Genomic DNA, 98,015 nt, shown 5'->3' on the forward strand with positions numbered 1-98,015 from the left:
TGGTCACAGTGCCATTGGGCGCTGTGGCTTCAACAACCGTCAGCGGGTCACCGTTTGGATCGCTGTCGTTGCTCAGAACGTCGATGGTGACAGCGGTGTCTTCATCGGTTTCTGCCGTGTCGTCCTCTGTAACCGGAGCAACTTCGTCAGTCAGCACATTCTCTATCTCAGAGAACTCGATTGCGACAAGCAGGCCGTCATCGTTGGTGTAATTCGCTGTACCGCTTTCGCCAATGCCGGTGTCGGGGTCAAATGTCGGATCATCTTCGTCGTAGATGATTTCAACCGGGCCCAGACCCGTCAGATCAAGTACATCACCAATACGGCCATCGGGGTTGTTGACGGGATCAATGACATCCTCTTCGAGGTCTTCGCCACCCACAATTGTGATGGGCGATGTACCTTCTACTGTCGCATCAATGGTGAATTCGTCGTCACCTGAGCCACCCAGACCAGTATCGCCTGCGCCGACTGTGATGTCGTCATCAAACGCACCACCGTCCAGCGTATCGGAACCATCGCCACCATCGAGCGTGTCGTTACCGTCACCCCCCATAATGTCGTCGTCACCGTCGCCGCCGTCCAGCACATCGTCGTCGTCGCCACCGTCCAGCGTATCGTCTCCATCGCCACCAAGGATGGTGTCGTCGCCCTCGTTGCCATCCACGTCAATTGGCGTGTCGGCACCGGAACCGTCGATCAGATCATCGCCCGAACCAGTCTCGATTTTCTCGATCTCGTCGAATGTGATGTCAGGGGTTCCGTCCGCATCCAGGCCGTCAACGGTGCCGGATTCCGGGTTTGGCCCCAAGACAACTTCCAGATCATCAAGCGCGTCGCTCAGGTCAAGGATATCGCCTTCGTCACCGTTTTCCGGGCCTGCAGGATCACCAGTGGTGCCATCGGAACCGCCGTCAATCGTGACGTCAACCTCAGCGCCTGAATCTGTTGGATCAATGGTGAACACATCGTCGCCAGTGCCGCCACTCGCCGTGTCGTCGCTGCCGACAAGGATGTCATCATCCCCCGCACCACCTTCAAGCACATCGGTTCCATCACCCCCTGAAAGTGTGTCGGAGCCGTCGCCGCCAAGGACAGAGTCATCTCCGCCGCCACCCGAAATGCTGTCATTGTCATCGCCACCGTCGAGAGTGTCGTTGCCTGCGCCACCTGTGATGGTATCATCCCCAGCACCAGCATCCACATCAATTGCGCCCGTCGTAGCAGAACCGTCAATCGAGTCGCCTTGATCGGTGTAAACCACGTTTTCAATGTTCTGGAACGTAACTGTGTCACCGCTTGTGCCACCAGTCAGAACACCATCCTCTGGGTCTGCGTCATAAACAACGTTCACGCCCTCAGTCAGGGCAGAGGCATCAAGCACGTCAATGTCACCGTCGCCAGGATCTTCAGACCCATCGACCACGTCGACACCAAAGCCATCTGTCACCGAAATCGTATCGTTACCTAGATCACCGCGAATACTGTCATCGCCAGTGCCGCCATCAATCAGGTCATTCCCGTCGTTGCCAGTTATCGTATCGTCACCGGCACCGCCAAAAATCTCATCGTCGTCAGATTCGCCACCTGGGATCGATTCACCGTCGCCAGTGCCGCCATCAATGACGTCATTGCCCGCACCACCCTCAATCGTGTCGTTGCCGGCATCACCCGTGATCGTATCAGCCGCGGCATCGTCGCCGCCTGAGATCGAGTCATTGCCCGCGCCGCCGGCAATTGTGTCGCTATCCGCGCCACCATCGATTGAATCATTGCCGCCGTTGCCATCAATGACATCAGAACCGGCGCCGCCATCGATTGTGTCATTCCCTTCGACCTGCGTCGCAGGATCGCCTGCGTCACCCAGGATCGTGTCGTCACCGGCACCGCCAGAGAGGGCGTCTGCGCCAGAGTTGCCTGTCAGCCGGTCGTTGCCTGAGCCACCGAAGATGACATCATCGTCATGTGCGCCACCCGGAAGGGATTCACCTTCGCCAGTGCCGCCATCAATTACATCGTCGCCGCCCAGCCCTTCAATCGTGTCGTTGCCGGCATCACCCGTGATCGTATCAGCCGCGGCATCGTCGCCGCCTGAGATCGAGTCATTGCCCGCGCCGCCGGCAATTGTGTCGCTATCCGCGCCACCATCGATTGAATCATTGCCACCGTTGCCATCAATGACATCAGAACCGGCGCCGCCATCAATTGTGTCATTCCCTTCGACCTGCGTCGCAGGATCGCCTGCGTCACCCAGGATCGTGTCGTCACCGGTATCACCAGAGAGGGCGTCTGCGCCAGAGTTGCCTGTCAGCCGGTCGTTGCCTGAGCCACCGAAGATGACATCGTCGTCATGCGCGCCACCCGGGAGGGATTCACCTTCGCCCAAACCGCCGTCAATGACATCATCACCACCAAGACCAGCTATTGTATCGTTGCCCGCACCGCCTGTGATGATGTCATCATCGGCGGTTCCATTCACAACTTCGCTAGTACCGTTCCCATTTACAATTGCCATCTTGTCCCACTCCCGCGATTTTTATAGCGACCCCACGCGCTGTAAATTTTTTGTAACAGCGGTATCTCAGTTGCAATACAGCTGTTTCCATGATCCGGGCGCATCATGGAAAAGAAGACAGCCAGTAAGAATGACGGCCGGGACATAGGACGACAATCAGGAGTGGTGCTCGCCAAGGAGAGCCATCGGGGCTCGACATCATTTTCCTAAAAAATAAGTAAATCTTAACAATTATTTAACAAAAAAAATCGAAGCTTGAGGGGAAACCGAATTTTCCTTGCGAGGAAAATTTAGAAAGTAACTCGCATTAAGGTGGTGCGGAAATCTGCTTCCGTTTCCCCCATAAACACCAAGACAGCCAAACCACTCCAAGAGGAATATCTGGAAACAATTGCGCTTCTAAAGCCATTATTGTCGAGGCAGAGCAGACAGTCGCAATCTCTTCGGACCAAGGAATGCAGCGAATCACTAGGCTCGGGACCCATTGATTCCTGCTTGGCAGCATGATTTACGGCCCGAAAACCAAGCGATCGACATCTATTGAATATGAGGCTTGAGCCTAGGCTTACAGTGCTTCGAGCCGGAGCCTTTTGTCGGCGTGAATTGTGACGCGAGAGATGGACCTACTGAAGTGACATCTTCGCCCTTCTTGTTAGAATAGAAGATCGTTGAAATAGTCACTTTTCGGGCCACAAGGCGGACGGACCATATCACATCTTATCTTACACATCGGTCTGCACAAAACAGCGACGACAAGCCTGCAAAATGTCTGTTTCGCCCGTGCAGACTCATTGGCTGAACACGGCCTCATCTATCCACGTTTGAAATCTGACGCATCTCCTGATGGCGTTGCAGGGCATCACGGCCTAACCTTGAACCTTGCACGCGCTTTTCCTCAATACACGCCGTCAGAAGGATCAGAGGCCGCTTGGAAGCAGATTGTCAGAGATCACGCCAAAAGCGATCGCACTGTCCTGATCTCCTCGGAGGAATTCAGTCGCGGGCGTGCTGCGTTCAGAGTTGATATGGTGCGCTTGAGCCAGATTGCTTCGGCCTTTGACAGGGTCACTGTTGTGTGTTGTCTGCGCGAACAAGTATCGTTTTTGCAGGCGACCTTTCAGGAAGTGTCGCGAAATCGCCCTCAACTCAAACCTGCGTTTATCCTAAATGGCGCTCTAAATCGTAATGATGCGGCGGGTCTCTGGGTGGATTGGCGCCCCCTTTATGAGCATTTGTTGTCGGGGTTCTCTCCAAGCCAACTGCACTTTCTGGATTATCACCAAGCCTGCAGGCGTGAAGGTGGGGTAATCGGAACTGTTCTGGCCCTAGGCAACATAACCTACAGGCCCGCTTCAGATGGTCATGCGTTCAATCAATCTCCTGCGCCTTTGGCCTATTTGATGGCGATGGGTATGAATGCGCCCGAACACCACAAAAGTGAGATAATCGCACGCCTTGATGGGGCGATCAAACGACGGTTTGGCGATGCCAGACCAACGTGTTTGTGGACGCGGGATCAGGTGGCGCAAATCCGCGCTCATTTTAAAGCCCCCAATGCAGAGCTTGTGGCGCGCATTCAGCAGATACAACCGGATTTCACCTTGAGCCTGCCAAAATTGCCTGACGACATGCTTTACTTTGATGATGTTGAACCTGTGCAAGAGGAAATCCTTGCAGATGCAGGGCTTGCGACACCAGGTAACGACAGCAGATGTTGATAGGCCCCAAGCATGCGTGAGAAGGCGCTGGGGTCTTGAGTATCGATGATCGTTGCCCGCATTTTGTTGCGCAGTTCGATGTCGCTGACCAAAAGCCCCAGTCTGGACGCCAGCGCGGCATGATCACCCGCCGGATACAAAAGACCGGTTTCACCATCATCGATCAACTCACCAATTCCTGAAGCATCCGTAGATATGACAGGACACCCCTGATGAAGCGCCTCCATGGTCGTCAGCGGTCTGCTCTCGGATCGCGACGTCATGCAAAAAACATCCGCGGCGGCAAAGAGGTGGGCAACGGTCCTCCTGTCTTCATCCGTGCGGCTTTCCGGCAGCACAAACAGGCGCATGCCCTGCGCCCGCAGCTTGCGTGCACGACTGCGAATATCGGCAGCATAGTCTGATGTGTTATGACCAACGAAGACGTTCACAAGGGATTTTGCGATTGGATCACCAACCAGGTGCTCAAGCGCCATGATCAAATCAAGCTGACCTTTGCGCGGGCTCATGGTCCCTACGCTTAGCACCAAAGTGTCGTCTTGCGCACAGTCAGCCGCATTTCGCCCACTTTCGCGCGAGATGCTTGAGGTAGGAGGCAGAGCTTTTTCAATAACATGACTATTGCTCATCTCCTCCGCCTGCCACGAGGTGCGGCTGTCGGTTGAGACAAAGACCAATGATGTCACGAGAGTCATCTGGCTTACAATGTTTGCAAATAGCTCTTGATCATAGAGAGCACGCATTTCATCAGGGGTCGGTTCGTGAATAATCCAATGAACTACCAGACCACTTTCAAGCGCCGCAAAGACCATTGGCCATGACTGAAAAGAGTTGGCGATCAGGGCTTTTGCCCCACTTTGACGCAGCAACTTCGCACAGCGGGCAAGCAGGGGTGAAGCTTCGCTTTGGGTCTGAATGCGGCGCGCGGATTGCCCGTGGCACAGAACCTTTGCGCCACTTTCCAGAATGTTGTTCACAAGCCCGCCGGGCGCAGGGCTACCCAAAAGGGCATTGCGCGCAAGCAAAGGCCAGCCTTGCAGAAGATGTGCAAGCGCCATCGGCGCGCCTGTCAGACCCAGATCATGACTTTCTATCCAGACAGGCCGGCCTGAGCTTGCAACATCCTCAAGAACCAGATCAAAGACTGGCAACGCATTGCGGCCCTCCGCTTTGCCATGGCGCGTGTAGTGGATGACTGGATGCAAACCTGATCCTGCAATATCCGGATAAAGCTCACTGTAGGCCACAGGATCAAACTGTGCTGACAGGGCGCACTGGTGGCTGCCCGGATTATTCAGCACCTGCAAAACATCCGCCATCCCGGCAAGGCCGCGCGCTTTGCAAAAGGGTAGGTCAATCACGCCTAGCGCAACGGCTTTACGCACATCCTCTTCAGTTGCGTTGGACACGGGCTTGCTCCGCCAAGAACTTCTCAACCTTATCGACATCGACTTTAGGCTTTGGATCATCCCTGCTGCGTAAAAGCGAAAGCGTTGTATGGGCGTCCTCAAACTGGCCCAGGCGTGCATGTGCAACACAAACCTGCGCTAACGCGCGTGGCGCAAGAGGCCTGTGCGTCGCTTCGATGGATGCTTGACGAATAACCTCGTCAGATTCCTTGAGCAGGGCTGCAAGATTACGCAGAGGCGCGGCACGCTCCACGCTTGGGTTCGCGCGCGATGCAAGTTTCAATGCCTCAAACGCAAGACGATCCTGTTTCGTCATGCGGGCCAGATGAAAAAAAACGTCACCAAAGCATTCGCAATAATGCCGAGACAACGATTTGGATTGAATGACAGGCCATTCTTCGTTCAAAAAACGTTCGGCTCTGGAACGGTCATACAAAGCCACAGCCTGGCGAAACAGGTTTAGGGACAGCTCGGGGCTGAACCGCTCTCGCAACGTGGACGCAAGATATGCGTCCGCGGCGGCAGCGTATAGGTAAACATCCGTTTTAAATTCCGCAGAATTCCTGATCAGCATAAGCGTATTGGGATCACCTAGGCCAAACGGTGCAGTGCTTTGCGACAAAGGATCCAGAAGGGGTCCCTTTGACATTGCATCACAGTAGAGCAGAAATCTTTTTGCTATGAACAGTGATTGTGCAATCTCAGAAGCGCTCAAAGGATGCGACAGATGCTCAATCACCCGCTCGCCCTTTGCATCCAGCAGCAATACAGCCTGGAAACGCCCTGAGGGACTGGCATCTTTGTGCCTTTCGAAAACAACGAGCGCTCCGTCACAAAAGCTTGGAACGAACACCCTTGCAGCCAAACCGACACCTCTTCACTAACTAAGGAAATTGCATATACTCGCAGGACTTATACGCGGTATCTAGATGAATTTAAAGATGCTGATCTGGTTACCCGGATCAATGAAACATCCCCAGCACGTCCGGCTGCGCGATATTTTTCGCCCACTCATTCATGAGTTGGCGACGCTCGGATTTGATACTGAACTTCGTTCGATGCAAGCGGATTGCTTTGCTGAAGGCAAAGGTGCCGTGAATATATGGCTGGCCACAGATCTTGGAGAACTGCCGCCAGTATCGGGAATGAACATTCTATGGTTCCTACCCAACATGAAGGTGATGTCACATGTGGCATTGCTGGCCTATGATGGCATTCTGAGCGCGTCACAAGCACATATTCAGTTTTTGGATTCATGGATCGGACATCTGCGCCCTATGCGCCAGGTCGGATGGCCATTGGCTCACTGCAAAGTCACCTCCGTGAATGCTGACGCGGCCGAACTTTTGAAGATTGACCAAGCAAGCAAAGAAAACGCTACTCGGACCGCAAAGATAGAGACCCTGCCGTCCGACGCGGCGACCTTGCAGGCGTATCTTCGCGGCTTCAAACGTGTTCAAACATCTTTGCCTTTGCGGGAAAGGATGTGTGGTTTTGTCCTTTATGAAGAGCTTGTAGCGCTCGCAGCAGGCTGTGAACTGCAATCACAACCGCGCTCGGGCTTGCCGGATTGCATCGAGCAGAGCATTTCTGCGATGGGCGCGCCAGATAAAGCCAACGAAAAGCCGCAGGCGAAACTCATACAAACATATCTCGCTGAGCATCACGCACCCGAGAGGGTCGCCAAACGCTTGGCAGACCTCGTATCTCTGGCGATCGGTCGCAAAAAGGAGCGTCAGGAACCCAATAAAAAAATGCTTCCAGCGGGAGATCGCAACCTCGGCGAATATCATGCATGGCTGAACGATGCCGCCTATTTCTTGAACCATAATGCGTTGACATCTTTGGCAGATCATCCCGCGTGGACGCAGGACAGCGATCTGGCCAAACCATGGGATGTTGCAGCGAGGGCCGAGTTGGATCTTCGCAGGCTTCCTCTGCCTTGGAGCGACCTGTCCTTGACAAGGTCGGTTCTGGATGGGGTTCAATCCGGCACCGTTACACTGAGCGACGCCGATGTTTCCCGTTTCGGTAAGACAACGCGGCTGTTAAAACTGTTTGATGAACGCCTGGTGCAAAGACCAATAAATCTGGGTGCTCTCCCGAATGTGCCCTGGCAAGGCGTCAGCCGGGCTTCGCAAGACAAAAAACGCATCCTTCTTGATGTATCGCGGCAATTGAACGGCCACTGTCTATATCAGTTTTCGCAACGCGCCTCTGGCCCGCCTAAAGCCCTATCCGGTTTGATTACACACGACGAAAACTCTTTTGATCCAACGGGCTTTCTAAACAAAACGGGGGTTTTCTTTCATGCCTTCTATCTGGAAGAAAGTCTTGCATCCCTGCGCGAACTCGCGCCAATTCTGAGAGCCGCGCCGATTTACCTATCGACCGATACGGCTGAAAAACAATATAGATTGCGTGACTGCCTGGATGAGTTGAAATGGTCCCGCTACGCGATCCACGTTACAAACAATATTGGGCGAGACGTCTTCCCCAAGCTGGTTGCATTGCAGCACTCACATGAGGCGCATGAATTTGTGCTCCACATGCATTCCAAGCGCAGCCCGCATAGCAAGTCGCTTGCTAGTTGGGGCACGAACTCAGTGATGCAACTGGCCGGAAGCAATCGGGCCGTTGGCTCAATCGCACGTGCATTTGAAGATGATCCCGCATTGGGTATGATCTATGCAAGCCCTCCTGACATGCTAAATCCAGCGATTGCCTGGACCCGCAATTTGCGTCTGGCTGAGCTGCTTGCTGCGGTCGGTGGTATCAGAAATTTACCTGACACCACCCATCTGGAGTTTCCGGTCGGCAGCATGTTCTGGGCGAGGACAGCTGCACTGCGCAATATCTTGAAACTGTCAATCTCGCAGGAACATTTCGCGCCGGAAGAGGGGCAAGAAGACGGCACTCTCGCACACGCGCTTGAGCGTCTTTTGGGCGTTGACGTTTTGGGCAACGGATACTTTTTACGCAGTGTCGATCTACCAAAAAGTTGAGCAAACCAGGGCGCATATTGCACTAGGTGTTCAGCCCCGCCGCCATGAGCTATGGCTGAATCTGGCGTTTGGGCGGTTTGAAAGCTGGCGGTGCATCTGGTTGGTTTGATGTCGCCAAACAAACCACCACGAACCGCACCGGGTTTGCCGGAGGCTTCAACTTTTGAGTAGGATGAGGCCACAATACTGGCCGATACGATGCTGGACAACGTCGTCCTGAAGGACTTGCTGGGAATCGAGGCCGCCAGCCCGCCAGTGGTTCGAGGGCAAGGCCAACCCTGACGACGCCGAATGAACGGCGAGAGGCAGCGCATCGCAGTGCCCGTCCGTTGAACCCGACCTGTTCCGGCAGGGCTTGGCCTGTTACGCTGCTTTGGCAGCGTGACGCCAGGGTAGGAATTCGTTCAGGCCTGTGATTTTGTGGTCTGCGATTTGGGCGAGAACCCATATTAGCCAAGCCTCTACGTCATCGAAGATCGGTTTTGATCGCGACTGTCTCAGCGCAACGCGCTCGTCGGGCGTTTTGCCGCGCCCGTCTTTCTCCACCGCATAGAGCTCCGCAATCCGGCGGATGGCCTCCTCAGCGATGGCATTTTACCTTGGGACGCAAAGACATCTGTGTAAGCGGTGTTTTGCCGCCACCTTCCTTGTGAGCGTTTGATCTGCGAGTCACTGCGTTGACGTAGTTTTTCACAGGTCTGCTCCATGGATGGTCTTTCTGAGGTTTTCACAAAATTCGGCGTAGTTATCGGACCGCGCGGCCATCGCCGGTGGCCGGATGAGTTGAAGGCGTTGATCGTGGCCGAGACCTTGGAGCCAGGCGCAACGGTAGCCGGGGTTGCGCGGAAGTATGACCTGCGCCCGAACCATTTGTCGGCATGGCGGCGGATGGCGCGGGATGGGAAGCTGGTTTTACCGATGAGCGATGCTGTCGATTTCGCGCCTGTTTGTGTTTCCGACCATGAACCGGCCCCGTTGCCTGTTCTTCCGGAGATGGCCATTCTGGAGGTTGTCAAAGGAGAGATCACCGTTCGCCTGGATGCGGCCACGCCAGCAGCCCGGATTGCCGAGATTGCAGCGGCGCTATGATCCATCCGAGCCATGGGGTGAAGATATACATGGCCACGAAGCCGGTGGATTTCCGCAAGGGTCATGACGGCTTGGCTGCCTTGGTGCAAAGCCACCTGCAAAAGAAGCCGTTTGATGGGGCAGTCTATGTGTTCCGCGCCAAACGAGCGGATCGGCTGAAGCTGATCTTCTGGGATGGATCGGGACTGGTTATGGCCTACAAGCGGCTGGAGCAGAACCAGTTCAAATGGCCCGCGATCAAAGATGGTGTCATGCGGCTTGATCCCCCTCAGTTTGAAGCGCTTTTTGCCGGTCTCGACTGGCGGCGGGTGACGGCCCGGGCGATCCGCCCACCGGCTGCGGCAGAATGAATCAGGAGTTCATTTGGAGCGGCAGTTCCCTTGAGTGCTTGCTATTCAGCGACCATGGAATTGCCTGCTGATCTCCCGGATGATGTCGATGCGTTGAAGGCCCTTTTGTTAGCTTCGCAGGCCAAGCTGGCGGAACAAAACATGCTGCTTGCCGACCGCGGTGCCGTGATCACCCGCAAGAAGGATCGGATCGCGACGCTGGAGAAGCTGGTGGCCGATTTCAAGCGGGCATTGTTCGGCGCAAAATCCGAGAAGTCCGACCCGGATCAATATCAGCTGGCGCTTGAGGACATCGAGACGGCTATGGCCGTTGTGCATGCCGAGGATGACGCTATTGATCCGCCAACGGACAAACCGAAGAAGCGGAACGCAAACCGAGGCGTCTTGCCCAAACACCTGCCGCGCATCGAGGAAGTCATCGAACCTGAGACGAGTGTCTGTGACTGCGGCTGCGAGCGCCATGTGATCGGCGAAGATGTCAGCGAACGGCTGGACATCATCCCGGCGCAATTCCGCGTCATTGTCACCCGCCGCCCGAAGTATGCCTGCCGCTCCTGCGAGTCAGGGATCGTTCAGGCCTCGGCCACGCATCGCCTGATCGAAGGTGGCATGCCGACTGAAGCAACCGTGGCCAGCGTAATCGTTGCCAAGTTCGCGGATCACCTGCCGCTTTACCGGCAGGCGCAAATCTAGGGGTCAGTTGCGGATAGGGGCGAAATCCTGCGCTAAGGAATTTTGACGTACCCGTTTGGCCCGAAAGCCTGCAAGTTTGGGTATCGCATTTTCATGTATTCGATGACGCCGCTCACAAGTGAGCTGTTTTCGACAGGGGTCAGATCGGTCTCGCTTTTGAAGGGACCAAATATACTGACGGTGCCCATATCGTCGAGATATGCCCGCGCCCAGAGATACGCACCGTTATCCTGGAATTTATAAACGAGGTAGTTGTAGATTTGGTCGATCTGACCATCGGAGCCTATGACTTCGACAAGATGTTCAATTTGGTACGGCTCCATGCCTATAACTCCTTTGGTTTCGGCTGTGCTCTTTTCGCGATTGCCAACACCGTGTTTTTGCTGATGCCGAGGTCGCGAGCGATCCATCGGTAGGAGCGGCCTTCTTCGATTAGCGCCATGACTTTGGGGGTGAGGCGGTCTGACTTTGGACGTTGGCCGGGTTGACGGCCCAGTTTTTTGCCACGCGCCTTGGCTGCGGCGAGGCCAGCTTTGATACGTTCGCTCATGAGGTCGCGTTCGAATTGGGCGATACCTGCCAGCATGGTGGCCATCATCCGACCATGGGGGCTGTCGAGTTCAAAGGTCATGCCTGACATGGCGACGACCGAAACGTTCCAGCCTGCGAGTTGGTTCAACGTGTCCAGCAGGCCTTGGGTGGATCGCCCCCACCGGCTGAGTTCTGCCACCAATACTGCGTCAATCTTGCGGGCCTGCGCCAATGCCATGATTTGGTTGCGAGCATGGCGATTGGTCTTGGTGCCAGAGATGGTTTCCTTATGAACGTCCAACACTTCATACCCCGCTCGGGCTGCGAATTCTGTGAGATCGGCGATCTGCCGTTCGCAAGACTGGTCGGATGTAGACACCCGCGCGTAGATCACGGCGCGTTTGGTTTCTGGGGACATTTTCTGTCCCAATTGAACTGGTGTGATTTTAGAGGTCATAAGTGCTTGTTTTCACTGGTGTGATTATTGTCCTTTTTAGCCATTTGATCAAGGGGGACATATTTGATGCCAAGAAGAAGCGTTCTGACAAAGCGACAGCAAGCAAGGCTTTTGGGTTTGCCGACAGACCCGGCCCGATTGCAGGCGCACTACACGCTTGGACGCACATTTTGATCACGGGCGAGTACAGATGGCCCAAAAATCACCCCGAAAACCCCTTAACGCAGGATTCCGCCCCTATCCGCAACTGACCCCCAGAAGCCCAAGTTTGACCGTGATGTCAGCATCCTGTTCCGCCCGGACGATGTCGCACACCGCCGCCAGTTCGGGCATTGGGAAGCTGATCTTGTCTTGTTCAAACAACGCTTTGGCCAGTCAAACGTCACATCACTGGTCGAACGCGTCAGCCGGTTTACCGTGCTGTTAAAGAATCCGAACAAGCGCACGAAGCCGGTGATGGGCAAGATCATGAAGGCTGTGCGCGACCTGCTCTACATCGCACGCCGCTCAATCACCTTCGATCGGGGCACAGAGTTCGTCAGCTGGCCGCACCTGCAAGCTGAGATCGGAACGCAAACCTGGTTCTGTGATCCGTCCAGTCCTTGGCAGAAAGGCACGGTCGAGAACACCAATCGCCGCGCCCGAAGATGGCTTCCGAGGAAACGCGACATCACGGCAGTCTCCCCCTCTCGGGACATTGCTTTACAATGCCCTGCCGGGCAGTGGATCATGAATTGAAAATGATCTGCGACCGCCTCAACGCTACTCCGAGGAAGTGCCTCGGATGGAAGACACCCGCCGAGGTCTTCCGCGAAAAGATGATGGAAGAGATGGGCCGATCACCCTACCCTCAAAAGCAATAGGAGTCGCACTTCAAGTATCGCTCACAGTGAGTTCACACCAAGGGGGGGCGCCAGCCGCTTTTCTGCCAGACCCAATCGGGCCAATCCGTACCCCGCCGCTTGCGGCGTCTGGCTTCTATTGCAGTCAAAAGCGCAAGCGGCAGCACCGCCCCCAGGCCATCCCCCAATCGGATCATCAGACGGTCAACCGCGCTCAGCATCCGGGTCTTGCCATCAATTGCGTGGCTGGAATTGGCGGCAAAGGCGCTGTGCAGCGCTGTTGGCGCAACCGGCAGGCGCAGGAAGTCAATCAGCGCCGCGCGGCCTGGCTCGATGTCTTTGGCAAAGTCATCATAGCGCATCATCAGCACTTGGGGGTTACCTTTGGCAAATCCTGTCAGATGGCGCGTGTACAGCGCATTGACAAGCGCCCCGCGCAACAGGTCGCCGAGACGCTTCATCCCGCGCGACGGGATGCGCCCATAGGCGGCCAGTCTTGAGGCCAGCAGCGTTTCACTGCGCCGCGCCACACAGATAAACTGCGCCTTTGGATAGCGTGCCGCAAGTTCTGCTGCCAGCAATGTGTGGTGGGGGGATTTCTCCAGCCAGCGCCTGGAGCCCTGATCAACCATCACACGGCGCATCAGACGTTCAAAGACTTCTGCATAATCCTGGGCAGTGGCAACGGTGTCGCGCAGGAACGCCCGCGGCAAGCCCGTCAGCAGAAAGTAATCCGATTGCGCAAGCGCTTCCTCAAAATCGGCGCGCGCCGTCGGATTGGCAAATTCGCCAAAGGCGCGGGCAAAATGGGAGAAGAACACGCTTTCATGCACCCCCTGATGTTCAGGCGCCGTCACCGCCGCCACCACGCCCGATCCAACAATCATATTGGCCAGCCAGGTGGTGCCTGAACGTTGCAGCCCCAGCACAAAAATTGCACCGTCCCCCTCTGTCGTGGTCTGCTCATTCATCTGTTCAGGCCTTGGTCCTGGAGGGTGTCCACAGAGTGCTTTGACGCCCGGCCATGCAGCGCAGAATACCCCAACCCATGGCCACATGGGCAAAGGTGAAAAACGCGGCCAGCGCCACCGGTTTGAGGCGGCGCAGGTCAGGCCGGATCAACCCCGCCAGTGCCATTCCATAGAAGCTGATCTGCCCGATGCCGGTCAGCAGATAAAACCCGCCCTTGTCGATCAGCAGCAGATTGCTGACAAACAGCAGCACCAGAAACAGCGGGTTCAGCCGCCGCATCAGCTTGTGCGAGAACAGCTGCCAGGCATAAAGCCCATGCGCAAAGGGGTTCATCAACGCGGCATTCTGCATCAGGCTGCGCCAGCCCCGCTCCGACGACCGGATTCTCCGGCGCATTTCGCTTTTGACCTCTTCAGTGGTGGTTTCACTGGTGCGCGCGTCAGGTTCAAACACCAGTCGCTTGCCCGCATGGACGGCGGCCACCGAAATGTCAAAATCATCGGTACAGCCCAGCCTCGGCGCCCGCGCCAGCTCGCGACGCATCGAATAGACAGACCCCTGCGCAGATACCGTGCCGCCCAACTGGGCCTCGGCATGTTTCATCGCCTGATCATAGCGCCAGAACAGCCCCTCTGACATGCCGATGCCGCCGTCCTTGGCCTGGACCGTGATTTGCCCGCAAACCCCGCCCACACGGCGGTCTTGATAATGGGGCAGCATCGCCAGCAGGCTATTGGGCGCCAGCATCGCATTGGCATCAGAGAACACCACCACATCGCCGCTGCATTTCTCTAACCCGCATGCCAGTGCCAGCGCCTTGCCCTGACGACCAGGCTCCAGCACGTTTATCGCCGGATCCTCCACCCTGCGCGCGACCTGTGCCGTGCCGTCGCTCGAGCCGTCACAGACCAGGATCACCTCCAGCGCGCAGTCGCCGCGCGCCAGCTCCAGGGTATTGCGCAGTTTTTCCGCAATCACCGGGGCCTCGTTATAGGCGGCAATCAGGAAACTTACCTTGGCAGGCATCGGCGCATCCACACGGGGGGACCAGGCAGGAAAAAACCGTCCCAGCCCCAATAGGATCAGGGAATAGCCAATCAGCGAATACCCAAGCGCCAGCGCGGAAATCCAAAACAGGGCAGTCAACATCAGGGGGGGGTCCTTTGTGGGTCTGTCGTCATCGCCGCCGCCAGGGCGCGCGCATTTTCGGAAATCAGATAGTCAGTTTGAATGCGGGCCTGACCAGCCGCAGCAATCGCTGCCGCCCGCGGCCAGTCACCGGCAATCTCTTGCAAGGCATTGGCAATGTGGCTGGCATCACCGGCCTCTGTCAGCCAGCCGGTCTGGCCGTCTTCAACCAGTTCGGGGATGCCCGACAGAGCGCTGGCAATCACCGCACGGCCATGGCCCATAGCCTCCATCAGCACCACTGGAATACCTTCTACCCGGCCCGACGTGGCAATGATCGAGGGCACCACCAGCACATGCGCCCAGCGATGCGCCTCCGCCACCTCTTCAGCGGTCAGTGGACCGTTAAACTGCACCCGCGCACCAAGTCCCAATGCCTCTGCCTGCGCCTGCAACGCCGCCGCCAGGTCACCACCGCCGACAATGCGGGCGCGCCAGCGCATCTTCGTGGGCAGTTGGGCCAGCGCCTCCAGCAGGTGCCGCACGCCTTTCTTTTCGATCAAGGAACCCACATAGAGAATGCGCAAACCTTCTCCGTCAGGCGACTGATCCGGGGCTTCAGGTGCAGGGGTTCGGGTCTGCTCAGCAACCACGCCACAGCGGATCAACTTCAAGCGTTCTGTCGGAAACCCCTCCAATTCGGACAGGAAGCGGATGTTATAGGCGCTGATTGAGCGGATGAATCGCGCGGCCTGTGCCTTGTCTACCAGCATCGCCTGACTGACAAAGATGTCATTGGCATGGGCCGTAAAGCTGAACGGCACGCCGCCCACCTGCGACGCAATAAAGGCGGCATTGGCCGGGTGGCCGGCAAATTCTCCATGCACATGGTCGATGCCCTGCGCCCGGCACCAGCGCCCCAGCGCGACGGCCTTGGGATAGAGCGCCGCCACCGCCAGCCCGCGTTTGGGCTCGCGCCAATGGGCGCGGATCAGGCGCGCCGCCAGACAGGCCATCCGGCGCGGTGCGCGGATCCATTCGGCCAGCATTGGCAGCAGGCTGGAAGCCCCCAGATAGGGCAGGCTGAAGACCCGGTGCATCAGCGGCTCAAAGAAGGCATGGACCTTGTCGTGATGGCGATAGGGTTTGATATGAAACAGCCAGGGTTCATGACCCATGCGGTCATATTCCACAAGATTGCGATAGGCAAAGGTCTCGGTGATCTTGGGAAATTCGCTGACCACCACCAACAGCTTTCTGCGGTCGGCAGGCGCCATTTCAGCCCGTTCGGCGGTCTGTGTCACAACGCCGATTGTGTTCATGTCCGGCCTTTCAAGGATTTATTGACCTGGAACAGCGCCGCAGCCTGCGCGGTCAGAAGCCAGGTGTATTTGGTAAACTCGTTGGGCAGGAACAGGCTGACAATCAGATAGGCGCCAAAGGCATAGATCAGCGCTCGCGCCAAGACCCTCAGCTCGGCGTCAGCCGGTTCGCGCAAAACCGCCCGCAGCCGCGCCAGCCCATATCCCAGCATGAAAAAGAACGACAGCGAAGCCAGCCCCATCTGCACCGCAACCGACAGGAACATATTGTGCAATTCCCGCCCCAGCAGGGTACGCCCGGGCAGGTAGCGATATTCTGGATTTGTGAAATGATGCGGGAAATTGCCCGGCCCCACCCCCAGCACAGGGTTTTCGCCCAGCAGGTTCAGGCCAATCAGGTTATAGCTCCATCGCCGCCCCAGGGTCCAATCGCCGCCACTGCCGCCAAAGATCGACCAAAGCCGCTCCCAATATTCACCCGGAATAAAGGGCGATGCCAGCACCAGACCAAACAGCGCGCAGATGATCATCGGCGGCAGGAACTTCTCGTGGCGATAGCGCCACATCAGCAGCAGCCCAATAACTCCGTACCCAACCACCGCAGAGCGGGCAAAGGACAGGATCACCGCAAGGGTACCCAGAACCACAGTCGCCAGCATCGCCATACGCAGCCGGGGGCTTTCCAGTGCGTGCACCAGCGCAAAAATCACCCCGGTCAGCAATAACGAGGCCGCCGTGGTCGGGTTATAATCCGATCCGCCAGAAGAGCGGTCGAACCCTTCGGCGGTGCGCGCGGTGGTGGCGGCTTCGGCCTTGGCAATGCTGATACCGCCATACAGATCCAGAAACAGCAGCAGGGACGTCGCCAGCGATGTCGCCGCCAGCATATAAAGCAACAAACGGATGCGGGTCTTGGTCGCGGCAAAGACAATTACCAGAACCATCAAGAGATAAAGGCTGATGTATGTTTTCAACGCATCCAGCGCCTGTGCCTTATTGCTGGCAAACAGAGCGCTGACAAAGGCCAGAACCAGAAACACCAGACCCAATATTGCCACGGGCTCGCTCAGAAGCGTGCGGATCTGGGCACGCAACTGCGATCCGCGCAGGATCATCACCACCGCACAGGCCGCCGCCGTCAGCTTGAAGTAGGACAACGGAAGAAATCCAAAAAGCAGCTTTTCCACGGCATCCAGATGGGCAAACACCGCCAGCGACAGAACCCCCAGAAACGGATGCCAGAACAGCAAGAGACCCAGCATCAGACCGATTGGCATGGCGATAGTCAGGACCGGGTTGGCCAACAGTCCAACCAGCACTACTAACAGCCCACTGGCACCACCCCAGACAGCCGTCTGCCAGTCCTGTATCCGCGATGTCAGCCGTTTGCCAAACTCTCCCGTCATCACGGCGCCCCATAGCCCGAGGCCCCCAGAAGCCGCCGCCGTCGGCGTGCCGCCAGTGCCACAAGCACATGCCAAATCCAATGCCCCGATGCAGCCTGGGCACGGGCTCGTACGGCCAGCGCTTCGAGCCACAAAGGGCCCGGGCCAAAAGCGTGATCCTGCAGATGAATTCGGCTCAGGACTGTTGCGGCTTCGCCCACACGATTTTCGCCATTCCCGCCGGTCACCGCAGTGAACCCCGCGTCATAGGCTGCCTGCAGAGATACTTCATCACAGCGATCAAAGGGCCAGGCCATCACGTTCGGCGCGCGGCCCAGTACCGTCTCAAGTCGGCCATGGGCCTCGGTCAGCATGGCCGTAACACGGGCTCTAAACTCGGCCTCTGTTTCAGCCCGCCCATCCCGCCACCAGCGCCCTGCCAGCGCCGAGTCATGGCACGGCAATACGCAGCCCGGAGCCAAGATCTCGGGCGCAGTGGCCGCCTTGTACCAAAGCGATTTATTCCCTTCCCCCTTTGCCCAGCTAAGCGGCGCATGGGGTTTCCAGTCATCGCCCTGAACCGTTTCAGCAGGCGCATCCGACACTGGAATACGAGCATGATTGGTGCCATGGGCCTCAACCGTGAACAGCGGATCGGCATCCAAAGCGCGCAGCTCGGCGGCATTCATATAGCCTGCCCAGGCTGCTGCACCCTGGCTGCGGGCATCTTGGCGCAAACTCTCGCCCTCTGCGATGAAATCGGTGGAGGCAAAGAACATCGCAGGGGCAGAGAATTCCCGCAGGATGGGCACCGCAAAAAGATAGTTGTCCAGATAGGCATCATCAAACTGCAGCACCACAGTCCGGCGGGGCAGCGCAGTGCCGCTTTGGCGCGCCTGGATCAACTCCTGAGTCGCGATCACCCGCCAGCCCCCGGCCCGCAACGCAGCCAGATGGCAGCGCAGCACCTCAGGGCGCACCGAAGTATTGCGTGCCCAGGGCAGCCAACCTGCATCCGGTGACACGCTGTGATAGACCAGAATGGGCACACCGCCCGGTTGATACAGCTGCCAGGCAGCCCAGATCAGACAGGCAATACCCAGCAGCAAAGCCAGCAACGGCCCGTCAGCCAGAAGAGCAGCCAGCGCAACAGCCCCTCCCGCGCCCAAAATCAGCGCGGCGCGGCGAAACCCACGCTTTCGGGCCTGACGACGCCCTTCTGTCCCTGTGGCCGTCACGTCAACAACATTGCAAAGGTAGAGGGGCTGCGGCCATTTTCGGACACCTGCGCGCCCCCGGCCAAACCAATGACCTCGGCCTCATTGGTTCCGCCAGAGGCCAGGCCAATCACCAGATGGTGGCGCGACAGTGCAGACCAATCGGAAATCTGCGACACCGGCAACAGCGCCGTGACTGGCAGCGGCTCACCCTGCGCGTTTTTGCGCCCCAGAATCTTGACCACTGCCTGCATGACCAATTGCAGATCATTCGCATTGGCAGAGGCACCCTGGGTGGTGACATAGAGCGTATCGGTGGGCCAGCGTCCGCTGCCCTCGACCGCCAGACGATGCCCGACCTGCTCTGCAAAGGCCCGCAGCGCAGGTGTGGCAGCCCGGTCCCGTTTCACAACTGACTTCGCCGCCGACAGCAGGGCCGGTGTCAGACGCGGCAGACTGCGCGCGCCAAAAATCGCCCGCACATCCTCGCTGGTGCGCAGACGGGTGCCCAGAACATCACTGGCAAAGATCGGCACCAGCATCACCAGGCTGCCGACAATGAAACCAACAACCGTATTGAACATCACCATCGGGAACTTGGGATACACAGCGGGTTCAGCCGCACTGATGATCCGCACCTGCGACAGTTGCGCATTGCGCGCCAGTTCGGTCTGAATACGGCGTTCTTGCAGATCGGCCAGTTCGGTGCGCGTGTCAGCGATCCGTTGATCCACCGCCACAAAGGCCTCTTGCGCCTGTCCCAGATCCTGCAATGCCTGTTCTGCCGCATCCAGGTTGTCCTGCCTTTGCGCCTGGCGCACCCTGGCAGAGGCAAGGGCGCCACGGATCTTGACCAGATCCTGACGCAGCTGACGCGAGATCCCTGCATCCCCCTCGCGGGCAATCGCAGCAACCAGCGCCTCCAGCTGGGACTCGCGTTCCAAAAGCACCACATTGGCCTCTTCCAAGGCGTGCCGTGCGGCGCTGCGATTGTCCTGCCGATAACTACGTTCCGCAGCCAGGCTGGAAACGCCAAGCTGTTTCTCCAGAGACCAGCGCTCTTCCAGCAGAAGTGCCAGCTTTGCCTCTTCATCTTCCTGCACCGCCTTCAGCGCGTCATCCACGCGTGCTGCATCACGGCTCAGCTCTTCCTGTGCGGCTTCGATATAGGCCTGTGCCAGAGCATTGGCCGCCGCCGCAGCAATCACCGGATCCGTGTAGGAAACCGAGGCTTGCAAGATATAGGAGCCTTCGACAATCTCGATGTTGCTGGCGCTGATCAGATCACTGATGTATTGCTCCCGTTCGGGCAGATCCACAAAATAACCAGAGTTCAGGATCCGCAACCATCTGAACACGGCCTTGCGCAGTTTTCCGATCACGCTGGGCGGATCAGAGGGCATATTGCCATCGTTTTGGCTGACCAGAATATCAATCGCACGGCCGGCAACCGGGCGCGACAGCAAGCGTTCGATATGCGACTGCGCAATGATCGTCGCAGGATTGAACTGGCTCACCCCCAGAAAGGCGCTGTTGAACCTCAGATCCTCCTGCGAGGGCTGCATATTCATGGTAACACTCGATTCATAGATCGGCATTTCCTTCAGCAACAACAGGCTCAGTACCAACGCCGCACCCGCCGAAAACAACGCTGTCTTCAGGATCTTACGGCGGAACAGGCTTAGAAGCTCAATGTAGTGGTTCAGCATCGGAGATCTTTCCGGGTGTCATTGGGTGAAAGGGGAAAACAGCGACCAAAGGCCTGCACCGGCAAAGGTCACCGCGCCAGGCGCGCAGGCATGGCTGTCTGTGCTCAGCTGGCCGGTTTGGGCCGCGGACAAACAATAGAATTCAGGCTCGCGGCGCAGGTCCTGTGCTGGTGGGCCCCAGGCAACAGATATCTCCTGCCCCGCCCCGCGCTGGATCAGGAAATGCCCGGGACGCTGCTGTGCAACAGTGGCCTGCGTATCCAGCAGCCGCCCCAGCGCGCGATAGGCAAAGACACCCGGTTTGGGCCGGGCCTTGGCGTCATAAAGTGCGGTGCGGGCATTGCCATAGGTGCTGCCGCCGGACTCGCCCAGCCGGAACCACAGGCAAAACTGCCCCCCCGCCGCCAGCACATTCAGATTGCGTTCAATGACCGCCCGAAAATGTGCTGCGCCACTGTACTCACCACCATAGTCCAGAGTTGGACCACCACATTCCGAGGAGACAACCGGCTTGTTGCTCAGACGTCGCAGCAGATCCAGACGCGCGCCATCCCGGTCTTCAGGGCCATAAAGATGTGCCGAAGCCACATCAAACGGCGCCTGCCGCAGCACGGGCAGAACCCTGTTGTCAATAATACTGGCCACCTTCTGGCCCTGTATCTCAGCCCTGGTCATCACCGTTTCCGAGGTCGCACTCCAACTTTGGCGCACGGAAAAATCAAACCCGTCGCGCGCCACCAGCAGCAGATCCATATTAAAGGCAGCCACGCCCCCCATCACAACGATGGCCTCAGGATCAGCGGCCTTGATCGCAGTGCGTGACGCGCTGACATAGGCAATCAAATCCGCTGTGCTGCCAGCCCAGCCCCCGGACCGGTTGCTGTCACTGATCCATTCATTGGCCACCTGCCAATAGCGCACTGGCGACGTAAGGCCGGGCATGTCATCACGGCCATCGCCGTCGTAACGCTCCACCACCGTTTCTACAAACCGCGCCCAATGCGCCAGATCCTTGGGCTGGGCGTTTTTGACCTTATGTGTCTGTTCGATGGTCGCCCAATCAGCATTGGATTCAAACGTCACAAAGGGCGTCAGCCCCAGGGTCTGCAAACCATGAATACGGCGGTCCAGGCCTGTGAAATCAAAATTGTCCCGCCCCTGCTCAAGCCATTTCCAGGCGGCAGAAATCCGCACGACACCAATGCCCGCTTCGGCGACATAGCGGTAATACTTGGGGTCACTTCCCGGAAATGCCAGCCCCAGCCGTGCATTGGGTGTCACCTGCAGCATGGACAGATCCACACCCCCAGACCCTGTGATCTGTTCCAAATCCCTGGCTTGGGCAGCACGCATTGGTGACAGTGCCGCGACCAGCAGCACAAACACCAGCGCACCTAAGACGGACCACCTCATTGCCCCAGCGGCTCGGTCGCGACGGTCACCTCCAGAATGTCACCGGGATGCAGCAACATATCGGCTCCGACCTCTTGCCGCCGCAGCCCGGTACCAGTCCGGCGATAGACCATATAGGTTTCGGTGCGTACCTTGGCGTCCATCAACAGCGCCGCCCCACCAAAGTTCTCGATAAAGACACGCGATTGTGCGATCCGAGCGTTCAATTCGGTGATTTCCGCCTCCAATTGGGTCAGCCGCACCGCAACATCGCGTGCGCGCGTGGCCTCGGCCAATTGCTGGCCCGCAATGGCCCGGTCCCGTTTCTGCTCGGCCGCGGCCTGCAGCCCGACCGCTTCCAGCTCCTCGCTGCGCAGGCTGGTGGCATCCTGCCGCAAATCCAGAACTTTCGACGCGATCGAAATGCGCCGCTCCAGCAATTCCTCTTGCTTGATCAGCTCATCCCGGGTCAGAGCCAGCTGCTCACCTATGATCTCCTGTCGTGTGCCATAGGCGTCGGCCTCGCTGGCAGCTAGCGCCTGCTGCGTTTGCCGGGCGGCTTTTTCCAGTATGCTTTGCTGGGTTTCGCGCTCCGCCAGCAAGGCCTGTGCCGCAACAAGTTCTGCTGCGACCTCACCCCCCACCAGATCCTCCATGGCTGCCAGAACCGGATCACGCCCGTCTGTCGGCTCCTGACCTGTGGTCGTCTCACCTATCAGGCGGCTGCGCTCCGCCAGCAATGGTGCCAAACGGGCCTCATATTGGGCCAGATCGCCGACTTCACTTTGCACCCGCATGGCGCTGCCACTATCGCCCGTTGGCAAGCCCCGTATCGCCCCGCCCGCCTCGGCCAGCGCGGCGCGAACGTCGGTGCCGGGGCGAAAAACAATTGCGCCGGGTTCCATTACATCCCCGCTCACAACAACGGGGCGCCAGTCGGCGACCTCCAGTGTTGTCGATACCGGTTCGTCAAAAAACACCCCAAGGCGGGCCTCGATACGGGTTTCCAGTTTCGCCGGGCTGAGATCAGCAGCCTGGATAGACCCGATCAGATGCATCGAGATCGTGCCATCGGTGCGAATACGATACTGCTTGGAAATATCGGGCCGCGCGAAAACCGAAACTTCAATTCGATCCCCCGGCGCCAATAAATACTCCTGTGCTCCTGCCTGCGTCACTGACGCCAGCGCGAGACATATGCCTAGCGCATAGCCTGCCCCCAAAAATCGCATGTTTACTCCGCAATTTGCCCACAAATGGGATATTACTGCTGTTACGAGGTCGCGACTATGTTTGAAAGTTAATTTATTAACGCAGTATTGCAGCGTCGGAACAGTCGTGGAAAAGACCAGTGGCGCAGCTCCCGACCACGTCACATCAAAGCCATGCCCAGCAAAAGGACATCTGATGCGCAGGAACATCGCCTTTTTCCTCCCGCATTTTGCCGCCGGCGGCGTCGAAACCGTGGTGCTGAAAGTCCTGCAAGGGCTGGATCGGCGCCGGTTCCAGCCGCATCTGATCCTTCAACAGCAGCGGGGCGAATTGCTGTGCCAGCTGCCAGCGGATGTCATACTGCACAGGCTGTCCCGCCCCAAACCTCCGGGCTGTATCTTTGAATTGTCCCGCCTGTGTGGTCAGGCAGATGTGCACCTGTTGGTGACTGTAACCAATGCCGTCAATCTTTATGCTTTGATGGCCGCCGCCCTGCCTTTTGGGCGCAACAAGGCCCGGCCGTGCACCTTGGTGATGGAGCACACGCCCCCGCTCGCCTTCCTGGCCGAAGCCAAACAGCCAGCGCTCAGACGCTTGGCCATGCGGCTGCTCTATCCCCGTGCCAATTTGACGGGTGGCCCCATCGACCAGATCGGAACGGATTTGCAGACGCTGCTGGGGGCGCATGCGCCGAAATTCACCTGTCTGCCCAACCCGGTGGTCGACACCATCGCCCCCTTGCGCCCCCTGCCAGATCGGGCACAGCACATTGTCTCTGTGGGCCGATTGGCGCCGGAAAAACGGTTTGATCTGCTGATCAACAGCTTTGCCCTGGCCCATGCCCAGCATCCCGACCTGCGGCTGACCATCCACGGTGAAGGCCCAGAACGCGCCAGGCTTGAAGCACTGATTGCCAGCAAAAATCTGACTGGCACAGTCACTTTACCCGGCTATGCTGACGACATGGATGCAGTCCACAGTGCCGCAGATCTTTTTGTCTGCACCTCTCGGCGCGAAGGGCTGGGCAATGCCATAATCGAAGCCATGGCGCGTGGCGTACCGGTGATTAGTGTCGATTGCCCCTTTGGCCCGCCGCAGCTGTTGCAAGGCGGGCGTGCCGGGCGATTGCTGTCCGATCACAGCGCTGCTGCGCTGGCCGCCGCCGTTACGGATCTGGCCCAGGACCGCGCCGCCCGCCAGCGTTACCGGGAGGCCGGGTTTGACGCAGTCACCGGCTTTGACGTCACCCATGCCGTTGCAGCCTATCAGGCGGTTTTTGATCAGGTTCTTGCCGCGCCCTAGGGGATCCGGCGCCACAGGGGGCGCAATATGGACGCATCACCTGGCCAGAAAACTGTTTCCTCAGGCCTTTATCACCCTATCCAGGCGGCGCATATTGATCAGGAACAGGATCAGCCAAAGCGAACCAGATCCAAAGACAGCAGGAATTCCATAGCCCCCCATGCAGTTGGACATCATCAAAGGCAAACCCTCCAATAGGGATCGTGACGACATCCTCCAACTGTCCGAGCTGAGTTTCGGAACCGAAGCCATTGAGCGCAAACGCGCTGCCTGGGACTGGATGTTTTCCGCGCCTCATGTGACATCAGACCAAGCGGCCAAAACCTATATGCTGCGCCAACAGGGGCAGTTGGTGGCGGTCGCAATCCTGTTGCCCTTTGTGCTGAAACAACAGGCAGACCTACAGCCATCCTATATGGTGGGCTTTATCAATGTGCATCCCGACAAGCGCGGTGCCGGGCTGCGCTTGATGCGCCAGTTCCTAGGCGAAGATCACTATCTGTGCGGCACGCCCAATTCGCCCAAGCTCGTGCCTTTGTATGGCCGCTTTGGCACCCATCAGCAAACCCCCCTGATCCGCCATTTCCGCCCCCTGCGCCCCGGCGCATTACTGGCCAAGAAACTGCAGCTTTCTGCCGCCGTCGGCACACCCGTTGATCTCCTGTGGAAGCTTGCAGGCAACCTCAAACTGCCCAACAAAACAGGCACAGGATCGGTCCAGGAGATCCCCCGTTTTGACAAGCGGTCTGACCAGCTATGGCAGCATATCAAAGAGGATTTCGATCTTGTTTTCACCCGCGACGCCGCGCTGCTAAACTGGCGCTATGCCGAATTTCCAATCCCGGGCTATAGGCTGTTTTACGCTCTGGACGCTGCGGGCTCTGTACAGGGGCATATGGTCACCAAAGAACGGCGCAGCAACAGGCGCCATCAATTGTCGATTGTCGATCTGTTCTGCCGCCCCGGCGACATGGACACATTTGCCAGCCTGACCCGCACAGCCATTTCCCTGGGTACAAAACGCAACGTGGAAACACTCACGGCACTGTCCGGACAATATTGCTGGACCACCAAAGCATACAAGACCGCAGGCCTGTTCACATCCCGCCAATCCGGCGCTGTCCTGCGCAACTTCGACGCCAATGGCCGTTGCACGACAGAAACCGATTTGGCCCGGACGCCGCTGTTTTTCACCGAAGGCGACATGGACACCGATTTCTAGAGAACCTCGCAATTCTTCATAAGGCCCCCATCTAAATCGAGCGCAACACGTGTACAGGACCTGTTGCGCATGTCACGGCGCCACCGTGACAAGCGCGCAAGGCCCACACAATCAAAACCCAAGACAACGCCAAAGGTCTCAGACCATCCATCCGTTCGCGACGCATCTGCACGTCGGCCGGATCATCGGCGCAGCCATAAGCGGCGCGCCGATCACACGGGTTTGGCGTCGCTCCAAGGCAGCAACGCTTTGATGTCCCTCTGTTTGTGTCCGCCTGCGATGACGGACAAGACATCTGACAGACACAGGCGCCAAAGCGCAGATTGTGAAGAAAATAAGCCCTTCCTGCGGCCTTCCAAAGAAATCATTCGTCGCCCTGTCCAACAAAGCCTCAAAGTAGTCCAATTATTAATAGAATCTTAATGGAAAACATCCTTCAGCAAGGATCGGAACGACATCCGGTTCTTAGAAACTCTGAAGGTTTGGATCGTCGCAACTGATTGCTGCGGTGACCCAAAAATGGTTTGAACTATGACCCATGTCGGTTTTCGGCCAGCACATCCGCTGGCGTATCGTCTCTACAATATTGCTGTTGCCACAGCGTTGCTGGTTGCTAGTTTTCCTGTTTTCTTGAGCGTGGTTATCCTGCTTCTGGCCACGCAAGGACCTTCGATTTTCTATCGCGGAGAGCGGATTGGCCGGAATTTCTCGCTGTTTCATATCCTCAAGTTCCGCACGCTGTGCGACAAACGCGCTGCCGCGCTCACCAAGGATCGTACCTTGCCCAAGGATGCGGATATTTTCACGCCGCTTGGTCGCTTTCTGCGCGACACCCGCATAGATGAGCTGCCTCAGCTGCTGAATGTGATCAAAGGCGACATGAATATCTGCGGCCCGCGCCCGGTTCGCGCTGAAATTCGCGCCATTCATATGACGTCCATCCCCGGATATGATACCCGGTTTGATGTCCGCCCCGGACTGCTGGGCCCAACGCAGGCCTATTTTGGCCACGGCAGCAGCAAGCGCATTCGCGCCCGCATGAACAATGCCAATGTGTCCCGTCCGGTCTCGCTACGTGCAGAGATTGCCCTGACCCTTCGCATCATTTTCTCGATGATCGCCCGGATTCTGCGGGTTCTGGGGAATAAATTCCTGCCTGACGCTCTGAAGGCCCCTGTAACGCGGGCGGATCTCACCCTGACCACACTTGACCCTAAAAATGCGCGCGGGCCCTGCTATGATGTCCAGTCGTTCGAACGTGATACCGTCAAGATTCCAGCCATTCTGTCCCCCTCGACAACCCGTGCCGAATTGACCGTGCGCCTGCGCAATGGCGGGCTGCGTCGCGCCAATCTGCAACTTTTTTCCACAGAGACGGCGGGTCACTATATCTTTGAACCCACAGATGAGACCAGCGCCTATGTGGTTGATCGCTATGCGCTTGGCAATGTAGTGGTGCCAGCAGCGGTGAACCGCATCGCAATCTCTGCGGCCCCCAATCCCCTGCTTGGAGCCAAACTTATGGCATCAGGGAACAAGTCCTAAGGCAGTTGCTTGGTGACCCAGTCCTCCGTGCATACCTCCGGGCCAGCAGCCCCCAGTACCGTTCCCAAATCACGGCGGTCACTGGTCTCCAAGGGGCTGGCTCAATTTTCCGGTCAGGCGCTGGGGCTGCTTCTGGCGCTTGTGGTCGCCCATCTGATTGCACGAAGGCTGGGGGTAGGAGCCGAGGCAGATGCCTTTGTCATGGGGCGGCGATTGATCACGGCGATCACCGAAACCCTGCATCAGATCATCGGCTTTGTGTTTATGCCCATGGTGGCAGCACAGGTCATCGCCGGGGGAACAATCTGGTCCATCCTGCGCAAATCTGCGGGCCCCGTGTTTCTGGCTGGAGGGGGTCTTGCCGTTGGGCTGATCGCAGCCGCGCCTGTTCTGGTGCCTCTGATCGCTCCCGGATTTGACAGCACAACCCGCGTCCTTGCCACCCAGATCATGCAGATCTTTGCGCTTGCGGTGCCCTTTGCTGTCATGACCACGGTGCTGTCCTGCTTTGGCAATGTTCATGGCGCTTTCGGCAGTCTTGCCACCATTAAACAAGCTCCGCGCCTGGCCGTTGCACTGGCGCTTGCCACTTTGGGCAATGTCGCTGTGAATGCCTCATGGGCCTTTACGATAGCCAGTGGTGCTGCGTTGCTGCTCACATTTGCTGTCACACTGCAGATCAGCCGCCACAGCCACACCGCCCCCAAACCAAAACCCGCCAAACCGCAGAGGGCAGCCCATGCCCGGCGCTGTGTGGCCGCCGCCCTGCTCGCGGTGGCCGCACTGGGGTTCCTGTGGCTGGAAACCGCCATTGCCGCGGCCCATGGAACAGGTGGCGTGGCGATGCTGGATTTTGGCCAACGTTTGGGCGCTTTGTTGGGCAATACGCTGGCTACTGCACTGGCGGCAGTGGTCTTTGCCGATCTGTCCCGCCGCATGGCGACAGCTGATCCTGATCTGGATCCCGCTGCCCTGTTTCAGCAGGCGCTGGTCATTGGGCTGGCGCTGGTCCTGGTGATCGCCTGTGGCGTGGCCCTGAATGCGTCCGCCTTGGTAGAGCTGCTTTTGGGGTATGGTGCCTTTGCCACTGGGGCGGATCGCGCCGAGATTGTGGCGCTGACCCAGATGATGGGTTTTGCACCTGTTTCGGCGCTGGTGCTGCGCATGATGCTCATGCGCATTGTTGCCGATAGCGACCTGCCGTTGGTAAGACTGGTGGGCATAGCAATAGGTGCGGATCTGCTGGGCCGCTTGGTACTGTTTGAACTGCTGGTTCCGCGCATGGGGCTGACCGGCATTTCCCTGACCCTTATCCTCAGCCCTGTTCTACCGGCCTTGTTGTTGCTGTTCTTGCTGCGCTCTCGACGCATTTTTCAGTCCCGGCAGTTCTCTGTCACCCCTTTACGACCTTTACTGGCAGCGTCAGCATTCTGCGCTCTGACACTGTTGCCAGGAGCTTTGTTGGTTCCACAGATCCTGTCTACGGCTGATCCAAAAACCCAGGCCCTGTTCCAACTTGGGGCTTCTGGCGGCGCAGTGCTCCTGGTGATCACGCTGGCGGCACGCTTTCTCAAAATACGCCCCACCCTGTCCAGCCGCCCTACCTCGACTGCATAGAGTTCGGCACTCCGGCGGCTGGCGCAACGACGGATCCAGTCGTCCGGCTGCGGCCGGAGTACCGCAATCGCCTTTGGTCATATGATTTCGTGAATCACCGGACAGACAATGGCAGAGCGTTCCGGGTATTGAACATCTCATAGAATTTCAAAGCCAGTAGATGACAAGTATGGCAACAAGTTTTATGGGGCCGAACCCCAAGGGCATCAGCAACTTCTGCAGGACAGACGGCTCCGGTAATCCGTGATTTGCCGCCCTTCGGGCACCACGGCCATCGAAGGCGGCAGTGCAAAACCACAAACCTGCGCCTGCATCTGCAGCAGCCAGGCGGTCAGCCAGCTGCCCTTAAACCCGGTATGCCCGGTCACAAACACACGGCGGCCATGCCAGAAGGCCTAAAAGAAAACCCAATTATCCACCAAACAAAGCCGGTGTTAAACGATGCAGTTGAAAACTAAATGGAAAACATGCTGACTTATTAAGTTGCGCTATTCAAACCGCACCACTTAGGAAATCGCGCAGTAGGCCAATATTGCTTGTCCCAGGACTTTTCGGAGGTAAGCATGATCACAGAATTGAAATCGGTGCGGGACATTTGGAAGAAGATGCCAAGTGAACGCCACGCTCGTATCTTCTTGGAAGAGATGATCTGGCCGTCTGGTCGTCATTGCCCGCATTGTGGCAGCCTCAGTTCAACACCCATTCGCGGACGGTCTGCTCGCCCGGGTCTCTACCAATGCGCCGAACGGGAATGTCGCCTTCAATTCACGGTCACCACAAAGACACCGATGCATGCCACGAAGCTGGATCTTCGGATCTGGATTGCAGCCATCTTTCTGGTGCTGACCTCCAGCAAGGGAATCTCCTCTGTCGTTATGGCGCGGATCTTAGGAGTGAATCAAAAGACAGCGTGGAAGCTGGGCCATGCGATCCGGGAGCTGATGGATGACCGTGAGGCTGTTTCCGCCAGGTTGGCCGGCGTTGTCGAAGTGGACGAGGCATATGTCGGTGGCGCGCCGAAGTTCAAGAAAGGCGTGAAGAACAAGCGGGGTCGAGGCACAGGCAAGCCCATGGTTCTGGTCGCGGCGGATCGCACTGGGCAGGCAAAGGCGACTCTGATCCCGAATGCGCAGGGTGCGACACTCGGGCCGATCATGAAAGAGTGGATTGATCCTTCATCGGCCCTCATGACCGACAGCAACACCGCTTATCGGAAGATCGGTCGGAGCTTTGCATCACACCACACTGTCAACCATGGCAAACGACAGTATTCGCGGCCTTCCAAGGGAGCGCATATCAACACCGTGGAGGCTGTGAACTCTCAAGTGCAGCGCGCCCTGATTGGTGTTTACCATCGCTTGGGCCGACAACATCTTCAAAGATATCTGGACGAAATTCTGTGGCGCTGGAACCATCGCCAGCAGGACGTGAAGATCAGGAACCAGAAAACATCATCTGGAACAAAGACGATTGCAACGACGGTCTGGAAACCGATCCCTGTCGTTGAGCAGATGCGGGGATTGCTCTGTTGTGCAGTCGGTCGGCAGGTTCGCAGAACACCCCAATGGGGGTTGAGTTGGCCATAGTTTTTGCTTGGTGGATCTGGACATTATGTGCGGCTACATAGGCCGATAGTTGCGGCGCACTCAGCGATGGAGTTTATTTGGGCTTGAGCGAAAAGCTGTGACGAGAGTTGGTAAGATGAAAGAGACCAGTCCATACAGTCGAAAAGATCTCCGGCGGGCGGTGAATTGTGCGGCGATCCTTGGATGGCTGGCAATTGTGGGACCTGCACTTATTGCAAATCCTTTCATTTTGCCTTGGGCCGCAGTTTTTGGCCTTCCAATTGCATTTGCCACTTGTTGGGCTATTGGAGCACCGATCCTACTACGTCTCATGAGAAACGCCATTTCATGGCTTGCTGCCGGTGTTTGGGGCGGCGTAATCGCGTCCATCATTGCAGCTATCAGTATTGCCATTGGACGGTATCAAGGTTGGCGCCAGTCGCTGAACCCTAACTTTAACTCGCAAATTGGCGGAGGAGAATTTGTTCGGTCTGTTGACGGCATTCTCACGCCATACGGGTGGTGGGTTCTTGCACAAAACACAATGCAGTTCATACTCATCGGCATTGTGATTGCATTGATTGTTAGGTGGCGTATCGGCCAGGGGGCGCAGGCAAACAGACGTTCTGACTGAGTAACGTCGCTGAAGGGCGTTTATTATGATACGCCGTGCATCGCTTTGTTTGGTGGATAATAGGGAAAGAAAATGGTTGCCAAACCCGAAACACCACTTCCCGGTACAGGAAAACTAGCCCTGCCAGCATATCCCCAAATTTCAAGTGAGATTTTCTTTGATACTGGAAATCGGCGGCAAACCGATCCTGTGGCACATCATGAAGACCTACAGCACTCATGGGCTGACGGATTCCATCATCCTGTGTGGCTACAAGGGGCACATGATCAAAGAATATTTCACCAACTACCTGCTGTACAACGCCGATGTGAGCCTGGATCTGGGAACCGGTGATTTCAACATCCTGAACCATTCCGCTGAACCCTGGCGTATCACCATGCTGAGCACCGGCGAGCTGATCCAGACCGGCGGCCGCCTGGAGTTCTTCTCCGAGGCCACCGCCCGGGCGCTGCGCCAGGAACGGGCGGCGCAGGGTCAGGGTCACGACGGCGGTGCCGATCTCATCGCCGGCAACAATGTCTATGCCCATGTGCCCGACATCAATGATTTTACCCGCGCCCTGCAGGCCCAGGCTGATCACGCCGCAGACAGCCTGCTAGACTTTTTGACAGGCTGCAAATCGCGCGGCGAAACCGTAGCGGCCTATGGTGCCGCAGCCAAAGGCACCACGCTGTTGAACTATGCCCGTGTCAGCGCGCGACTGTTGCCCTATGTCTGCGATGCCGCGCCGTTCAAACAGGGTCGTTTCCTGCCCGGCAGCCATATCCCGGTGCGCCCGGTGGAAACGCTGCGAGAAAACCCGCCACAGCATCTGTTGATCCTGCCCTGGAACATCAAGGAAGAGATCGCCGCAGATCTTGCCTGGCTGGCCAGGGACCACGGAACCCGCTTCTGGACGGTTATGCCGGAACCCACTCAGCTGGAACCGTCCGCCGCAACGCAAGCGGCCTGAATTACGGCTGCAATAAACCTGTACTTGTACATTTTTCACTTAGATAGGATCCATCCTTTATGTCAGACCTGAAACTCAGCATCTGCATTCCGACCTATAACCGGGCTAGGTATCTGGAAACTGTGCTTGTGCATCTGCAGGAGGTGGTGGCTCAGCTGCCGTTCGAGACCGAAATCATAGTCTCCGACAATGCCTCTGATGACAATACGCTGGCGCTGTTGGAAACGTCGCGGGCGCTGCTGCCTTTGACGATCCTGAAGCAAAGCGAAAACATTGGGGCAGTGCCCAACATGCATGCGGCGCTGCGTGCCGCAAAGGGCACCTATTTGGTCTATCTGGCCGACGATGACCGGTTGCGCGTCGAGGCCTTGCAGAACGCCATTTCCATGCTGGATGCCAATCCGGCGGCCAGCGCGCTTTACGCCCCCTGGCAGATCAAGGATTTGGTCGGCGGCCATGCGACCAGACAGTTCTACCGACAGCCCAGAAATGTCACCATTTCCCAGGGCAACTACAGCCAGCTGCTGGAGCATATTGCCGAACACAAAATCTACTCGGAGATCTGCATCCTGCGCCGGGAGGTCTTCAAAGCGCTGAACCCAATTGCCAATGATATTGCCTTCTGGGCCTTCACCACCCCTGCCGAATACCTCGGTGCCGGGGATCTGATTTATGCGCAGGACCCGTTCTATTGCTCCATCAGTCGCCATTTCGTAGGCGACAACCGCGCGCAACTGGGTTTGAGCGAGGCGATGACAGCCTGGGACACTTATCGCGGCGGTCTGGAAGTGCTGCATGGGCTGGCGCTGGCTCATGGCGGCCTGACCAAACCCGCTATGGTGGCGGAGTTTATCCGTAACCACCCACTTGAACGCATGCACACCGCGCTCAAGCTGCGGCTGCAACTGGGCGGTGATCCGCTGGAGAGTTACACCCTGGCTGCGCGGCTGCGGGGGGTGGGCCTTGGCAGCCAGCTACCTGCTCCGATGGAGCAGATCCGCAGCACCGCGGCCTTGTATTTTGCCTGTGTCAAACTGCCGGAAACCCTGAGGGCAGAGAGTGTCACGATCATTGGCAATTGCCCCGAGGATACTTTGCAGCAACTGGCCGGTATCACCAACCTGCCAGTGCGCCGGGCGCAACAGGCCAATGGTATCGGGGCGCGGGATGTGGTGCTGGACTTCAGCTGCCAGGACGAGACGCTGCTGGAAGCCGCCCGGACCAGCGCGCTGGCGCATGTCACTGACACCCAGCTCCAACAGAAATTTGCATGACCCGGGGATGCGGATGGCCATGACACGCATTCTTCTCACCGGCTCCACCGGATTTGTCGGCCGGGCTGTCACCCGCCAGTTGCGCCAGGGCGGCCATGAGCTGTGCCATGTCATCCGGCAAGGATCGGCAGAGCGCATATGCACTCCGGAAAACCCTGATCCGCAGGCCGTCCCGGACCACATTATCGAAGTGCAGGATCTGTTTGCACAGCCAGCCGAATGGTGGGCTGACACCGCCCGGGGGTATGACATGGTGCTGCATATGGCCTGGTACGCAGAGCCGGGCAAATACCAGACGTCGCTTCGCAATCTGCACTGCGTGGCAGGCACCATGGCCCTGGCCGAAGGTCTTCAGCAGGCCGGGGTGCCGCGGCTGGTCGGTTTGGGCACCTGCCTGGAATACGACCTCAGCGGCGGGCTGGCGGCGCCGGACACCCGGCTGGACCCAAAGTCCCCTTATGCCGCTGCCAAGGCCGCCTGCGCCACCGCGCTGCAGGCCGTGCTACCGGCGGCCGGGGTCTCCTTTCTGTGGGCCCGGCTGTTCTATCTGCATGGGGCAGGCGAAGACCCCCGGCGGCTGGTGGCATCACTGCATGCAAACCTGGCCGCAGGCCACCCGCTGGAGCTGAGCTGCGGCACCCAGATCCGTGACTTCATGGATGTGGATGCCGCTGCTGCCCTGCTGGTGCAGGACGCCCTCTCCGGGCGCAGCGGTGTCAGCAATATCTGCAGCGGCAGCGGCACCTCGGTGCGCAGCCTCGCTGAAAGCATTGCCGACCAATACGGGCGCCGCGATCTTCTGGTCTTTGGCGCCCGCCCTACCAATCCGGACGACCCTCCCTGCGTGATTGGCCGTCGCACCGCCGCGGCGCTGCGCAGCTCATCTTTCCCGACCCAAACACCTTGACCGACCGAGAGACTGATATCATGACCCACTTCAAAACCGAGATCGCGGGCCGCACCCAGAATATGAGCGCCAACGCTGCCCTGCAAAGAGCCTCCATGGATTTCCTGCGCAGCTCCGCCAAGGCGCAATACTCCTATAATTTCCACTGGATGGACCGCCCGATCATCCAGTACCCGCAAGATATCGTTGCGATGCAGGAGCTGATTTACGATCTGCGGCCGGATCTGATCATCGAAACCGGCATTGCCCATGGCGGCTCGCTGGTGTTTTCGGCCTCGGTTCTGGCAATGCTCGACATGGTGGACGCCATAGAGGCAGGAGAAAGCTTTGACCCGGCCATCTCCAAGCGCAAGGTGCTGGGCATCGACATCGATATCCGCGACCACAACCGCGCTGCCATCGACGCCCACCCGATGCGCTCCCGGATCGAAATGATCCAGGGCTCCTCGATAGATGCGTCGATCATCAGCCAGGTCCGCGAATTTGCCGCAGGCTACAAAAAGGTGCTGGTCTGCCTGGACAGCAACCATACCCACAACCATGTGCTGGAAGAATTGCGCGCCTATGCTCCGCTTGCTTCCTCCGGCAGCTACTGCGTGGTATTCGACACGCTGATCGAGGATATGGAGGAAGGCACCTATAGCGACCGTCCCTGGGGCAAGGGGAACAACCCCTATACTGCCATCCAGGCCTATCTGCAGGAGAACAGCAGCTTCGAGATCGACAGCCAGATCCATGAACGCCTGCTGATCACCGTAGCCCAGAACGGTTTCCTGCGGCGCGTTGACTGACAGGCACTCTGTTGCAGCTCGCCTGACGGGTACCAGGGCTTTGATGCATAAAGGCTGTCCGCCGCTATCGCACCACGCATTGGTCCAGCCAAAACAAATCGCGGCAGCGGCGGGGGCTGCGGCTGGTCTGGTTCGACCGCGACCTGCCCCGGCTGGAAAACATCCGCAAAGGTCTGCCGCGAAGCTGTGATGGCAGAACGGGGCCAGCGCCCCTGCCCTCACCCCCCATTGGGGATCGCAGCTCGCCTGACGCCCGCACGGAATTCTTTCGGGGTTTTCAGGCCGCTCGACAAGCCCTGCCCTGTCTCATCCGCCACGCGCCGCCCTGCTGCACCATCCGCCAGGGCGAAAAAAACGGCACGGCCAGTTGCAAAACCATTCAATGTGTCCTTTCCTGACCTCTGAAGCGTTGGAATTTGACTGGCTGGGAAAGCTTGCTCAGAATAAGGGGGCGCGCTGGCACATGCCGCACAGGTCCGGATCCGCCGTTACATTGCCGCCGCAGCCACCTGCAGCCGCCGTCAGGCGAAGGCGTGCAAATCACTGCCCGGCTTGCAGAAACCCTCTTGATGCAGCTGAGCACGGATTGTAAGGAGACCGCCACCACACGGTCCCGCACCTGAAAAGGCTTCACCCCGAACCTTCAGCTTTGCACCTCTCAGCCCCTCAAATTCTGGACAGAAAGGCCCCGTGATGCTGCACCGGCTCCCCTTCTCCGATTTTCCGAAACACCCTGCACAGGGACCCAGCCGATGACCACCGGCGGAACCTTCGAAGGCCTCTATGGCCTGGACGCCTGGGGCGGTGGCATGCTGGAAGTGACCCCGGACGGCGCCGTGGCGCTGCGGCTGCCACAGGACCCGGACGCCAAGCCAACCCCGCTGCCCCAAGTGATCGCAGCGATCGAGGCACGCGGCATCTCTGCGCCGGTGGTGCTGCGGGTACAGCAGTTCCTGGAGCAGTCCCTGACCCAGCTGCACGACGCCTTCAACGGCGCGATTGCGGCGGCAGGCTACCAGGGCCGGTACCGCGGCGTCTTTCCGATCAAGGTGAACCAGCAGGCTGAGGTGATCAGCCATCTGATGCGCGCAGGCCAAAAATTCAATTACGGGCTGGAGGCAGGCTCCAAGCCGGAACTGATGATCGCCCTGTCGCAGCCCTTGCCCGAAGATGCGCTCTTGATCTGCAACGGTTCCAAGGATGAGGCGTTTATCCGGCTGGCGATCCTGTCGCGCAAGCTGGGCCATAACACCGTCATCGTGATCGAAACGCTGGACGAATTCGACATTATCCGTCGGGTGGCGGAAGATCTGGATATTCGCCCGCTCCTGGGGGTGCGGGTCAAACTGACTGAGCGCGTCACCGGCAAATGGCAGGAAAGCTCTGGCGACCGCTCCACATTCGGGCTTGGCGCGCATGATCTGGTGACGCTGATGGACCGGCTGCGCGACAGCGGTTTCCTGGATTGTCTGGTGCTGCAGCACAGCCATCTGGGCAGCCAGGTGCCCAATATCTTTGACATCCGCCGCGCCGCGGATGAGGCCTGCCGCTTCTTTGTGGAACTGACCCGCATGGGCGCACCGCTGACCCATATGGATCTGGGCGGCGGCCTGGGTGTGGACTATACCGGGGCGCGTCGCCCGGATGAAAACTCCGTCAACTACACCGTCGACGAATACTGCACCAACATCGTTGAAACCATCCGCTATGCGCTGGATGAGGCGGGCATCGATCACCCCACCATCGTCACCGAAAGCGGCCGCTTTGTGGTGGCGCATTCGTCGATCTTCATTTTCGAAGTGCTGGGCGCCACGCTCTATGATGCGCCGCAAAAACCGCAGGTGCAGCCCGGCGACCATCATCTGGTCTCGGATCTGATGGCGGTGGAGGCCTACGTCAGCGGGCCTCGTTTTCAGGAGGCGCTGAACGACGCGATCTACTACCGGGATGAGCTGCGGGCACTGTTCCGCCGCGGCCAGATCGGGCTGGCACAGCTGGCGCGCGCCGAACAGGCGTTTCTGTATCTGGCGGGCCTGTTCAAATCCGCCGCCCGCAGCGATGAAAGCCTGGCCGAAGCCGCCGGCGCGCTTGGCGCCTTCACCGACCACTATCAGGGCAATTTCTCGCTGTTCCAGTCGCTGCCGGATGTCTGGGCCATCGACCAGCTGCACCCGATGATGCCGCTGCAGCGCCTGAACGAAGCCCCCCAGCGCAACGCGATCATCACCGACATCACCTGCGACAGCGACGGCAAGCTGGATCACTTCATTCTGGCCGACGGCACCTCTGGCGCGCTGCCAGTGCATGACCTGCGCGAGGATGAGCATTATCTGATCGGCGTGTTCTTCGTTGGCGCCTACCAGGAGACGCTGGGCGACTTGCACAACCTCTTTGGCGACGCCAATGTGGTCACCATCTCGCTGGACGGCGCGGGCGGCTTTGACATCGAACACGAGACCGAGGCCGACACCATCGCCGAGGTTCTGTCTTATGTGGAATACGACCCGCGCCAGTGTCTGGACACCTTCCGCAAGCGGGTGGAACGGGCAGTGAAATCCGGCCGGGTCAACGCCGCAGAGCGCCGCCAGATGATTGCCGCCTACAAGGACAGCCTGGCCGGCAGCACCTATTTCGACTGAAACCGCCCCCCGGCTGACCACCCAGGGGCATATCGGAACACCGGGGCCACGGCCCCACTGCAAAGGAAAAAACACATGGAAAAGGTTCTGGTTGTTGGCGCCGGCGGCGTCGGATCGGTATCGGTCACCAAGATGGCCATGCACCCGGAGATCTTCAAGGAGATCACCCTGGCCAGCCGCACGGTCTCCAAATGCGAAGAGATCGCCGCCAACGTCAAGGCACGCACCGGCGTCACCATCCGCACCGCCCAGCTGGATGCGATGAACGTCGCCGACACCGTGGCGCTGATCAAGGAAACCGGCGCCGAACTGCTGGTGAACCTGGCCCTGCCCTATCAGGATCTGGTGCTGATGGACGCCTGCCTTGAGGCCGGCATTCACTATCTCGACACTGCCAACTATGAACCCGAGGACGAGGCCAAGTTCGAATACAAATGGCAGTGGGCCTATCAGGAACGCTTCAAGGCCGCGGGCCTGACCGCGATCCTGGGCGCGGGTTTTGATCCGGGCGTCACCTCGATCATGGCCACCTGGGTGCGCAAGCACAAACTGGACGGCATCCGCCTGATCGACGTTCTGGACTGCAACGGCGGCGACAACGGCAAGCCGTTTGCCACCAACTTCAACCCGGAAATCAACATCCGCGAAGTCACCGCCCCGGCCCGCCACTGGGAAGGCGGCGCCTGGGTCGAAAGTCCGGCGATGACGCATAAATACGAATTCGACTTCCCCGCCGTGGGCAAGAAGAACATGTATCTGATGTATCACGAGGAGCTGGAGTCGATGTCGACCCACTTCCCCGAGATCGAACGCGCCCGCTTCTGGATGACCTTCGGCGATGCCTACATCAACCACGTCACGGTGCTGCAGAACGTCGGCATGACCGGCATCGAACCAGTGATGCACAACGGTCAGGAAATCATCCCGCTGCAGTTCCTGAAAACCGTGCTGCCGGACCCATCCGAACTGGGTGAGCTGACCAAGGGCAAGACCTGCATCGGCGACATCATCACCGGCCCGGCCAAGGACGGCGGCGCCGAGAAGACCTATTACATCTACAACATCTGCGACCACGAGGAATGCTATGCCGAGGTCGGCAGTCAGGCGGTGGCCTATACCACCGGCGTGCCGGCGATGATCGGCGCTGCGATGGTGATGAACGGCACCTGGCGCGCGCCGGGCGTGTGGAACACCGAACAGCTGGACCCGGACGCCTTCATGGACATGCTGAACACCGACGGCCTGCCCTGGCAGGTGGTCGAACTGGACGGCCACCCAGAGTTCTGATCAGCTTCGGCTTTTCTTGCACAAACGCCAGTCGCACAAGCGGCTGGCACGCGCCTGCCCGCCCCACGGCAGGCGCGTTCCGCCTCCGCCCGGGCAGCCGCTCAGCTCTGTTGTGCTTACCGGGCCTCTGGATCAGAGAAACCCATGGACATCAAAGCCCTCTCCACCCAAAGCTTCGCCGCCTTCGACCTGCACCGTGTGCCCTCCCCTTGTTTCGTGGTGGATGAGGTCGCGGTGGAACGCAACCTGACGATCCTGAAACAGGTGGCCGACGCCTCCGGCGCCAACGTCCTCCTGGCGCTCAAGGCGTTTTCGATGTTTGCCGTTGCCCCTTTGGTGCGGCGCTACCTGTCCGGCACCTGCGCCTCCGGTCTGTACGAGGCACGGCTTGCGCGCGAGGAATTCGGCGGCGAGGTCACCACCTACTCGGCCGGCTTCAAGGCAGACGACCTGCCGGACATCATCCGCCTGTCGGACCACCTGATCTTCAACTCCCCAGCCCAGCACCGCCGCTTTGCACCGCTGATTTCTGATGCCCGTGCCAGCGGCGAGAGCATCTCTATCGGGTTGCGCATCAACCCGGAGCATTCCGAAGGCTGGAACGAGAAATACGACCCCACCGCCCCCTGCTCGCGCCTTGGCACGCCCCTGTCGCAGCTCAGCGATCAGGACTGGGACGGCGTCGAGGGCCTGCATATGCACACGCTCTGCGAACAGGGGTTTGAACCGCTGCAGCGCACCTTTGCCGCATTGGAAACCAAAATGGGCAGCCGCCTGTCCAGCCTCAGATGGATCAACCTCGGTGGCGGCCACCACATCACCATGCCCGACTATGACCGCAACGGGCTGATCGCCCTGATCCGCCACATCCGCGAAACATACGGCGTTGAAGTCTTCATCGAGCCGGGCGAGGCCGTGGCGCTGCACTCCGGCATTCTGGTGGGCGAGATCCTGGATGTGGCCGAAAACGCCATGCCACTGGCGATCACCGATATCTCCGCCACCTGCCACATGCCCGATGTGATCGAAGCCCCCTACCGCCCCGACCTCCTGGGCGAAGTCTCGGACGTGCCGCCGCACCGCTTAGGCGGGCCGTCCTGTCTGGCGGGCGATGTGATCGGTGACTACGGCTTTGCCAGCCCGCCGCAGCCCGGCGACCGCATCGCCTTCCTCGACCAGTCGCATTACTCGATGGTCAAGACCAACACGTTCAACGGCGTTCCCCTGCCCGCGATTGCGCTGTGGAACTCCGACACTGATGCGCTGAAACTGCTGCGCACCCCCTCCTATGACGATTTCAAGGACCGCCTGTCATGACCTATTTCCTCGAAGGCGAACTGAGCGACGCCGAACGTGATCCCGCCACCGCCCGCTTCCGGGTGATCCCGGTGCCACTGGAGCGCACCGTCTCTTATGGCGCCGGTACCGAGGGCGGCCCCAAGGCCATTCTGGAAGCCAGCGTCGAACTGGAACGCCTCTACCGCAATGCTGAGCCCTGCGCCGCAGGCATCGCGACCGAAGACGCGGTCGACTGCACCGGCCCCCTGCCCGAAGTCATGGAGCGCATCGCCGCCCGGACAGAGGCCGCGGTGGCCGCAGGCGCGGTGCCGGTCACCCTGGGCGGCGAACATGCGCTCAGCTACGGCGCGGTGCGCGGTGTGGCGCGCGCATTGGGCCGCCCCATCGGCATCGTCCAGATCGACGCCCACGCCGACCTGCGCAAGGCCTATCAGGACGAACGCCACTCTCACGCCTCTGTCATGCAGCTGCTGGCCGAGGAAGACGGCTTGCCGATCGCCCAATACGGCGTCCGCGCCATGAGCCAGGAAGAGGTCGACCGCCGCGCCGCCTGCAAGGTGGTCTTTATCGACGCAGAGGAGCTGGTCACTGGCAACATCCAGTCCGTCACCCTGCCCGAGGATTTCCCGCAGGATGTCTACGTCAGCTTTGATGTGGACGGTCTGGACCCGGCGATTCTGCCCGCCACCGGCACCCCGGTGCCCGGCGGCCTCGGCTATTATCAGGCACTCAACATTGTGCGCTCTGCGCTCGCAGGTCGCAATCTGGCAGGCTGCGACGTGGTAGAGCTGGCCCCGGCAGAAAACAGCCGTGTCTCGGATTTCACCACTGCCCAGATCACCTATGCGCTGATGTCTTTTGCAGCCGCCACGTAACGCACCCCTGGCCGGGGACTTCCGTTTCCGGCCACCTCCCCTGCCCCTCTGCCCTCCTGTTCCAACGCCAGCAGCTAATGTCCCGGCGCCGACCACCGGTCTGACCAACCTGCAAGAATGCCGGTCCACGGCCTTGGCATCTTTCCTGTTAACTAGAGTCTAAATAGGGAAAATTGCTGAGTTTCCCCGCTCCATAGCCCAATTTTTCAGATGTCCCGGTGCTGGACCTCGGCAGCTGGGCTCCCGCCACTTTGGCCAATCTCTCACCAGTTTTACGCTTGCGGCACACGCTTTAAGCAGTATTGTTCCTTAACCTGAGTAAACCACTAGGGATTTTACCATGTTCACCGGATCGGGCCGCTTTGCCCCCCTGGATGCTGCCAGACACCTGCAGCTCTGCATGCGCTTTTGGCGCGCAGAAATCCAAGACAACCGCGCCGGATCTGGCAGGGTTTCGACCGATGACATGGCGGTCTGCAGCCGCCTGATTCCAGAATCTTGACAAAACAAGTTGGTTTTCTTAACCCCTAGCCGCAGGTTTCGCTGCGAAACCACCCCAGCAAGGCACTCCCTGCCCCCCCTCAGGGACCACCCAGCCAAATCCGAGAAACTGACGCCGCCCTTTGCGGCACCTCTTGTTGGAGACCGGTCCATGACCCTTCGTCTGCCTGCAGCCGCGGCTGCCTTTCTGCTCATGGCCCCCTTCGCCGCCGCTCAGGACACCCCCCAAGCGCCCGTGCCTGCGATCAGTGTCCAAGCCCCCGAAGCAGCCGGAACCGCACCCCTACCCTCTGCCACTGGCGCCCCTGCTCTTCCGGCGGAGGCAGATACCGCCGCAGCCGACCCAGTGGCCCCCCCCGCTCCGCAGCCCGTGGCAGAACCGACCGTCGTCCAGCCTGAACTGACGCAGATCGCCAATGACGCCTCCGCCAAGGCCGTGAAGTTCCTGCGCGACGGCGGCCCCTCCATTTGGGCCATAGCCGCGCTTTCGGTTATCACCCTGGCGCTGATCCTGTGGAAGATCTGGCGGCTGGCGCTGATCGGCGCCTGGTCCCGCGGCCTGGCCGCCGATGCCGTTGCCGCCTTCGAGCGCGGCGACCGCGCCATCGCGCTCTCCATCGTCCGCAACCGCATCGGGGTGCGTTCCAAAGTCGTCACCGCCGCGCTCACCGCCAGCGCCAACCTGCCAGAGGACCGCGCCCGCGAGGAAACGGCACGCGTTGCCAAGCTGCATCTGGCCAGCGCCGCCACCGGTCTCGGCGCACTGGAGCTGATTGCCACCATCGCGCCGCTGCTGGGTCTGCTCGGCACCGTTCTGGGCATGATCGCCGCCTTCCAGGCGCTGCAGGCGGCCGGCTCCAAGGCCGATCCGGCGCTGCTGGCCGGCGGCATCTGGGAGGCGCTGCTGACCACCGCTGCCGGCATGGCCGTCGCGATCCCCGCCTCCGCTGCGCTCACCTGGTTCGAGGCAGTGATCTCCCGCATCCGCCGCGATCTGGAAGACAGCGCCACCCGCATTTTTGTCGCCCGGCAGCCGGACCGGCTGCCGCTGGCCGCCAAGTAGGCGCATGCAGCTCGCCCCCGCCCCGCGCCCCCGGCGCAAACCCAGCCTGACGCCGATGATCGACGTGGTGTTCCTGCTTCTGGTCTTCTTCATGCTGGCGTCCCGCTTTGGCATGGACACGGTGCTGCAACTGCCTCTGGCCGGCCAGGGTGGCAGCTACGACGGACCGCCGCGGCTCATCGGTGTCGGCCCCGGAAACCTGGATGTGAACGGCGTGCCGGTGGCGGACAGCAACCTCACTCAGGCGCTGGCACCATTGATGAAATCCCCGAGCGACATGCTGATCCTGCGTGGCCGGGACGGCGCTGATCTGCAGCGTATCACCAACGTGACCGCCCTGCTGCAGCAAGCAGGCTTGCGCAATATTGTGCTGGTGGAATGAGGCAGCCGTCATGGACCTGAGCGATCCCCACCGCCGCCCCCGCGGCGAATCCATTGTGCCGATGATCAACGTGGTCTTCCTGTTGTTGATCTTCTTCCTGATGACCTCGCAGTTGGCGCAGCCCGACCCCTTCGAGGTGACCCCACCGGACGCGGTCTCTGAGACTGCGCCTGAGGCACAGCCGGTGCTGTATATTGATGCCGCAGGCCGGATGCATTTCGACGGCGCAGAGGGCGAAGCCGCCCTGCGCCGTCTTGCAGCTGCCAGCGCGGGCCATGACAATGTCCAGCTGCGCGCTGATGCCCGGCTGGAGGCCACAACCCTCGCCCGTATCCTGCGCCAGCTGGCTGAGGCAGGCCTTGCCCGTGCCGAGCTGGTGGTGCGCCAGCCATGAAGCGCGCTGCCGAATTCACTGTCTTTGCGGGCCTCGCAGGCCTTGTCCATGTCGCCCTGTTTGCCAGCGTCCCGGAAAGCGGTGCCCTGTCCAGCGGTTCTGGTGGCGAGGCGCTGGTCTCCATCCAGCCTGCCAGCGCCGAGGTTGCCCGAATGGCGGAAGCCTGGCAGAGGCCGCCCGAAACTCCGCAAACCGCAACGCTGCCAACCGAGCCTCTGCCACAGGCCCAAGCCCCTGCGCTGCCGCAGATTGAGCTGGCCCAGGCGCCCCGGGCGGCGCTGCTGGCGCCGCTCAGTCAGCCCGCAGCGGTCCAGCCAGTGCAGGCAGATACCGCGCCACCACCGCCCAGACCAGAACCAAAGCCGGAACCACAGGCCAAGCCACGCCCCAAGCCTGTGGCCCAGACAAAGCCGCAACAGCAACAGCAGCCCCCAGCCAAGGCCAACTCTGACCGCAACGCCGCCGGACAGGCAGGCCAGCGCGCTGCGGGGTCTGGCGGTGGTGCCGAGGCCGGACAGGCGGGAGGCGCCCAGACGGCCACCACCGATCCCGGTCGCGAGGCGACGCTACGCGCAGTCTGGGGCAACAAGATCCGCGCCCGCATCGAACGGCGAAAGCGCTATCCCTCTGGTCTTCGCGGCCAAGCCCGGGTGGTGCTGCGTTTGACTGTCGCCCGCGACGGCCGCCTGCTGAACCATCGGATTGCCAAATCTTCCGGGATCGCCGCGTTTGATCAGGCCGCTCTGGCGGCTGTTGCCCGCGCCGGGAAGTTTCCACCTGCTCCGAAAAAACTGCAGGCCAGCCAGATCCAGCTCAGCCTGCCTATCGGGTTTTCCCGGTGAACCGGCTGCACTGATCGGCAGCGGGGAGGTTTCGCTGCGAAACCTGCGGCTAGGGCAACACGACCAGCGGCGTGAAAGCCTGTGCAAAACACGGCGGACCGATCCGGGTTAGACCTGCCCAGATTCTGTAGGCAGCAGGCAGGTTTCGCAGCGAAACCCCCTGCCCCTTGATAGAGGTTCAGCCACAAAAAACCCCGGCGTTTTCAGCCGGGGTTTCGCTGCGAAACTTCTGGAACAGCTCCCTGCCCCGTCAGCCTTGTTCCAGCAAGTGGCGAACGTTATCCATCACCGCATCAACCAGATCCGCAGTGACATTGTTGCCGTGGAAGCGGATCGCATAGCCGTTCGGGCCATGCTCCCGTTCGATGGACATACCATTGGCCAGCCGGGTGCGGCGGCTGCGCTCAACCTTTTGCGCGACCTTGGGGCGGCCACCGCGGGTGGGATCCTTCTGCTCATCTTCGGACTGTTCCACGAATTGCAGCAAAGCATCCCATTCCTCTGCCGCTGAGCGCGCACCGGCCGCTTCGAGCGCGGCGCGCATCACCTCTGCGGTGCCGGTACGCAGTGCCGCGGCCAGACGCAGGCACTGGCGTTCATTGAGGCCGGTGGCATAGGCCAGCATATCGCCCAGCTCTTCGTGGATCAGCGCGAAGGAGCGGATCTTGGAACGCTTGGCCTTGGACGCATGCTGAAACAGCACCGCCACCGCTTCGTCGACAGTCTGGAAGACGCCGTCATGCACCGCAGAAGCCGCCGCCCGGCCCCGTTCATACTGGCTGAGCCCGGAGCGGATCTCGTTCTCTTCGATCATCGACACCAGCGCATTGGCGAGGCTGCCGGGCTCGCGGATGAAGGCGGGGATGGTCTGGAACCGTTTGCCACCGCTGAGCGCGTTCAGGCGACGCACGGCGTTGAGGCGGCGATAGCCGGAGACCAGCGCGTATTTGCCGGCGTCTTCGGGGTTCAGCGGCTCGAACACCTCAATCGGCAGACGCAGACCGTTGGTAGAGATCGAAGCCATCAGCTCTTGCATCTCGTCCTCGTCCAGCACGATGCGGTCGCGGTTGAGGGCATCGGCGGTGATGTCTTCCAGCGGCAGTTCCACCGCCACCAGGCCCTTATCCTGCGCCGCCCGCAGGCGTTCGGCGTCAGCCTTGTCTCGGGCCGCTGTCTCGCGGTCGGCCTGGGGCAGGGGGCTGGCGTGGCGGGCGGCATCAGCCACCACATCGGCAATCGGCGGGCGCAGGCCCGCAGGCCCACGCGACAGGTCACGGTCAATGCCTGCTTCGATTTCCTTCAGTGCCTCGGGGGAGGGGGTCTCAAGCTGTCTGCGGCGTGCCATCTTCCTGTTCCTCTTCGTTGCTCTGTTCTGCCTGCTCCATCTGCTGATCGCGCCACCAGCTGCCGATCAGAAGCTCCTTGAATTCCGCATAGGTGCGGTCGAACACCTCGCGGCCGCGCACATAGGTCTCGCGGTTGAAGTTGCGGTAGTCGGCCTCGTAGATGCCGGACACGCTTTCCCCGGCCTGGCCGACCATGGCAGTGTAGTCCTGCCGGTAGGCGTTCATCATGTCGCCGAAATAAGCCTGGATCACATTGGCCAGATCGGTCTGCTGGCTGGCGTCGAAGCGGGTGATCAGGGCGCGGACCACGTCCCATTCGAACTTCATCTCTGGCAGGCCCGCGCGGCGGCGGCCGGCGTTCTCGCCGTCTTCGATGGAGGCGAAAGTGGAATAGAGCATGTCAAAGAACCGGCCCGTCGAGTCGAACTCCAGAAAAGAGGCGCCCAGCGGCACCATCAGGATGTCGGCAGCGGCCAGCGCGTTGATGGTCAGGTAGCCAAGCGCCGGGGGGGTATCCAGAAGGACGATGTCATAGTCATCCAGCGCGCCGCCTGCTTCCAGCGCATTGGTGAGCGCATCCCACAGTGCCCAGTTGCGCAGGCCCATGCGCCAGACTGGGATCTGGAATTCAGCCCAGTAGAGGTTCAGCTGGGCGCCGATCAGATCGATGTTGGGCCAGTGGGTTTTCTGGACCAGGTTTCGCAGCGAAACCTCCCGTGCCTCGGTCAGGGTTTCGTCGAGCGGGACCGGGTCGAGGCCGGATGCCGCGCGGACCTTGTTTTCGGCTTCCACCGCCTCGGCGTAATCGCGGGCAAGGAGGGGAAAGACGGTCTGCCATTCATCGGCCACCTGACCGCCCATGATCGAGGTCATCGACCCCTGGCTGTCAAGATCGACCACCAGCACCTTGTAGCCGTCAAGCGCGGCGGACATCGCCAGATGCGCGGCGGTGGAGGTCTTGCCAACACCGCCTTTGAAGTTGGCCACGGCGACGATCTTGGCTGGCAGGCCTTCGGGGCGGTAGGGGCGGTATTCCTTGGTGCTGATGCCTTCTTCTGCGAAATGATCCCGCAGCTGCAGCACCTCCTCTAGGGTGAACCATTTCGAGCCGCTTGCGCCTTCGCCCTGGGGCAGGTCGGGGTTCTTGTTCAGCACCCGGCGCAGATGGGCCGCCGCGACCGGGATCAGGTAGCGGCAGATTTCCCAGGTGGAGAATTTGCGCAGCCGCTTGCGCCCGTCGGGGGCGTAGCCGCGTTTGGCCAGATCGTCCCGGCCACGGCCGGCGAAAGCGGCGGCCTTGGCGAATTTGGCGGTGTCGACAGGATCGCCAAGCTTGGCAGCTGCCGCGGCCGGATCAAGGTTGAAATAAGGGGGCAGGGGAGTGTCGGGTTTCTTTGCCATGTGACGGGTGCCTCGGGTAAATCGCCTGTTTGGCGTGTTATCCCGGTTTTTGTCGCACATTCTGGGCAGAGTGTGAATCATAATCTGGCAGCGCATCTGTTTGGCGCAACCGTCCGGAAACTGCGCAGAATATGACCCTGATCCCCAAAAAGAAGTATGGCACAAACAAGTTGAAATGTTGTGAATCTTTGATTCAGTTTAGAGTCTTTAGGACCAGTAAGTTATTAGTTTTCAGACTGTTAGATATGTTTGAGTGCCTGAATACAGTATCAGTGGCACCCGTTTGCAGGACCATGGGTACCCGTCTGCAGGAGCAAGGGGTCCGATTCGCAGGAGCAGGGGTACCCGCGACTCAGGGAGGCTGAAACAGGCGGTTTCGGACCCCAGAATAGCCGAAAAAGCGGGGATTTCAGCGGCAAATGCTGTCTGAAACCTGCGGACAGGCCGAAAGGTACCTGTTTGCGGGACGGGGTTCTCCTGTATTTGGGTGCCCATAGCGGGATTGAGGGCGGGTGCCTTTTGCGCCATAGTGACCGTGAGCAGACCCGGCAGAGTCGCAACGGCCAAAGCGGGGCAGGAGGGCAGGGCGATGGACGCTGAAAACATCCCGCACAAAAAACTGTCCGGCCCGTTGCGCCGCGGGTCGGTGAAGAAGAATGTGGCCGCGATCCATGTCTCTGGCAAGTTGACGCTGTTGCAGCGCAAGCTGTCGAATGTGCTGCTGCTCAATGCCTATGACGCGCTGGTCAGCAAACCCAAGCATCAGATCGACGCGCAGACGCTGTGCATGATGGTGGGCTACAATTCCAACGACATGGAAACGCTGAAACAGTCGCTGCGCTCGCTGGCAGAGACGGTGGCGGAATGGGACATGCTGGATGAACAGGGGCGGCAGGAATGGGGCGTAAGCTCTTTGCTGTCTTACGCCAAGCTGGCGGGCGGCATCTGCGAATATGCCTATAGCCCGGCGCTGGCGGAAAAGCTGCATGACCCCAAGGTTTTTGCCCTGATCAACCTGAACATCCAGCGGCGGTTCACCAGCGGCCACGCGCTGGCGCTGTACGAGAACTGCTATCGCTTTGTGCGGACGGGATCGACCGGGTGGTGGGACATTGCCCTGTTCCGCCGCCTGATGGGGGTGGATGGCAGCGCCTATTACGAGAGCTTCAAGCATCTGAACGCCAAGATCATCAAGCCTGCGGTGGCGGAGGTGAACAAGACCTCCAACATCCTCTTGACGCCGGAGTTCAAGAAGATGGGGCGGCAGGTGGCGGAGGTGCGGTTCCTGATCAAGGAGAACCCGCAGCTGGCAATGCTGGACATCGATGACGGGGCAGGGGTGCGGCAGGGTGCGGTCTATTCCCAGCTGATGGACCTGGGGGTCAGCGACCGGCTGGCGCGGCAGTGGATTGCCGAACATGGCGAGGACTATGTGGCGGAGAAGGTCGGCTATCTGAAAAGCAAGAAGGGCGTGGAAAGCCCGGTGCGGTATCTGAGCGCGGCGCTGCGCGATGATTACAAGGATGCGCCGGCCGAGGCCGCCAGGGAGGTTCCACCGGAGGTGCTGGCAGCGGCCGAAGCGCGCAAGGCCGCCGAGGCGGCAGCGGCGCGGGTCGCAGCCGCCGAGGATGCGGTCAAGGCGCGAGAGCGGTCCCTGCGTGCACAGAAGCTGGAGCGGATCCGGGAGCTGGCAGCGGAGCGGTCGCCGACCCAGCGGGATGCGGACAAACGGCTGTTCCTGAACCGTCTGGAAGACGAGATCGACCGCGAGGAATTCCGCAACCGCGGCTGGGCCGCGGCGCTGCTGGCTGCTGAGATGGCCGCGTTCTGGGAGGAGCTGATACCGGGCGCGTTTGAGGACATGGCAGGGTAGGGGGCGATGAAACCGAAGGTGGCAAACCCCGAATGATGACCCCGGACCCTCAGGCCTGATCGAAACAGGACCTGAGTACGGCAAGGCCAGCTGCCATTTCCTCTTGCTGATAGCCGCAGAATCCCAGGACCAGACCGTTACAGGCGCATTTGTCCGATGCCATTTCCGAAAGTGCCTGAACCTCCACGGATTTCTCTGCGGCGCGTTGTGCGATCACCGTGTCGGTCCAGCGATCGTTCAGATGCAGAACGATTTGCATGCCTGCCTGATGGTCCTGGAAAGTCCCGACATCTGAAAAATCGGCAGTCAGCCTGTCGATCAGATACTTGCGGCGCTCTGCGTAAATCCGGCGTACCCGCCTGAGGTGCCGGTAGAATTCACCGGAGACCATGAATTCTGACAGGGCCTGCTGGGGCAGATAGCTGGCCTTGATCCCAAAGCGCATGAGTGTTGTGCGGAATGGCTCCAGCAGAGTTTCGGGAAGGATCACATATCCCAGACGGAGAGAGTTCGAGAAGATCTTGGAAAAGCTGCCGATGTAGATCGTGCGGTTCAGCCGGTCAAACCCTGCCATTGCCGGGATGGGGCGGCCGGCATAGCGGAATTCGCTGTCATAGTCGTCTTCGACGATCCAGGTGCCGTTTGCCTTGGCCCAGCGGATGAACTCCAGGCGCCGGCCCGGGGACATTGCGCCGCCCAGCGGATATTGCTGGGAGGGTGTCAGCATGACAAGCTGCGGCTTGGTGCCGTCGGGCGGAAGCCTGGCGCCGTTGCCGTCGATTTCCAGACGGATCTGAGACAGCCCATGTGCCTGTGCAAACGACCGGGCGGGCATGTAGCCGGGGTCTTCGAGCCCGATTGTGTCCCCTTTGGCGGTCAAGGCGCGCATGCAGATTTCCAGCGCATCCGTAGAGCCCGCGGTGATGGCGATCTGATGGGCCGAAGCCTGGATGCCGCGCCATTCCGCGACATGCGCGGCAATGGCCTGACGGAGTTTGTAGTTTCCAAACAGCGCGCCGCTGACCAGCATCGACTGCGGGTTTGTTCTGCAGACCCGTGAGACCGCCTTTGCCCATTGCCGGTGGGGGAAAAGCCGCATGTCCGGCTGGCTGGCCTCAAATGGCACCGGTTTGCGGGGCTGTTCCCCTTCCTGCTCTGGCCCTGGCGGGGTCCTATGCGCAGGCAGCTCCACCTGGCCGGTGGCGCAGATTGTATAGCCGGACCCTGTCAGGCTGGACAAATACCCCTCGGCGACCAGCTGTTCATAGGCTGTGACCACGGTTGAACGCGATACTCCGAGTTCCACGGCAAAGGCGCGGGTCGGGGGCAGCCGGGTGCCTTCGGTCAGTTCGCCTGAAATCGTGCGATCTCGGACCGCTGCACAGATCTGTTCGAACACCGGCGTCTTCGCGGACCGGTCGATTGCAAAGGCGAGCCATGGGGTATGTCGCATATTGGTATGCCTTGTTTTTCAATTTTTGGACATTAATTGCTGACCAAAACTATGGCAATCCGGTTCGGGACGACCGCAGCGGCCGGACCCTTGGTCAGGTCCGCCGCCGCCGGATGCACTGACCCTTTCTGAAGGCAAGGAACAATGATGGAACGCATCAATGAATATGGCCAGCCGGTTGGCGCGTCTTTGGAGGGCTGGGGCGGGGCTGCTCATCCGGGTCACAAGGCGATGCTGGGAACCTATGCAAAACTGGTGCCGCTCGATCCGGTGACCCACACGCAAGACCTGTTCAGCGCTTACCGGGAAGACCCAAAAGCCGCGATATGGACCTATATGGCCAACGGTCCCTACAACACAGCAAGCGGCCTGCAGAACTGGATTTCGCAGGTTAGCGGGAGCGATGAGCAGCCGTTTTTTGCGGTTGTTGATCAGAACGACAACACGGCAAAGGGCGTTGCCAGCTTTCTGCGCATAGATCCCCTGCAAGGGGTGATGGAAATCGGCAGCATTACTTTTGCCCCCGGCCTGCAGCGCACCCGTGTGGCGACCGAAGCAATATTTCTGATGATGCAGCGAGCGCTGGGGGAGCTCGGCTATCGGCGTTTGGAATGGAAATGCGATGCTTTGAATGCACCGTCGCGGCGCGCCGCCGAACGATTTGGATTTACCTACGACGGCCTGTTCGAACAAGCGGTTATCTACAAGGGACGCAACCGCGATACGGCCTGGTATTCCTTGCTGGACAAGGACTGGGCGCCGGTCGAGCGCGGTTTTCTGGCCTGGCTTGCCAAAGAGAACTTTGACGGCGCAGGGCAGCAGTGCCAAAGATTGGCTGATTTCATCAATGCGGAACGGCAAGCGGCAGCTGGTTGAGAGACAGAGTGAAGTCCCGTTTGACAATGTTTGCGGCTTTCTAACTGGTGAGCGCGTGCGGTGTTATGCAATCTTGTCCGCTGCAGTCATGGCGGGGTTCGGCCTGTCGCCGGTCATGGCGTCGAAGATGGAAGCCCCCGCTCACCTGCCTGCCCGGTTCAGGCGATGCGCATCGGCAGCAACGCCTTGTCGATGCAATACCACGTCGAAGTTGAACCCGACACGGTTGATAACTGGGCGGCCATCCCGGCCTACCGGGAGGCGCTGATAGCCGCCATGGGGGAGACCGGTGTGGCTGACATGCGGGATGCTGCCGCGACGCAGATGGCTGGTTTTCTGGCGGCTGCTGAACAGCTTTACAGCAACTTCATGAAGGCAGCGGCGGCTTGACGGGCCTGCCGGGAGCCCCGCGCGTCGCGCAGGGCCTGGTCAGGGGGCTCCTTGCCTCTGTCAGCAGGGGCGCACATCCACAAATGTCTCGTGATAGCAGGCACCGTCTTCGATGTCGGTGCGGATGTCTGCGGGGATCAGTGCATTCACCGTCAGGCCGGTCTCGGAGGTCGCCCGCCAGGTGCCCTTGGGGGAATAGAGCACACCTTCGCGGGTTGCATCGGTGATTTTCAGTTGCAGGGTCACTTCGGCCTGGCCATTCCAGACCACAACCTTGCTGCCATCGGCAAGCCGCCTGCTGGCAGCGTCGGCAGGATGCATTTCGACGACTTCCATCCCCTGGGAAGCCGCGTGGCTGCCAAAGGTCGCGTTGGTCCGCTTGTCAGAGCTGGGGGTGATCAGCGTGAACGGGTGTTTGCGGGCCACCGGTTCATACCTGGGCACGCCATAGCCGTAGCGGTCCTGGTAGTCCTGACAGAACAGCTCAATCTTGCCGGAGGGTGTGGCTGGCATCACGGTTTTGCACATGACAAGCGGTTCGCCATTCAGGGTATTCATTCCGATCGCCTGATCCACCGGGATTTCGCTGGGGCGCTGGCCGTTGAGCTGGGGATGGGTCTCGTCGACCGCATCATCCATCAGCTGTGTGTCACTGGCCTGGAACAGGGGATCTGTATAGCCAAAACGGGCCGCCAGCCGCCGGAAAATCTCCGTATTCGGCAGGCTTTCGCCGACACAGGGAATGACCGGTTCGGCACGCTGCAGGTAATTCTGGCCGTAGGCGCCAAAGATGTCATTATGTTCAAAGTGGCTGGCGGCGGGCAGGATCACGTCGCACAGTGCCATGCTGTCGTTCATTGCCACATCGCATCCGGCCAGAAACAGGTCCTCGCGCATCAGCGCCTTGATCAGGTTGGCCTGATCCGGATGTGTTGCAACCGGGTTATGGTTGTAAATCATTGCCGCCGTGATTGGCACGTCCAGGGTTTCGTCCTGCAGGACGTTGCCCAGGTCGACAATATTGATGACGCGGGTGCCCGGTTTCATCAGCTGTTCACCCTGCAGCCTGTCACGCCGTTTCGGCGCTGCCAAACCTGATTTGGCAATGACACCTGCGCCCATGCGCCCGTGATGGCCGGTCAGGGCGGGCAGCGCCATCGCTGCTCTGAGCCCGGAGCCACCGGACCGGCCGCGTTCGATCCCGTTGCCGCTGGAGCAGGACATATTCCGGGCCGCGGCAATCCAGTCTGCCAGCTGGTGAAACTGTGCGCTGCTGATCCCGCACAGCGACTCGACCGAGGCAACCGTGTATTCGCGGGCCTGTGTCATGTAGGGGTCAAAACCTTCAACCCATCCGGCAATGAAGTCCCGGTCCAGCGCATCGCGCCGCTCCAGTTCTGCGGCCAACCCCATGGCCAGGACAACATCGGTTCCGGGCTTGATCTGCACATGCATGTCGCATTGCTCTGCGATCTTGATGCGCTTGGGATCGATGACAACCAGCCTGCCGCCCTGTGCCCTGACCTTTTTGAGCAGGGGCGCAAGATGCAGGTTGGAGACGGTTACATTGTTGCCCCAGACCAGCACCAGGTCGGAATGGAGCACCTGTTCCGGCGGCATGCCCGGAGCCTCGCCGAAGAGGCTGGCATAGGCGCCGCCGCGGACCGCGCCGCACAGCGGCCCGCGGTCCAGCATGGTTGCCCCCATATTGTAAAAGAATCGCCGGTCCATGGACCCGCCTGCCAGTTCGCCATGCGGGCCTGCATAGTTGAAGGGCAGCACAGCCTCTGGGCCATGGGTGTCAATTGCACGGCTGAAGCCGGCATGCACGATATCCAGCGCCTCGTCCCAGCTGATCCTTTCAAACGTGCCGGAGCCGCGGGCGCCGACGCGCTTTAGCGGATGGGTGAGCCGGGCCTTGCCATGCACGAAGTCAGGGTAATAGCGCGCGACCTTGTTGCATATCACGCCGGCAGTGAAGGGATTGGCCTGCGAGCCTTTCACGTCAATCAGCGTTCCGTTCTGAACCTGCACAGTCAGGCTGCAGGTGTCGGGGCAGTCCAATGGGCAAACGCTTGGCAGGGTTTCAATCGGGCTTTGGGTGTTCATGGCGGGTCTCGTGCAATCAATTTTACGGGCAGGATACCGGCCGGCTGGAGAGGTGCGAAGTTCCAAAAAGGGAGAATTTCACCCTACCAATTTCAAAGCAGCAACGCCGCAGCGGCATTGTCTGTCGCAGGATGGGCGGCGGGGATGTCGGGCTGCAGGCCTGACAGCTTGGGGTTTGGATCTCTGCCGGTCCCGCGATCGGAACGCAGTTCCATTGTGGCGCAGGGCCAACTGGTTTTAACGGCGAAAATGGCGATCCCTGAAGGACTCGAACCCTCAACCTGCTGATTAGAAGTCAGCTGCTCTATCCAGTTGAGCTAAGGGACCGCTTGGCGCCAGTTATGACAGGCTGCTGCCGGGGGTCAAGCCGCAGCGCGCAGGTCCAGATGCATAAAGACCGACCAGGGATCTTCGGCGTAATCTGCAAACGGGGGGCAGGGGACAAAGCCGAAGCTTTCATAGAGCCGGCGGGAGGGCAGAAAATCCTCGGTGGAGCCGGTCTCCAGATAGAGTGCGGTGGCCTGTTCCCTGTGGGCCAGGTCCAGCAGAAAGGTCAGCATGGCGCGGCCGGCGCCGCTGCCACGGGCCTCAGAGAGCGTGTGCATCGATTTCAGCTCGCGGCTGCCATCGCCCAGATCCCTGAGCGCCCCCATGGCCAGCGCCTGCCCGTCCCGGTGCAGCAGAAAGAACTGCACCTCTGGGCCTTCCAGGCCGCTGGTGTCCATGGCGTGGCAGCTTTCCTCGGGCGATTGCGCCGCCATCTGCGCCAGGTGGCGGCGGATCAGCGCGGCGGCCTCCGGGCTGGAGGGGCGGGCAGCGGAAATCTTAAAGGCGGCGGAGGTCATTGTCGGGCTCCAATCAGGCTGGCTGCCCTAAGGTATTATCCGGTCTGTGGCAGATGGCAATCAGCCAGCCGCCCGGCGCAGTCCTGCGCGGCGGTGCCTGCCTGTTTTTTGGGCGCTGCCGCCGCATATGTCAGCCGTAGAGGCGGCTCCAGCTGGCGGCCAGGGCGCGGGCGGCCTCTGGTGGCAGGGCCATCAGCAGAAGGGCGCCGCAGTCAGTGGCGGCAAGGATTTGCAGCTGCGGTCCGGCGGGCAGCAGCAGGCATTCGGGCTTTGGTGTAGGCATCCGGGCCGAGGCCGGGCGGGCGGCCTTGGACATCAGCGCCTGGCGCACCGCGTCCAGTTGGCTGAGCAGCGCCTCTGGGCCGCTGGCCTGTGGCTGGTCTCCGCCGCTGGGACAATAAAGTGTGGCGCTGGCCCGTTTGCTGGCTCGTACGCTGGCCTGTGATGCGGCCAGTGCGGCGGCCTGTGCCCGGAACCGGTCCAGCCGGGTGCTGCCGGTGGCTGCGGTGAGGGCGGCGGCCAGTGTCTCGGCTGAGCAACTGCCTGCGTCCTGCGGTGCGGCGCAGGGGCGGCGGCGGAAGGTGATCGCCTGAGCCACCAACTGCCCGTCCGCCTGAGCCTCCAACCGGAGCAGGTGGCTGGCAAAAAGCTGCGCTGCTGCTGTTGGATCTTCGGCGGCCGCGGGTTCATCCCCTGCGCTGTTCAGGCTGAGGCCGGCCAGCCGACGCTGTGCGACAGTCAGGACGGCGGCCCGGCGGCCACCGATGCACAGGGTGATTTCACGGGGCAGAATGGTTTCGCTGATTTCACGCAGCACGGCGGCCTGGAAGCTGCCCGTGCCCGTGCCCTCGCCAGTGTCCGTGTCCGGATCAGTAGCCGTATCGGTACCTGTGCCAGGCGACGCTCCGGCGGGCTGGGCCAGACGGATCAGGGCCTGAAGCAGCGGACCGGGCAACGCGGCGCCGGAGGATTGGCGGGCTGGCTTAGCCATCATTGCCACCGTTCAGCTGTGCCAGCAGCTGCCGGGCCGGGGCTGCCAGGCGGGCGGCTGCCCCGGCATCGGCACAGACACAGAGCACTGCATCGCCGGAACCGCCGGCAGCGCGCAAGAACAGCCGGGCCTCGCCGGGCGCCAGTACCAGCACGTCCTGGGCTGCGGCTGCCGCAACACTGCCGTTGGCGCCCGCTGCGGCATCCAGAGCCAGAAAGCCCCGGCGGGCTTGCTGGCACAGATCGTCGAGGTATTCCTGGGGCCGGGCGGTTTCGCTGCTGCTGCGCAGCACGATGCTGGCGCCAAGGTCGCCAAAAGCGGCCAGGCGGCAGCCGGGATCCATTTGGCGCAATGCATCGAGTTGGCAGGCCAGAGTCATTGGCGGTTTCCGCAGCGGGGCGGCACATCAGTTGGTGCAGGGCTTGGCAGCATGGCGGTTTCAGTCTCCGGCAGAAGGGGTTTCGGGACGCCGGCTGCGCCGGGACGGCGCGGAGACCCGGCGCGGTACAACGTGCAGGCCGCTGGTGGCATCCGCTGGGGCAGCGGTTCCCCGGGGCTGCGGCTGGGCCTGAAACTGAGACTGAGACTGAGACTGAGCAGCGGCATCACGCAGGCCGCCAATATCAAGCACCTCGGCCCGCAGCATCTGGTCGGGCTGCAGCGCCGGTGTCGCGGCGGCGGGCTGCTGGTGCGGCCTGGGGCGGTGCGGCTCGGACCAGTTCAGCAGGAGGTCGACCAGATATTCGATAAAGCCGTCGGCACCGCTGTTTTTCCACGCGTCCATGTCCTCGCCCGCGGCCAGGGCCTGGCTCAGCGACAGCGGGAACACCGCGTTGAAGCCGTCGCCGGCTTCCTTGTGCACCCGGCGCAGCACCCGGTCGCGGTCGCGCGGGGTTCTGAGTTTGTCGAAATGGGTGACCAGCAGGGTGCTGGGGGCGTCGAGCCGGGCAGAGATTTCTTCCCATGCGGCGGCCTCCGACTGGCGCCAGGCCTGGGTGGCATGGGTGCACCAGATCACGCTGTCCACCTCGGGAAGCAGGTTCTGCCAGACGCTGGCTGGCATATTGGGGTCGGAGATCCCCGGCATATCGATCAGGTCGCAGAGCTCCAGCGGTTCGGCGGGCAGGGTCAGCCGGATCAGCGCGGTGGTTTCCAGCGGTGCTTCGGCCAGATCCGCCAGCGCCACCGGACTCTCGCTGCCGTCGGGTCCAACCAGGCAGGCGCCTTCGTCCCCGTGGGAGATCCAGACTGGCGGCAGGCGGGTGGCGGTGACCTTGGTGGGCAGCGGCTGGCGGCCGACAAGCAGATTGGTCAGAGTGCTTTTGCCGGCGCTGAATTCGCCCATCAGCGCCAGCCTTGGCTTGCGGGCAGCGGCGGCTTTGGATGCGGTGGCGGCAGGGGCGGGCTGCTGGGCAGCTTGTGGGGTCATTCCGTGAAACTCCTGAGTGTTTCCAAGGCTGTATTGGTTTCGGTCTGGCGCTGCCCGGCCTGATCCCCGGTAAACAGCGCCTGCATGTCGCCGCCGCCGCTGCTGCAGTCGGCAATCTCCAGCAGGATGTCGCGCTGATCGTCAAAGAAGCCTTGCAGCCGGGCCAGCACCGCCGCCTGGGCGTCCGCCGTTTGCACGGTCTTGAGCTGGGTCATGAAGTCCTGTGTTTCGCCGGCAATCAGCGTGCGGAACTGTTTGGCAAAGGCTTTGTAGCCACGGGTGCGGCGCCACCAGGATGCCCACCAGCTGTCATTGAAATCGAGCGCAATGGATTGAGCCAGCGCCACCGGAGAGGCGGGCTGCGGCACCTCGGGGACGGCCAGCTGGATGCCTTCAACCGCAGAGCCGAAACTGTCGTATAGCAGCTCTGCCACGTCCCGCACGGCGCCTTCGTAGCGCGTTTGCGCGGTGGTTTGCAGGCGGCTGGCCATGACAGAATAGGCGGAACGCAAAAGCATCCGCAGGCCGGCCGGGTCATACTCCCAATGGCAGTCCTCGCCCCATTTTTCCAGATGGTCGATCAGCGCGTGGGTGGCGCGGTCGGTGAATGTGGCATGGGCCCGGTCGGCGCGGTCGCGGAAGCCATCCAGCACCCGCCCGGCTTCGACTTCCAGCGCCTCGAGATGGGTCCGGCAGATGTCTTCAAACGCGGTGCGGATGTCGTGCATGTGGGCACCGCCGCCACCGCCGTCGCCCTGCACCATGACGGCGTTGGCGGCCTGCTGGCCGGTGGCCGCAGTGGTCGCGGTGGCGGCAATGCGCGCCAGCAGCGGATTTCCCAGATCGGTGACGATGCGTTCGCTGACGGCGCGATTGAGGGCCGGGAGGCCCGACAGTTCCCAAACCATGTTCTGTGGCGTCGCCTTGGCATGGGTGGCGTTGACCGAGGCTTCGGCCCAATTCAGCAGCGCGGCAGAGCTGGTGGCATCCATATCCTCCATCCCGCCGGTCAGCACCTTGTTTGCCCAATAGGCGCTGCCAAAGATGATCTCTGCCGTTTGCGGGCCGTGATGGGTGTCGAGCGTCTGCCGGATGCTGGCTTCGATCTCGGCGATCTGATTTGCCGGGTCGGCCAGCTCGTCGATGCGGTTGACGAAAATCACCACTTCGCGCGATTTGAGGTTGGAGATCATCCGGATCAGCCCCATGTCGACCGACGTCAGCGCCTGGCCCGCCGACAGCACCACCACGCAGATGCGGCTGTCGCGGATGGCCTGGATGGTGATCTGCTCGCGCATCATGAAGGTGTCGTTGACACCTGGTGTGTCGCGCAGGCACAGCCGGTGCGGCACTGACTGGCTATTGAGATACAGATCGGCGGCGCGGGTGATGTCGGCAAAGCGGCCCTGCTCGTCCAGTTCGCCCAACCCGTCGTCATCAAAATCATCGCCAAGGCAGATATAGCGTTCGATCAGGTTCTTGTCGAAATAGCCGTAGTCGTGTTTCTGCCCCATCAGCAATTCGAACTTGCGGCCCAGACGCTGGCGCGAGCGTTCGCGCATTTCTTCGATCTGGGTGCGGATTTTCTGCAGCTCGCTGCCCGCGCCGGCCCGGCCCGCCATCTCGCCGATACGGCCGCCCTTGGTGGTCAGCCGGTCCCATTCCTCTTCGGTCATGAACTGGAAACTGGCCTTGTTCTCGGTGCGGGTTCCGCCCGGCTCCAGATGCAGCGAGGTGACAACAGAGGTCCAGGGGTTCACGTCGGAGGGCAGCAGATCCGCCCAGCCGGCCATGGCGTTGATCAGCGAGGTTTTGCCGGATTTCACCTGCCCCAGCAGGGTGACGGAGGGTTCAAAGGCGGCCAGTTCCGCTTGTAGGCGGGTCAGGCTGCGCTGCACCCGTTCGCCAGAGACACCGTGCAGGGCGGCCAGCGCGCCGTCGAGCCTGCGGCCCCTGCGGGCAAAAGCCGCCAGCGGTTCCAGCCCGGCGCTGAGATTGGTGGGGCGGGCAGAGGCGCGGATGTCGGTGGCGCTCTCTATCTGGGTTTCCATGTGCATTGCGGAGCCTGTTTGATGTTTTGTTCTGGTGTTTTCTGCTGCCCGGCGGGCGGGTTCCAGCGGGGTATATGGGCAGTGCGGGGATTACTCTGGCGGGTCTTCCATCAGTTCCTTTTTCAGCTGGATCAGCAGTGTCACCGCGTCGACCGCCGCATTTTCATCTTGTTCCAGCTGGCACAGCATCAGCATTTCCTCGCCGTCCTGCACGGCGGTGCGGGCGGCTTCGGCTGCGGCACCGGCGGGCAGGGTGTCGAGTGACTGCGACAGGCTGCGGATCATCTCCATGCAGTTCGCCAGCACCGGGCCGGCCTGGGCGCCGCCTGCGGCTTCGGCCTCGGCCAGCATCGCCTGGGCGCCGGTTTGCAGCTGGTCGAGCGCGGCGGCGAGGCAGGCGGTTTGCGGTGCGGCGCGGGACACTGCCGGGGCCGATGCTGCCGGGCCCTGTGTTGTGACTGTTGCTGCCGGTGTGCTCTGCGGTGGCAGGGTGCCACCGAACTGGCGGATCAGCAGCTCTGCCTGATCGACGTCCGAGGCGCGGCCCAGCTGGACCTGACGTTGCACGTCTTCGGCCAGCTGCTTGCCGCCGCTGGACCGCCAGAGACCGTCCTGCGGGGTCTCTGCAGAGCGGGCGGTGAGCCCCTGGATTGCGGCGACCGGATAGACGCCGAGGAACTCTTCTGCGGCCACCGGCTGCAGGGCCTCGATCACAGCGGGCAGGGTGCCGCGCATCACCTGGCGGTCGGCCATGGTGAGAACAAGGAAACTGTGATCCTTTGTGCTGTCGGGCATCGCGGCCCAGAGCGCCTGCTCGGCACCGGAAAAATCCTGGCTGCACCACAGGAAGATGTCGGCGCTTGCGGCGGCCTGCTGCAGCATCTCGTGCTGCGCGGCCTGCGGGCCGGCCAGCGGCAGTTCGCGAAAGCTGTGCCAGCGCAGCCGCGGGTCGGGCAGGGTCTGGCGCACCCGGCGGGCGTCCTGCGGCAGCTCCTGCTGTGCCAGCAGCCCCGGCAGCTGCAGGCGCTGACCTGCGGCGGTTTCAATTTCAACCTGTTCCCGGGCGCCATGGCAGACATCGATCAGCAGGCCATTGCCGCTACGGCCGATCACCACCCGGCCCAAAAGCATGTCGATCAGGGCGGATTTACCGCTGCCTGGGCTGCCCGCGACCGCCACCCGCACCGGCTGGCGCAAGCGCTGCAAGAGCTGGCTGCCCCAGCCGCAGATCTCTGACGGCAGCTGGCCTGCGCTGAGCGTCTGTTCAAGCTGGCCTGCCAGCGGGCTTATGTCTCTCTGAGGAAGGCTCACGCGGATGCATCCGTCTTGCTGCGGCCAACCTCTGGCGCGGCGCGCCAGGAAGAGGTGGCCATGAAGGTGACAACCCGGCGGCCAGTCCGCTGGTGGGCGGCGGCGGGGGAGGGTTCAGGCGGCGGCGGGTCTGCAGCCTGAACCTGCGCTGTATCGGGCTGCTGCGGTGGTACGGCGGCATTTGCGGCAGCGGCTTCAGGCTGCACAGGCAGCGGTGCCTGCGGATCAAAGGGTTTGATCACGCAGAAGGCGGCGTTGTCCTGCTCTGGCGCATCCAGAACCTTCAGCCGCCGCATCAGCGCGGCCCCGATGCGGGCGCTGGAGCTGTGGCATTCGGCGTCCAGCACTTCGGCTATCTCTTCTTCTGTCAGGAACAGAAGCCCGTCGCTGGCAGCCAGCACGATATCGCCGTGCTGCAGCCGCACCGGCGCGCTTCGGCAGTCGATCTGCGGAATGTCGGCGCCGGTCAGCACCGAGGTGACGCAGTGTCGGTCCGGGTGGGTGGCGGCCTCGGTTGCGTCCATCCGGCCCCGGGCAACCAGCTTTTCCAGCTCTGCCGCCATGGAATGATCGGCATTGAGCCGGATCAGGGCGCCGTCGCGGAACAGGTAGAGCGGTGAATCCCCGACTGAAATCCAGTACAGCCGGTCACGAAACAGCACCGGCGCCAGCAGGGTCGCGCCCATGCCGCGGGCCTGCAGCTGCGGCTGATGGCTGGCGTATTCACCAAGGCAGGCGTTGGCGCCATCGGCGGCGCCATGCAGGATTTCGCCGATGGCGGGCTCCAGCTGTTCCGGATCGCCCGCGCGCAGCTTCAGCTCTGCGAATACTTCGGTCACCACGATCCTGGCTGCGACATCGCCGGCCGCATGGCCGCCCATACCGTCGGCCAGCACTGCAAAACCGGTGCCGGAGCCAGCCAGAAAGTCGGCGGCGACGGCATCCTCCTGACGCGCGCGGCGGCCCTGGCTGATGGCGGTCGCGGCGTCGTATTCAAGTTCAGCGGAGTGCAGCATGGGCGCTTTCATCCTGCTGCGGCTCGTCCCAGCCGAACCCGGCCCCGCACAGCGGCACGAAACGCAATGTGGTTTCGCCGATGCGGATCTCATCCCCGGCTGACAGCTCTTCGGTGCTGAGCACCGGGCGGCCATTGCGGCGCACCAGGTTGGCCTTGCCGCCATGGCCGATGTAAAACGCCTTTTGCTCTGGGTCATAGGCGATGGCTGCATGGTTGTCGCGCGAGATGCTGTTGTCGCCGAAGTCGATCCGCACGGTCTGGTCTTCGCCGCGGCCGATGACAGAGACGCCGTTGAACAGGGTGAAGGCAGCACCGCGGCCCGGGCCCTGCACCACCGCCAGCCAGCCAACCGGGAACTGGGTGTAGCCGGGGGCGGAACCTTCGGCGCTGCGCGAAAACGGGTCGCCGCCGGGCGCCTGCGCCGGGCTGAAGCCCAGCAGGCGGGTTTTCACCCGGCCGCCACGGCTGGCACCACGGCCCATCGAGGGTGCGGGCACGTCGATCGGTGCGGGGTCAGCCGTGGCGGCCTGCGCCGCTGCGGGTTGCGGCACCGGTTTCGGGGCTGCGGAAGGGGCCGGAGACGGGGCGGGCGCCTGTATCTGCGGGGCCTCGGGTGCAGGCTGTGCCTCTGCCAACGGCTGCGGAGCAGGTTCGGGTCGGGGATCAGGTTGGCGCACTGGCGGTGCCTTTGCGGGGGCGGGTTCCGGCTGCGCTGCGGTGGCGGGTTTGCGATGAAAGACCCGGTGGGTTTCAGAGGGAGTCGCATCCGGCTGCTGCCGCAGACGGCTGAAATCTGCGTCTTCGGCAAAGGGCTCCGCCGCGGCGTCTTCTGCGGCCTGGCGTTCGGGGCCTGAGACCTTTGGCGCAGCGTCCGGTGCCGCCGCCGTCGGCTCTAAAGCAGTCTCCTGCTCGCGGGCAAAGAAGGCGGCAATGGTGTCCTCTTCCGGGGCAGGGCGGTCCTGGCTGTCCAGAAAATCCTCTGGGCTGTCCTGGGGCGCGCTGCCGGGCGCGTCTTCCGACAGGTCCTCGTCCAGGAAATCCTCGGGCAGCGTATACTTTCCGGTGGCGGTTTCCGGGTCCGGGTCAAGCTGGAAACCCGGGTCCAGACTGAAGGGCGCAGCGGATTGTTCCGGTTCCGTCGCTGCCTGTGGCGCGGCAGCGAGGCTGTCGAACGGGTCGCGCTTTGGCGGCTGCACGGGGGTGGCGTCGGGCAGGACCGCTGCCTCCGTCCGCACCCGCTCCCGCTTTTCGCCGATGATATCCTTGATGAACTTCATTGCCGTTTCCTTCAGTTCTTAACGGTTGCCGGGGTGCCGTCCTGGAACCCGAAAATCCTGCGCAGGCGACCTGCGAATGAGGGTTTGTCCGCCGCGTCGAAACTGCCGCTTGCGGTGGCTTCGGGCTGGGCTGCGACCGGAGTGTTGCGGCTGCGCCGTGGCCTTGCGTCTTCTTCGGCCAGCCATGCCTCCAGATCGCTGATCGGCTCGCCGAACAGATTGACCATCCGGCGCGGTTTCTCGGGTGGCGGCGCCGGGGCCGTTTCCTGCCGGGAAAGGCGCGGCTGGCCGGGGGTGAGGCTGGAATTGGTGGCGGCCACCAGATCGGCGATTGTTGCATCCAGCGCGCCGCTGTCGGTGGGCGCGGGCTGAGCTTTGGGCGGCAGCGCGTGACCGGCTTCTGCCGCCGCAGGCACGGGGTCTTCGGCATCGCAGTCTGCCAGCATCACTGCCCATTCGCGCGTCGATTGGAAGCGTTCGGCCGGCAGCACCGACATTGCCTGATCGACGCTGGCCAGAAGCGCCGGGTCAGCCGCCCAGGGCCCGCCGAGCAGCGTCGGGCAGGGGTCCGGGTTGCCGGCCATCACGGCAGTCAGCCGCTGCTGGCTGCCGACCGGTGGCGCGCCGGTGATCAGGTAATAGAAGGTGGCGCCAAGCGCATAGATGTCGCAGGCCGGGCGCTGCGGCAGGTCGGGCTTGTACAGCTCATGCGCGGAGTAGCCGTCCTTGACGGCCAGCAGCGTCGGCAAGGCGGTGTCATCCTTGGGGGTGCTGCCAGCGGCGGCGCCAAAGTCGATCAGCGTCAGGCTGCCGTCCTGACCCAGCAGGAAATTGTCGGGCGAGATGTCGCGGTGCAGGATGCCCAGGCCGTGCAGGCAGCCAAGCGCCTCCAGCGCCTGGGACAGGATCTGCCGCAGCACCGGGGCGTCCAGCCGTTCCGGCTGCTCTTCGCGCACGGTCAGCAGGTCAAGCCCGTCGATGAACTCCATTGCGATATAGGCGGTCTGGTTTTCCTTGAAGACCTGATGCACGCCGACAATGCCGGGGTGTTCGGCGCGGGCCAGCAGATGCGCCTCGCGCAGAAAGGCGCGCAGCACATTGCGGCAGGATTTGGCGTGCTCCGGCGCCGCCGGTTCCACGTCGGCGCCATTGCGGCGGCACAGCCCTGCCGGATAACATTCCTTGATCACCACCCGCCGTTCCAGACTGTCGCGGGCCAGATAGGTGATGCCGAAGCCGCCGCTGATCAGCGGGCGCTCAATCTGGTACTGGCCCTGCAGCAGCTTGACGCCGCAGGGCAGTTCGCAGGCATGCGCCGGATCGGCGGAAGATAGATCGTGCGGCACGGCGTCAAGTCCTCCTGGCAGCGTCGTCCCGGCCAAAAGGGCAGGGGCAGAGCTTAACGCTGTCGGCGGAATGGGGAATGATCGCGGCCACAATCGGGCAATTGGGGCGGAACCGCCGCATTTTCGCCGCAATCCTTTCCAAAGGGTAGCAAACATTGGGCTATTCGGGCGCCGACGAGTTGCTTTGAAGTTAGTTAAACTGCCTGCCTATCGGCCTGCAGGAGGATGGGGTGCCGATCTGTCGGCGTTGACCGCGCGGACGCGGCCGGGAAAGAGCGTGGTGGCGGAGAAGCCACTCCTCATCAGCTAATCCCCGCCGGTGCACAGTCTGTGCCTGCCTGAGACTGATCCTGGGCGGCCTGCTGCCGGATGCGCTGGAGGATTATTGCCGCAGAAATAGCCCCAAGGCGCTGGCTTTCTGAGTGTCGTGTAACAAAAATATTGACTCGCAGGACCCGTCTTTACCAAGCTGTCACTGGGTGCCCGGATTGGGCCGGAGCCAGCGGTTCCGGTGCAGGCTGCGGCGGGCCTTTCCAAACAGAAATTGGCAAGAGGGGCGTCAGATGACAAAGATCCTCACCCTGCAGGACAGCTACGCCGCCCGAACGCGGATTGCCGGGCGAATCCGGCGGACTCAGCTGCTGGACTCGCCTGCGCTTAGCCGGATCAGCGGTGGCCGGGTGGCGCTGAAGCTGGAGAACAGCCAGATCACCGGCAGTTTCAAGCTGCGCGGCGCCACCAATGCGGTGCTGTCCCTGACGCAGGCGCAGCGCGCGGCGGGTGTGGTGGGCGTCTCCACCGGCAACCATGGGCGCGGTCTGGCCTATGCGGCGGCGCAGGCCGGTGTGCGCTGTATCATCTGCATGTCCAAACTGGTGCCGCAGAACAAGGTTGAGGGCATCCAATCCCACGGCGCCGAGGTGCGCATCGTGGGACACTCGCAGGATGATGCGCAGGTGGAGGTGGACCGGCTGGTGGCGGAAGGCATGACCATGCTGCCGCCTTTTGACCACCCGGACATCATCGCAGGCCAGAGCACGGTGGCGCTGGAAATGCTGGAGCAGGCGCCGGATCTCGATACCGTTCTGGTGCCCTTGTCCGGTGGCGGGCTGATTTCCGGCGTGGGCATGGTGCTGAAGGCGGCCAACCCGGAGATCCGCGTCATCGGCATCAGCATGGAACGCGGTGCGGCGATGCATGCCTGCCTGCAGGCGGGCAAGCCCGTTCAAGTGGAGGAACTGCCGACGCTGGCGGATTCTCTGGGCGGCGGCATCGGGCTGGACAATGCCTATACATTTCAAATGACAAAGGCGTTTGTCGATGAGGTGGTGCTGGTGACCGAGGCGGAAATCGCCGCGGCCATTCGCCATGCCTATTTCGAGGAGCGCCAGATTATTGAAGGCTCCGGCAGCGTTGGCATTGCAGCGTTGCTGGCGGGCAAGATCGACGCCCCGGGGCGTTGCGTGTCGCTGGTGAGCGGCCAGAACATCGCCATGGACCTGCACAAACGCATCATCGACGGTGAAGACGTGGATGTGGAAGCCGAGACAAAGGGAGGCGCAGATGCCTGACATCAGAATCCTGACCGAGGCAGAGCTGCGCGCATTGGTGCCGCTGGACATGGAGGCGGTGGAATGTGTCGAACAGGGCTTCACCACGCTGGCGGGTGGCAAGGTGGTGATGCCGCCGATCATGACGCTGCCGGTGCCGGATCATAACGGCGAGGTCTGCGTGAAAACCGCCTATGTGCCGGGCATAGACAGCTTTGCCATGAAGATGAGCCCCGGGTTCTTCGACAATCCCATGATTGGCCTGCCCAGCACCACCGGGCTGATGGTGGTGTTTTCCAGCAAAACCGGCCTTCTTCAGTCGCTGTTGCTGGACAATGGTTATCTGACCGATGTGCGCACCGCAGCGGCCGGGGCGGTAGCAGCGCGCCACCTGGCGCGGGCGGATGCATCGCATGTGTGCATCATCGGCGCCGGGGTGCAGTCGAAAATGCAGCTGCAGGCGATGACCCTGGTGCGCGATATCCAAAGCGCGGTGATCTGGGCGCGCGACGGGGCCAAGGCCGAAGCCGCCGCCGCCAGCCTGCGCGGCGAGCTGGGGATTGAAATCACCGTCAGCGCGGATATCGCCCAGGCGGTTGCCTCCGCAGACATCGTGGTCACCACCACGCCCGCCGCAGACCCTGTGATCCGGGCAGACTGGCTGCAGCCGGGGCAGCTGGTGATCGCCATGGGATCGGATCAGGAGCACAAATGCGAGCTGGAGCCAGCTTGCCTGACCAGGGCGGATCTTTATGTGCCGGACAGCCAGTCCCAATGCACCGTCAAAGGCGAGCTGCGCAGTGCCGTTGCGGCAGGGCTGATCGCCCCCGAGCAAAGCTTTGCCGAACTTGGCAGCATCACCGCAGGTCAGGCCGCTGGACGCCGCACGGACAGCGACCTGATCATTGCCGATCTGACCGGCACCGGTGTTCAGGACACCGCCATCGCAACCCTTGCAGGCCACCGCGCGGATGCGGCGGGGGCCGGTGCCGCTTTCACCAGCTGATCAATCAGGAGCCACGCAAATGGCAGACCCCACGCTGTATTTTACCCGTGCAGAATATCAGGCGCGTCTCGACAAGACGCGGGCCGAAATGGCCCGCCGCGGGCTTGATCTTCTGATCGTCACTGATCCGTCGAACATGAACTGGCTGACCGGTTACGACGGCTGGTCCTTTTATGTGCATCAATGCGTTGTGCTGGGTCTGGAGGGCGCGCCGCTCTGGTACGGGCGCGGCCAGGACGCCAATGGCGCGCTGCGCACCTGCTATATGGATCCCGCCAATATCATCGGCTACCCGGACCATTACGTGCAGTCGACCGAACGCCATCCGATGGATTACCTGTCGGCGCAGCTGAAGGATCGCGGGCTGGACGGCGGCGTGATCGGCGTTGAGATGGACAATTACTGGTTCACCGCGGCGGCCTTCATGTCGCTGCAAAAGCATCTGCCGAATGCGCGTTTTGCTGATGCCAATGCGCTGGTCAATTGGCAGCGGGCGGTGAAGTCCGAAGCCGAGCTGACCTATATGCGCCAGGCTGGCAAACTCGTCGAACGCATGCACCAGCGGATCTTTGATAAAGTCGAGCCGGGGATGCGCAAATGCGATCTGGTGGCCGATATCTATGACGCGGCCCTGCGCTATGACGCGGGCCTTGGCTTTGGTGGCGATTACCCGGCGATTGTGCCGTTGCTGCCGTCCGGGCCGGATGCCGCCGCGCCGCATCTGACCTGGGACGACCTGCCGATGAAGCCCGGCGAAGGCACGTTTTTTGAGATCGCCGGTGTTGTTCACCGCTACCATTGCCCGCTGTCGCGCACGGTGTTTCTGGGCAAGCCGACGCAGACCTTTCTGGACGCGGAAAAGGCGGTGCTCGAGGGCATGGAGGCGGGGCTGGAGATGGCCAGGGTCGGCAACACCTGCGAAGACATTGCCAAAGCGTTTTTCAAGGTGCTGAAAAAATACGGCATCGAAAAGGACAACCGCACCGGCTATCCGATCGGGGTCAGCTACCCGCCGGACTGGGGCGAGCGCACCATGTCGCTGCGTCCGGGCGACACCAGTGTTCTGCAAGAGAACATGACATTTCATTTCATGACTGGTCTCTGGATGGAAGATTGGGGTTTCGAGATCACCGAAAGCATCCGCATCGGGGCAAACGGGCCGGAGTGCCTGTCGAATGTGCCGCGCAAGATGCTGGTAAAGGACTGACCCATGAAGGCAAATCCAATTTCCTCCACTATCCCGCTGGATCAGGATGGGGTGCAGCACGGCTTTCTGAAACTGCCCTACAGCCGCGATGATTCTGCCTGGGGGTCTGTGATGATCCCGCTGACGGTGATCAAAAACGGCGAAGGCCCGACGGCGCTTTTGACCGGGGCCAACCACGGCGACGAATACGAAGGCCCGATTGCGCTGCAGGAACTGGCGGCCACCACCAAGGCAGAGGACGTGACCGGCAGGCTGATCATCGTGCCGGCCTTCAACTACCCGGCCTACCGGGCGGGCAGCCGCACCTCACCCATCGACAAGGGCAATATGAATCGCGCGTTTCCGGGCCGCCCCGACGGCACCGTGACCGAGAAAATCGCCGATTACTTCCAGCGCACATTGCTGCCGCTGGCGGATCTGGCGGTGGATTTCCACTCTGGCGGCAAGACGCTGGACTTCGTGCCCTTTGCCGCCGCCCATATTCTGGACGACAAGGCAACGCAGGAAGCCTGCTTTGCCGCGATGAAGGCGTTCAACGCGCCCTATTCGGTGGAGCTGCTGGAGATCGACAGCGCGGGCATGTACGACACCGCGGTTGAGGAGATGGGCAAGGTTCTGGTCACCACCGAACTTGGCGGCGGTGGTTCCTCCACCGCGCGCAGCAATGCGATTGCCAAAAAGGGGCTGCGCAATGTGCTGATCCATGCGGGCATCCTGCAGGGCGAGATGCAGATTGATGAGACTGTGAAGCTCACGATGCCGGATGATGACTGCTTCCTGTTCAGCGAAGGCGGCGGGCTGTTTGAGATCATGGCGGATCTGGGCGAAGCGGTTGCCAAGGGTGACCTGCTGGCGCGGGTCTGGCCGCTGGACCGCACCGGACAGCCACCGGTGGAGTACCGCGCCCGCCGCGCAGGGCTGGTGATCAGCCGCCACTTCCCCGGCCTGATCAAATCCGGCGACTGCGTGGCAGTGATTGGAGTGACCGGCAGCTGAACAAAAACTGGAAATAACCGGACGGGCCGTGTAGGCCTGTTTTACCTTGGCAATAAAGGCATTGCGCGCTGCTGCTGAGGGTCGGGTGGAGATGTCCGCCAATCCTGCGCAGCACCGGCGCTGGATCCGCGCAGACCTCCTCCTGAATATCAACCGGCGGCGCGCCGCCTTATTTGTGAGGATGACCGATGCTGAAAAACGACCAGCTTGACCAGTGGGACCGCGAGAACTTCTTTCACCCCTCGACCCATCTTGCCCAGCACGCCCGCGGCGACAGCCCGAACCGGGTGATCAAGACCGCCTCTGGCGTCTTTATCGAAGACCGGGATGGCAACAGGCTGCTGGATGCCTTTGCGGGGCTTTACTGTGTGAACGTGGGCTATGGCCGCCAGGAGATCGCCGAAGCCATTGCGGATCAGGCGCGGGAGCTGGCCTATTACCATTCCTATGTCGGCCATGGCACCGAGGCTTCGATCACCCTGGCCAAGATGATCCTGGACCGGGCGCCTGCGAATATGTCCAAGGTCTATTTCGGCCTTGGCGGCTCTGACGCCAATGAAACCAACGTCAAGCTGATCTGGTATTACAACAATATCCTGGGCCGGCCCGAGAAGAAAAAGATCATCTCTCGTTGGCGCGGCTATCACGGCTCCGGCCTCGTCACCGGTTCGCTGACAGGTCTTGAGCTGTTCCACAAGAAGTTCGACCTGCCGGTGGAGCAGGTGATCCATACTGAGGCGCCGTACTACTACCGCCGCGCCGACTTGGATCAGAGCGAGGAGCAATTCGTGGCCCATTGCGCTGCCGAACTGGAAGCGCTGATCGAGCGCGAGGGTGCCGACACCATCGCCGCCTTCATCGGTGAGCCGGTTCTGGGCACCGGCGGCATTGTGCCCCCGCCCACGGGCTATTGGCAGGCCATTCAGGCGGTGCTGAAGAAGCACGACATTCTGCTGGTGGCGGATGAAGTCGTGACCGGTTTCGGGCGCCTTGGCACCATGTTCGGCTCTGATCACTATGGGATCGAGGCTGATATCATCACCATCGCCAAGGGTCTCACCTCCGCCTATGCTCCGCTGTCCGGCTCCATCGTTTCAGACAAGGTCTGGAAGGTGCTGGAGCAGGGCACCGATGAAAACGGCCCGATCGGCCACGGCTGGACCTATTCGGCGCATCCGATCGGGGCGGCGGCAGGGGTGGCGAACCTCAAGCTGATTGACGCGCTGAACCTTGTCAGCAATGCCGGCGATACTGGCGCCTATCTGAATGCGATCATGGCCGAGGCGCTGGAGGGTCACGCCAATGTGGGCGACGTGCGCGGCGAGGGGATGCTCTGTGCGGTGGAATTTGTGAAGGACAAGGACAGCCGCACTTTCTTTGATGCCGCCGACAAGATCGGGCCGCAGATTTCGGCCAAGCTGTTGGAGCAGGACAAGGTCATCGCCCGCGCCATGCCGCAGGGCGACATCCTGGGCTTTGCGCCGCCGTTCTGCCTGACCCGGGCCGAGGCCGATCAGGTGGCCGACGCCACCCTGCGCGCTGTGAAGGCAGTGCTGGGCTAGGCTTTGGTTCCGGCAAATATCCAGGCAGGCGCGCAGACCGCGCCTGCTGTCCTCAAAGTGCAGCCGCCTGCGGCAGGGGCAGCTTCAACAGAAACTCGGTGGCAAACCCCGCAGCTGTGGGCGCGTCCAGAAGCTCCAGCGATCCGCCCATCAGATGTGCCAGGTCGGTGCAGATCCAAAGACCCAGGCCGGCCCCGTCATGCGGGCGGCTCATGCCCTGCTTGCCCTGGGTGAAGCGTTCAAAGATCTGCCCCCGCACCTCAGCCGGAATGCCTTCGCCGGTATCCCGGATGCGGATTTCCAGCCCGTGCTTCGACCCGGCAAGCGGGCTGACCGCAATCTGCACCTTGCCCAAGGCGGTGAACTTGGAGGCGTTGTCAGTGAGATTGCCGATAATCTGGGAGACCCTGCCGCCGTCCAGATAATACTCCGGGTCAAGGTCCGGAGACAGTTCCAGCAAGGCGGTGACATCGTCATCCCGGCTGCGGCGGTGCAGCGATGCTTCGGCGGTCACCAGCCAATGCCGGGTCAGCCGCCTGATATCGGTCTGGTGCGGATTGATGGTCACGGCCTTGGCCTCCAATTTGGCGGCCTCCAGGGTATTGCTGACCATTTCTAGCAGCCGCTGGCCCGCCGACAGGGCGGTGCGGGCGTGCTGTTTGCATTTCGGTGGGGTATCCGGCGCGATCTGGATCAGGTGCAGCAGCCCCAGCATGGCATTGAGAGGCGTGCGCAATTCGTGGCTGGTTGTGGCCAGGAAACTTGTCTGGACCGCCAGGGCGTCCTTTGCTTCCTGCTCTGCGGCGCGCCGTTCCGAAACTTCGCTCTGAAGCTGGGCCAGCTGCTCTCCGATCCGGGTTTCATGCCGGGTCAGGCTAGTTTCGATCCTGTCCAGCATGCCGGTACCCTGCTCTGCGGGCGGGCCGTTGTGCTGGTCGCAGCCATCTGGGCTCAAGGCGGCCAGCCGACGCAGCACGAGCCTGTTCACGCAGCAGAAAAGCGCGGCGGCAAATGTTCCGAACACAAAAAGGGCTGCGGCAGCCAGCGCCCAGGGGGATGGCAGTTCAGCCTGCAGCGGTGGCGTCAGGAAAACTGCCAGCCCCAAGCCTGTGAGCCCCGCAGCGGCAGCAGAGAGCAATGCAAAGACCCGCAGCACTGTGTGGGTCAGGGGATCGGCGGGCCTGAACATGAGCATTTTCCGGTGCGGCTGCGTCTTGATCACTGGGTGGCTGCATTCCCGTTCTGAATCCGGAGAACCTCTCCTTCCGCATGCAGTTCTGCGAGCGCCCGGTTGAATTCGGATACATATTTGTCGGCGCCGCTGGCTTTGGAAAGGCCGAAATAGGAATAGCGGGCGGAAATCGGCGATGCGGCGGGCACAATCTGCCCTGCCAGCCCTGCTGATTTCACTGTGAAATGCCCGACCTCCTCGCTGATGGCAATCAGGTCCACCCGGTTTGATTGCAGCAGCTTGAGCAGCGCCGGAACATCGCGGGCGCGGGTGATCGGCTGTGCTACGGACAATGCGGCTTCCATTTCCTCATCGATGAAACCACCATTCAGCATCCCCAGGCGCAGGTCGGACAACGCGGGGAAATCACTGCCGCCGCCAGGCAGACCCTGGGGAAACCGTGAGCTCAGAAACCAAAAGCTGTCCTTTTGCAGGAATGCAGCCTCGCTGAAGGTCAGGTAGGATGCTCGTTCTTCATTCTTGAACAGCGGCAGGATGCCATCCATATCGCCGCTGCGCGCCAGTTCCTGGCAGCGTTTCCAGGGCAGGATCTGCACCCGCGCCGACACAGCGTCGATCCGCTGGGTCACCGCGGCAAGCAGTTCAACCTTGGTTCCACCCTCAGGTTCCCCCGACTGGCCCAATGTGTAGGGCGGATAAGGATCATAGCAAAACGACAGTTCAGCCTCTGCCAGCGCGGCGCGGGGAAAAAGGAACAGCCCCGCAATCGCGAGTTTCTGGAACATATGGATCATCAATGCTCTCCTGGTGGTTTTGCCAATGTCGGTTTTTGTCAAAGTTTTCTTGTTTCTACTTGTCAAAAGTTAAAGCATTTGTGCAACAATCCGCCAAATAAACTTATCAAAAGCAAGGAGCTGAAGCATCGCTCGCCACAGAAGATGCCAAGGCGCAGCGAGGCAGGCTGAGGTGGGGAATGATATGAAGACCAGCACAGCGGAAGGGGGCTCATGCTGCAAATAGTGCCCGCAGGCCTGTTTGCGCGGCTGCGCGACAGCTTCCGCTTGGGTGCGCAAAGCCCGGTGGGCCGCCGGTTTGCAGTGCTGGCAGTCCTGTGCAGCAGCGTCATTGCCCTGTTCATGACGGCGTTGCAGCTGTTCCTGGACTACCGGCGCGACCGCGAGGAGGTTTTTCAGTCGGTTGCAGTCATCGAAACAACGGTGCTGCCAGCCATGGCCGAGAGCCTGTGGCTGTTTGACGATGTTCTCATCCGCTCGCAGCTGAACAGTTTGATCAACGTCAAGGGTATCCGCCACGCAGAGCTGCGCGACAGCGGCGGGACGGTCTGGTCCGCAGGCCGGCGGACAGACGCGCCGGGCCAGGAATTTGACATGCCGGTCGTGCGTGGCCAGGGCGAAGCGGAGCAGGTTCTTGGCCAGCTGTCCGTGCAGGCCGACTTTCAAGAGGTCTATAGGCGCACCCTGAACCGCGCCGGCGTCATTCTGTTGTCCAACGGGGTAAAGACGGCGGTGGTGGCGGCATGTCTTTTGGTGATTTACCAGTTGATGATCGGCAGGCATCTGGTCAGCCTGGCGCGCCACGCGAATAATCTGCAGCCAGGCCGCCAGCCGGGGCGGCTGCCAGAGCACGCCGGCAAGGCGGTGGGCGAACTGGCGCAGCTTGCAGAGGCCATCAGCCGTTCAGCGACGGCGTCCTACAGCTATGCAAGCGAACTGGATGCCAGCAACCAGCGGCTGCAGGAGGCAAACAAAGAGCAGGCGGAATTCACCTATGCGGTGTCCCATGATCTCAAGTCCCCGTCCAACACGATCGGCATGCTGATTGAAGAGCTGGAGCAGCTTAGCCTGGAGGATGAAGGGGCCCTGCAGACCCTGGCCGACATGAAGCGCACCAACACCCGCATGGGGCAATTGGTGGAGGATGTGCTGAACTATGCCCGGATCATTGAAGAACGCCCGGTCTTTGAACAGGTGGAGATGGGGCCGCTGCTGGAGGCGCTGAAGGAGGATCTGGCGGCAGATATTGCGCGCAGCGGCGCGGACATCCGGATGGAAACGCTGCCGCCGGTTCACGGCCACGCGCTGCAGTTGCGGATCCTGTTTCAGAACCTGTTGGCAAACGCCATCAAATTCCGTGCCCCGGACCGGGCACCACGGATCGAAATCCGCATGGTCCCACCGCGCAGCGGCGACAGGCCGGACCAGGTCCGCATTTCGGTGTCAGACAATGGCATCGGCATTCCCGCTGCGCTGCGCCAGAAAGTTTTCGGATTGTTTCAGCGGCTTCACGCAAGTTCAAGCTATACGGGTTCTGGTCTTGGATTGACAATTTGCAGAAGAATCGCCTCAAATCACCACGGCAGCATCACAGTTACCGACGGGATCAACGGCGGCACCGCCTTTGAAGTCCTGCTATGGTTGAACGAACTGCCTTGAACGACATCCGCCAGTCGGGCGGCAAAGGGACAATAGAATGACGAAGCGCATTAAACTGGCGATCATTATTGACGACGATGAGGTCGATCAGCGGATCTACAGGCGGGTTATGGACCGCTCCGGACTGGTGGATAACGTCATGTGCTTCACTTATGCGGATGAGGCGCTTGCCCATCTGATCGCACATCCGGACCTGGAGGTGGATGTCATCTTTCTGGACATCAACATGCCGCGGATGAACGGCTTTGAATTCCTGGATGCCGCAATGCAGGAATTCGGCAGCGCCTTTGCCAGAATGGTGGTGGTGATGCTGACCACCTCGCTGCATCCAGAGGATGAGCAGCGCGCCAAAGGCATGGAGGTTGTCAAGGAATTCATCCGCAAGCCGCTGACGGTGGAACATGTCGCAGAGGTTGCCAAACTGCTGGAACAGCGCGAACCACAGTAGGCCGATCCCAGCGTTTGATCCCGCTGTGCGGCCTGCCCTGCAGCCGCAGGCCTGAACACAGCCGGTCCCGGGTCGGTCTCAGGTCGGCCTTGGGCGGGGTCTTCCCAAAGATTTCAGCGCTCCCAGGCCGGTGGACAGCCCGCCGATCCGGGGGCGTTTATTGTTTCCACCTGTTAACCAATATCCGGCGCAGACCCCGATTCCCGGTGGCAGAGCGCCGTTTTTCCGCCGTATTTGGCCCCATGCGCGGCCTGCGCCTTTGGTTGAGTGTCGCGGCCACCTGAATCCGGTGCCTGGGCAAGCCGCCAACTACCGGAAAAACAGGTGAAAAAACCCGACCCTCTCCGTTCGCCAATATTCCCTCTTTGCGCCTTATTGTTGCCGGGTTCTCAACAGATCAGATTAACAAAGAATTAATGCATCGAGCAGGCAGCAGCAAAAGCAGCGGTCACAGAACAGTGAGACGGGAGCAAGAGAATGGCACTCAATACGCTTGTCGAAAATTCAGCCGAAATGGAGCAGCAGGATGACCTGCAGCCGGGCACCACGCTGCTTCACGGCCAGTACACGATCACACGCTTTCTCAACAACGGCGGCTTTGGCATCACCTATCTGGCTAAGGACAGCCTGGACCGGACGGTTGTGATCAAGGAATGTTTTGCGGATGCTTTCTGCCGCCGGACCCAGGCGCAGGTCAGCGCACGGTCCCGGGCGCATCAGGGCGAGCTGAAGTCGATCATCCGCCATTTCATCCGCGAAGCGCAGAGCCTGTCGAAGCTGAAGCACCCCAACATTGTCGGTGTGCACCAGGTGTTCGAAGACAACGACACCGCCTACATGGCGATCGATTATGTGGACGGACGCGACCTGCAGGATATTCTGGATGACGCGGACGCCACGCTGACCCCGGAGCAGATCACCAGCATGACCCGCAAGCTGCTGGAAGCCATCGGGTATGTGCATGACGCCAATCTGCTGCATCGCGACATTTCCCCCGACAACATCCTGCTGACCAAGGACGGCGAGCCGGTGCTGATCGACTTTGGCGCCGCCCGCGAAGACACCAGCGCGGATGGCCGCAAGCATTCGGCGCTGCGGGTGGTCAAGGACGGCTATTCGCCGCAGGAATTCTATATCGCCGGCAGCGATCAGGGCCCCTGGAGCGATCTCTATGCGCTGGCAGCCTCGCTGTACCATGTGATCAAGGGCGAGGCGCCGGTAAACGGCCAGGCCCGGCTGGTGGCCATCGCCGAACAGCGCCCCGATCCGTATGAGCCCCTGGCCGGTGCGGTTGAGGGATATGGCGACGGGTTCCTGGAGGCCATCGACAAGGCGATGAACACAAAACCGGCAATGCGCCTGCAGACCGCCGGGGACTGGCTGGCGATGCTGGACGGCAAAGCGGTTGAGCTGGCCGCGCCGCAGGCGGCCAACAGCACGGCTGCGCCGGCCGGTGCGGACACAAAGCGCAGCCGCCTGCCGGCAGTCTCTGTTCTGGCGGTTCTGGCCGGTCTGGGCGTGGCAGGATATGCCTACTATGGCAGCACCGGTGCTGATGCGGTTGCGGAAGCGCCGACGGCAGCAGTGGCAGCAGCAGAAATCGCAGAGGCGACGCCTGCAGCGGCAGATCCCGCCCCGGCGGCTGAGGAACGGGCCGCTGTGGCAACAGCAGAAACGGTGGCAGCAGTTGACAAGCCTGCAGTGACTGAGGCACCGGCGGAACCCGCCGCGGCCGAACCGCAGGCAACCGCCGCAATTGAGGAACCGGCACAGCCCGAACCGGCGGCAGTGCAACCTGGGCCCTTTACAGGTCATGCGGTCAGCTATGCCCTGTGGGATGTCTCGGTGCCCTTCGAGTTCGAAGAAAAGACCGTGCGCAAAGCCCGGGTGGTGTCGATCACCGGCACCGGGGAAAACACCGATCTTGGCAAGACAGGCAGCTGGATTGCGCCGGGCGTGGATATTCTGACTGTCAATAACCAGCCGCTGACAGCAGATGCCCCGTTTGCCTCGCAGATGCTGACCGCGATGCAGATCGATCCGGACGGCTATACCCGCGCCTCCATCCGTTACAGGGATGCGGAAACCAAACGGTTCGAAATGGGACTGCTGGCATTGCCGGTCGTGCGCCGGACCGGGATGAACAGCGGTCTGCAATTCGAAGCCCGGATGCAAGACGGCGCGTGGGTCACAGCTGTTAGCCAGCAGGCTGCCCAAGGGTCTGCGGATTTGCAGCCCGGAGACATCCTGCTGCGTGAAACCGCAACCGGCACCCGCCTGACAGAGGCAGAATCGCTGGCTGAGATCATGCAGGCGCTGAAGGAACAGGGGGCTGCCGAAGCACGTTTTGACATTCTGCGCGGCGAAGAGGCAGCCACGGTCAGCCTGACACTGGCCGGGCAGAGCTAACCTCTCCAAGACTTCCACCTGACCACCAATAACGGGCGGCCCGCCTTTCCCGCGGCCGCTCACCGGGAGAGCTTTGCCTCCTGCACCGACAAGGACAGATTACATGCGGACAACTGCTAAACTCATGGGCGCTTCGCTGATCGCCATCGCCGCCGCCGGGCAATCCGCCCAGGCACAGGAAGCCTGCCAGGTCTATGAGGTCCAGGCCAACGACAACCTGCGGGAAATCACTGAGAAGGCCTATGGCCACTCCAAGTTCCGGGTGATCTACAACGCCAACCGGGACGTGATCGGTCGCAACCCCAACGTCATCGAAATCGGCATGCGGCTGGTGCTGCCCTGCGCTGATGGAAGCCTGCCCGCAGAAGCGGTTGCGGCTGAAGCGGTGGCGGAAGAGGCAGAAGTGCTGACGGCAGCTGCCACCGAAGCAGGCACCGAGGCACCGCAAGCTGACGCCCAGGCAGAGACACAGGCTGAAATTGAGGTTGAAACACTGGCCACCGCCGAGCAGGCAGAAACCCAGGCGGCCCCTGCAGCGGCAGAGCCGATGGTGCTGATCACCGGCAATGATTTCCCGCCCTTCACCGGCGAGGACCTGCCCGGCCGCGGCATGTTCACCCAGCTGATCGAAACCGCCGCCCTGCGCAGCGCATCGGACACCGAGGTCTCTGTGACCTTTGTCAACGACTGGGAGTCGCATCTGGAAACCCTGTTGCCCGCGATGGCCTTTGAAGGCTCCTTCCCCTGGCTGAAGCCCGACTGCGAGGAATACGCTGTTCTGTCCGAGGGCGACAAGGTCCGCTGCGACAGCTACCGCTTCTCCGATCCCTTCTATGAAATTGTTGACGGCTTCTTTGCCGCCACCGGCAGTGTCTATGCCGACGCCTTTGACTATGGCGCGCTGAAAGGCGCCCGGATCTGCCGCCCCGAGGGCTATTCCATGGCGCATCTGGATACCGCAGGCCTCACCGCGGAAACCGTGAAATTCTACCGCCCGGTGCAGATTTCAGAATGTTTCACCGCCCTGACCGCCGGGGCCGTGGATGTGGTCGCCCTCGACACTCTGGTTGCCAGCGACACGCTCGCCTCCATGGGGCTGGCTGGCCAAATCAAGGAAAACCCGAACCTTGGCGAGGTGAAATCTCTCCATGCCATCGTTCACAAGGATCATCCACGGGCCGATGAAACCCTGGATCTTCTCAATCGCGGACTGAAAGAAATGTCCGTTTCCGGTGAATGGTACGCCATCATCTCCAAGGCGCTGCAAAGCGAAATCAGACCTCTGACGAACTGACTGACCTCCCCCCCAATCCCCTAATCCCCCAAGATCACTGCCTTCAGGCCTCTGGGCGTCACGGCGGTGCCATTGAAAAGGAACTAAACTCATGACGATGATCAAATCCCTGGTTCAATACAGCGCAACCACCGTAACCGCCGCCCTGTTCATCTCCACCTCTGCGGCTGCGCAGGAAGCCTGTGCCCCCTATACCGTTCAGAACGGCGACAGCCTTGGTTCGATTGCCATGTCCGCCTATGGCTCCTTCGATTATCAGATGATCTTCAACGCCAACCGCAACGCGATTGCCAACCCCAACAGCCTGGCCCCCGGCACTGTGCTGCAGATCCCCTGTGAAGACGGACGTCTGAGCGCGGACAGTGATGTGACGGAAATCATTTCGGAAGAAGAGGAAAAACAGGCCAAGCGCGCCAAGTCCAGCGTCTATGAGCCGCCGATCAAGATGGTCTCTGCCAACGGCTGGGCGCCCTTCACCGGCGAAAGCCTCAAGGGCGGCGGCATGCTGGTGCGCCTGGCCACCACCGCGCTGAACCGTGGCGGCAACGACCGGGAATACAACCTGAGCTACGTTGATGACTGGCAGTCCCATCTCGATACGCTGCTGCCGCTTGGCGCCTTTGATGTGTCGATTGCCTGGTTCAAGCCGGCGGATTGTTCCAACCCCGAGACAATGGACGAAAACACCAAATACCGCTGCACGCAGATGAATTTCTCGCTGCCGATCTATGAATCTGTTTCCGCCCATTTCACCCTGCATGACAACCCCTATGCCAATGTCCGGGACTATGCGGATTACGCCGGGGCGAAAATCTGCCGCCCGGATGGCTGGTCCATGTCGGAACTGTCCAGCAATGGCCTGGTTGAACCTTTGATCACCCTGGTGCAGCCGGCCGATGGCACCGATTGCATGCGGGCTGTCTTGAATGGCGAAGCGGATATGGGGCTGCTGGATCTCGAAGTCGGCGATGCCGCGATCCAGGAACTTCCGGAAGCGGCGAACAAGGTTCAGCTGAACCCGAACCTGTCGCAGCTGCAGTCGATCCATTTCGCAACACATAAAACCAACCCGCGCGGCCGCGTTTACCTGTCCCTGCTCAACAAGGGCCTGAACGAGATGCGCGAAACCGGCGAATGGTACGCGATCATTGCCGACAGCCTGGCCGAGTTCAACAAGATCGGCAGCTAAACCATTCTTCCGGCCATGCCCTGCTTGCTGCGGGCATGGCCGGGACATCCGCCCGGAGCATGGAACAGGCGGAGCAGAATCCGCGGCAGCGGCAGACAAAATCAGGGGCAGCCGGGCAGTTACCAGACCCGCTTTGCTACCTGTGAAGAGCAAAAAGGCAGACGACATGGGATTTTTCGGAAAACTTATTGGACGCCAGGACACGCACAGCGGGCCTGAACCGATGGACAGGCTGCGGGTCGCAGATGAGACGATGCAGCAGGAAGTACTGCAGGCCGTGGCACAGCACACCCGTACCGTGGAGCTGGATCTGGATCTGAACCCGCAGCCGGACCAGTACGACAGCAGCCAGCCAGAGACCGCTACCGCTACCGCTGCCGCGGATCCGGTTGCCGTTGCGGGCATCTGGGACCTGGATCCGGCTTCTGCTGCCCCCGCAGCCCCGCCTGCGCCGGCAGCTGACGAGACCGCTGCGCAGATGCCGCAGCCTGGCGGCGAGATGCCGGATCTCACGGCCCATGTCAGCGTGGCCCCCGCCCGCAAACGCCGTGCCAAGACCCGCCTCTTGGGCTTTGACACCTCGGATGGCGATGTCGTCAATCTGTTCGACAATTCCGCCCCCGCGGCACCGGTTCGCGACACAAAATTCCCGGTGGGCTGGCTCGTGGTCGCCGACGGACCCGGCTATGGCGAAAGCTTCACGCTGCAGGCTGGCATGTCTGCCATCGGCCGCGGCGAGGATCAGGCGGTTGCGCTGGATTTCGGCGATACTGCAATTTCCCGCAACAACCACGCGGCGATTGTCTTTGACCCGGAAACCTCGCAGTTCTTTCTGGGCCACGGCGGCAAGAGCAATATCGTGCGCCTGAATGGTCAGCCGGTGATCAGCAATGAAGCGCTGAAGAGCGGCGATCAGATCCGTCTCGGCGAAACCACGCTGCGTTTCATGGCGCTGTGCGGCGAAGACTTCAACTGGACCAGCGCCGGCACACAGGAGGCAGAACATGTGGAAATCGCCTGAACCACGCTTTGACGTTGCTGCCGCCATTTGCCAGGGCGCACGCGACTATCAGGAAGACGCCATCATCACCGATTTTCCGGCAGGCACCGATATCGGCATGGCCGTTCTGGCGGATGGCATGGGTGGCCATGCTGCTGGCGATGTCGCCTCCAAAATGGTGGTGACCGAGGCCTTCAGCAATCTGAAGTTCGAGAGCGTCAATTTTGCCGAGTATGAAAAGCAGATCCCCTATCACCTGACCCGCGCCGCGTCAGAGGCCAACAGCTGTGTGCAGGACTATGTCCAGGACAATCCCAGTGTGCGCGGCATGGGGGCCACCCTGGTGTCGGTGGTGATGATCGAGGACCGCCTGTACTGGCTGTCGATTGGCGACTCGCCGCTGTATCTGATGCGCGGCGGCAAGCTGCAGCAGCTCAACGAGGATCACTCGATGGCGCCGCAGATCGACATGATGGTCAAGGCGGGGCTGCTGGACGAGGCCGCCGGACGGGATCACCCGGATCGCAACTGCCTGACCTCGGTCATCCTGGGCGACCGGGTGACGCGCACCGACTGCCCCAAGGCGCCGTTCCGGCTGGAAGTCGGGGATCTGGTGGTTGTCTCCAGCGACGGGCTGCAGTTTCTGGAAGATGCGCGGATCGGCAAGATCCTGCACAAATACCGTCGCCGCAAGAGTGCGGAAATCGTTGAACGGCTGCTGGCGGCGCTGGATGAACTGGCGGACCCGGATCAGGATAATATCTCCTTTGCGGTGATCAAGCTGAATCACAACAAGCCGGTGACCCGCAAAATGCACCGCAAGCCGCTGGATCTGGTCGGCGACCAATCAGCCACTGCAACCCGTGTGGTGGCGATGAACAGCAATTCCAGCGATGGGCCGTCGATGCCGGAACAGGAGGCCAAGGTGGTTCGGCTGGCCGGGAAAGGGCGCTAGGCATGGCACAAGCGCAGAGCACCGAAACCGCTGCCGCGCTGCGGTGCGCATTGGCAGAAGGGCAGATCCCGGCCCGTCTGCAGGCTGCTGCCCAGAGCGTGCTGGACACGCTGGAGCAGCCGGTGCGGGTGACACTGTTCGGCCTGCCCGGCGCGGGCAAGTCCAGTGTTGTGAACCTGCTTTTGGGCAGCCCGGTGCTCCCGGCGGGTGCGGCGCTGCCCACCTTGCAGATCACCAGCGGCGCAGCCGCGGCCTGCAGCGGTGTTTTGGCGGACGGCAGCCGCTTCAGCCTGCCCGGGTTCGACACCGCGGCGCTGGCTGCAAGGGCTGCGGTCTTTGCCGAGGCACAGTTGCCGCTGCCTGCGCTGAACCGGATCAACGTGCTGGAAATTGCAGCGCCGGATGCGGTGGCGCTGGACCGGGCGGTACCCTGGTCTGCGCAGAAAACAGACATCGCCCTGTGGTGCACCCAGGCCTTCACCGCGGCGGAACAGGCTGCATGGGCCAGAGCCCCGGAGAATATGAAGGACAGCGCAATCCTGCTGGTTGCCAAGGCCGATGAACTGGCGGCTCAGGGGCGGCTGCAGCCTGCGCTGGCCGCCATTCAAAGCGCCGCAGGTGAGCATTTCAATCAGGTGCTGCCGCTGGCCGCTCTGGACGCGCAGGCGGCGCGGCGGCAAGACGGCACCGTGGACCGCGACCGGTTGCGCCGCACGGGCGGACAGGCGCTGATTTCCGCGATCATGCACGAGGCGAACCTACGGCAGCAGGCCGCGCTGGACCGGGCCGGCGACCTGCTGAGAACATGCGCAGTGGCGCCCGCAGCCATCCCGGCTGCAGCACCCGCACCTGTTCAGACCGCTTTCGAACCGGAACCCGCGCCCGCGATGGCGCCGCCGGCACAGCCGCCGCAGGACGGTCCGCCCACCGTCCAAGCCACGCCACCGGGTCCGGTCCCCGTGCAGGCGGCAGCAGCGGAGCACTCTGGCCTCAGCCCGCAGGTGCGACAGGCCTACGGCGCGGCACTGGACTATCTGACAGAACAGGGGCACAGCCTGGGCCAGGCCTGGCAGGGCACTGCAGACCAGAACGCCCCACGACTGATCCGGGACACCCTGAAATCGGTGCAATGGCTGGGCGACTATCTGGAAGACTGCGACAGCAGCGGCGACAGTGGGCTGGCAGGCATACGCGGCGCGGTCTCTGAGGCCGAAGACCTGATCCAGCTGATCCAGGTGGAACAGGACGACACGTCGCTGTTTGATGCCACCAGCATCCTGTTGCAGCTGAAACGGGATATGCAGGCACAGCTGGCCGCCTGATCCCGGCCTGCAAGAACGCCAATCAGGGTTTTCACCTTATAGGGTGAAAACCCGCTGCCACATGCCGTGCAGTGCTGCCAGATCGTCCTGGCTGTGGGCAAAGAGCGCGCATTCTCCGCCTGCCCAGACCACCGACACGCATAGGCCGCCCTCCAGAACCGGGCCAAGCGACACCAGCCGTGGCGTTTCCAGCGGGCCTGCATGTTTGGCAAAAGAGGCCTGGAAACGCTCCCATTGGACTTCGGCAATCTGTTGCAGCTTGGTCAGAACCGCCTGATCCGCAGCCGCACCCATCCAGGCGCCGCCGGAATGCAGCAGGCAGGCCGCATATAGCTCGGCGCTGGCATCAATGAAGAAAGCCATGGGCCGTTCCTGCTCGGCCGGGTCCAGGTCCATGATCTCTTCCAGCATCGTCAGGGGCAGCCCCAGGCTGCCCAGACCGCTGTCCGCAGCGGCGGCGGCAAATCCGGTTTCGACCAGAACGGGCTGTTCCATTTGCGCCAGCCGGACCATCGCCGCAGCCACCGCTTCCAGAACCTCCGGCTGGTCATGCGACAGGGCGGTTCCGATCAGCGGCTGGGCTTCAGCCAGATCGCTGCTGGCCGAAACCAGTGACATCAGGCGCCGTTCGGACACCACAAGAGCAAGATGGCTGTCGCCGGCATGAAAACACAGCTGCCGTTGCAGAACCGTGGTGGCAATCTCTTGCAGGATGGCAGGCAGCGGCGGCGGAAAGCAGCCGTTGGAAATCACCCGTTTGCCATCCCGGAACACGGTTTGGCGGGCGCCCAGGGCAGCCAGGTTCCCGGCAATTGCGTCGTCGTGTGTCACTTTGAAAATCCTGTTCGAAAGGCGTCTTGCACGGGTCTGTCAGCCCTCTGCGCTGATCCGGACCAGACAGGCCTGCGCGGCAATCTGAAAGGCGGCCAGATCCAGTTCGGGGGCGGCCAGGCACAACAGCGCATCTGTTGGCTGCTGCGGTGACTTGAAGGCAAGCAGGAGCCGGCCGGTTTCCCGTGCCAAGGCAAAGTCCGGCGCAGCAGCGCCAAGTGGCGGCGTGCCGTCCCCGCCCAGCAGGCAACCTGCCTGGGCACACAGCTTGTCCAGCGCATGGCGGTCCAGCGTCGACTGGCTGTTGGCCACCAGGACCATGCCCGCAGCCAGATCCGCATAGGCCACCGTCCCGCAGGCGGGAAACTGGCCGTGCAACGCATCAAGTTCTTCCGATACAGTCATAAAAGCGACCTTGCCTGAAGGGCCGGTTCTGGCCGGCCCGCAGGACAATTCACAACCGCAACGGCGGCTGGATTACAAGCCTCTTTTTCAGCTCTCCAGCAATTCCCGGCGCAGGGACGCAAGATCGCTGTCCTTGCGCGCGTCGGGACGCGGTGTGCGCTTGGCGCCCTGGGGCCGCACCCGCCGCGGAATAACATGGCCGGTTGGCACCTCCTGCAGGCTGTCTGCCTGGACCGGGGCCTGGGGCTGTTCCAGCACCGCCGCCAGCGGCGCGACAAAGGAAGAGGCAGGGGCAGGCGAAGCTGCGGCGGCTGCGGCAGCTTGCAAGACGGGCGGCGTGCCGCCCTGCTGGGCCGCCTCGACAATCGCCTCCAAGGCTGCAGTGAAGTCTTGGGCGCCGGAGGTTTCCCATTCCGGGCTGTCAGGTTCGGCCGCCAGCGCCTGGGTCAGCGAGATCGGGCAAACGCCGGCAAACTGGCCCTCGGTCTCGCGCGTGACCCGGGTTTGCACCCGCAGCTTGTCCAGCGGCGTGGTCAGCTTGTCGAACCGGGTGATCAGCAGCAGGCTGCGCTGGCGCACCTCCTCAGCCACCAGCCCCCAGGCCGCCGCCTCTGACTGCCGCCAGGCCTGTGTTGCATGGGTGCACCATAACACGCAGTCCACCTCGGCCAGCATCCGTTCCCAGACCTCTGGTGGCATGTTGGGGTCGGAGATGCCGGGAAAGTCGATCAGATCGCAGGCTTCCAGCACCGGCGCCTCGCAGCTGATCTGCACATACAGCGTCTCTTCCAGCGGCACCGCCTCCAGCGCCTGCAGCGAGACCGGATGACGGCTGCCGTCCAGCGCCTTGCGCGAGGGCGCGGCGTCCCCTTCGGTGATCCAGACCGGCGGCAGCCGGGTGGCGGTGACCTTTTCGGGCAGAATACGCCGCCCCAGCAGCAGGTTCGACAGCGTGCTCTTGCCGGCGCTGAACTCGCCCATGATGGCAATCCTGGGTTTGCGGTCCAGTGTCTGCGGTTGCGTCATGCGGCGGCTCCTTTGCGGGCGGCTTGCGCCGGTTCGTCTGTCTGTTTCGCGCCGTCTGGCGCCAGTTCCTTCAGCAGCAGATCCAGCAGTTCTGCCTGCTCCTGCTGCGCGGTGATTCCGAACAGATTATTCAAGTCGTTCACGCTGATCCTTGTCTTTTCAGCCACATCCATCAGCAGCGCCCGCTGCTCGGTGAAAAATGCCATCAGGCGTTCGCGGGCGTCCTGGCGGATTTCAGCTGCCTGCTGTTCCTTCAGTTCCTGAACGATCGGCGCCGTTTCCGCCTTGATCAGATCATAAAAGCCGCTGGCATAGGCCCGGTATCCGCGGCGGCGTTTCCACCAGCTTTTCCACCAGGAGGTTTGCAGATCCAGGGCAATAGTGGCACCGATCGCCACCGGCGGCGGCACTTCGGGCACGGCTGCGGGGGCGATACGGAAATCGCTGACCTGAATCGAAACCGCCTGCTGGTAGGTGTCGAAGATTGCCGACGCGGCATCGCTGTAGACCTGGGTGCAGGCCGCCAGCAGGTTCTTGCGCATCACCTGATAGCTGGACCGCAGCAAAATCCGCAGACCGTCGGGTGCATATTGCCAGGTTTCGTTTTCGCCGTAGTTTTCCAGATGCTGCAGCAGGGACGCCACCGCCCGCTCCAGAAACTTGTTATGCGCCTGGTCAACCCTGGCAGAGAAAGCGGCAAACACCTGATCCAGCGCGGTGTCCATCTGCGCCATGCTGATGGTTTCCAGCCGTCCCAGCAGCTGGCTGAGTGCCGCAGGCTCGATCACCGAAATGCGGTTGCCGTCGATCCGCATAGAGGCCACGGTGCAGGCTGTCTTCATGCTGGACACCTGGTTGGCCGCGCGCTGACGGGTCTCGGACAGAAGCCGCGCACCGGCGCCTTCGGCCAGACGCGCGCCAATAGTTTCAAACAGCTCCGGCACGCCGGAGAGCTGCCACATCTGCTCTGGTCCGGCCAGCGCATCCGGCCCGGCATATTGCCGCAATGAAGCGGCGCTGTCATGGCAGAGCGGATAGGTTTCCGGCGCCAGGGCGGCATTGGCCCACAGGGCGCTGCCAAAAACGATCCTGGGGTTCTCCGGGCCGTTCATTTTCTCCAGGGTCGCCAGGATGCTGTCGCGGATATCCGGGATCTGGTTCACCGGGTCCGGCAGCTCGTCTATCCGGTTCACAAAAATCACGATGCCTTCCGACCGCACATTGGAGATCATCCGGATCAGGCCCATGTCGACCGAGCTCAGCGCCTGGGAGGCAGACAGCACCACCACGCACAGGCGGCTGTTGCGCAGCGACTTGATGGTGATCTGCTCACGCATCAGGAAGGTGTCGTTGACGCCGGGCGTGTCGCGCAGGCACAGCGGCACCGGCAGCGAAGGCAGCGGCAGAAACAGGTCGGCAGATTTGGTGATATCGGCAAAACGGCCCTGCTGATCGCTGCTGCCTGCCATTTCGAAATCATCGCCCAGACAGACATAACGCTGCATTAGGTCGTCATCCAGATGCCGGTAATCATGCTTCTGGCCCAAAAGCAGCTCAAACCGGCGGCCCAGCCGCTTGCGGGTCTTTTCGCGCATTTCCGCGACCTGAGCCTGGATTTTCTGCAGCTCCTCATCAGCGCCTGCGCGCATCGACAGTTCGCCGATACGGCCGCCGCTGGACACCAGATGGTCCCATTCATCGCCGTTGAAGAACTGGAAGGAGGCCACCGGGTCGCCATCCTTGCGCGGTGCATTCAGATTCAGCGAGGTGACAACCGAGGTCCAGGGGTTCACATCTGCAGGCAGCAGGCCGGGGCGGGCCACCATTGCATTGACCAGAGAGGTTTTGCCGGATTTGATCTGCCCGATCATCGTGACGCTGGGTTTGAAGTCTTCAAGCTCTTTCAGCAGGCGGCCGGTCTGGCTGCGGCCACCCGCCGCTTCCAGCGCCTGGACGTCCAGCAAGAGATCCTGGAGATCCTCGATTTCGCCGGCAAGACTGGCAAGGCGGGCATGGCCTTGTTGCAAAAAAGGAAAACTTCCGGGATCAGCGGGCTGACAATCGGTGGTCTCATCCATGATAGATTTCGTCCTTGTCGGTCTGAACGGGCAGCACAGGATCCGGGATCAAAGCCGCCTCTACTTTTCTGAAGACCGAACAAACAGCCATGAAAGGCAAAATTTGGGCAGACTAGGGCTGACAATTTGTTTTTGCGGAAATTTTAAGAAATTTTTAAACAATTTGCACAGCGCCCCGGCGGCGGGCGGCGGCGCAGGCCGTTCCGGCAGGGGACGCCAGGACAGCGGCCAGGCCGGGTCGCTTGGCGACAGTGACCCGAGGCAGGAAGAAAAATCTTTCAGATAAATCGCTTAGGTCATGACACCCGCTGGCCGTCATCACCAAAGTAATAGGCCCGCGCCGGGTCGTATCCGAATTGGACGTCATCGCCCGGCACAATGGTGTGCTGGCCGAACAGCCGGATCGTCAGCGGCGCCGTGGCGGTTTGCAGGATCACATTGGTGTCGCCGCCCAGCTGCTCCACATGGGACACGGCACCGGCAATCGGTCCGCCGCTTTGCAGCCGGATGTCTTCGGGACGCAGGCCCATTTCGCGTGGATCACCCGGCGACAGCGCTGCCGCAGGCAGGAAGTTCATCGAAGGCGCCCCCAGGAACCCTGCGACAAACCGGTTGGCGGGATTGTTGTACAGCTCCATCGGGCTGCCAATCTGCTCTACCCGGCCGTCGCGCAGCACCACGATCTTGTCAGCCAGGGTCATTGCCTCTGTCTGGTCATGGGTCACATAGATCATCGACGCGGACAGCTGCCGGTGCAGGTTGGCGATTTCGATCCGCGTGTTCATGCGCAGCGCCGCATCAAGGTTCGACAGCGGTTCGTCAAACAGGAACAACCTGGGCTGGCGCACGATGGCCCGGCCGATGGCGACGCGCTGGCGCTGACCGCCGGACAGCTCGGACGGGTAGCGGTCCAGATAGGGCTCCAGCCCCAGCATCCGGCTGGCCTCGGCCACCCGTTCCTCGATCACCGCCTTGGGCTGGCGTTCCTGTTTCAGGGCCAATGTCAGGTTGCCGCGCACATTCAGATGCGGATAAAGCGCATAGCTTTGGAACACCATGGCGATACCGCGTTTGGAAGGCGGCGTCTGGTTGACCAGCTCGCCGCCGATGCGGATGTCGCCAGAGCTGGCATCCTCCAACCCGGCGATAACGCGCAGGAGGGTGGACTTGCCGCAGCCCGACGGGCCGACGAACACCACAAACTCGCCATCTTCCACTTCGAGGCTGATGTCTTTCAGGACGTGGACCGGGCCAAAGGACTTGTTGACATTGTTCAGGGACAGGGCGGTCATTGGGCCTCCTCCTCCAGGGATACGGGCTGGCCGGTGCGGATGCTTTGATCCGCGGCCAGACAGATGGCGAGTGATTGCACGGCGTCGCACATATGGCGGCTGAGATCGGTGTCTTCGGCGATGGCGCGCAGCACAAATTCCTGTTCGGCATTACAGAGCTCTTGGTGGCCGGGTTCATCGGGCATGTCGATCATCCGGTCCCCGTCGGGGCGGTGCACCAGAATGCTGCCGACGCGGGTGTGCCCGTCCACATCTGCCGATGCGCCCTTGTTTCCTTCGGTGATCGATACAGAGCCATTGGGGGTGATGATGTCTTTTACGAAAAACGCGGTTTCCGACATCATCGGCCCCCAGCCGGCCTCGTACCACCCGGTGGAGCCGTCCGCGAAGACAACCTGGAACTGGCCGTAATTGTACATGTCCTGCGGAATTTCATCCGAGAGCCGCAGGCCCATGCCATGCACCCTGACCGGGGCGGCATCGGTGATCTGGCACATCACATCAACATAATGGACGCCGCAGTCGACGATCGGGCTGGTGGTCTGCATCAGCGCCTTGTGGGTTTCCCATTCGGCGCCGGAGGATTGCTGGTTGAGGTTCAGGCGGAACACATAAGGGCCGCCAAGAGCGCGCGCTTCGGCAATCAGCCGCTGCCAGCTGGGGTGATGGCGCAGGATGTAGCCGACGACGAGTTTGCGGCCCAACTCTATGGCAGTGTCAACCACCCGCTGCGCGTCGGCGACAGTGGTGGCCAGCGGTTTTTCCACAAACACATGCGCGCCAGCCTCCATTGCTGCGCAGGCATAATCCGCGTGGCTGTCGGAATAAGTGGCGATCACAGCAAGGTCCGGTCTGGTCGCTGCCAGCGCGCGGCGGAAATCGGTGAACACCGGATAGCCTTGCAGGTCCGGGTGGCTGACAGTGCCGGAACGGTTCACCAGCCCGATGATTTCGACGTCGGGGCTGCGATGGTGGGCCAGCGCGTGGGACAGGCCCATATTGCCAAGGCCGGCGATCAGGACGCGGGTCATTTCACAGCTCCGGATGTAATGCCGCGGATCAGCTGGCGCGAGAAGATCACATAGAGAACCAGCGCCGGCAGAATGGCCATCGACAGCGCTGACAGAACCGCGTTCCAGTCGGTCACGAACTGGCCGATAAAGACCTGGCTGCCCAGCGTCAGGGTTTTGGTTTCCTCAGCCGGGGCCAGGATCAGCGGGAACCACAGGTCATTCCAGATCGGGATCATGTTGAACACGGCAACCGTGGCCATCGCCGGGCGCACCAGCGGCAGCACCAGCCGGAAAAAGATGGTGTATTCGCTCAGCCCGTCAATGCGGCCAGCGTTCTTCAGATCGTCGCTGACCTGTTTCATGAACTCGCTGAGGATAAAGACCGCCAGCGGCAGGCCTTGCGCGGTATAGACCAGGATCAGCGCCCATAGGCTATTCACCAGGCCCGAAGCAACCATCATTTCAAGGATCGCCACCGTGCCGATACGGATCGGGATCATGATGCCAAGCGCCAGATACAGCCCCATCAGCGTGTTGCCCCTGAAACGGTACTCGCTGAGCGCATAGGCCGCCATGGCACCAAACAGCAGCACGAAAAACAGCGAGGCAACGGTGACAATCAGCGAGTTTTGAAAGTAGAGGAAGAAATCCCCCTGTTTCATCACGGTCTGATAGCCGATCATCGAAAAACTGTCGGCATCCGGCAGCGCCAGCGGCTCGCGGAAGATCGCCTTGCGGGTCTTGAAGCTGTTGATCAGGATCACAAACACCGGAAACAGCGCAATCAGCACATAGAGGATCAGCGCGCCATGCATGGCATAGGTGTTCAGCGAATTGGAGCGGGCCTTGGTCATATCATCTGCTCCTTACAGCTGGTACCGGCGCATCCGGGTCTGGATGCCAAAGAGATAGACACAGACTCCCAGCAGGATGATCGCAAACATCGCCCCGGCAATGGCGGATCCCATATGCGGATCACCCAGCTGAAGCTGAAAGCCAAAAAAGGTGCGATACATGAAAGTGCCAAGGATATCAGTTGAGAAATCCGGCCCCGCCAGCGCGCCCTGGGACGCATAAATCAGGTCAAAGGCGTTGAAATTGCCAACAAAGGTCAGGATCGAGATGATCCCGATCGACGGCAGGATCAGCGGCAGCTTGATCTTCCAGAACGCCGCCAGGCCAGTGATGCCATCAACCTCGCCGGCTTCGAGGATTTCCTCGGGGATCGACAGCAGCGCCGCATAGATCAGCATCATCGGTATACCCACGAACTGCCAGACGGAAATCAGCGCCAATGTGGTCAGCGCGTATTCCTCCTTGCCCAGCCAGGGCGCAAACAGGGATTTCAGGCCAACCGCATCCAGCATCGATGGCGCAATGCCCCAGATCGGCGACAGGATCAGCTTCCAGGCAAAGCCGACAACCACAAAGCTGAGGATGGTCGGAATGAAGATCGCCGACCGGTACAGCGCCGCAAAGCGCAGCCGCGGGTGGCTGAGAAGCGCCGCCAGCGCGATGCCGATCGGGTTCTGCACCAGCATATGCACCAGAAAGAACCAGAGGTTATTGCCCAGGGCGTTCCAGAACTGCTCTGACCAGATGGGATCAAAGAACAGGGTCTGGAAATTGGCCAGCCCGGTAAAGACCCGCTCCTGATCGATCCGGCTGTAGAGCGCCAGACGCAGGGTGTTGAACAGCGGAAAGATCATCACGGCGGTGTAGATCAGCACGGCAGGGGCCAGAAACACCGGGATATGCCAGCGGATGCGGGGCTTGTTCATGGAATATCTCCTGAAAGGTCCGGGCGGCGGTCAGGCCGCCCGGAACTGAAAGCCGCAGCGAGGAGGACGTTACTGCTGCGGCGCGTACCAGCTGGCCAGGCCATCCTGCAGCTTGCTGCCCAGCTCCTCAGGCGCGGCGGTGCCTTTGATGGCAGCGACAGACGCACCCCAGGTCTCGTTTTCCAGGTTCGGGGTGCCGCGGGACAGGATCTGATAGGTCGAGCGGATGGTGCTTTCGCATTCGCCACGCCAGCTGACAAACTCCTTGGCCAGCGGGTCTTCCAGCGCGACCGGCTCTTTGGACAGCGGAAAGAAACCGGGCAGGGCGTTGCCAAAGATCGTCGCAAACTCCGGCGAACCGACCCAGGCCAGGAAGGTCCGGGCAGCGTCAGGGTTTGCGGTTGCCGCATTCATGCCGATACCGATGTCGGTATGATCAGAGATATAGCAGGTGTCGCCTGCGTTCTGCACCGGCGGCTTGAAGGCGCCCATCTTGAAATCCGCCAGCGCATTGAAGCCTGAGATTTCCCAGGACCCCGCCGGATAAATCGCCGCCCGGCCAAGGGTGAACAGGTTCTGGCTGTCGGGATAGGTCTGTGCCTCATAGCCGTCACCCAGATAGTTACCCCATTTGGCCAGCGTTGCATAAGGCGCGGTCCAGGCTTCATCGGTCAGCTTCTGCTCACCGGCAATCAGCGCCCGGCGGCCTTCTTCGCCTTTCCAGTAGTTCGGGCCGATATTGTTATAGCCCATGGTGGCGGCTTCCCACTGGTCGTTGGTACCCATCGCCATCGGAATATAGCTGCCGTCCGCGCGGATCTTTTCCAGCGCGGCAAAGAAATCAGCCTCGGTTTCCGGCACCTCGATGCCCAGCTCTGCAAAAGCATCGGCATTGTAGATAAAGCCGTGGATCACCGAGGCCATCGGCACGCAAAAGCTGGCAGAGCCATCGTCGGTCTGCCAGGCGGATTTGGCCACGTCAGAGAAGTTGCCCATCGCCTCCATGTCATCCAGATCGGTCAGATGCCCTGCCTCAAACAGGGCCAGCGAGGCGTCAAAGGGGCGGCAGGTGATCAGATCGCCGGCGGACCCGGCGTCCAGCTTGGAGTTCAGCACCGCGTTGTATTCCGCCGGGGCCGAGGGCGTGAACTTCACCCTGATGCCGGGATGTTTGGCCTCAAAGGCCGGAATGATCTTTTCCTGCCACAACGACAGGTCGTCGTTGCGCCAGCTTTCAATTGTCAGGGTCACGTCTTCGGCCCAGGCGGCCGTTGCCGTCAGGGCTGTTGTTGTCAGCGCAATCGCAAGAGACTTCCGTATCATCATTTCCTCCCAGGTTTCTTATTTGAATTACATGCGGGTGTGCGGCAGCTGCTGAAGCGCAGGGCCCAGCTGTCCCGCGCTGTCTTCCAGCAGCTGCAAAGCACGGGGCAGGGACGGTGCGCCCGCGCAGATCAGGACGGCCGGCTTGACCGCGCCATCTGCCTGTTCCAGTGCCGACCGGGCCGCGGCGGGTGCGGCGCCGGTAATCCGGGTGACAATGGTCTCGGCGCGGGCGCGCAATTTGGCATTGTCGGCGCGCAGGTTGACCATCATCCCGCGGTAGACATGGCCCAGCTTGATCGCCATCAGGCTGGACAGCATGTTCAAAGCGATTTTCTGGGCGGTGCCTGCGCCCATGCGGGTGGAGCCGGAAATCAGCTCTGGCGGGGTTTCCAGCAGGACCGCATGATCGCAAAGCGCCAGCAGCGCACTGCCGGGATTGTTGGCAATACCGATGGTGGCAGCACCCGCCGTACGGGCCAGGCGGGCGGCCTCCAGCGTATAGGGCGTGCTGCCGCTGGCCGATACCATAATCACGGTGTCATCCGGGGTCAGCCCCGCCAACCCCTGTGCCAGCCCGTCGGTATCATCTTCGGTGCCGCCGGGCATATGCGCCGATTGCGGCAGCCCGCCGGCCATCAGGATGCGGATGCGGTCTTGGGCAATGCCGAATGTGCCGCCCAGCTCCATCGCATCGGCAGCAGCCATCAGTCCGGAAGACCCGGCCGCCGCATAGATCAGCGACCCGCCCAAGGCGAGGCTGCGCGCCATCGCCTCGGCGCCGCTGCACACCGCCGCCAAGGGATACCGCGCTGCGCCAGCCGCCTGCCGCTGGCTCTCCGCAAGCGCAAGAGCCGCCTCGTTCAGCGACGAACTTTCCAGCCTGGCGGCATCCGGATGGAGTTGCTCAGTTGTATGTGGCAGCACGTGTTCTCTCCCCATTGCCCGAAAGCATACCTATACAATACCATTTGTCTATCGAAATTTTTGTAGATCGTATTGGTAGCAATATCTGGTCAAAATAGGAAATATGCACCCATATTGGTTATTGTTTGGTATTTACATTGTGGCATAGGCGCCATATAGGTATCACCATGCGAGAGTCGAAGAATATTCCCGTCATTGCTGTGGACGGCGGCGGCACATCCTGCCGGATTGCCTATGCGGATGGCGGACGGCAGCTGATCGTCGAGACCGGCCCTGCCAATGTCACCAGCGATTACGGTGGCGCCATTGCGCGGCTCAAGGCAGGTTTTGCAGAGCTGGCCGCCGGGCTGGATATGGCGCCGGACGGGTTGCGGGCGCTGCCGGCCTATCTTGGCCTGGCAGGCGTGACCGGCAGCCGTATTGCGCAGCAGGTGGCTGCGGATCTGCCGCTGGACAGGGTGCGGGTGGAGGATGACCGCCACCCGGCGCTTGCCGGCGCACACGGCGGCGCCGACGGGGCGATCGCGCATTGTGGCACCGGGTCGTTTCTGGCCCTGCAAACACAGGGCAGCCGCCATTTTGCCGGCGGCTGGGGGCCGGTGCTGGGCGACGAGGCGTCCGCGCAGTGGATTGGCCGCAAGGCATTGGCGGCCGCGCTGCAGACCCGGGACGGTCTGGCAGCGCCGTCACCGCTGACAGAGACCCTGCTGCAGGACTTCGGCGGCACCGATGGTATCGTCGCTTTTGCAGCCACCGCCCAACCGCATGACTTTGGCCGCATCGCACGCCAGGTCACAGAGGCCGCAGCGGCTGGCGACAGCACAGCCACCGCGCTGATGCAGGACGCCGCCGCCGGCCTTCTTCAGGCGCTACAGCAGATGGGCTGGACACCGGCCTTGCCCCTGTGTCTGACCGGCGGCATCGGCCCGCATTATGCCGACTGCCTGCCGACATCCGTGCGCGGCGCAGTCACCGCCCCCAAAGGCGCCCCCATTGACGGGGCCATCACCTTGGCCCGGGCTTTTCACGCGGAGCTGCAGGCATGAATGCAGCCTCTTTCCTGGCCCCCGACGATTGGCTCAAGAACAGCGAAGGGCCGCGCTATGTCCGGCTGCGTCAGCGGTTGGAGGACGGCATCGAGGCCGGTGTTCTGCCGCCCAATTCCTCGCTGCCGCCAGAGCGTGAAATTGCAGAAATCACCGGTCTGTCCAGGGTGACGGTGCGCAAGGCCATTCAGGAGCTGGTGAAACAAGGCGCCATTGTCCAGCGCCAGGGCTCCGGTTCATTTGTGCGGGACGCCACGCCGCGCCTGGAGCAGTCGCTTTCGCATCTGACCTCTTTCAGCGAGGACATGCGCCTGCGCGGCATGGAAACCAGCGCCAGATGGCTGGAGCGCGGCGTCTTCCTGCCGTCGCCAGAAGAGGTGGCGGTGCTTGGGCTGGCGGCGGATGGTGAGGTGTCGCGGATCTGTCGCTTGCGCGAAGCGGGCGGGCGCCCGATGGCGGTGGAGCGCGCATCGCTGCCGCTGGACATCCTGCCCAACCCGCTGGCCGTGCGCGACTCGCTTTATGGTCTGCTGGCAGAAAGCGGCCTGCGGCCCGTGCGAGCCATCCAGAAGATTTCCGCCGTGAACCTCGAGGCGGAAGACGCGGCGTTGCTGGGTGTTGCCGAAGGCGCCGCCGGGCTGCGCATTCAGCGGATCTCCTACCTCGACAACGGCCGCGTCGCAGAATTCACCAAATCCAACTACCGCGGCGACGCCTATGACTTTGTGGCTGAGCTGCGGCTAACCCCGTGATCCGCAAGTCCGATGGAAAGGCTGCTCCGATGCCCCCGAACACCACCCAGATGCGTCAGGAAATCGAAGAGATCCCCGCGGCGGTCGATCGTCTGCTAAGCAACGGCGGCAGCGCTCTGTCCGCGGCGGTCGCCGTGGCGCGCAGCGGCGGCCTGCGGTTCATGATGTCTGCGGCGCGCGGCTCGTCCGACCACGCCTGTACCTACCTCAAATACGCCAGCGAGCTGCTGCTGGGCCTGCCGATGGCCTCGGTCGGCCCGTCGGTTGCCTCCGTTTACGGCGCCGAGCTGCAGGTCGCGGGCGCCCTGTGCCTGTCTGTCTCGCAATCGGGCCAAAGCCCGGACATCGTGGAGCTGACCAGAAACGCCCGCAGGGCAGGGGCAGGCACCGTTGCCATCACCAATGACCCCGCGTCGCCGCTTGCCCGGACGGCAGAGGCCACATTGCCACTGCACGCAGGCCCCGAACGCAGCGTCGCCGCGACCAAGACTTTTGTGACCTCGCTGGTGGCGGGCCTGTGGCTGCTGGCAGAGCTGAAGGGCGATGACAGCCTGCTGGCGGCGCTGCACAAGCTGCCAGAGCAGCTGGATGCTGCCGCCCGCTGCGACTGGAGCGCGGCCGCCGCCGCCATCACCGGCAGCTCGTTGTTCACCCTGGGGCGCGGTCCCAGCATGGCGATCTCCAATGAGGCAGCGCTGAAGTTCAAGGAAACCTGCCAGATCCACGCAGAAAGCTATTCCTCAGCCGAGGTGCTGCATGGCCCGGTGTCGATTGTGGCGGGCGGCTTTCCGGTGATCGCCTTTGCCGCCAAAGACGCCGCCGAGCCTCTGCTGGCAGAGGTTGCCGATACTCTGGCTGCCAAGGGCGCGCAGGTCTTTGCCACCACTCCGCTGGCGAAGCAGGCCAGCGTGCTGCCGCATGTGCGCACCGGCCACTGGCTGGCAGACCCGGTCGCCGCCATCGTATCCTTCTATACCATGGTCGAGCAGGTCGCGATGCAGCGTGGCATCAACCCGGATGCGCCACGACACCTGCGGAAAGTGACGGAAACCGTATGAGCAGTCAGGCGATCATTTACCGCGGCGGCTCTGTCTTTGACGGGGTCAGGCTGCACCAGGACGCAGCACTGCGGGTGGAAGCAGGCCGCATCACCGGCATCGGCGCCGACGCCGAGGCTGGCGGCGGCGATACGGTTGACCTTGGCGGCGGCATCCTGGCCCCCGGTTACGTTGACCTGCAGGTGAATGGCGGTGGCGGGGTAATGTTCAACGATGATCCCTCGGTGGACACTCTGACGCAAATTGCAGCCGCACACCGCAGGCTTGGCGCCACCACGATCCTGCCGACCCTGATCACCGACAGCGCCGCCAAGACCCGTTTGGCGATTGAGGCGGCAAAAGCGGCGGTGGCGGGTGGCGTGCCGGGGATTGCCGGCCTGCATCTGGAGGGCCCGCATCTGTCCGTGGCCCGCAAGGGCGCCCATGATGCCGCCTTTATCCGCCCCATGGCGGACGCGGATCTGGCAGTTCTGGTTGATGCAGCTCAGTCCCTGCCTGCGCTGATGCTCACGGTCGCGCCGGAAAATGTGTCGCCAGCGCAGGTCAGGGCACTGGTTTCAGTCGGCGCGGTTGTCTCTCTGGGCCACAGCGATGCGGAGTATGAAACCTGCCTGACCTACGCTGAGGCCGGCGCTTCTTGTGCCACCCATCTGTTCAACGCGATGAGCCAGCTGGGCAACCGCGAGCCAGGTCTTGTCGGCGCCGTTCTGGGTTCTGGCCGCCTGAATGCGGGTCTGATCGCCGACGGCATTCATGTCCACCCCGAGGTCATGCGCACCGCCTGGGCGGCCAAACGCGGTCCCGGCCGGATCTTCCTGGTCAGCGATGCGATGGCGCCCGCAGGCACTACGCTAGAGGCCTTCGAACTGGAAGGCCGGCGCATTTCCCGCAAGGACGGACGTCTGACCCTGGCCGATGGCACTCTGGCCGGCGCCGACCTGGATTTGACCACCGCCGTGCGTGTCCTGACAACCCAAGCCGAAGTCCCGCTGGAGGCCGCTTTGGCAGCCGCGACATCCATACCGGCTGATTTGATGCAGCTCAGCAACGCAGGCCGCCTGCAAACCGACCGCCACTGCCCCCTGATCCGCATCGCACCGGACCTGAGCCGCGCGGACGTGCTCATCTAATCAACTCCACACGGCCTCTCGGAACCCGCCGCGCACATCAACCCGCGGCAGCTTCTTCTTTTGTTACCATAACTATGATTACAGGCAAATTCCCTGTACTGGGGTGCGCGCTATTTTGAAGTGCGACTCCTATTAGAAAACAATGAGTTATCTAATAGGAGGAATATTGCATGGGAACGGTATATACGCAACTGAGCTTACAAGAACGGCGCAGGATCGAAGACTGGTGGCTTGCAAAGGTCCCTGTCGCTGAGATGGCGCGCGTTTTGAAGCGTCACAAGTCGACGATATTCCGAGAGATCAAACGCAACTTCTGGGCCGATGATGCCTTTCCCAAGAAGTACGCGGGATACTTCGGCATGGCAGCACACCAGCGCACGCAGCAACGCCGTTCCACGCAACGCAAGCTGATCAGACATCCCGATCTGTGCAAGCGCGTCATCGAACGGATCAAGCAAGGATGGACGCCCGAGCAGATCGGCAACCGGATGATCTATGAAGGTGCTACGCTACGCGTCTGCCAGGAGACGATCTACCGCTACATCTATTCTAAGGAAGGCATGGACCAAGAGCTCTGGTGGTACTTGCCCGAACATCGGAAATCCCGCAGGCCACGCCGTGCCAGGAAGCGCCAGAAGCCCAAGTTCGACCGTGATGTCAGCATTCTATTCCGGCCAGATGATGTCGCTCACCGTCGCCAGTTTGGGCACTGGGAGGGAGATTTGATGCTGTTCAAACAGAAACTTGGGCAAACCAATGTCACCTCGCTGGTCGAACGTGTCAGCCGCTTCACCGTGCTGCTGAAGAACCCGAACAAGCGCACCAAGCCGGTGATGGGGAAAATTATGAAAGCCGTACGCGACCTGCCTCATCTGGCCCGCAAATCAATCACCTTTGATCGCGGTACCGAGTTCGTCAGCTGGCCACATTTGCAGGCCGAAATCGGGACGCAGACATGGTTCTGCGATCCTTCCAGCCCGTGGCAAAAAGGCACGGTCGAGAACACCAATCGAAGGG

The 98,015-nt window shown here is 61.4% G+C and carries 82 protein-coding genes, 1 tRNA gene and 3 pseudogenes; 46 read left to right on the forward strand and 40 right to left on the reverse strand.

Translation table 11 applies throughout. The features are described from left to right. The coding region (locus tag ACP151_RS08695) for a beta strand repeat-containing protein (protein ID WP_424978495.1) at positions 1 to 2,515 on the reverse strand (2,515 nt) is incomplete at its 3' end. 791 nt (positions 2,516 to 3,306) lie between these two features. Between ACP151_RS08695 and ACP151_RS08700 the strand changes: the two genes are divergently transcribed. Beyond that, positions 3,307 to 4,233, forward strand: a complete 927-nt coding sequence (locus tag ACP151_RS08700; protein ID WP_424978496.1) for a hypothetical protein — start codon at positions 3,307 to 3,309, stop codon at positions 4,231 to 4,233. Here ACP151_RS08700 and ACP151_RS08705 read toward each other — a convergent pair. Beyond that, positions 4,149 to 5,642: a glycosyltransferase gene (locus ACP151_RS08705; RefSeq protein ID WP_424978497.1), complete on the reverse strand. Its 1,494-nt coding sequence runs from the start codon at positions 5,640 to 5,642 to the stop codon at positions 4,149 to 4,151. The genes ACP151_RS08700 and ACP151_RS08705 overlap by 85 nt on opposite strands. Beyond that, a complete protein-coding gene (locus tag ACP151_RS08710; protein WP_424978498.1) occupies positions 5,626 to 6,507 on the reverse strand; it encodes a hypothetical protein in 882 nt (293 codons plus the stop codon). Before ACP151_RS08710 ends, ACP151_RS08705 begins: the two co-directional genes overlap by 17 nt. A gap of 64 nt (positions 6,508 to 6,571) precedes the next feature. Between ACP151_RS08710 and ACP151_RS08715 the strand changes: the two genes are divergently transcribed. Then, positions 6,572 to 8,647: a rhamnan synthesis F family protein gene (locus tag ACP151_RS08715; RefSeq protein WP_424978499.1), complete on the forward strand. Its 2,076-nt coding sequence runs from the start codon at positions 6,572 to 6,574 to the stop codon at positions 8,645 to 8,647. Positions 8,648 to 9,010: 363 nt separating this feature from the next. On the opposite strand, the gene ACP151_RS08720 is transcribed toward ACP151_RS08715, so the two are convergent. Then, positions 9,011 to 9,193 carry a hypothetical protein gene (locus ACP151_RS08720; protein WP_424978500.1) on the reverse strand — a complete coding sequence of 61 codons (183 nt, stop codon included), beginning with the start codon at positions 9,191 to 9,193 and terminating at the stop codon, positions 9,011 to 9,013. A 159-nt stretch (positions 9,194 to 9,352) separates the two neighbouring features. Here ACP151_RS08720 and tnpA point away from each other — a divergent pair, with 159 nt between their 5' ends. The 3 genes and pseudogenes from tnpA to ACP151_RS08735 form a co-directional block, all read left to right on the forward strand. Continuing rightward, complete coding sequence (gene tnpA / locus ACP151_RS08725; protein ID WP_424978501.1) at positions 9,353 to 9,736, forward strand: IS66-like element accessory protein TnpA; 384 nt, start codon at positions 9,353 to 9,355, stop codon at positions 9,734 to 9,736. Then, a complete protein-coding gene (gene tnpB / locus ACP151_RS08730; RefSeq protein ID WP_424978502.1) occupies positions 9,733 to 10,086 on the forward strand; it encodes an IS66 family insertion sequence element accessory protein TnpB in 354 nt (117 codons plus the stop codon). The genes tnpA and tnpB overlap by 4 nt, the downstream gene beginning before the upstream one ends. Before the next feature lie 54 nt (positions 10,087 to 10,140). Continuing rightward, a pseudogene (locus tag ACP151_RS08735) lies at positions 10,141 to 10,776 on the forward strand (IS66 family transposase zinc-finger binding domain-containing protein); the annotation flags it as partial. Positions 10,777 to 10,811: 35 nt separating this feature from the next. Here the strand turns inward: ACP151_RS08735 and ACP151_RS08740 are convergent. Both ACP151_RS08740 and ACP151_RS08745 read right to left on the reverse strand, forming a co-directional pair. Further along, complete coding sequence (locus ACP151_RS08740; protein WP_424978503.1) at positions 10,812 to 11,102, reverse strand: hypothetical protein; 291 nt, start codon at positions 11,100 to 11,102, stop codon at positions 10,812 to 10,814. Positions 11,103 to 11,104: 2 nt separating this feature from the next. Next, positions 11,105 to 11,728: a recombinase family protein gene (locus ACP151_RS08745; RefSeq protein WP_424978504.1), complete on the reverse strand. Its 624-nt coding sequence runs from the start codon at positions 11,726 to 11,728 to the stop codon at positions 11,105 to 11,107. Positions 11,729 to 12,043: 315 nt separating this feature from the next. Between ACP151_RS08745 and ACP151_RS08750 the strand changes: the two are divergent. Continuing rightward, positions 12,044 to 12,630 (forward strand): annotated as a pseudogene (locus ACP151_RS08750) (IS30 family transposase); the annotation flags it as partial. Between the two features lie 32 nt (positions 12,631 to 12,662). On the opposite strand, the gene ACP151_RS08755 reads toward ACP151_RS08750, so the two are convergent. Genes ACP151_RS08755 through ACP151_RS08790 form a run of 8 tightly spaced genes read right to left on the reverse strand, consistent with a single transcriptional unit; the run spans position 12,663 to position 22,912 of the window. Continuing rightward, complete coding sequence (locus ACP151_RS08755) at positions 12,663 to 13,580, reverse strand: sulfotransferase family protein (protein ID WP_424978505.1); 918 nt, start codon at positions 13,578 to 13,580, stop codon at positions 12,663 to 12,665. Between the two features lie 4 nt (positions 13,581 to 13,584). After that, positions 13,585 to 14,730, reverse strand: coding sequence for a glycosyltransferase (locus ACP151_RS08760; protein WP_424978506.1), 1,146 nt, complete (start codon positions 14,728 to 14,730; stop codon positions 13,585 to 13,587). Continuing rightward, positions 14,730 to 16,031, reverse strand: a complete 1,302-nt coding sequence (locus tag ACP151_RS08765) for a glycosyltransferase family 4 protein (RefSeq protein ID WP_424978507.1) — start codon at positions 16,029 to 16,031, stop codon at positions 14,730 to 14,732. Before ACP151_RS08765 ends, ACP151_RS08760 begins: the two co-directional genes overlap by 1 nt. Then, complete coding sequence (locus ACP151_RS08770) at positions 16,028 to 17,437, reverse strand: O-antigen ligase family protein (protein WP_424978508.1); 1,410 nt, start codon at positions 17,435 to 17,437, stop codon at positions 16,028 to 16,030. Before ACP151_RS08770 ends, ACP151_RS08765 begins: the two co-directional genes overlap by 4 nt. Beyond that, the gene (locus ACP151_RS08775) at positions 17,437 to 18,654 is read right to left on the reverse strand and encodes a polysaccharide deacetylase family protein (RefSeq protein ID WP_424978509.1); all 1,218 of its coding nucleotides are present in this window, start codon (positions 18,652 to 18,654) and stop codon (positions 17,437 to 17,439) included. Before ACP151_RS08775 ends, ACP151_RS08770 begins: the two co-directional genes overlap by 1 nt. Next, a complete protein-coding gene (locus ACP151_RS08780; RefSeq protein ID WP_424978510.1) occupies positions 18,651 to 20,342 on the reverse strand; it encodes a hypothetical protein in 1,692 nt (563 codons plus the stop codon). Before ACP151_RS08780 ends, ACP151_RS08775 begins: the two co-directional genes overlap by 4 nt. Positions 20,343 to 20,360: 18 nt before the next feature. Next, on the reverse strand, positions 20,361 to 21,755 hold the full coding sequence (locus tag ACP151_RS08785) for a hypothetical protein (RefSeq protein ID WP_424978511.1): 1,395 nt from the start codon (positions 21,753 to 21,755) through the stop codon (positions 20,361 to 20,363). Beyond that, positions 21,752 to 22,912 carry a polysaccharide biosynthesis/export family protein gene (locus ACP151_RS08790; RefSeq protein WP_424978512.1) on the reverse strand — a complete coding sequence of 387 codons (1,161 nt, stop codon included), beginning with the start codon at positions 22,910 to 22,912 and terminating at the stop codon, positions 21,752 to 21,754. Before ACP151_RS08790 ends, ACP151_RS08785 begins: the two co-directional genes overlap by 4 nt. Before the next feature lie 229 nt (positions 22,913 to 23,141). On the opposite strand from ACP151_RS08790, the gene ACP151_RS08795 reads away from it, so the two are divergent. The 19 genes and pseudogenes from ACP151_RS08795 (at position 23,142) to ACP151_RS08885 (ending at position 44,037) form a co-directional block, all read left to right on the forward strand. Then, positions 23,142 to 24,248, forward strand: coding sequence for a glycosyltransferase (locus ACP151_RS08795; protein WP_424978513.1), 1,107 nt, complete (start codon positions 23,142 to 23,144; stop codon positions 24,246 to 24,248). A 160-nt stretch (positions 24,249 to 24,408) separates the two neighbouring features. Then, positions 24,409 to 25,470 (forward strand): hypothetical protein, encoded by a 1,062-nt coding sequence (locus ACP151_RS08800; protein ID WP_424978514.1) that lies wholly within the window; start codon positions 24,409 to 24,411, stop codon positions 25,468 to 25,470. A 531-nt stretch (positions 25,471 to 26,001) separates the two neighbouring features. Then, a complete protein-coding gene (locus tag ACP151_RS08805; protein ID WP_424978515.1) occupies positions 26,002 to 27,015 on the forward strand; it encodes a sugar transferase in 1,014 nt (337 codons plus the stop codon). Positions 27,016 to 27,027: 12 nt separating this feature from the next. Further along, positions 27,028 to 28,632 carry a lipid II flippase MurJ gene (locus ACP151_RS08810; RefSeq protein WP_424978516.1) on the forward strand — a complete coding sequence of 535 codons (1,605 nt, stop codon included), beginning with the start codon at positions 27,028 to 27,030 and terminating at the stop codon, positions 28,630 to 28,632. A gap of 19 nt (positions 28,633 to 28,651) precedes the next feature. Further along, positions 28,652 to 28,769, forward strand: a pseudogene (locus ACP151_RS08815) (IS3 family transposase); the annotation flags it as partial. A 426-nt stretch (positions 28,770 to 29,195) separates the two neighbouring features. After that, positions 29,196 to 30,218, forward strand: a complete 1,023-nt coding sequence (locus ACP151_RS08820; protein WP_424978517.1) for an IS1595 family transposase — start codon at positions 29,196 to 29,198, stop codon at positions 30,216 to 30,218. 115 nt (positions 30,219 to 30,333) lie between these two features. Continuing rightward, on the forward strand, positions 30,334 to 30,831 hold the full coding sequence (locus ACP151_RS08825; protein WP_424978518.1) for a hypothetical protein: 498 nt from the start codon (positions 30,334 to 30,336) through the stop codon (positions 30,829 to 30,831). 145 nt (positions 30,832 to 30,976) lie between these two features. Continuing rightward, positions 30,977 to 31,783 carry a hypothetical protein gene (locus ACP151_RS08830; protein ID WP_424978519.1) on the forward strand — a complete coding sequence of 269 codons (807 nt, stop codon included), beginning with the start codon at positions 30,977 to 30,979 and terminating at the stop codon, positions 31,781 to 31,783. Positions 31,784 to 31,842: 59 nt separating this feature from the next. Continuing rightward, the gene (locus ACP151_RS08835) at positions 31,843 to 33,057 is read left to right on the forward strand and encodes a glycosyltransferase family 2 protein (RefSeq protein ID WP_424978520.1); all 1,215 of its coding nucleotides are present in this window, start codon (positions 31,843 to 31,845) and stop codon (positions 33,055 to 33,057) included. A gap of 19 nt (positions 33,058 to 33,076) precedes the next feature. Then, complete coding sequence (locus ACP151_RS08840; RefSeq protein WP_424978521.1) at positions 33,077 to 33,964, forward strand: NAD-dependent epimerase/dehydratase family protein; 888 nt, start codon at positions 33,077 to 33,079, stop codon at positions 33,962 to 33,964. Positions 33,965 to 33,984: 20 nt separating this feature from the next. After that, a complete protein-coding gene (locus ACP151_RS08845) occupies positions 33,985 to 34,755 on the forward strand; it encodes a cephalosporin hydroxylase family protein (protein ID WP_424978522.1) in 771 nt (256 codons plus the stop codon). A 752-nt stretch (positions 34,756 to 35,507) separates the two neighbouring features. Then, positions 35,508 to 37,394: a biosynthetic arginine decarboxylase gene (gene speA / locus ACP151_RS08850; protein ID WP_424978523.1), complete on the forward strand. Its 1,887-nt coding sequence runs from the start codon at positions 35,508 to 35,510 to the stop codon at positions 37,392 to 37,394. 75 nt (positions 37,395 to 37,469) lie between these two features. Then, positions 37,470 to 38,681 carry a saccharopine dehydrogenase family protein gene (locus ACP151_RS08855; RefSeq protein ID WP_424978524.1) on the forward strand — a complete coding sequence of 404 codons (1,212 nt, stop codon included), beginning with the start codon at positions 37,470 to 37,472 and terminating at the stop codon, positions 38,679 to 38,681. 144 nt (positions 38,682 to 38,825) lie between these two features. After that, entirely contained in the window at positions 38,826 to 39,998 is a 1,173-nt protein-coding gene (locus ACP151_RS08860) for a carboxynorspermidine decarboxylase (protein WP_424978525.1), read from the forward strand. Further along, positions 39,995 to 40,855: an agmatinase gene (gene speB, locus ACP151_RS08865; protein ID WP_424978526.1), complete on the forward strand. Its 861-nt coding sequence runs from the start codon at positions 39,995 to 39,997 to the stop codon at positions 40,853 to 40,855. The genes ACP151_RS08860 and speB overlap by 4 nt, the downstream gene beginning before the upstream one ends. 652 nt (positions 40,856 to 41,507) lie before the next feature. Continuing rightward, positions 41,508 to 42,419 carry a MotA/TolQ/ExbB proton channel family protein gene (locus tag ACP151_RS08870; protein WP_424978527.1) on the forward strand — a complete coding sequence of 304 codons (912 nt, stop codon included), beginning with the start codon at positions 41,508 to 41,510 and terminating at the stop codon, positions 42,417 to 42,419. A 4-nt stretch (positions 42,420 to 42,423) separates the two neighbouring features. Continuing rightward, the gene (locus ACP151_RS08875) at positions 42,424 to 42,801 is read left to right on the forward strand and encodes an ExbD/TolR family protein (RefSeq protein ID WP_424978528.1); all 378 of its coding nucleotides are present in this window, start codon (positions 42,424 to 42,426) and stop codon (positions 42,799 to 42,801) included. A 10-nt stretch (positions 42,802 to 42,811) separates the two neighbouring features. Continuing rightward, positions 42,812 to 43,195, forward strand: a complete 384-nt coding sequence (locus tag ACP151_RS08880; RefSeq protein ID WP_424978529.1) for an ExbD/TolR family protein — start codon at positions 42,812 to 42,814, stop codon at positions 43,193 to 43,195. Beyond that, positions 43,192 to 44,037 carry a TonB family protein gene (locus ACP151_RS08885; RefSeq protein ID WP_424978530.1) on the forward strand — a complete coding sequence of 282 codons (846 nt, stop codon included), beginning with the start codon at positions 43,192 to 43,194 and terminating at the stop codon, positions 44,035 to 44,037. The genes ACP151_RS08880 and ACP151_RS08885 overlap by 4 nt, the downstream gene beginning before the upstream one ends. A gap of 250 nt (positions 44,038 to 44,287) precedes the next feature. Here the strand turns inward: ACP151_RS08885 and ACP151_RS08890 are convergent, their stop codons facing one another. After that, positions 44,288 to 45,382, reverse strand: coding sequence for a ParB/RepB/Spo0J family partition protein (locus ACP151_RS08890; RefSeq protein WP_424978531.1), 1,095 nt, complete (start codon positions 45,380 to 45,382; stop codon positions 44,288 to 44,290). Continuing rightward, the gene (locus tag ACP151_RS08895; protein ID WP_424978532.1) at positions 45,360 to 46,784 is read right to left on the reverse strand and encodes an AAA family ATPase; all 1,425 of its coding nucleotides are present in this window, start codon (positions 46,782 to 46,784) and stop codon (positions 45,360 to 45,362) included. The genes ACP151_RS08890 and ACP151_RS08895 overlap by 23 nt, the downstream gene beginning before the upstream one ends. A gap of 589 nt (positions 46,785 to 47,373) precedes the next feature. On the opposite strand from ACP151_RS08895, the gene ACP151_RS08900 reads away from it, so the two are divergent. Further along, positions 47,374 to 48,657, forward strand: a complete 1,284-nt coding sequence (locus ACP151_RS08900; RefSeq protein ID WP_424978533.1) for a replication initiation protein — start codon at positions 47,374 to 47,376, stop codon at positions 48,655 to 48,657. Between the two features lie 49 nt (positions 48,658 to 48,706). On the opposite strand, the gene ACP151_RS08905 is transcribed toward ACP151_RS08900, so the two are convergent. Then, positions 48,707 to 50,110, reverse strand: a complete 1,404-nt coding sequence (locus ACP151_RS08905) for a PLP-dependent aminotransferase family protein (protein WP_424978534.1) — start codon at positions 50,108 to 50,110, stop codon at positions 48,707 to 48,709. Between the two features lie 147 nt (positions 50,111 to 50,257). Here ACP151_RS08905 and ACP151_RS08910 point away from each other — a divergent pair, with 147 nt between their 5' ends. Both ACP151_RS08910 and ACP151_RS08915 read left to right on the forward strand, forming a co-directional pair. Next, positions 50,258 to 50,986, forward strand: a complete 729-nt coding sequence (locus ACP151_RS08910; RefSeq protein ID WP_424978535.1) for a GNAT family N-acetyltransferase — start codon at positions 50,258 to 50,260, stop codon at positions 50,984 to 50,986. Positions 50,987 to 51,151: 165 nt separating this feature from the next. Further along, positions 51,152 to 51,376: a hypothetical protein gene (locus ACP151_RS08915; RefSeq protein ID WP_424978536.1), complete on the forward strand. Its 225-nt coding sequence runs from the start codon at positions 51,152 to 51,154 to the stop codon at positions 51,374 to 51,376. Positions 51,377 to 51,436: 60 nt separating this feature from the next. Here ACP151_RS08915 and ACP151_RS08920 read toward each other — a convergent pair whose 3' ends face one another. The 11 genes from ACP151_RS08920 to ACP151_RS08970 form a co-directional block, all read right to left on the reverse strand. Further along, positions 51,437 to 53,485 carry a molybdopterin-dependent oxidoreductase gene (locus ACP151_RS08920; RefSeq protein ID WP_424978537.1) on the reverse strand — a complete coding sequence of 683 codons (2,049 nt, stop codon included), beginning with the start codon at positions 53,483 to 53,485 and terminating at the stop codon, positions 51,437 to 51,439. Positions 53,486 to 53,735: 250 nt separating this feature from the next. Continuing rightward, a tRNA-Arg gene (locus ACP151_RS08925) sits at positions 53,736 to 53,812 on the reverse strand. 35 nt (positions 53,813 to 53,847) lie between these two features. Further along, positions 53,848 to 54,330, reverse strand: coding sequence for a GNAT family N-acetyltransferase (locus tag ACP151_RS08930; RefSeq protein ID WP_424978538.1), 483 nt, complete (start codon positions 54,328 to 54,330; stop codon positions 53,848 to 53,850). Between the two features lie 130 nt (positions 54,331 to 54,460). Beyond that, positions 54,461 to 55,321: a hypothetical protein gene (locus ACP151_RS08935; protein ID WP_424978539.1), complete on the reverse strand. Its 861-nt coding sequence runs from the start codon at positions 55,319 to 55,321 to the stop codon at positions 54,461 to 54,463. Beyond that, positions 55,314 to 55,700, reverse strand: coding sequence for a hypothetical protein (locus ACP151_RS08940; protein WP_424978540.1), 387 nt, complete (start codon positions 55,698 to 55,700; stop codon positions 55,314 to 55,316). Before ACP151_RS08940 ends, ACP151_RS08935 begins: the two co-directional genes overlap by 8 nt. Before the next feature lie 60 nt (positions 55,701 to 55,760). Then, entirely contained in the window at positions 55,761 to 56,750 is a 990-nt protein-coding gene (locus tag ACP151_RS08945) for a dynamin family protein (RefSeq protein WP_424978541.1), read from the reverse strand. Further along, the gene (locus ACP151_RS08950; RefSeq protein WP_424978542.1) at positions 56,747 to 58,801 is read right to left on the reverse strand and encodes a dynamin family protein; all 2,055 of its coding nucleotides are present in this window, start codon (positions 58,799 to 58,801) and stop codon (positions 56,747 to 56,749) included. Before ACP151_RS08950 ends, ACP151_RS08945 begins: the two co-directional genes overlap by 4 nt. Positions 58,802 to 58,891: 90 nt before the next feature. After that, positions 58,892 to 60,112, reverse strand: a complete 1,221-nt coding sequence (locus ACP151_RS08955) for a hypothetical protein (RefSeq protein ID WP_424978543.1) — start codon at positions 60,110 to 60,112, stop codon at positions 58,892 to 58,894. Next, positions 60,109 to 61,128, reverse strand: a complete 1,020-nt coding sequence (locus tag ACP151_RS08960; RefSeq protein WP_424978544.1) for a PP2C family protein-serine/threonine phosphatase — start codon at positions 61,126 to 61,128, stop codon at positions 60,109 to 60,111. The genes ACP151_RS08955 and ACP151_RS08960 overlap by 4 nt, the downstream gene beginning before the upstream one ends. Beyond that, positions 61,112 to 62,407: an FHA domain-containing protein gene (locus ACP151_RS08965; protein ID WP_424978545.1), complete on the reverse strand. Its 1,296-nt coding sequence runs from the start codon at positions 62,405 to 62,407 to the stop codon at positions 61,112 to 61,114. The genes ACP151_RS08960 and ACP151_RS08965 overlap by 17 nt, the downstream gene beginning before the upstream one ends. A gap of 11 nt (positions 62,408 to 62,418) precedes the next feature. Continuing rightward, a complete protein-coding gene (locus ACP151_RS08970; protein ID WP_424978546.1) occupies positions 62,419 to 63,753 on the reverse strand; it encodes a serine/threonine protein kinase in 1,335 nt (444 codons plus the stop codon). A 563-nt stretch (positions 63,754 to 64,316) separates the two neighbouring features. Between ACP151_RS08970 and eutB the strand changes: the two genes are divergently transcribed. The 5 genes from eutB (at position 64,317) to ACP151_RS08995 (ending at position 70,074) form a co-directional block, all read left to right on the forward strand. After that, positions 64,317 to 65,324, forward strand: a complete 1,008-nt coding sequence (gene eutB / locus ACP151_RS08975; RefSeq protein WP_424978547.1) for a hydroxyectoine utilization dehydratase EutB — start codon at positions 64,317 to 64,319, stop codon at positions 65,322 to 65,324. Next, positions 65,317 to 66,309, forward strand: a complete 993-nt coding sequence (gene eutC / locus ACP151_RS08980) for an ectoine utilization protein EutC (RefSeq protein WP_424978548.1) — start codon at positions 65,317 to 65,319, stop codon at positions 66,307 to 66,309. Before eutB ends, eutC begins: the two co-directional genes overlap by 8 nt. A 19-nt stretch (positions 66,310 to 66,328) precedes the next feature. Continuing rightward, entirely contained in the window at positions 66,329 to 67,516 is a 1,188-nt protein-coding gene (gene doeA, locus ACP151_RS08985; RefSeq protein ID WP_424978549.1) for an ectoine hydrolase DoeA, read from the forward strand. 3 nt (positions 67,517 to 67,519) lie between these two features. Further along, a complete protein-coding gene (doeB, locus tag ACP151_RS08990; RefSeq protein WP_424978550.1) occupies positions 67,520 to 68,512 on the forward strand; it encodes a N(2)-acetyl-L-2,4-diaminobutanoate deacetylase DoeB in 993 nt (330 codons plus the stop codon). 188 nt (positions 68,513 to 68,700) lie between these two features. After that, positions 68,701 to 70,074, forward strand: coding sequence for an aspartate aminotransferase family protein (locus tag ACP151_RS08995; RefSeq protein WP_424978551.1), 1,374 nt, complete (start codon positions 68,701 to 68,703; stop codon positions 70,072 to 70,074). A 52-nt stretch (positions 70,075 to 70,126) separates the two neighbouring features. Here the strand turns inward: ACP151_RS08995 and ACP151_RS09000 are convergent, their stop codons facing one another. Together ACP151_RS09000 and ACP151_RS09005 are read right to left on the reverse strand one after the other, a co-directional pair. Beyond that, the gene (locus ACP151_RS09000; protein ID WP_424978552.1) at positions 70,127 to 71,263 is read right to left on the reverse strand and encodes a sensor histidine kinase; all 1,137 of its coding nucleotides are present in this window, start codon (positions 71,261 to 71,263) and stop codon (positions 70,127 to 70,129) included. Between the two features lie 29 nt (positions 71,264 to 71,292). Beyond that, positions 71,293 to 72,060 carry a substrate-binding periplasmic protein gene (locus tag ACP151_RS09005; RefSeq protein ID WP_424978553.1) on the reverse strand — a complete coding sequence of 256 codons (768 nt, stop codon included), beginning with the start codon at positions 72,058 to 72,060 and terminating at the stop codon, positions 71,293 to 71,295. A gap of 213 nt (positions 72,061 to 72,273) precedes the next feature. Between ACP151_RS09005 and ACP151_RS09010 the strand changes: the two genes are divergently transcribed. From ACP151_RS09010 to ACP151_RS09045, 8 genes are all read left to right on the forward strand, one after another. Continuing rightward, positions 72,274 to 73,719 (forward strand): sensor histidine kinase, encoded by a 1,446-nt coding sequence (locus ACP151_RS09010; protein ID WP_424978554.1) that lies wholly within the window; start codon positions 72,274 to 72,276, stop codon positions 73,717 to 73,719. A gap of 37 nt (positions 73,720 to 73,756) precedes the next feature. Continuing rightward, the gene (locus ACP151_RS09015; RefSeq protein WP_424978555.1) at positions 73,757 to 74,167 is read left to right on the forward strand and encodes a response regulator; all 411 of its coding nucleotides are present in this window, start codon (positions 73,757 to 73,759) and stop codon (positions 74,165 to 74,167) included. A gap of 477 nt (positions 74,168 to 74,644) precedes the next feature. Next, a complete protein-coding gene (locus tag ACP151_RS09020) occupies positions 74,645 to 76,576 on the forward strand; it encodes a serine/threonine-protein kinase (RefSeq protein WP_424978556.1) in 1,932 nt (643 codons plus the stop codon). 103 nt (positions 76,577 to 76,679) lie between these two features. Further along, positions 76,680 to 77,870 carry a peptidoglycan-binding protein LysM gene (locus ACP151_RS09025; protein ID WP_424978557.1) on the forward strand — a complete coding sequence of 397 codons (1,191 nt, stop codon included), beginning with the start codon at positions 76,680 to 76,682 and terminating at the stop codon, positions 77,868 to 77,870. Positions 77,871 to 77,961: 91 nt separating this feature from the next. Next, on the forward strand, positions 77,962 to 79,059 hold the full coding sequence (locus ACP151_RS09030; protein WP_424978558.1) for a LysM peptidoglycan-binding domain-containing protein: 1,098 nt from the start codon (positions 77,962 to 77,964) through the stop codon (positions 79,057 to 79,059). A gap of 166 nt (positions 79,060 to 79,225) precedes the next feature. Further along, entirely contained in the window at positions 79,226 to 80,080 is an 855-nt protein-coding gene (locus ACP151_RS09035) for an FHA domain-containing protein (RefSeq protein ID WP_424978559.1), read from the forward strand. Further along, complete coding sequence (locus ACP151_RS09040) at positions 80,064 to 81,014, forward strand: PP2C family protein-serine/threonine phosphatase (RefSeq protein WP_424978560.1); 951 nt, start codon at positions 80,064 to 80,066, stop codon at positions 81,012 to 81,014. Before ACP151_RS09035 ends, ACP151_RS09040 begins: the two co-directional genes overlap by 17 nt. 2 nt (positions 81,015 to 81,016) lie before the next feature. Then, positions 81,017 to 82,336, forward strand: coding sequence for a hypothetical protein (locus tag ACP151_RS09045; protein ID WP_424978561.1), 1,320 nt, complete (start codon positions 81,017 to 81,019; stop codon positions 82,334 to 82,336). 36 nt (positions 82,337 to 82,372) lie between these two features. Here ACP151_RS09045 and ACP151_RS09050 read toward each other — a convergent pair whose 3' ends face one another. The 10 genes from ACP151_RS09050 to ACP151_RS09095 form a co-directional block, all read right to left on the reverse strand. Next, positions 82,373 to 83,167: a hypothetical protein gene (locus tag ACP151_RS09050; RefSeq protein ID WP_424978562.1), complete on the reverse strand. Its 795-nt coding sequence runs from the start codon at positions 83,165 to 83,167 to the stop codon at positions 82,373 to 82,375. 39 nt (positions 83,168 to 83,206) lie between these two features. Beyond that, the gene (locus tag ACP151_RS09055; protein WP_424978563.1) at positions 83,207 to 83,572 is read right to left on the reverse strand and encodes a hypothetical protein; all 366 of its coding nucleotides are present in this window, start codon (positions 83,570 to 83,572) and stop codon (positions 83,207 to 83,209) included. Positions 83,573 to 83,659: 87 nt separating this feature from the next. Then, positions 83,660 to 84,598 (reverse strand): dynamin family protein, encoded by a 939-nt coding sequence (locus ACP151_RS09060; protein ID WP_424978564.1) that lies wholly within the window; start codon positions 84,596 to 84,598, stop codon positions 83,660 to 83,662. Further along, on the reverse strand, positions 84,595 to 86,676 hold the full coding sequence (locus ACP151_RS09065) for a dynamin family protein (RefSeq protein WP_424978565.1): 2,082 nt from the start codon (positions 86,674 to 86,676) through the stop codon (positions 84,595 to 84,597). The genes ACP151_RS09060 and ACP151_RS09065 overlap by 4 nt, the downstream gene beginning before the upstream one ends. A 296-nt stretch (positions 86,677 to 86,972) precedes the next feature. Then, positions 86,973 to 87,968 carry an ABC transporter ATP-binding protein gene (locus ACP151_RS09070; protein WP_424978566.1) on the reverse strand — a complete coding sequence of 332 codons (996 nt, stop codon included), beginning with the start codon at positions 87,966 to 87,968 and terminating at the stop codon, positions 86,973 to 86,975. Next, positions 87,965 to 88,999 (reverse strand): Gfo/Idh/MocA family protein, encoded by a 1,035-nt coding sequence (locus ACP151_RS09075; protein WP_424978568.1) that lies wholly within the window; start codon positions 88,997 to 88,999, stop codon positions 87,965 to 87,967. Before ACP151_RS09075 ends, ACP151_RS09070 begins: the two co-directional genes overlap by 4 nt. Further along, positions 88,996 to 89,835 (reverse strand): carbohydrate ABC transporter permease, encoded by an 840-nt coding sequence (locus ACP151_RS09080; protein ID WP_424978569.1) that lies wholly within the window; start codon positions 89,833 to 89,835, stop codon positions 88,996 to 88,998. The genes ACP151_RS09075 and ACP151_RS09080 overlap by 4 nt, the downstream gene beginning before the upstream one ends. Before the next feature lie 12 nt (positions 89,836 to 89,847). Beyond that, positions 89,848 to 90,762: a carbohydrate ABC transporter permease gene (locus ACP151_RS09085; protein WP_424978570.1), complete on the reverse strand. Its 915-nt coding sequence runs from the start codon at positions 90,760 to 90,762 to the stop codon at positions 89,848 to 89,850. A 69-nt stretch (positions 90,763 to 90,831) separates the two neighbouring features. Next, on the reverse strand, positions 90,832 to 92,085 hold the full coding sequence (locus ACP151_RS09090; protein WP_424978571.1) for an ABC transporter substrate-binding protein: 1,254 nt from the start codon (positions 92,083 to 92,085) through the stop codon (positions 90,832 to 90,834). A 27-nt stretch (positions 92,086 to 92,112) separates the two neighbouring features. Then, positions 92,113 to 93,012, reverse strand: a complete 900-nt coding sequence (locus ACP151_RS09095) for an N-acetylmuramic acid 6-phosphate etherase (protein ID WP_424978572.1) — start codon at positions 93,010 to 93,012, stop codon at positions 92,113 to 92,115. A 167-nt stretch (positions 93,013 to 93,179) separates the two neighbouring features. Here ACP151_RS09095 and ACP151_RS09100 point away from each other — a divergent pair, with 167 nt between their 5' ends. The 5 genes from ACP151_RS09100 to ACP151_RS09120 form a co-directional block, all read left to right on the forward strand. Next, a complete protein-coding gene (locus ACP151_RS09100; protein ID WP_424978573.1) occupies positions 93,180 to 94,058 on the forward strand; it encodes a BadF/BadG/BcrA/BcrD ATPase family protein in 879 nt (292 codons plus the stop codon). Next, positions 94,055 to 94,810: a GntR family transcriptional regulator gene (locus tag ACP151_RS09105; protein ID WP_424978574.1), complete on the forward strand. Its 756-nt coding sequence runs from the start codon at positions 94,055 to 94,057 to the stop codon at positions 94,808 to 94,810. The genes ACP151_RS09100 and ACP151_RS09105 overlap by 4 nt, the downstream gene beginning before the upstream one ends. Before the next feature lie 29 nt (positions 94,811 to 94,839). After that, a complete protein-coding gene (locus tag ACP151_RS09110; protein ID WP_424978575.1) occupies positions 94,840 to 95,868 on the forward strand; it encodes an SIS domain-containing protein in 1,029 nt (342 codons plus the stop codon). After that, positions 95,865 to 96,998 carry an N-acetylglucosamine-6-phosphate deacetylase gene (gene nagA / locus ACP151_RS09115; RefSeq protein WP_424978576.1) on the forward strand — a complete coding sequence of 378 codons (1,134 nt, stop codon included), beginning with the start codon at positions 95,865 to 95,867 and terminating at the stop codon, positions 96,996 to 96,998. The genes ACP151_RS09110 and nagA overlap by 4 nt, the downstream gene beginning before the upstream one ends. 170 nt (positions 96,999 to 97,168) lie before the next feature. Further along, on the forward strand, positions 97,169 to 98,015 hold an 847-nt coding region (locus ACP151_RS09120; protein WP_424977595.1), incomplete at its 3' end, for an IS30 family transposase.

The sequence above is a fragment of the Leisingera sp. S232 genome (assembly GCF_049800895.1).
Taxonomy (GTDB): Bacteria; Pseudomonadota; Alphaproteobacteria; order Rhodobacterales; family Rhodobacteraceae; genus Leisingera.

Bases quoted from the DNA above. Each gene is read 5' to 3' on its own strand.
- ACP151_RS08870 (WP_424978527.1), top strand. From the start codon at position 41,508: ATGACCCTTCGTCTGCCTGCAGCCGCGGCTGCCTTTCTGCTCATGGCC.
- ACP151_RS08805 (WP_424978515.1), top strand. From the start codon at position 26,002: ATGACCCATGTCGGTTTTCGGCCAGCACATCCGCTGGCGTATCGTCTC.
- ACP151_RS08820 (WP_424978517.1), top strand. From the start codon at position 29,196: ATGATCACAGAATTGAAATCGGTGCGGGACATTTGGAAGAAGATGCCA.
- ACP151_RS08885 (WP_424978530.1), top strand. From the start codon at position 43,192: ATGAAGCGCGCTGCCGAATTCACTGTCTTTGCGGGCCTCGCAGGCCTT.
- tnpA (WP_424978501.1), top strand. From the start codon at position 9,353: ATGGATGGTCTTTCTGAGGTTTTCACAAAATTCGGCGTAGTTATCGGA.
- ACP151_RS09040 (WP_424978560.1), top strand. From the start codon at position 80,064: ATGTGGAAATCGCCTGAACCACGCTTTGACGTTGCTGCCGCCATTTGC.
- ACP151_RS08860 (WP_424978525.1), top strand. From the start codon at position 38,826: ATGGACATCAAAGCCCTCTCCACCCAAAGCTTCGCCGCCTTCGACCTG.
- ACP151_RS09010 (WP_424978554.1), top strand. From the start codon at position 72,274: ATGCTGCAAATAGTGCCCGCAGGCCTGTTTGCGCGGCTGCGCGACAGC.
- ACP151_RS08930 (WP_424978538.1), bottom strand. From the start codon at position 54,330: ATGACCTCCGCCGCCTTTAAGATTTCCGCTGCCCGCCCCTCCAGCCCG.
- tnpB (WP_424978502.1), top strand. From the start codon at position 9,733: ATGATCCATCCGAGCCATGGGGTGAAGATATACATGGCCACGAAGCCG.
- ACP151_RS08800 (WP_424978514.1), top strand. From the start codon at position 24,409: ATGCAGTTGGACATCATCAAAGGCAAACCCTCCAATAGGGATCGTGAC.
- ACP151_RS08840 (WP_424978521.1), top strand. From the start codon at position 33,077: ATGACACGCATTCTTCTCACCGGCTCCACCGGATTTGTCGGCCGGGCT.
- ACP151_RS08880 (WP_424978529.1), top strand. From the start codon at position 42,812: ATGGACCTGAGCGATCCCCACCGCCGCCCCCGCGGCGAATCCATTGTG.
- ACP151_RS08770 (WP_424978508.1), bottom strand. From the start codon at position 17,437: ATGACGGGAGAGTTTGGCAAACGGCTGACATCGCGGATACAGGACTGG.
- ACP151_RS09100 (WP_424978573.1), top strand. From the start codon at position 93,180: ATGCGAGAGTCGAAGAATATTCCCGTCATTGCTGTGGACGGCGGCGGC.
- ACP151_RS09105 (WP_424978574.1), top strand. From the start codon at position 94,055: ATGAATGCAGCCTCTTTCCTGGCCCCCGACGATTGGCTCAAGAACAGC.
- ACP151_RS08765 (WP_424978507.1), bottom strand. From the start codon at position 16,031: ATGAACACAATCGGCGTTGTGACACAGACCGCCGAACGGGCTGAAATG.
- ACP151_RS08760 (WP_424978506.1), bottom strand. From the start codon at position 14,730: ATGTTGACTGCCCTGTTTTGGATTTCCGCGCTGGCGCTTGGGTATTCG.
- ACP151_RS08745 (WP_424978504.1), bottom strand. From the start codon at position 11,728: ATGTCCCCAGAAACCAAACGCGCCGTGATCTACGCGCGGGTGTCTACA.
- ACP151_RS08795 (WP_424978513.1), top strand. From the start codon at position 23,142: ATGCGCAGGAACATCGCCTTTTTCCTCCCGCATTTTGCCGCCGGCGGC.
- ACP151_RS08995 (WP_424978551.1), top strand. From the start codon at position 68,701: ATGCTGAAAAACGACCAGCTTGACCAGTGGGACCGCGAGAACTTCTTT.
- ACP151_RS09025 (WP_424978557.1), top strand. From the start codon at position 76,680: ATGCGGACAACTGCTAAACTCATGGGCGCTTCGCTGATCGCCATCGCC.
- ACP151_RS09080 (WP_424978569.1), bottom strand. From the start codon at position 89,835: ATGACCAAGGCCCGCTCCAATTCGCTGAACACCTATGCCATGCATGGC.
- ACP151_RS08845 (WP_424978522.1), top strand. From the start codon at position 33,985: ATGACCCACTTCAAAACCGAGATCGCGGGCCGCACCCAGAATATGAGC.
- ACP151_RS09035 (WP_424978559.1), top strand. From the start codon at position 79,226: ATGGGATTTTTCGGAAAACTTATTGGACGCCAGGACACGCACAGCGGG.
- speB (WP_424978526.1), top strand. From the start codon at position 39,995: ATGACCTATTTCCTCGAAGGCGAACTGAGCGACGCCGAACGTGATCCC.
- ACP151_RS08875 (WP_424978528.1), top strand. From the start codon at position 42,424: ATGCAGCTCGCCCCCGCCCCGCGCCCCCGGCGCAAACCCAGCCTGACG.
- ACP151_RS08905 (WP_424978534.1), bottom strand. From the start codon at position 50,110: ATGCGACATACCCCATGGCTCGCCTTTGCAATCGACCGGTCCGCGAAG.
- ACP151_RS09005 (WP_424978553.1), bottom strand. From the start codon at position 72,060: ATGATCCATATGTTCCAGAAACTCGCGATTGCGGGGCTGTTCCTTTTT.
- eutC (WP_424978548.1), top strand. From the start codon at position 65,317: ATGCCTGACATCAGAATCCTGACCGAGGCAGAGCTGCGCGCATTGGTG.
- ACP151_RS08935 (WP_424978539.1), bottom strand. From the start codon at position 55,321: ATGGCTAAGCCAGCCCGCCAATCCTCCGGCGCCGCGTTGCCCGGTCCG.
- eutB (WP_424978547.1), top strand. From the start codon at position 64,317: ATGACAAAGATCCTCACCCTGCAGGACAGCTACGCCGCCCGAACGCGG.
- ACP151_RS09045 (WP_424978561.1), top strand. From the start codon at position 81,017: ATGGCACAAGCGCAGAGCACCGAAACCGCTGCCGCGCTGCGGTGCGCA.
- ACP151_RS08950 (WP_424978542.1), bottom strand. From the start codon at position 58,801: ATGGAAACCCAGATAGAGAGCGCCACCGACATCCGCGCCTCTGCCCGC.
- ACP151_RS09015 (WP_424978555.1), top strand. From the start codon at position 73,757: ATGACGAAGCGCATTAAACTGGCGATCATTATTGACGACGATGAGGTC.
- ACP151_RS08785 (WP_424978511.1), bottom strand. From the start codon at position 21,755: ATGAGGTGGTCCGTCTTAGGTGCGCTGGTGTTTGTGCTGCTGGTCGCG.
- ACP151_RS09065 (WP_424978565.1), bottom strand. From the start codon at position 86,676: ATGGATGAGACCACCGATTGTCAGCCCGCTGATCCCGGAAGTTTTCCT.
- ACP151_RS08960 (WP_424978544.1), bottom strand. From the start codon at position 61,128: ATGCTGCACTCCGCTGAACTTGAATACGACGCCGCGACCGCCATCAGC.
- ACP151_RS08945 (WP_424978541.1), bottom strand. From the start codon at position 56,750: ATGACCCCACAAGCTGCCCAGCAGCCCGCCCCTGCCGCCACCGCATCC.
- ACP151_RS08890 (WP_424978531.1), bottom strand. From the start codon at position 45,382: ATGGCACGCCGCAGACAGCTTGAGACCCCCTCCCCCGAGGCACTGAAG.
- ACP151_RS08755 (WP_424978505.1), bottom strand. From the start codon at position 13,580: ATGAATGAGCAGACCACGACAGAGGGGGACGGTGCAATTTTTGTGCTG.
- ACP151_RS08900 (WP_424978533.1), top strand. From the start codon at position 47,374: ATGGACGCTGAAAACATCCCGCACAAAAAACTGTCCGGCCCGTTGCGC.
- ACP151_RS08825 (WP_424978518.1), top strand. From the start codon at position 30,334: ATGAAAGAGACCAGTCCATACAGTCGAAAAGATCTCCGGCGGGCGGTG.
- ACP151_RS09055 (WP_424978563.1), bottom strand. From the start codon at position 83,572: ATGACTGTATCGGAAGAACTTGATGCGTTGCACGGCCAGTTTCCCGCC.
- ACP151_RS08940 (WP_424978540.1), bottom strand. From the start codon at position 55,700: ATGACTCTGGCCTGCCAACTCGATGCATTGCGCCAAATGGATCCCGGC.
- doeA (WP_424978549.1), top strand. From the start codon at position 66,329: ATGGCAGACCCCACGCTGTATTTTACCCGTGCAGAATATCAGGCGCGT.
- ACP151_RS08920 (WP_424978537.1), bottom strand. From the start codon at position 53,485: ATGAACACCCAAAGCCCGATTGAAACCCTGCCAAGCGTTTGCCCATTG.
- ACP151_RS08855 (WP_424978524.1), top strand. From the start codon at position 37,470: ATGGAAAAGGTTCTGGTTGTTGGCGCCGGCGGCGTCGGATCGGTATCG.
- ACP151_RS08910 (WP_424978535.1), top strand. From the start codon at position 50,258: ATGGAACGCATCAATGAATATGGCCAGCCGGTTGGCGCGTCTTTGGAG.
- speA (WP_424978523.1), top strand. From the start codon at position 35,508: ATGACCACCGGCGGAACCTTCGAAGGCCTCTATGGCCTGGACGCCTGG.
- ACP151_RS09110 (WP_424978575.1), top strand. From the start codon at position 94,840: ATGCCCCCGAACACCACCCAGATGCGTCAGGAAATCGAAGAGATCCCC.
- ACP151_RS09085 (WP_424978570.1), bottom strand. From the start codon at position 90,762: ATGAACAAGCCCCGCATCCGCTGGCATATCCCGGTGTTTCTGGCCCCT.
- ACP151_RS09070 (WP_424978566.1), bottom strand. From the start codon at position 87,968: ATGACCGCCCTGTCCCTGAACAATGTCAACAAGTCCTTTGGCCCGGTC.
- ACP151_RS09090 (WP_424978571.1), bottom strand. From the start codon at position 92,085: ATGATACGGAAGTCTCTTGCGATTGCGCTGACAACAACAGCCCTGACG.
- ACP151_RS08915 (WP_424978536.1), top strand. From the start codon at position 51,152: ATGCGCATCGGCAGCAACGCCTTGTCGATGCAATACCACGTCGAAGTT.
- ACP151_RS08780 (WP_424978510.1), bottom strand. From the start codon at position 20,342: ATGCTGAACCACTACATTGAGCTTCTAAGCCTGTTCCGCCGTAAGATC.
- nagA (WP_424978576.1), top strand. From the start codon at position 95,865: ATGAGCAGTCAGGCGATCATTTACCGCGGCGGCTCTGTCTTTGACGGG.
- ACP151_RS09060 (WP_424978564.1), bottom strand. From the start codon at position 84,598: ATGACGCAACCGCAGACACTGGACCGCAAACCCAGGATTGCCATCATG.
- ACP151_RS08835 (WP_424978520.1), top strand. From the start codon at position 31,843: ATGTCAGACCTGAAACTCAGCATCTGCATTCCGACCTATAACCGGGCT.
- ACP151_RS08740 (WP_424978503.1), bottom strand. From the start codon at position 11,102: ATGGAGCCGTACCAAATTGAACATCTTGTCGAAGTCATAGGCTCCGAT.
- ACP151_RS08715 (WP_424978499.1), top strand. From the start codon at position 6,572: ATGAATTTAAAGATGCTGATCTGGTTACCCGGATCAATGAAACATCCC.
- ACP151_RS09075 (WP_424978568.1), bottom strand. From the start codon at position 88,999: ATGACCCGCGTCCTGATCGCCGGCCTTGGCAATATGGGCCTGTCCCAC.
- ACP151_RS09000 (WP_424978552.1), bottom strand. From the start codon at position 71,263: ATGTTCAGGCCCGCCGATCCCCTGACCCACACAGTGCTGCGGGTCTTT.
- ACP151_RS08965 (WP_424978545.1), bottom strand. From the start codon at position 62,407: ATGAAGTTCATCAAGGATATCATCGGCGAAAAGCGGGAGCGGGTGCGG.
- ACP151_RS09030 (WP_424978558.1), top strand. From the start codon at position 77,962: ATGACGATGATCAAATCCCTGGTTCAATACAGCGCAACCACCGTAACC.
- ACP151_RS09020 (WP_424978556.1), top strand. From the start codon at position 74,645: ATGGCACTCAATACGCTTGTCGAAAATTCAGCCGAAATGGAGCAGCAG.
- ACP151_RS08895 (WP_424978532.1), bottom strand. From the start codon at position 46,784: ATGGCAAAGAAACCCGACACTCCCCTGCCCCCTTATTTCAACCTTGAT.
- doeB (WP_424978550.1), top strand. From the start codon at position 67,520: ATGAAGGCAAATCCAATTTCCTCCACTATCCCGCTGGATCAGGATGGG.